The following is a 114,022-nucleotide window of genomic DNA, read 5'->3' as shown; positions in this document are numbered from 1 at the left end:
ACGAGCTGGAGCAGGCGGAGCTGGCGGCGGTCCTCCTCGCGGAGGAGTACCGCGCACAGGCCACCGAGCCCAGCGCGCACGACCTGGTCGAGGTGGTGACCGGCGCGGGCGCCGTCGCCCAGCGCTTCCTGCAACTCCAGCTGGGCGCGAGCCGCGAGGTGTGCGCCCTGGTCACCGGTCGCCCGGCCGTCGTGGCCGGGACTGACAACGATGCCGAGGAGCAGGCGGCGGAGCGCGGCGTGCGGTACCGCGTGGTGGTGGAGCGGGACGTGCTCTCGCTGCCGAACGGACTGCTGGAGATGTCGGCGGCGCTCGGCCGGGACGAGCAGGTCCGGATCGTCGACCGGGTCCCCACGAAGCTGGTGGTGGCCGACGGTCAGCTCGCGATGGTGCCGCTGACGTCCCGTACGGCCGGCCGCCCGTCCGAACCGGCCGCGCTTGTCGTGCACGCGAGCGGGCTCCTCGAATCGCTGACCGGCCTCTTCGAGGCGGTGTGGGAGCAGGCGCTGCCGCTGCGCCTGGGCGAGGGCGGCACGGTCACGGAGACCGGCCCGGGCGAACCCGACGGCACGGACCTGGAGATCCTCTCCCTGCTCCTGGCCGGCCTGACCGACGCCAGCGTCGCCAAGCAGCTCGACCTCGGCCTGCGCACGGTCCAGCGCCGCGTGAAGGGCCTCATGGGATTGGCGGGCGTGACGACGCGGCTGCAGCTGGGGTGGCATGCGTACGAGCGGGGGTCCGGGGGCGGAGCGCCCGGTAGTCCTGCACGCTGGGCAGATGGGCGTGTGGGAGCTGCTGCTGGTCGGGGCGGTGCTGCTGCTCGGCCTCTGCGGCGTGCTGATCCCGGGCGTGCCCGGATCGCTCCTGGTGTGGGGCGGGGTGGCGTGGTGGGCGCTGCTCGACCAGTCGGGGGTGGCTTGGGGCCTGCTCGTCGGGGCGACGGCCCTGCTGCTCCTGCAGCAAGCGATCCGCTGGCGGCTGCCCCAGCGCCGCATCCAGGGCGTGGGCATCACCCGCCGCATGGTGGTGTGCGCGGGCCTCGGCGCGCTGGTGGGGTTCGTCGTCGTCCCGGTGATCGGCTCGGTGCCGGGCTTCATCGGCGGCGTCTACCTCACGGAACGCCTCCGCCTCGGCAGCCACGGCGCGGCCTGGTCGTCGACCCGTGCGGCGATGCGGGCCATCGGCACGAGCGTCCTGGTGGAACTCTTCGCGTGCCTGCTGAGCGTGGGGGCGTGGGTGGGGGTGCTGATCTGGGGCTGAGGTCCAAGTCCCCCGCCCGTCGGAGGACCCGGCTCCCGCTCCGTACGTCCGGCACGGGTTCCCGCTCCGTACGTCCGGCACGGGTCCCCGCTCCGTACGTCCGGCACGGATCAGAGCACGCCCTCAAGGCCGAGCAGCTGCCGCTTCCGCTCCAGGCCGCCCGCGTACCCCGTGAGCGACCCGTCCGCGCCGATGACGCGGTGGCAGGGGCGGACGATCAGGAGGGGGTTGGCCCCGATGGCTCCGCCGACCGCCCGAACCGCGGCGCGGGAGGCTCCGATCGTGGCCGCGAGTGCGCCGTAGCTGGTCGTGGCGCCGTACGGGACCGCCTCCAGGGCCGCCCACACGCGCTCCCTGAACTCCGTGCCCTCGGTGCGGAACGTCAGGTGGAACTCCTTCAACTCCCCGGCGAAGTAGGCCCGCAGCTGCTCTGTCGCCTCGGTGAACGCGGCGGGGTCGCGGCGCCAGTCCGCCTGGACCGTGCGGCCGCCCTTCTGGCCGGGGACGGAGAGCGAGCTGAGCGCGCCCGAGCCGTCCCCGGTGAGAAGCAGCTCGCCGAGCGGGCTGTCGAAGGTGGTGTAGTACGTGGTCGTCACGGCTGCTCCAGGTCGGAGGTGAAGGCGGAAGCGGAGGCTGAAGTGGAAGCGGAAGCAGGAGTCGGGATGGGTGTGCGGTCGGGGACCGGCTGCGACTCTCCGTCGGCCCACAGGTGTTGGAGGGCGTACGAGCGCCACGGGCGCCAGGCGTCGCGGGCCGGGCGGCCCGGCACGGCCACGTCGGGGTCGCCGAGGGCGCGCATCCGGATGTAGGCCGCCGTGGCCGCGTCCACCCCGGGCACCGCGCGCAGCGCCTGCTCGGCGTCGTCGCGGTCGGCGCCGGTGTCGAGGCGTACGGAACCGTCCTCAAGCGCGGCCGCCAGCGGCAGGTGTGCCGCGAGCACCTTCGGCTCGGGGAAGACATGGGTGAGCGCCCCACAAGGCACATCGAGCGGCCGACCGTGCTCGGCGACAAGCCGCGCGGCCTCCGCACTCCCGACGACCGCGCGGACGGCGCACTCCTCCGCGTCGGCGGCGCCCGGCGAGCGAAGGCCGGGGCGGGCGGCGACGAGCGCGGCGAGCTCGGGTTCGGCGCCGAGGCGTTCGTCGACGGCCTGCGGGTCGGCGTCGAGGTCGAACAGGCGGCGCAGGCGCTGCACGGCGGTGGTCAGGTCGCGCAGGTCGGTGAGGTGCAGCCGGGCGTCGAACCAGGGCCCGGCCGCCGCCTCGTCGACGGCGACGATGCCCTGGCCGTGCGGGAGCCGCAGCGTACGCCGGTAGGTGCGGGCGCCCGGCGGGCCGGTCAACTCCTCGATGCCGGCGACCACTTCGGCCGCGAGCCGCTCGAAGATCGCCGGGCGGTGGTACGGCTCGCGGTACGCGAGGCGCAACGGCACACCGGCGAGGTGGCCGGGGCCATCGGCGGGCGGTACGTCCGCCGGGGCCGCCGGGGCGGGCGGCAGCTTCGTGGCCGCCTCGGCGCGCAGGGCGGTGGGGGTGCGGGCGTAGATCTGCCGGATCGTCTCGTTGAACTGCCGCACGCTCGCGAAGCCCGCCGCGAACGCGATGTCGGTGACGGGCAGCCGCGTCGTCTGCAGCAGCAGCCGCGCGGTGTGCGCGCGCTGCGCGCGGGCGAGCGCGACCGGGCCCGCGCCCACCTCGGCGGTGAGCTGGCGCTGCACCTGCCGCGCGCTGTAGCCGAGCCGCAGGGCGAGGCCGGGAACGCCTTCGCGGTCCACGACGCCGTCGCCGATCATGCGCATGGCGCGGCCCACGACGTCGGCCCGTACGTTCCACTCGGCGGAGCCGGGGACCGCGTCGGGGCGGCAGCGGCGGCAGGCGCGGTAGCCCTGGCCCTGGGCGGCTGCGGCCGTCGGGTAGAAGTGGACGTTCTTCCGCTTCGGGGTGACGGCGGGGCAGCTGGGCCGGCAGTAGATGCCGGTGGTCTCGACGGCGAAGAAGAACTCCCCGTCGAAGCGGGCATCGCGGCTGCGCACCGCCTCGTATCCGGTCTCTTCATCGATCACGGGTCCAGTGTGCGCCTCGGCCTCACACGGCGGCTGGCGGTATTCGGACACGACGTTCGGGGTACGGGTGCGTTGGTTCGGGGGTGTCGGTGCGTTGATCCGACTTTGCTTTTGACGTAAAGAGCGGGCAAAGTGACCGGGCAAAGTGGCGCAGACTCACCGGGGCGCCGTCGCCCGTGGTCCCTGCCCACCGACCCCGCGCGCGTGCGGGCGAGGCCGGTGGGCGACACTGAGTGCCGCTGAGTACCGGACCTTGCCGGTGAGTACCAGCCTTGCCAGCCGTTGTCAGTCGTTGCCAGAACAGGACCTGCCATGTCTGCTTCCGTCCGCCCCCAGCGGCGCCGTCTCGCCGCCCTCTGCGCGGGCACCGCGCTCCTCGCCCTCTCCGCCACCGCCTGCGGTTTCGAGGACCAGGCCGCGGTCGGCGTCGTGACGTACACGCCCGTCGCCGCCGCTCCGGCCGAGGGCCACGGCGAAGCCGGTGAGGGTGGCCACGGCGAGGCCGCGAAGGACGAGCAGGCCGGTCACGGCGAGGAGGCCGCGCAGGAGGGCCACGGCGAGGAGGCCGAGGGCGGCGCCGGCGGTCACGGCGAGGAGGCTGCCGCTGCGGGCGGCCACGGCGAGGAGGCCGAGGGCGTCTCCGAGACCAACCCGAGCATCAAGGGCTGCCACGTGATGAAGGGCGGCGCGGGCAAGGTCGAGAACCACACGATGACGGACATGACCGTGTACGTGGGCACGGACTGCACCGGCGAGTCCAAGTACCTCGGCAGCAAGCGCACCGGCGACATCGCGCCGGAGGCCGACGCCTGGCACAGCTACCGCTTCGTCCAGTAGCCGCCCGGTAACGCGTTCCAGGAGAAGTGAAACGGGCCCGCCGGCCAGGCCGCCACAGCCGGCCGACGGGCCCTCTCCCCGGTGCCCGGCCAGGCACCGGCCCCTTCGGGTACGGGTTTCGCGCCCCGTACTCGAAGTCCTTCCGGTACAGGTTTCGCGCCCCGTACTCGAAGTCCTTCCGGTACGGGTTCGTGCCCGTACCCGAAAGTCCTTCCGGTACGGGTTTCGCGCCCGTACCGGAAAGCCTTCCGCGCCGTCAGTGCCTGCGGCCGCGCTTGGCCTCCATCGCGGCACGGCCCTGCGCCTGCTTGACGCGCCACTCGCGGCGGATCTCGCCGCGCATCCGGGCGTCCGTCTTGGCGACGATCCGCCGGTTCTCGCGCAGCAGCTTGCGGTAGCTGTGCAGCCGCCGGTCCGACAGCGTGCCGTCGTCGAGCGCCGCGAGCACCGCGCAGCCCGGCTCCGCCTCGTGCGCGCAGTCCTGGAACCGGCAGTCGGCGGCCAGTTCCTCGATCTCCGCGAAGACCTGCCCGACGCCCGACTCGGCGTCCCACAGGCCCACGCCGCGCAGCCCGGGGGTGTCGATCAGCACGCCCCCGCCGGGCAGGACGAGCAGATTCCGCGTGGTCGTGGTGTGCCGGCCCTTCCCGTCGACGTCACGGGCGGCCTGCACCGTCATCACGTCCGCCCCGAGCAGGGCGTTGGCCAGCGTGGACTTCCCGGCGCCGGACTGGCCGAGCAGCACGCTGGTGCCGCCCGCGACGACGGCCGCGAGCACTTCGGTGCCGTCGCCCTCGGTGGCGCTGACGGGCAGCACCTGCACGCCGGGCGAGGCGGACTCGACGTCGGCGACGAGATGCCCGCGCGTGACGGGGTCCGGCACCAGGTCGGCCTTGGTGAGCACGACGACCGGCTGGGCCCCGGACTCCCAGGCGAGCGCGAGGAACCGTTCGATCCGGCCCAGGTCCAGCTCGACGGCCAGGGAGACCGCGATCACGGCGTGGTCGACGTTGGCGGCGAGGATCTGGCCCTCGGACCGCTTGGACGAGGTGTTGCGCAGGAACGCGGTGCGCCGCTCCAGGAGCGCACGGACGTACCCCGGGTCGCCGCCGTCCGGGTCGACGGCGGCCCAGTCGCCGGTGCACACGACCTTGGCGGGGTCGCGCGGCACGACGAACTCGGTGTCGGCACGCACGGTCCCGGCCGCGGTGACGACATCGCACTGGCCGCGATCGACCCGCACGACCCGACCGGGCACGAGACCCCGCTCGGCGTACGGGACGAACTCGTCCTCCCGGGCGGCGTCCCAGCCGTACGGGGAGAGCGGGTGCGACAGGGCGGAACGAGCTGAAGAGAGAGTCAAGGGGAACCCTTCACAGGGTGGCCCCGGCTGCGCACGAACGGTGCGGTGTCAGTGGGTGGTTCAGCCGGTGACCACGGGGGCGGCATTGATGAACTCCTGAACGCGGGCAGCACCCGCCGCAACGACAGCCATCAGTCACACCTCCTGGTCCACACAGCCGGTGGGGGCCACCTGGAGGCGGCCCCTCGGAACAACCCCAAGGATAGAAACCCCCCTTGCCCCCGCGCCAACGGTTTTTCCGCCGCGAGGGCGAGGGAAATCATCCGGGCGGGGCTCGGGCAGGAGAGGGACCGGCCGATCGCCGGGAGCACCGTCGTCATCGACGAACTCGGCGCGATCCTGGAGGAGTCCGGCGAGATCGTCCACGCCCTGGAGGCGGGTGCCCTGACCCGGGGCGACCTGACCGAGCTGGGCTCCGCCCTGGCCCCGGGCGTTCCGGGGCGCGGCAAGCAGACCAGCTCAGCCTCCCGCCACCGCCTGGTCGAGCAGCTCTTGCAGGCGCAGCCCGCGCCGCGCGTCGATCGGGCCGCTCGCCCCCGCGCGCACGGCCGCCGCGAACTCGGCGCGCAGAACCGGCCAGCACTCCTCGTGGTCGAGTGAGCCCGTGTCGTAGACCAACTCCTCTTCGGGGCCGAGGAGTTCGATGCGGGTACGGGCCTTGGGGAGGCGGACCGTGCCGGACAGGGAGGCCTGGCTGACGGCCCCGTTCTCGTGTTCGCAGGTCAGCTCGATCCAGCGGCGCGGGTCGCCGGTGCCGCGCACCGAAACGATCGGGCCGACGGCGGCGTCGAGGAGGTCGAGCAGGTGCGGGCCGAGGTCGAGGAGCGCGCCATGCTCCAGACGCCAGGCCGTCGCGAAGTCGCCGCCGAGGAACGCGCCGTGGAGGTAGCAGGAGCGGGCCCCGGTGACCTCCAACCGGGCGGCGCGGGCGAGGAATTCACGGGTCGCGGGGTGGTAGCGCTTGGTGAGGACGAGCTGGCTGACCACGCCCGCGTCCTCGATCGCCTCGGTGACGCGGCGGGCGGAGGCCAGGTCCGGGCCGAGCGGCTTCTCCAGGAGCAGCGCCTTGCCCGCCTTCGCCGCGCGCACCGCGAGCTCGGCCTGCACGGCGGGCGGTACGGCGAACGCCACCGCCTCGCAGCGGTCGAGGAGTTCGTCGAAGGTGGCGGCCGCTGCCGCGCCGTGGTCGGCGGCGACCTCCGCCGCCGCCTCCTGGCGCCGCGCCCACACGGCCGTCAGCCGGGTCTCGGGCCCGGCGGCGAGGGTGCGCGCGTGCATGGCGCGCGCCCAGGGCCCGGCGCCGACGAGTCCGACGCGTACGGGGTTGTCGTACGAGGTGTCGCAAGGGCTCACAGGAGTTCTCCGGGAGGGAGCCGGACGGTTCACGAGGCCAGGGCGGCCAGGCGGGCGTCGGCGGGGTCGGGGGCGTACAGGTACTCGACGACCATGGCCGCGGCGCCCACGAGCGCCGCGCTCTCGCCGAGGTGCGCCGTGACGACCTGGAGGTTGGCGGTGGTGCGGGGCATCGCGCGCAGGTAGAGCAGTTCGCGTACGCCGGTCATGAACGGGGTGCCCGCCAGGTCGCCGGCGAGCATGAGCACGCCGGGGTTGAGCAGGGTCACGACGGTGACGAGGACCTCGCCGACGCGTCGGCCCGCCTCGCGCGCCAGGCGTACGGCGTCGGGTTGGCCCGCCGTCAGATGGGCGCGGACGTCCGACCCCGAGGTGGTCTCGACGCCGAGTGCGCTCAGCTCGGCGGCGAGCGCCCGCCCGCTGGCGACGGCGGCCAGGCAGCCGTACGAGCCGCACATGCACAGGGCGTCGGGTGCGTCGTGCAGCCGGATGTGGCCGATGTCGCCGGCGCCGCCGTCGATGCCGCGGTAGACCTCGCCGTCCACGACGACGCCCGCGCCGATGCCGGTGGACGCCTTGATCAGGACGAAGGCGGAGCAGTCGGGGTGGGCGGCGCGCTGTTCGGCGTACGCCATCAAGTTGGCGTCGTTGTCGACGAGTACGGGCACGGGGCCGGGCTCCGCCGAGGGGCCGACATGGGTGGCGTAGGCCTCCTGGAGGCGTTCGCGCAGCGGGTACGCGTCCCAGCCCGGCATGATCGGCGGCTGGACCACCCGGCCGGCCTCCCAGTCGACGGGGCCGGGCACCGAAAGGCCGATGCCGAGGACCTTCTCGGGGGCGACCCCGGCCGCGTCGAGCAGGTCGGGGAACCAGCGGGCGAGCGTGTCGAGTACCGAGTCGGGTCCGTCGGCGACCAGGACGGGGCCGCTGTGCTCGGCGAGCACCGTGCCCGCGAGGTCGAGCACTGCGGCCCGCGCGTGCCGGGTCTCCAGGTCGACGGCGATCACCGCGCGGTGCTCCGGGTCGAACTCGATCCGGGCCGAGGGGCGTCCACCGGTGGAGGCGCCCACGGTGTCGCGCAGCCAGCCCGCGCCGAAGAGCTGGTCGAGCCGGGCGCCCACCGTGGACCTGGACAGGCCGGTGGCGCGCTGGAGTTCGCCTCGCGTGGTGGCCGTGCCGGAGCGGATGAGCTGCAGCAGGTGCCCGGCGCTCGCCTGGTTCGTCGACATGGGAACTCCCCCTGTTTCCGTGCGGGTCCGGTGTCGTGCGGGCCCTGGGTGGTGCGGTTCAGCTCTTGTCCGCGCCGCTGGTCAGCCCCTCGGTGAGCAGGCGTTCGGCGGCGAAGAAGAGAAGTACCACGGGGATGGTGAGGACCACCGAACCGGCCATGAGAACGGTCTTGGACACCTCGATGCCGTTGGCGAGTTGGGCGAGGCCGAGCGACACCGTCCACTTGTCGGGGTCTGCGGCGAGGAAGAGCAGCGCGAACAGGAACTCGTTCCAGGCGATCATGAAGACGTACAGGCCGGTCGCCATCAGGGACGGTGTGGCCAGGGGCAGGATCACCTTGCGTACGGTCTGCAGCCGCGAGCAGCCGTCGAGCGCGGCGGCCTCCTCGATCGAGTACGGGACGGTCACGAGGTAGTTCTTCAGCATGTAGATGGAGACCGGCACGGTCTGCGCGACGTACACGATGGCGAGTCCGGCCAGGCTGGAGGAGAGGCCCAGCTTGGCGAACATCACGAACAGCGGGACCGCGAGCAGTGTCGCCGGGAACATGTAGACGGCGAGGAAGAGCGCGCTGACCTGGCGTCCGCCGAAGAACTTCAGGCGGCTGATGGCGTACGCGCCGGGCACGGCGGCGAGCAGGGTGAGGGCGACCGTGCCGAGGGAGACGAGGGCCGAGTTGACGAGCAGCTTCATGAAGCCCTGGCCGCCGTCGTCGGTGGACTTCATGACGTCGCGGTAGGTGTCGAGCGTGAAGTCCTTGGCCGAGACCCACAGCGAGCCGGGGTCCAGGAGCAGGGCGTCGATGGATTTCAGCGACAGCAGCAGCATGTAGTAGAAGGGCACGATCGTGATCGCCGCGAGGAAGGCGATGACGATCCAGCGGGCGACGCCGAAGAAGCGTTCCTCGATCTGTGTACGGGTCATGGCGGGACGCGACATCAGGCTTCCTCCTGCACCTTCTTGCCGAAGAACTTGAAGTAGAGGCCGAGCAGCACCATCAGGACGACGGCGAGCACGAGGGCCTGGGCGGAGGCGGCGCCCACGTCGTAGCGGGCGGTGAGGAAGTCGTAGACGCGTACGGCCGCGACGTCGGTGCCGGAGCCGCCGCCGGTGAGCAGGTACACGTCGTCGAACTTGTTGAACGTCATGATGAAGCGCAGGACGCTGAGCAGCGCGAGGACCGGCAGCAGTTGCGGCAGCATGATGTGGCGGAAGCGCTGGGTGGGCGAGGCGCCGTCGACCTTCGCGGCCTCTTCGAGGGTGTCGGGGACGGCCTGGAGGCGGGCCAGGATGAAGAGGAAGGCGAAGGGGAAGTAGCGCCACACCTCGAAGGCGATGACGGTGAGCAGGGCGAGCGGAACGTCGAAGTGCACGCCGAACAGGCCGACTTCGTAACTGCGGGTCGAGAGGAACGCGATGGGCTCGTCCCAGCCGAAGAGGGTGCGGCCCCACTCGTTGACGATGCCGAACTGCGGGCTGAGCGCGACCTCCCACACGAACGCGACGGCGACGACCGGCGCGACGTAGGGCAGCAGCATCGAGCCGCGGAGCAGCCCGCGCCCGCGGAACGGCTTGCGCAGCGCGAGCGCGGCGACGAGGCCGAGCAGCACGGATCCGGCGGTGGAGCCGATGGTGTACGTGAGGGTCGTGCCGAGGCTGGACCAGAAGCCGGCGGAGCCGAGGACGTCCTGGAAGTTGCCGAGGGTCCAGTTGCCGAACAGGCCCATGTCCTGGATGTCTACGAGCTTGGCGTCCTGGAAGGCGAGGACGACCGTCCACAGGATCGGCAGGACGACGACGACCAGGACCACCAGGAAGGTCGGGGTGACGAAGGCGAGTCCGGCGCGGTTCTCGCGGCGGCTCGCGGTGAGCGGGGCCTTGCGCCCGGACCTTCCGGACCGCCCGGACCTTCCGGACTGCCCGGACTGCCCGGACTGCCCGGACTCGGGCGCCGGGTCGGGGGCGCCCGGCTCCGGCGGGGTGGGGCGGTGCGTCGTCGTACCGCTCTGGGTTGCTGACATGGGGTTACCTCGGGGAGGGAAGTACGGAGGGGACGGCGGGGCGGCTAGTCCAGGGACGTCTTGAGTGCCTCTACCTCGTCCTGGGCCTCGGCGGCGGCCTCTCGGGAGGTGATCTGGCCCGCGGTCATGGCGCCGATGGCCTTGGGGACGGGCAGTTCGCCGTTGGTGGCTCCGACGAGGGCGCCCTCCCCCTGGTCGACGCCCCAGCGCTTCATGTTGCCGACGCCGTCGGCGAGTTGGTCGAGGAGCGCGTCGGGGAACACCTCGTTCATGGGCTTGCGGGTCGACACGCCCATGTCGCTGGAGCGCCAGGCGTCCAGGTACTTCCGGGGCTGTTCGGCGGTGCCGGAGCGGACGGGGATCTTGCCCTCGGGTGCCATGCCGAACCAGTCCTCGTAGCCCTCGCTCATCATGAACTCGATGAACTTCCGGGAGGCGTCGGTCTCGGCGGTCCGGGTCGTCACCCAGGAGGTGATCTCTCCGAACTGCGCGGGCTTCGCCGCGCCCGGGCCCTTGAGGGCGGTGACGATCCCGCTGTTGCGGGCGAGGAACGCGGGGTCCTTCTCGCACTCGGGGCAGCTGGGGAGCGCGTCCTTGCGCAGGGCGGCCAGCTCGTCGAGGACGAACGAGGACCAGATGACCATCGAGGACTTGCCCGAGAAGTAGGTGGCGCGGGTGGAGTCCACGGTCTGGGTTCCGGGGGCGCCGTGGTCTCCGGCGAGGGTGCGGTACGTCTCGAAGGCGGTCCGGCAGTCGGCCGAGTCGAGGTCGACGTCGCCCTTGCCGTCGACGAGTTGGCAGTCGTTGGCGAGCGCGACGCTCTCGAAGCTCTGCTGGGTGAAGACGTCGCTCGGGTCGGTGGCGGCGGAGATGCCGTCGTGCCCCGGCCGGTCGAGCTTCGCGGCGGCCTTCGTCAGCTTCTCGTACGTGTCGGGGCTGTCCAGGCCGGCCTTCGCGAGGAGGTCCTTGCGGTAGACGAGCAGCTGCAGCCAGGCGTCGGAGGGGACGCCGAGCTGGTTCCGGCCGTCGGAGGTCAGGTCGAGCGCGTTCTTCTCGAACGTGGTCCGGCCGAGCTTGTCGACGATCTCGCGCGGGATCTCGGTGTTGAGCAGGCCGTTGCTGTACATCTGCCAGGTCTGGCCCATCGGCGCGGCGCCGATCACGTCGGGCAGCTTGCCGGAGGCGGCCGCCGACATGATGAGTTGGGGCATCTGGCCCTCGTCGACGCCGACGAGGTTGACCTTGACGCCGGTCTTCTTCTCGAAGCGCGCGATGACCTTCTCGGTCGCGGCGATGCGCGGCGTCAGATTCTCCTGGGACCAGACGGTGATCTCGTTGTCCGGTGCGGCCGGTCCGCTACTGCTTGCGGCGCAGCCGGAGAGGGCCGTGACGCCCGTCGCGGCCGCGAGCCCAGCCGCGATCGCCTTTGACCTGAAGCGCATGCCTCGTCGCCTTGTCTTGGGGAAGCCTTGGGAACTTACGTCTTACGAGAATGCATCTCAGCACTACTTTTGCTTGTCGACAAGACATAAGTAGGGATAGTTTCGACGCAACCAGTGAGTCGCACCTGCAGCCCACACCGTTCGGAGTCTGTTGTGCACCGAGTTGTCCAATTCACCGGCCCCCGTCAGGTCGAGGTGGCGCAGCACGAGAGTGCCGCCCTGCCGACCGGCCACCTGCGCGTTCGCACCCGCTACTCGGGCATCTCGGCCGGCACCGAACTGACCGCCTACCGGGGCACCAACCCGTATCTGACGCGGACCTGGGACCCCGAGGCGCGGCTGTTCCGGGACGGCGCGGCCGGTATGGAGTACCCGGTCGCCGGCTGGGGCTACTCCGAGGTCGGCGAGGTGACCGAGGTCTCGCCCGAGCTGGTCGGCACGCCCGGCATGCCCGTCGTCGGCGACCTGGTGTGGGGCATCTGGGGCCACCGCGGCGAGGGCGTCGTGCCCGCCGAGCGGATGGTCGGGCACACCCTGCCCGCCGGGCTCGAACCGCTGGCGGGCGCCTTCGCGCGGGTCGGCGCGATCGCCTACAACGCGATCCTGTCCGCCGAGCTGAACCTCGGCGAGGACGTCGCCGTCTTCGGCCAGGGCGTCATCGGCCTCATCGCCACGCGTCTCGCCCAGCTCAGCGGCGGCCGGGTCACCGCCGTCGACGCGATCGACGGCCGCCTGGAGACCGCGAAGCGGTACGGCGCCCACAGCACCCTCAACGCCCGCACTGACGCGGTCGCCGAGCGCATCCGCGAGGCCACCGGCGGCGCGGGCGCCGACGTCGCCATCGAGATCAGCGGCGTCCACCCGGCGCTGCACGAGGCGATCCGCTCCGTCGCCGTCGGCGGGCGCGTGGTGGCCTCCGGCTTCTACCAGGGCGACGGCGACGGCCTGCGCCTGGGCGACGAGTTCCACCACAACCGCGTCCAGCTGGTCTGCTCCCAGATCGGCGGCGTCCCCGCCGCGCTGCAGGGCCGCTGGACCGTGGACCGGCTGCAGCAGACCTTCCTGCGCCTGGTCGCCGAGGGCCAGGTCGACGTCGAGTCCCTGGTCAGCCATGTCGTGCCGGTCGACGACGCCGCCGACGCGTACGTACTCCTGGACGAGCGTCCCGCCGACGCGCTCCAGGTCGTCCTGGAATTCTGAGAGGCACCGCCACCATGCTGAAGACCGCCGCACAGGAACAGCTCCTGCCGGGCAACTCCCTCCAGGAGAAGTGGGAGTTCGCGCAGAGCGCCGGCTACGACGCGATCGAGCTGCGCGCCAAGGGCGACTTCCACTTCCGCGACCGGCTGCCCGAACTGAGGCAGGCCCTCGCCGACGGGGTCGTCATGCCGACCGTCTGCGTCGAGATGCTCCACTTCTTCGGCGCGTTCGACGCCGAGCTGCGCCGCGACGCCATCGAGCAGCTGAAGTCGCAGCTCAGCGTGATCGCCGAACTCGGCGGCCGGGGCGCCCAGACGCCCGCCTCGTACGGGATGTTCTCGCGCCGCCTGCCGCCCTTCGAGCCGCCGCGCGGCGAGGCCGAGGAGCGGGAGATCCTGCTGTCGGGCCTCGCCGAGATGGGCGAGCACGCCCTGCGCGAGGGCGTCACGCTCTACCTCGAACCCCTCAACCGGTACGAGGACCACATGGTCAACCGCCTTGCGCAGGCAGCCGAGTTGATCAAGGAGGTGGGCCTCGACTCGGTCCGGATCGGCATCGACAGCTACCACATGAACATCGAGGAGGCCGACCCCGCCGCCGCGATCATCGAGTACGCCCCCTACATCGGGCACGCCCAGGTCTCCGACTCCAACCGCTTCCAGCCCGGCGCGGGCCACCTGGACTGGCCGGCCTGGCTCGGCGCCCTGCACACCATCGGCTACGACGGCTACCTCGCCGCCGAGTGCCGTCTGACCGGCGACCCGGCCACCGCGGTCCGCTCCGTCCCCGGCTTCCTGCGCAGGTCCGGAGCATGACCGAGCTGCTGCAGGCGCCCGCCACCACCCGCGACGGCGCGTGGCGGGGGGCCGCCGAAGTCCTCATCGGCAACTGGACCGGCACGTCCACGGTGCCGTCCCGCTCGCTGTATCCGCACCAGTGGAGCTGGGACTCGGCGTTCCTCGCCATCGGCTGGCGGCACCTGTCGCCGCGCCGCGCCCAGCGCGAGCTGGAGTCGCTGCTCGGAGCCCAGTGGGGCGACGGCCGGGTGCCGCACATCGTCTTCAACCCGTCGGTGCCGCTCGGCGCCTACTTCCCGAGCCCCGACTTCTGGCGCAGCTCCGCCGCCGGGGCGGGCCGCGGGGCGCCCGCCACCGTGGAGACCTCGGGCATCGTGCAGCCTCCGGTGCACGCGCTCGCCGCGCTCCTCGTACACGAGGCGGACCCCGAAATCTCCCGCAGGCGCGGCTTCCTGACACGCCTCTACCCGCGCCTCGCGCGCTGGCACGACTATCTGGCCCGCCGCCGCGACCTGGGCCGCGGCGGGCTCGCGGCGGTCGTCCACCCGTGGGAGCCCGGCATGGACAACAGTCCCTGCTGGGACGGCCCGCTGGCCCGGATCGAGCCGGCCGAGCCCGGCACCTTCCGCCGCGCCGACCTCGACCACGGCGCGGCGACCGACCGCCCGACGGACCTGGACTACGGCCGGTACGTACGGCTCGCCGCCGAGTACCGGGACGCCGGGTACGACGACGCGGCCGCCCCGCACGGGTTCGCCGTCGAGGACCCGAACTTCAACGCCCTGTTCATCGCCTCCGAGTACGCGCTCGCCGAGATCGCGGCCGAGGTGGGCGCCGCTCCCGCCGGGCACCTGGCCCGCGCGGAGCGGCTGACGCGGGCCCTGCTCGACCGCCTCTGGGACGCGGAGGCGGGCGTGTTCCGCTGCCGCGACCTGCACGCGGGCGGCGACGGGCTCATCCCCGAGACCAGCGTCGCGGGCCTCGTCCCGCTGATCGTGCCCGGCCTGCCGGGACCGGTGGTGGACGCCCTCCTCCGCACGCTCACCGGCCCGCACTTCGCCCTCGGCGACCGCACCGGACTCGCCCCCAGCTACGACCTCCGGGGCCACGCCTTCGACCCCTCCCGGTACTGGCGGGGCCCGGCCTGGTTCAACATCAACTGGCTGATCGAGCGCGGCCTGCGGCTCCAGGGCGTACCGGAACGGGCCGACGCCCTGCGGTCCGCGTTCCTGCGCTCCGCCGCCGGGTCCGGCTACGCCGAGTACGTCGACCCGCTGACCGGCGAGCCGCGCGGCGCCCGCCGCTTCGGCTGGACGGCGGCGCTCACCCTCGACCTGCTAGGGAGTGTCTCCCCGACCTTTGCGGGTCCGCGACGCCTGGCACGGCACCTCGCCGCACGCCCGCATCGCCCAAGTACGTCCAGTACGAGGGCGATCCGGGCGCACGCCGATGCACCCTCCCCCAAGCTCTCGGCTCCGCTCGAGCAGGGAGGTACCCCCTCGACGCCGCGGCCTGATCCGCAAAGATCGGAGAGACACCCCCTAGCCGCCGGGGAGGAGCCGCGATGAAGGGCCGACTCCTCGTCCACGACGGCACGTTCGCCGCCCTCGCCGACAGCGGCGACATCACCGGTACCCGCGGCGCCTCCCCCGACGGGCTGTTCCGGCGCGACGCCCGGCACCTGAGCCGCTGGCTCCTGGAGGCCGACGGGGCTGCGCCCGGCGTCCTCTCGGCGGGCACCTCGGTGCCGGGCGAGGCCTGCGTCCTCACCCCGCAGGGCACCCGGGACGAGCCGCCCGCGTACACGGTCTTCCGTGAACAGGCCGTCACCTGCGGCCGGTTGACCGAGCGGGTCCGGGTCGTCAGCAACCGCGCCGAGCCGGTCACCGCCCGGCTCACCCTGCGCGCGGACGCCGACTTCGCCGACCAGTTCGAGCTGCGCTCCGACCGCAGGACGTACGACAAGGACGGCGCGACGCGCGAGGTCGAACTCCGGGGCGACGGCGTGGAGTTCACGTACCGCCGCGCCGCCTGGACCTCGCGTACCACCGTGACCGCCGAGCCCGCGCCGGACACCACCGACACCACCGACGGGGCCCTCCTCACCTGGGACCTGCCGCTGCCCGCGCACGGCACCGGCGAGCTGCTGCTCCAGGTCACGGCACTCCCGCACGGCGCGCCCGCCCTGCCGCCCGCGCCCCGCGACCCCGCGCACGCGGCGGCACAACTCGCGGCTGACAAGGGCGAGTTCACGTCCGGCGGCGTGGTGGCCCAAGGGGTCCCGGGCGAACTCCGGAAGGCCTGCGAGCAGGGGCTGGCGGACCTCGCGTCGCTGCGGGTGCCGGGGACCGGGCCCGACGGGGAGGCGGTGCGCGTGCCGGCCGCCGGGGTCCCCTGGTTCCTCACCCTGTTCGGCCGGGACTCGCTGCTGACCTCGCTGTTCTCGCTCGACCAGCGGCCCGCGCTCGCCGCCGCCACGCTGCGCGCGCTGGCCGCCGCGCAGGCCGGGGCCCACCGGCCCGACCGCGTCGCCGAGCCCGGCAAGATCGTGCACGAGATCCGCCACGGTGAACTCGCCCACTTCGGGCAGGTGCCGTACGGGAGCTACTACGGCTCGGTCGACGGCACGCCCCTGTTCCTGGTCCTGCTGCACGCCCACGCCGAACGCACCGGCGACCTCACCCTCGCCCACCGCCTGGAGTCCCACGCCCGGGCCGCCGTCGACTGGCTGTTCAGCCACGGCGGCCTGGACGCACACGGCTGGCTCGTCTACCACGCCGACGAGCGGGGCCTGGCCAACCAGAACTGGAAGGACTCGGAGGGCGCGATCTGCTTCCCCGACGGGACGCAGGCCGAGGGCGCCGTCGCGGTGGCCGAGGCCCAGGGGTACGCGTACGACGCGCTGCGCCGTACCGCCCTGCTCGCCCGCACCGCCTGGCGGGACGCGGCGTACGCCGACCGTCTCGACCGGGCGGCCGGCGACCTCAAGTCCCGCTTCCACGAGGCGTTCTGGGTCGAGGAGACGGGCTTTCCCGCGCTCGCGCTCGACGGTGCGGGACGCCGCCTCACGACCCTCGCCTCGGACGCGGGCCACCTCCTGTGGTCCGGGATCCTCGGCCGGGCGGAGGGCGAGCGCACCGGACGGCGCCTGATGGAGCACGACTTCTTCTCCGGCTGGGGCGTCCGCACGCTCGCCGCGGACCAGGCCCCCTACCACCCGCTCTCCTACCACCGGGGCAGCATCTGGCCGCACGACAACGCGGTCATCGTGCTCGGGCTCGTCCGGTACGGCCTCCTCGACGAGGCCCGTACGCTCGCCGACGCCCTCACCGAGGCCGCCGCGCACCACGGCTACCGCCTGCCCGAGGTGATGGCCGGCTACGACCGCGCCCTGCACCGGGCGCCGGTGCCGTACCCGCACTCCTGCTCCCCGCAGGCATGGGCGGCGGCGACCCCACTGGCCCTGCTCACGGCGTACGCCACACGCCCGGCGTAGGTCACCCGGCCAGGGCCCGTCTTCCCGATCTTCGCGGATCAGGCCGCGGCGTCATGGGGGTCCCCCTGCTCTGGGGGCACCTCCCGGCCGAAGGCTGGGGGAGTGCGCCCGGATCGCCCTCGTACTGGACGTACTTGGGTGATTCGGGCGTGCGGCGAGTGGGGGTCCCCCCGGCCGAAGGCTGGGGGAGTCGCGGCCCCGCGAAGATCGGGGAGACGGGCCCTAGCAGTCCCCGCGCAGCAGGCCCTCCCGCAGCACGCGCCGCCGCCGTACGACGAAGGCCGCCCACCCGGCGAGGACGGCCAGGGCGACGCCCGTGGTCGCTCCGCCCAGGGAGGCCCAGCCCTCCTCTTCGTCCTCGGCGGCCGCGGTGGCCGGGGCGACCGCGCCCGCCGCGGCCTTGGCGGCGGGCGGCTGGAGGGAACCCACGGGACGTACGCGTCCGTCGGCGGCGAAGCCCCAGTCGAGCAGCGCCCGCGCCTCCTCGTAGACCGCGAGACCGCCGCCCCGCTGCGGGTTCATGACCGAGACGATCAGGGTGCGGTCGCCGCGCTCCGCGGCGGCGATCAGGGTGTGCCCGGCCTCGCTGGTGTAGCCGTTCTTGACGCCGATGATCCCGGGGTACGGGGCCACCCCGTCGGCGCCGGTGAGCAGGCGGTTGGTGTTCTTGATGTCGTACGACCACTCGCCCTCGGGGAACTTCGCCACGGCGGTCGAGCAGTAGCGGCGGAACTCCGGGTGCGCGAGTCCGGCCCGCCCGAACACGGCGAGGTCGAACGCGGAGGAGACCTGGCCGGGTGCGTCGTAGCCGTCCGGCGAGACGACGTGGGTGTCCCGGGCGCCGAGCGAGCGGGCCTTGGCCTGCATCCGGCGGGCGGTGGCCCGCCAGCCGCCGTTCATCTCGGCGAGCACGTGCACGGCGTCGTTGCCCGAGCTGAGGAAGACGCCGCGCCACAGGTCGTCGGCGCTGTAGGTGCGGCCGGCGTCCACGCCGACGAGGCTGCTGCCCTCGCCGATCCCTTCGAGCTCGGAGTCGGTGACCGTGTGCTGGGTGGTGCCGGGCACCTGGGGCAGGGCGGTGAGGGCGAACAGCGTCTTGATGGTGCTGGCGGGCGGCAGCGGCTCGTGGGCGTTCTTCGCGGCGAGGACGTCGCCGCTGTCCGCGTCGGCCACGAGCCAGGAGAGCGCGGAGACGTTGTCGGGCAGGGCCGGGGCGGAGGGCCACGTCCGGACCTGGATGCCGCTGCGGTACAGCCAGGAGGGCGGGGCGGCCGCCGCCGGACGCGGCGGCGTGGGTTCCTGGCGGCGGCCGGCGGCGGATGCGGGGGCCTGGGCGAGGAGTTGGGCGCCGAGCACCGAGGCCAGGGCCCCGGCGAGGACGGCACGCGCAAAGGATGGAATCATCCGTAAAACGTATGAATCACCCTCGCTGCTCCCCGGAACCCCGGGCCGCAGGTCGGACTCCGGCACTCGGATGGCGGCACGCGCCCCCGCACCTGGCCGCCCTACGCGTCCCGCCGGACCGGTCCGCTCGGCCACCTCGCCGAGGGTAGAATCTGTTCGATTCCCCCCCCGAGAAACGGTTGCATGTCCACACCGCTGCCCCCTGCCCCGAAGCCGCGCCTGTCCCGGCCCGACTGGCTGGCCTCGCCGAAGGTGCTCCGTACCGAGGTGCTCGCCGGGCTCGTCGTCGCGCTCGCGCTGATTCCCGAGGCGATCTCGTTCTCGATCATCGCGGGGGTCGACCCGAGCGTCGGTCTGTTCGCGTCGTTCACGATGGCCGTGGTCATCTCGGTCGTCGGCGGCCGCAAGGCGATGATCTCGGCGGCGACCGGTGCCATCGCCCTGGTCATCGCGCCGCTCAACCATCAGTACGGCTTCGGCTACCTGGTCGCAGCGGTGATCCTCGGCGGTCTGTTCCAGGTCGTCCTCGGTGCCCTCGGGGTCGCCAGGCTGATGCGGTTCGTGCCGCGCAGCGTGATGGTCGGCTTCGTGAACTCGCTCGCGATCCTGATCTTCATGGCCCAGGTACCGGAGATGCGGAACGTGCCGTGGCCCGTGTACCCGCTGATCATCGGCGGCCTGGTCCTGATGGTGCTGTTCCCGCGGATCACGAAGGCCGTGCCGGCACCGCTGGTGTCGATCGTGATCCTCACCGTGATCACCGTGGGCGCCGGGATCGCCGTGCCGACCGTCGGCGACAAGGGCGAGCTGCCGTCCTCGCTGCCCGTGCCCGGCATCCCGGACGTCCCGTTCACCCTGGACACGCTGGCCACCCTCGCGCCGTACGCCTTCGCCTTCGCGCTCGTCGGCCTGATGGAGTCCCTGATGACGGCCAAGCTGGTCGACGACATCACGGACACGCGCTCCAACAAGACCCGTGAGTCCATCGGCCAGGGCATCGCCAATATCGTCACCGGCTTCTTCGGCGGCATGGGCGGCTGCGCCATGATCGGCCAGACGATGATCAACGTGAAGACCTCCGGGGCCCGCACCCGGCTGTCCACCTTCCTGGCCGGTTCGCTGCTCATGGTGCTGTGCATCGCGTTCGGGCCCGTCGTCTCCGACATCCCGATGGCCGCGCTGGTCGCCGTGATGGTCCTGGTCTCCGTCGGCACCTTCGACTGGCACTCGGTGCGGCCGAAGACCCTGAAGCGGATGCCGGTCGGCGAGACCACGGTCATGGTGGTCACCGTGGCCTGTGTGGTGGCGACCCATAATCTCGCCGTCGGTGTGGTGGTCGGCTCGATCACCGCGATGGTCATCTTCGCGAAGCGGGTCGCGCACCTCGCACAGGTCTCCGCCGTCGTCGACCCCGACGGACGGCAGGTCGTGTACGCGGTCACGGGCGCGCTGTTCTTCGCCTCGTCCAACGACCTCGTCCATCAGTTCCACTACAAGGACGATCCGGACGACGTGGTCATCGACCTCACCGAGGCGCACATCTGGGACGCCTCGTCCGTGGCCGCCCTCGACGCCATCGAGAACAAGTACGCGGAACGCGGCAAGAAGGTCACCATCATCGGCCTGAACAAGCCGAGCGCCGATATGCACGACCGCCTCGCGGGACAGCTCAGCTCCCACTGAGACGCGAGCCGGGGCTCCGCCCCCTCACCACCCCGTCAGCAGCAGATGGTTGACCGTCAAGGCCAGCACGCCCTGCGCCACCAGCCAAGGCCGGGCCCTCGGCAGAAACGCCCCGGCAGCCAGCAGCCACATCGCGAACGGCAGCCAGATCCGCTCCGTCTCCGCCTTGCTCATCCCGGACAGGTCGGCGATGAGAAGAGCGAGCAGCGCACCGGCGACGAGCAGGGCAAGGCGCGCCTGGGGCGTGCGGAAGGACCGCCCCCACAGCACACCGCCCGCCCGCCGCAGCCCCGCCACCGTCGCGAGGCCGACGACGAGGACCGTGCACGCGAGGTTGGCCCACACCCAGTACGCGTAGGGCCGCACCCCCGCGGCCCCCTGGTAGTAGCGCTCCACCAGCAGGTGGTACGCCTCCCACCAGTTGAACCCGTACGCCGTGAACACCGCGGGCACGACGACAAAGCCGAGCAGCACGTACGGCAGCACCCGTAGCCACTCCCGGCCGCGTCCCAGCAGCAGCACCGCCAGGCCGATCACCGCGCACAGCGTCAGGCCGTACGACAGGTAGCAGGTCAGGCCGAAGAGCAGGCCCGAGCCGCAGGCCGCCGTGCGGCGTGGCCAGGGGCGGCGGGCCGTCACGGCGAGCGCGAGGAGGGCCACGGACCAGGCGGCGACGGCCGCGAAGTAGCCGTCGGCGGACGTGCCGGCCCAGACCGCCGCGGGGGCGAGGACGAGGAACGGGGCCGCGCGGCGCGCCAGTTGCTCCGAGGCGAGGGCCCGTACGGTGACCAGGACCGCCAGACAGGTCGTGGCGCCGACGACCAGGCACCAGACCCCGGCCCAGGCGCCCCCGCCGAGGCCGATCCGGTCGAGCAGCACGAAGGTGACCGTCGCTGCGGGCGGGTGCCCGGCGATGTGCGCGGGCCAGTGGTCCGGGGAGTCGAGCAGGATGAAGCCGCTGAACTCCCTGAGGGTTTCCGGGATGTTCTGGAAGCGGTCGATGACCTGGAGGTATTCGTACTTCGTGGTGAGGCGGCGCGCGATGCCCCAGTGCCAGCCGTCGATCAGGGCGAGCGACCAGGTCCACGCGGACGCGGCCGCGTAGGAGGCGGCGAGCAGCCCGCGCCACGGGAGCCGGGCGGCCAGTGGCGGCCCGTACGCGACAAGGAGCACCGCCACGGCGAGCGCGGCCGGTGTGCCCGGGCCGACGTGCGGCAGCCAGTTGGCGTACAGCGGCGGCCAGCTCACCCGCAGCGTGCCGTCTCGCTGCTCGATGTGGTGGCCGATCACGATGGCGGCCGCCACGAGCAGGATCGCGGCGGCGGCGGCGTAAAGATCCCGGCGGGTGCCGAGCCGATGGTCTTCGGGGCGGGGTTCGCGGTGCACGGGGGGAACGCTAGGCCGGGCGGCGGCCCATCGGGCGGTCACCGGTCGCGACGTCAGCGTTTCGTCATCGTTGTTTCGCCGGTGGGCGCGGACTTCCGGCCTACCGTCGGCACATGCCCAGGTTCCCCTCCTCCCCCGCGTTCTGGCGCAGCCCGGTGCGCGGCGCCCGGTTCACCTCCGTGCTCGGTCTGGTGCTGCTCGCCGGGATGACCGTGCTGTTCGTGACGGGGCTGCTCTCGTACGCCGCGTACAACCCCGACCTCGACCCGGTGAACGACAAGACGCCGGACAAGGGGCTGTTGGGCTTCTTCCTGTTCTCGTGGCCGACCGACCCGCACTGGCTGTACCGGCTCACGCAGGGCGTGCACGTCACCCTCGGGCTCGCGCTCGTGCCGGTGCTGCTCGCCAAGCTGTGGTCGGTGGTGCCGCGGCTCTTCGCGCTGCCGCCCGTCCGCTCCCTCGCGCACGGCCTGGAGCGGCTCTCGCTGCTGCTTCTGGTGGGCGGCGCGCTCTTCGAGTTCGTCACGGGCATCCTCAACGTCCAGCTGGACTACGCCTTCCCGGGCTCCTTCTACCCGCTGCACCTCTACGGGGCCTGGGTCTTCTTCGCCGCGTTCCTCGCCCATGTCGTACTGAAGGCGCCCGCGGCGGTGCGGAACGTACGCAAGATGCGGGCCGGGCGGAGGGACGGGGGCGAGGAGGGCGAGGTTGAGGATGACGAGGCCGAGGAGGACGAGCTGGTCTCCCCCGATCCCGCCCCGCCCACCGTCTCCCGCCGGGGCGCGCTGTGGATGGTCGGGGGCGGCTCGGCCCTGCTGTTCGGTACGTCGGTGGGGCGCAGCTTCGACGGGCCGCTGCGCGAGACCGCCGTACTCTCCCCGCACGGCGGCCCCGAACCCGGCGAGGGCCCGAACGGCTTCCAGATCAACAAGACGGCCGCGTACGTGGGGATCGACCCGCGCGAGACGGACTCCGAGGCGTGGCGGCTCGTCGTCACCGGACGCTCCGGCACCGTCCGGCTCAGCCTCACCGACCTGCGCCGGATGCCGCTGCACAGCGCGGCTCTGCCCATCGCCTGCGTGGAGGGCTGGTCGACCGCCGACCAGTGGTGGCGGGGCGTACGGCTGCGGGATCTGGCCGCGCTCGTCGGGTACGACGACCCGCCGGACGTGTTCGTACGGTCGCTGCAGCGGCGCGGCGCGTTCCGGAGTGCGGCCCTGCGCGCCAACCAGGTGGCGGACGCGCGCTCGCTGCTCGCCCTGGACGTCAACGGCGAACCGCTGAGCGCCGACCACGGCCGCCCGGCCCGGATCATCGTGCCCGCGGCGCCCGGCGTACTGAACACCAAGTGGGTCACCCGGCTCGAGTTCGGAGAACTGTGATGCCCTTCCGGATGCCTGGGCGCCGGTCGTTGCGCGAGCTGACCGGCAGCCCTTTCCAACTCCTGCTGCTCGCGGCCTCGTTCGCGCTCGCCGGGTACGCGGGCGTGCGGCTGCTCGCGGGCGAGACGGTGCAGGTGGCGCTCTGGTTCGTCGGCTCGGCGCTGCTGCACGACCTGGTGCTGGTGCCGCTGTACGGGATGGCGGACCGGGCGCTCGCGCGGCTGCTCGGCGCCTGCGGACGGCGGGAGTGGCTGGCGTACGTGCGGGTGCCCGCGCTGCTGTCCGGGCTGCTGCTGCTCGTCTGGTTCCCGCTGATCAGCGGGCGCGTGTCGGAGCGTTACGCGGGGGCGACCGGGTTGTCGGCCGACGGCTTCCTGGCCCGCTGGCTGCTTGTCACGGCGGTGCTGTTCGCCGGTTCGGCGCTGCTCCTGCTCGTGCGGTCGTGGTCCCGGTCGCGGTCGCGGTCCCGGTCGCGGCCCCGGTTGCGCAGGGCGACGAAGGTGCGGCCGTCGGCCTCCCAGTGATCGTCGGCCCGCCAGCCGAGGGCGTGGGCGCGGTGCAGCAGGCCGGGCGTGCCGAGCCTGGCCCAGGGGAAGGTGGCGCTGGTGATGCGGGGGTCGGCGGCGTGCACGAGGTGGACGTCGACGATCTCGTCCACGTCCGCCGGGTCCGTCTCGACCATCAACAGGCCGCGCGGGGCGAGGAGTTCGGCCATGCGGTCGAGCAGGGCGGGCACGTCGCCGCCGATGCCGAGGTTGCCGTCGACGAGGAGTGCCGTGCCCCAGCGCCCCTCGGCGGGCAGCGGGTCGAAGACGGAGCGGACCAGGGCCTGCCCGCCGAGTTCGACGGTGCGGGTGACGGCGGCCTCGCTGACGTCGATGCCGAGCGCGCGCCGGCCACGGGCGGCGAGTTCCGCGACGAGCCGGCCGGGCCCGCAGCCCACGTCGAGCACCGCCCCCTCGCACCGTTCGAGCAGCCGCAGATCGGCGGAGTCGGCGGCGGCGCACCAGCGCTCCACGTCGAGGGGCAGCAGCCATCCGTCGTGGCGCCGCAGGAACAGCGGACCGGATCCGAGCCGCAGCGCGTCGGCGTACGGGTCGGCGTACGGGTCGGCGCCCCAACTCCGGTGCGGCGTACGGTCGGACCGCGCCCCCGGGGAGGAGTCCTCGCGCCCCTTCTCGTACGGGTCGGCGCCCCGGCTCCGCCCCGCCGTGCGGCCGGACCGCCGCCCCGGCACGGTGCTCATCGGCCGGACACCGCCCCGCGCCGGTCGGCCCGAGCCCGGTCGGTGTGCAGCCGGGACAGTTCGGCGGCGAAGCGGCCGTGCGGGGCGCTCGCGGCGACGGCGGTGGCGTCGGCGGCCGTGTCCACGTCCCGCAGCTCGGGCAGGTCCCGCACCCGCAGCCCCGCCTCGACGAGCCGGTCGCGCTGGACGGCCCCGGTGTCCGGCGCCGACATGGGCACACCCCGTACGAGCGCGGGGTCGGGCTCGGCCATCCCCAGCGCCCAGAAACCCCCGTCCTCGGCGGGCCCGAACACCGCCTCGCCGTCGGCGAGTTCGACGGTGAGCAGCTCGGGGGTGACCTGCGGGGTGTCCATGCCGATGAGCAGGGCGGGCCCGGCGCAGGCGGCGAAGGCGGCGGCCAGGCGTGCGTCGAGCCCGCCCGCGCACTGCGGTACGACGTCGAAGCCGGGCGGCAGCCAAGGGCCCGGCCGCCCGTCGAGGACGAGTACACGGCGGCGGGCCGGGGTCGCCGCGACGGCGCGCAGGGTGTCGACGAGCGCGGCCTCGGCGAGCCGCGCTGCCTGCGCGGGCGTGAACGGCGGGGTGAGCCGCGTCTTGACCCGCCCGGGCAGCGGCTCCTTGGCGATGACGAGCAGGGTGAGGGGAGGGGTCACCGTCGGGCTCCGTTCGGGTGGGCGCCTCGATGGGGCGGTTCGGCCAGGACCTCGCGCATGTCCCGTACCGCCTGCCAGGTCCCCCGCCAGGTGCCCGTGACCTTGGAGCGGCCGGTGCGCGGCAGGTACGGGACGTCGTGCTCCGTGACGCGCCAGTCCGCGTCGGCGGCGCGGACGACCATCTGCAGCGGGTAGCCGCTGCGCCGGTCGGTGAGGCCGAGGCCGAGCAGCGGCGTGCGGCGGGCGGCGCGCAGCGGGCCGAGGTCGTGCAGGCGGAGGCCGGTGCGGCGGTGCAGCATGCGGGCGAGGGCGAGGTTGCCGAGGCGGGCGTGCAGCGGCCAGGCGCTGCGGCCCCGCGGCCGTCTGCGCCCGAGCACCAGGTCGGCCCGGCCCGCGCGCACTTCGCGTACGAACGGCACGAGCAGCGACGGGTCGAGGGAGGCGTCGCAGTCGCAGAAGCACACGATGTCGGCGGTGGCGGCGGTCAGGCCCGCGTGGCAGGCGGCGCCGAAGCCGCGGCGCTCCTCACGGACCACGGTCGCGCCGTGCGCGCGGGCGATCTCCGCGGAACCGTCGGTGGAGCCGTTGTCCACGACGAGGGCGCGCCAGCCGTCCGGGATGCGGGCGAGCACCCAGGGCAGGGCCTCGGCCTCGTTCAGACACGGCAGGACCACGTCTACGTCTACGTCGTCGGCGTCGGCGTCGTCGTCGGCGTCGGGGTGCGGGGATGAGGTCGTCACGGATGTCACCCTACGAAGCAGTATCCGACAAAACGGACAGCCGCTCCTTACGGAACGCGGACGTCCGCCCCCGCCCCACCCCCGCGTGCCCCACCCGCCCGCGCGCGGTGCGAGGCTGTGGGCATGGAGCAGCAGCCGTACGAACCGACCCCGGACCCAGCCACAGGTGACCGCCCCCTGGTCCTTGTGGTGGACGACGACCCGACGGTCGCCGAGGTCGTCGCCGGGTACCTGGACCGCGCCGGGTACGCCGTGGACCGCGCCGCCGACGGGCCCGCCGCCCTCGCGCGGGCCGCCGCGCACCGGCCCGACCTGGTGGTGCTCGACCTGATGCTGCCCGGCATGGACGGCCTGGAGGTGTGCCGCCGGCTGCGCGCGCACGGGCCTGTCCCGGTCGTCATGCTCACGGCGCGCGGCGACGAGGACGACCGGATCCTCGGCCTGGAGGTGGGCGCCGACGACTACGTCACCAAGCCGTTCAGCCCGCGCGAGCTGGTCCTGCGGGTCGCGTCCGTGCTGCGCCGGGCCCGGCCCGCCGAGGGCACCCGCCCGTTGAGCGCGGCCGGTCTCACCGTCGACCCGGCCGCGCGCCGGGCCACCAGGGACGGCGCCGAACTCGCCCTCACGCTGCGGGAGTTCGACCTGCTCGCGTACTTCCTGCGGCACCCTGGGCGCGCCCACAGCCGCGAGGAGCTGATGCACGAGGTGTGGGGCTGGGACTTCGGGGACCTGTCGACCGTGACGGTGCACGTGCGCAGGCTGCGCGGCAAGGTCGAGCAGGACCCGGCCGAGCCCCGGCTCATCCGGACCGTGTGGGGCGTGGGCTACCGCTTCGAGCCGCCAGGGAGCCCCGACACCTCGCTGCCCGGCGGGCCCGCCCTCGCGGAAGGGGCGTGAGCGATGCGCGACATCCTGCTCATCGCCCTGTTCGCCCTGCTCGGCGCGGGCGCCGCCGGGCTGCTCGGGGCGGCGGCGCTACGGCTGCTCCGGCACCGCTCGCTGACCGTGTCCGTCGCCGTGGTGGCCGTCGTCGCCGTGACCGCGATGCTCGCCGGGACGCTGGCCGTGGCGTGGGCGATGTTCCTGTCGCCGCACGACCTGACCGTCGTCACTACGGTCGTCGCGATGGCGGCCGTCGTGTCGCTCGCGACGGCGCTGCTGCTCGGCCGCTGGGTCGTCGCCCGCAGCCGCGCCCTCCAACTCGCCGCCCGCTCCTTCGGCGACGGCGGCGAGTACGCGGCGCCGCCGGGCGCCGCACCCGATGAACTCGCCGTACTCAGCCGCGAGTTGGCGGCCACCAGCGCCCGGCTCGCCGAGTCCCGCGACCGCGAGCGGGCCCTGGAGGCGTCCCGGCGCGAGCTCGTCGCCTGGATCTCGCACGATCTGCGCACCCCGCTGGCCGGGCTTCGCGCGATGGCGGAGGCCCTGGAAGACGGGGTCGCCGCGGACCCGGAGCGCTACTTCAAGCAGATGCGCACCGATGTGGAACGCCTCAACGACATGGTCGGCGACCTCTTCGAGCTCTCCCGCATCCACGCGGGCGCCCTGACCCTCACGCGCTCCCGGCTCTCCCTGTACGACCTGGTCGGCGACGCACTGGCGGGCGCGGCCCCGCTCGCCAGTGAGCTGGGCGTACGGCTCGTCGGCGAACGCGTCGAGGCGGTGCCCGTGGAGGTCGACGGCAAGGAGATGAGCCGCGTCCTGGGCAACCTCCTGGTCAACGCGATCCGTCGCACCCCGGCCGACGGCACGGTCGAGGTGGCCGTCGAACGCCGGGCGGACGGAGCGGTGCTCTCGGTGTCCGACGGCTGCGGCGGCATCCCCGAGCAGGACCTCCCCCGCGTCTTCGACACGGGCTGGCGCGGCTCCGACGCCCGGACACCACCGGCGGGCGCGGGCCTCGGCCTCGCGATCGTCCGCGGCATCGTCGAGGCCCACCGCGGCCGCGCCGCCGTCCACAACATCACCGGCGGCTGCCGCTTCGAGGTGACACTGCCGACTCCGGAGCCCTGAGTTTGGGCGTGTCTTCTCCCCTCCCGGCCCTTCCCGAAAGTCCTGGCGGACAGCTTCCGGGGCCCGAAAGGGGCGCGGGGCTGTGACGTTGTGCGGCTCCGCCGCGTGGGCGCGACCAGCCACGACGGCGGGGCAGCCGGACGACGGCATCGAAGCGGGGGCCCGGGGCCCGGACTACGCCCCCCGACTCGCGAACTCCCGTACCCCCTCCGCGAAGCCGACCTCCGGGTGCCAGCCGAGCGCGGACCGCAGGCGGGACGAGTCCGCGGTGATGTGGCGGACGTCGCCGAGGCGGTACTCGCCCGTGACGCGCGGCGCCGGGCCACCGTGGGCCGTGGCCAGTTCCGTGGCCAGCTCGCCGACCGTGCGCGGCTCGCCGCTGCCGGTGTTGTACGCGGTGAGCGCACCGCCCGCCGCGTCCGCCTCCAGGGCCACCGCGTTCGCCGCCGCCACATCCCGTACGTGCACGAAGTCCCGTCGCTGCGCCCCGTCCTCGTACACCGTCGGCGCCTCGCCGCACGCGAGCGCCGAGCGGAAGAACGAGGCCACTCCCGCGTACGGGGTGTCCCGGGGCATCCGGGGTCCGTAGACGTTGTGGTAGCGCAGCGAGACCACGGAGCCGCCGGTGTCCCGCGCCCACGCCGCCGCCAGGTGCTCCTGGGCGACCTTGGTCGCGGCGTACACATTGCGCGGGTCGACCGGTGCGTCCTCGTCGACCGTGCCGGGCGTCAGCCACGCCCCGCACTCCGGGCACCTCGGCTCGAAGCGGCCGGCGTCCAGGTCCTCGACGGCTCGCGGTCCCGGGCGCACCCGCCCGTGCCGTGCGCAGTCGTAGCGCCCCTCCCCGTACACGACCATCGAGCCCGCGAGGACGAGGCGGCGTACGCCCGCGCCGGCCATCGCGGCGAGCAGGACGGCGGTGCCGACGTCGTTGTGCGAGGCGTAGTCGGGGGCGTCGGCGAAGCCCGTGCCGAGGCCGACCATGGCCGCCTGGTGGCAGACCGCGTCGACCCCGGCGAGGGAGCGGGCCACGGCCGCCCCGTCCCGTACGTCCGCGCCGGGGTCGACGCGGAGGTCGAGGACGACGGTCTCGTGGCCGCGCGCGGTGAGCGCCTCGACGACATGGGATCCGATGAACCCGGCTCCGCCGGTGACCAGTACACGCATGCCCGCACGCTATGCGGCCCGCCCGGTCCGGCGGCAGGGCCGCGCCCTGCCGTCATGGTTCCGTAAGCCCGTCCGGCCGCTGCACAGGTACGCGCCGAGACACACCGACGATTAGGTGCGAGCCCCTCGACCATTGGGCATAACGCCCATAACGTGGTAAATACCAGCGGCTCGGACCCGAGGGGGTCGCCATGGTTCAGGAACTGATCCTCGCTGCCGGGGCGGTCGGATCCGCCGGGGTGCTCTACGTCATGGCGGCGGCACGGGTCGTGAAGCAGTACGAGCGAGGTGTGGTCCTGCGCCTGGGACGGCTGCGCCGCGAGGTGCGCCAGCCCGGGTTCACGCTGATCGTCCCGGTCGTGGACCACCTCCGCAAGGTCAACATGCAGATCGTCACGATGCCCGTACCGGCCCAGGAGGGCATCACCCGCGACAACGTCACGGTCTGCGTGGACGCCGTCGTGTACTTCAAGGTCGTCGAGGCCGACAAGGCCATCATCAACGTCGAGGACTACCGCTTCGCGGTCTCGCAGATGGCGCAGACCTCGCTGCGGTCCATCATCGGCAAGAGCGACCTGGACGACCTGCTGTCCAACCGCGAGAAGCTCAACCAGGGCCTGGAGCTGATGATCGACAGCCCGGCCGTGGGCTGGGGCGTGCAGATCGACCGCGTCGAGATCAAGGACGTGTCCCTGCCGGAGACCATGAAGCGGTCGATGGCCCGCCAGGCCGAGGCGAACCGCGAGCGCCGGGCCCGCGTGATCAACGCCGACGCCGAGCTGCAGGCCTCGAAGAAGCTCGCCGAGGCCGCCCACCAGATGGCGAGCGAACCGGCCGCCCTGCAACTGAGGCTGTTGCAGACCGTGGTGGCCGTCGCGGCCGAGAAGAACTCCACGCTCGTCCTGCCGTTCCCCGTCGAGCTGCTCCGGTTCCTGGAGCGCAGCACCCAGCAGGCGGACCAGTCGGCAGCCCTGTCCGAGCCGCCGCACGCCGTGCCGCAGGACCTGCTGCCCGAGGAGGTCATGGACCAGATCAGGGACCAGGTCGGCGCTTCCCCCGCCACCCCGCCACGCAGCCTGACCCCGGCGCCCGACTCCACCGACGGCGCCCCCACCACCCCCGAGGGGTGAGTCGAGGCTCCTCAATCGCCGGAGGGGCTCAATTTGAGCCCCTCCGGGGGCACCTCCCAGCGGTAGCTGGGGGAGATTGAGGAGGCCCCGTCCGGCGAGGCCACGCGGCGCCAGCCGCATATCGGACGCTGCGGGAAGGGGCGGGGAGGGGGAATACCAACCTCAGACGCCCAGCACCGCCTTCGCCGTCAGGAAGTAGATGATCAACCCCGTCGCGTCGACCAGCGTCGTCACCATGGGGGCCGACACCACCGCCGGGTCGATCCTCAACCGCTTCGCGAGCAGCGGCATCGTGCCGCCGATCGTGGCCGCCCAGCCGCAGATCAGGATCAGCGTGATGCCGACGACCACCGCGACGTCCGCCCCCACGAAGAGCGTGCCGACGACCATGCCGAGGATCGCGAGCAGAGCGCCGAGGACCAGGCCGACCCGGCACTCGCGCCAGATCACCTTCAGCAGGTCGGAGCCGCGGACCTCGCCGACCGCCAGCGCACGTACACACGAGGTGGCGGCCTGGGCGCCCGCGTTGCCGCCCGCGCCGATCAGCATCGGGATGAACACCGCGAGCGAGGCCTTCTGTTCGAGAGTGGCCTCGAAGGCCTGCGTGACGGTGACGGTGAGGGTCGCGGCGATCAGGAGCAGGCTCAGCCACAGCGCGCGGTAGCGGGCCAACTGCCAGACGGACGCGGCCATGTAGTGCCCGGCCCAGGGCGCGGAGCCGGACTGGCGGGCGACGTCCTCGGTGTCGGCGGCCTCGATGACCTCGACCGCGTCGTCGATGGTGAGCAGGCCGACGAGGCGCTGTTCGCTGTCGACGACCGGCAGGTTCAGGTCGTTGGTCTCGCGCATCAGACGGGCGGCCTGCTCGGCCGAGTCGGTGGCGTACGCGTACGCGGGCTCCGTGACGACGAGGTCGGAGACGAGGGTCTCGGGCGGGTTGAGGACGAGTTCGCGCAGCTCGACGATGCCGGTGAGGCGGCGCGTGTGGTCGACGACGGGCAGCGTGTAGACGGTCTCCGCCTCGTTGCCCTCGGCGAGGACGACGCCGAGGGCTTGGCCGACGGTGAGGTCCTGGCCGAGAGCGACCACCTCGGGCGTCATGTAGCGGCCGACGGAGCCCTCCGGGTAGCCGAGGAGCGCGGCCGTCATCCGGCGCTGGTGCGAGCTGAGCCCGGCGAGGACCCGCTTGGCGACCTTGGCGGGGGCCTCGCGGAGCATCCGGGCGCGGTCGTCGGGGTCCATGGCCTCGACGAGTTCCAGGAAGGTCTGGTCGCGCAGGCCCTGGAGGATCTGCTGCTGGTCGACCGGCTCCAGCTCCTCGAAGACCGTCAGGGCGCGGTCCTTGTCGAGCAGCCGGAAGGCCATACCGGCGGCGGTCGCGTCCATCCGGGCCAGCTCGTCGGCGATGACGTGCGGCGGGTTGGTCTCCAGCCACTCCAGGGCGGCGTGCAGTTGCTGGCTCTGCACGAGGTCCTGAAGGGAGCGCTCGTCGGGCTCGGTGCGCTCGGAGCGCGGCTCTTCGGGCAGCGAGGTGTGCGGCATGCCAGATCCTCAGAGAAGTTCAAGTCCCGTGCAGGACAAGGGAGTTCGGGGCTGATCGGGGTGGGCGCCGAAGCGCCGGGCACCGCACTCACCGCCCCGCCCGACAGCCGTAAGGCGCGCTCAGCGCAGGCCGGGGGCCGGGTTCTGGAGGGGGTGGGTGCCTCGCGGTGGGTGACTGGGGGGTTCGCCGCGCATCGCAGCACCACCTCCGTCCGTCGCCACATCCGATGTACTCCGCGCGCCGGCCGCAGCGGACGCGCCGGTGCAGCCTACAGGGGATGGGTGAACACCCGCAGACCGGGTCTTTCGGGCACCTCGCCGGTAGGCGGCCGGTTCGCCGGCAGGCCGGGACAGGCCAGGCTGGCACCCCGGGACAGGCCAGGCTGGCAGGCCGTGACAGGCCAAGCTGGCAGGCCAAGCTGGCACCCCGGGACAGGCCCGGCTCCCGCGTCCCATACTTGAGGCATGGCGTCCCGCAAGGCGGCCGTACGGGAGCAGGGGACCGCGGACGGCGAGTCCCTGGAGTTCGTGCGGGCCGCGCCGAGGGTCGAGGGGATCGTCTCGGCGGTCGGGTACCGCACGTCGGCGCAGCGGCCGGGACTGCACATCGGGCTGCCGTCCCCGTATCTGACCTTGATCTTCTCCTTCGACGGGCCGGTGACGAGCGGACTCACCCCGCAGCAGGCGAGCGGCCCCGACGCCAGCCGGACCGACATCGTCCTGGGCGCGCTCCAGCAGGGCCCGGCGTACGTGGTGCAGCCCGAGCGGCAGGCGGGCATCCAGCTCGCGGTGCATCCGCTCGCGGCCCGCGCGCTGTTCGGTGTGCCCGCCGCAGAGCTGACCGGTGAGCTGGTGGCCTCGGGGGCGGATGTGCTGGGCGCGCGGGCCGAGGCGGTGCGGCAGCGGCTCGTGGAGGAGGGCGACTGGGCGGACCGGTTCGCGACGCTCTCCGGGTATCTGCGGGCGCGCGCGGCGGCGGCCGGGCGCTCGGCGCGGGTACGTCCGGAGGTCGCGGAGGCCTGGGCGTGGCTGGCCCGGCACCGGGGGGCGGGCACGCTCGACGGGCTCGCGGGGCATGTGGCGCTCAGCCCGCGCCGCCTGACCACGCTGTTCCGCGCGGAGACCGGGGTGACGCCGAAGCAGGCGGCGGGCCTGATGCGGTTCGAGCACGCGAAGGCGGCCGTGGTCCGCGCGGTGGTGCGGGGCACGGCGCTCGACCTGGCGCGGGTGGCGGCGGACTGCGGCTATTACGACCACTCGCACCTGGTGCGCGACTTCCGCCGCTACACGGGCGCGAGCCCGACGGCCTGGCTGGTCGAGGAGTGCCGGAATATCCAAGCCGGGGGCCATATGAACGGTGAAGGGTTGGAGCCATGAACACCACACAGAACACCGCGGAACAGAGCACCACCGACACCGCCGCGCGGCCCGCGCCCACCGTGTGGCCCACACTCCTGGCGCACGACGCCCCCGCCCTGATCGACTTCCTCGTCGACACCGTCGGCTTCGAGCGCACCGCCGTCTACGAGGACGCCGGGAAGGTCGCCCACGCCCAGCTCGACTGGCCGGAAGGCGGCGGCATCATGCTCGGCAGCTACGACCCCGAGGAGAAGGACGGCTGGACGCTGGAGCCGGGCACCCTGGGCGCGTACGTCGTCACCGACCACGTCGACGCGCTCTACGAACGTCTCACGGCACCCGGCTCCGGGGTGCGGATCCTGATGGAGATCAAGGATCAGCCGTACGGCAACCGGGAGTTCGCGATCACCGATCCGGAGGGCAACAAGTGGTCCTTCGGGCCGTACCGGGGCGAGCCGCGCCGCTGAACCCCCGCCTCCGTCAGCGCGGGACGAGGGGCCGGACCTCCTGGGCCGTGAACCGCACGAAGCCCTCGGGGTCCGGCTCCTCGGCCGTGGGCTGGAGCACCACCCGGTCCGCGCCCGCCGCCACGACGCGGGCCACGCCCTCCGCCACGGCCTTGGCGTCACCGGCGACGCCGATGCCGCTGCCGGGGGCCTGGCCGCACGCGGCGAGTTCGGCGGCGAGCCGCCGGGTGGCGTCCGGCCCGGTGGCGGTGAGGAGGTAGACCGTCAGCGGATGCGGTCCGGTGCGGCCGACCGCGGCGCGGCCTTCGTCGACGAGGGCGCGGGCCCGGCGGATCCCGTCGAGGGAGGTGCCGGCGTCGAGGACGTGCCGTCGGCCGCCTCCCCGCACAGACGCAGCGTGCGCGGGCCGCGGCCCCCGGCGAGGATCGCGGGCGGTACGGGCGGCGGCCAGTCGAGGGCGACGTCGTCCAGGCGTACGTACCGGCCCTCGGTGCTGAGCCGCTCGCCGCGGAGCAGCGCCCGCAGCGCGTCCAGGTGTTCGCGCAGCAGGGTGAGCGGGGACTCGACGCGGCTGCCGGTCTGGCCCATCCAGTCCTGCTCCGCTGCGCGGGCGACGAAGCGGAGTTGTTCGGGTGGGCACTGGGGCGGAAGACGGCGCCTAGGACGGTCATGGGGCCCGCACCGTCGGCTGGGTGCGCCACGCCGGCCTGCGGGTCCGTCGTCGAATGCCGGACGGCGGATTCTTCCCCACCCCGCCCCTTCCCGCAGCGTCCGATATGCGGCTGGCGCCGCGTGGCCTGCCGGACGGGCCTCCTCAATCGCCGGAGGGGCTCAATTTTGAGCCCCTCCGGGGGCACCTCCCAGCGGTAGCTGGGGGAGATTGAGGAGCGGGTCCGGGGCGGAGCCCCGAAGCTCCGCGGCCACGCGGCGCCAGCCGCATATCGGACACAGTCGGGAAGGGGCGGGGTGGGGAAGAGAACCTGCCGACTACGCCAGGCCCGCCAGCGTGTCCCAGAAGAGCCGTTCGTAGCTCTGCAGCAGACGACCGGAGCGGCACGCGGCGCTCACGTCCAGGCCGTCCACCCCGTCGAGCCCCTCCTGCACCGCCGCCTCCGCCTGCTCCGCGAGGGCGGGCGCCGGTGCGGCGAAGAAGTCGAAGAAGGCGCAGGAGTCGTCGTCGTATCCGTAGTGCCCGCGCAGGCCGTGGCCGATGCGGGCGCAACTGTCGCCCCAGGCGGCGAAGTTGGCGCTCAGCGCGAGGACGACCTCGGCCGGGTGGCCGGTGAGGGCGAGCCGGGCCACGTAGGAGGGATAGGCCTGGCAGCCGGGGAGCGGTTCGTACGCGTCGATCGCGGCGGCGTCGAGCCCGCAGGCCGCGGCGAGCGGGGCCAGGTGGTCGGCGGCGGTCCGCTCGCCCTCGGCGAGGGTGGCGAAGAACGCCGCGCTCGCGGGGGCACCGAGGGCGGCGGCGCGTTCGGCGAGGTGGGCGAAGGCACGCCGGTCGCTGGGGATGACGTGGCGCTGCTCCAGGGTGAGCGTGCTGATCGCGATCTGCCGGGCCGTGCCCTGTTCGACCTCGGCGACGAAGGCGTTGCGGGCGGGGTCCGGGCTGAGTTCGGCGGTGGTGGCGGCGAGCACGGCCGCGGCTGTGTGCGTCATGACGGCACCGTCGCATCCATGGTCGGAGCGTACGCGCACGCCTGCGCGCGGGCGGGGCGGCACGGGCGTGGGCGTGGGCGTGGAGCGTACGGGCGGCACAGGGGCACCGGACAGACAAGGTCAAGAACAGGTAAGGTGAGCCTTACTTTCCCTTGTCCTGTGTCGCCCGGAGGCCGAGCCATGCCCGAGTCCGTCAAGCCCAGTCGGCCGCCGCGCGTCCCGCGGCCGCACCCGGTGGAGCGGGCCGTGAGCGCGCGGATCGCGGCGCTCGCGGCGGGCGAGGTCGACGAGGCGGAGTTCTGGCGGGCCGCCGCGGCCGAGGGCACCCCCCTCGTGGAGCCCGACCCGGACGCGGACGGCCACTCGGTCGTGACGTTCCTGTGGCGCGGCTCCCCCGCGACCCGGACCGTGCTCGCGCTGCCCAACAAGGTCGCGGACCCGTCCGACCCCGCGGTCAACCGGATGGAGCGGGTGCCGGGCACGGACGTGTGGCACTGGTCGCTGCGGATGCGGGACGACTGGCGGGCCACGTACAGCCTGTGCGTGGACGAGGGCGAGGGACCGGCCGAGCCCGGCGCCCCCGAGCACTGGCGGTGGCTGCGCGGCCGGCACCGCGTCGATCCGCTCAACTCCCGTTCTCTGCAACGGCGTTGGGGTGCGGGCCCGATCTCGTACGTGGAGCTGCCGCAGGCGCCGCGCGGGGACGACTGGCGGGTGCGGGCGGACGTGCCGTGCGGCGCGGTGAGCGTGCACACGGTGCGCGGCGAGCGGCTCGGCAACGAGCGCCGGGTGTGGGTCTACGAGCCGCCGGGCCACACCGCACCGGAGGAAGGCCTTCCGGTCCTGGTCCTGTTCGACGGCGAGTCCTGGCAGCCCGCGCTCGGCCTGGCCACGCTGCTCGACAACCTGATCGCGGACGGCCGCATCCCGCCGGTCGCGGCGCTGCTCCCCGAGGCGCTCGACGCGGACACACGCTGGGCCGAACTGGGCTGCGACGACCGCTTCGTGGGGTTCCTCGCGGACGAGCTGCTGCCCTGGGCGGCGGAGCTGCTGCCGCTCACCACGGACCCGGCGCGCACGGTCCTCGCGGGCCAGAGCCTCGGCGGCCTGACGGCGGCGTACGCGGCGCTGCGCGCCCCGCACCGCTTCGGCAACGCGCTTGCGCAGTCGGGGTCGTTCTGGTGGCCCACGGGCGAGGCGGAGTCGGAGCTGGTGACGAACCTGGTCCGGGAGTCGCCGCGCCTTCCGGTCCGCTTCTGGCTGTCGGCGGGCGAGCAGGAGTGGGTCCTCGTCCCGGGCAGCCGCCGCCTGCGGGACGCGCTGCGCGAGCGGGGGTACGAGGACGCGGTGTACCGGGAGTTCAACGGCGGGCACGACTGGCTGTGCTGGCGTACGGAGCTGGCCGACGGAATCGTGGGGCTGCTCGGCCGGGCGGTCGGCCGGGCGGAGTGACCGCGCGGGTCAGGCCGTGAGCCGCACCGCGCACGCCCCCGCGTACCCCTCCGGCAGGTGAACGTCGGCGAGCGCCCAGCCGGGCAGCGGGTGCGGGGTCGGGCCCGTGCCGACGAGGGTGTCCCGGAGGCCCTCCTCCGTGAGGCCCTCGCCTGTGCCCTTCAGGCAGGCCTCCTTCCGCGTCCAGCAGCGGGCGAACGCCGCCGTGCGGGACGGGCCGGGGGGCAGGGCGGACAGTTCCGTGTGCTCGCGTGGGTGCAGGGACGCGGACAGGTCGTCGATGACGGCGTCGTCCGCGAGGGCTTCGAGGTCGACGCCGACCGGCCGGTCCGCGAGGCCGATCAGGGCGTACTCCCCCGAGTGCGACAGCGAGAAGTGGACCGGCGTGCCCGGCAGGGCCGGGCGGCCGTGCGGTGCGCCGCAGCCCGCGCAGGGTGCGCGGACGAAGCTCAGCCCGGCCGGGTCGCGGTCGAGGCGGGCGCCGAGCAGGCGGCGCAACAGGGCGTGCGCCGTGACGTAGAGGCGCCGGTCGGCGGGGCGGCGCAGGCCGGCGGCGCGGGCCTGTTCGTCGGCGTCGAGCAGCGCCAGGTCGTCCGGGGAGGGCTCGCCCGCGTCCTCGCCCGTGAGCCACAACTCCACGTCCGTGGACGCGCGGTGGAGGCCCGGCGGCACGTTCAGCCGCCGGGCCCCCACCGCTGCGGGCCCGCTCAAACCGCGCCCGCCGCGACCGCCGCGACCGCCACGCCCGTCGCGCCCTCGACGTGTCCCGCGCACTCCTCGTACGGGGCGGGGCCGTGCACCACCCGCCAGCCCTCCGGGGCCGGGGTGTGGGCGGGCCACAACGAGTGCTCGGCGCGGGTGTTGCGCAGCACCAGGTGCGTGGGCGCCTGGGCCTGCTCCCCCGCAGGCTGGTCGAAAGGCCCGGGTGCGGGTCCGGAGGCGGATCCGGGGGCGGATCCGGGGGCGGATCCGGGGGCGGGTCCGGGGGCGGATCCGGGGGCGGCGGTCATCGGTCGAGCTCCTTCAGGCGGCGGCTGAGAACGTCCGCGATCTGGTCCAGGTGGGGCGCCTGGGTGAGTTGCGGGTGCAGGCAGTCGACAGTGTGCTCGGACAGGGTGCCACCGACGTACGGCCGCCACGCGTCCGGGGTCAGCCAGTCCTCGGGGCGGGGCGCGGCGGCCGTGAAGAACAGTACGTCGCCGTCGAAGCGCCGGTGCCGGTGGGCGCGCATCAGGTGGGCGTTGTTGATCACGATCTCGACCACGGCACCGAGCGTGGTGTCGCTGAGCCCGGCCAGGGCACTGCCCTCGCGGTGCAGGGTGGCGAGGACGTCGTCCCGGGTGAGCTCGTCCGTACGCTCGTAGCCGGCCATGCGCAGGAGCGCGGTGAGCGCGTCGGCCTCGGCGGGGACGGCCTGGTCCTGCCACTGGTCGGAGGGGTAGGCGTCGAGCAGCGAGAGCAGCTCGACCTCCTCGCCCGCCTCCCGCAGCAGCACGGCGACCGTGTGCGCGAGGACGCCGCCGACGGACCAGCCGAGCAGCCGGTACGGGCCGTGCGGCTGTACGGAGCGCAGCCGGATGACGTAGTCGGCGGCCATCTCCTCCATGGACGCGGGGAGTTCGGCCCCAGCTTCGAGTCCGAGCAGTCCGCGGGCCTGCAGCCCGTACACCGGCTGGTCCGGGTCGAGGCGGGAGAGGAGCCCCGCGTAGCACCAGCTGATGCCGCCCGCCGGGTGGAAGACGAACAGAGGGGTGCGGTGGCCCGTGGTGCGCAGCGGCAGGAGCGTCCTGAGGACCTCGTCGTTGCCGAGCCCGCTGTCCAGCTGCGCGGCGAGGGCGGCCGGGGTCGGGGCCTGGAACAGCGCGCCGATGGCGAGTTCGATGCCGAGGGTGTCGCGGATGCGGCGGACCAGGCGGGCGGCGAGCAGCGAGGTGCCGCCGAGGTCGAAGAAGCCGTCATCCACGCTCAGTCGGTCAAGGCCGAGGACCTCGGCGAAGAGCCGGGTGAGGGTCTCCTCGCGCGGGTCGCGGGGCGCGCGCCCGGTGCCGGTGGCCGCCTGCGCGGGGGCGGGCAGGGCCTTGCGGTCCAGCTTGCCGTTGGGGCTGAGCGGGAAATCGTCGAGGACGACGACGGCGCCGGGGACCATGTAGTCGGGCAGCGTCCTGGCGAGGCGGTCGCGTACGGCCTCGGTGTCGATGCCTGCCGGAGCGGTCACGTAGCCGACGAGGCGCTGGTCGCCGGGCCGGTCCTCGCGGACCAGGACACAGGCTCCGGTGACGCCCTCGCAGGCCGCCAACTCGGTCTCGATCTCGCCGAGTTCGATGCGCAGTCCGCGCAGCTTGACCTGGTGGTCGGTGCGGCCGAGGTACTCGATCTCACCGTGCTCGGTCCAGCGCGCCAGGTCGCCGGTGCGGTACATGCGGCTGCCGGCCGGTCCGTACGGGTCGGCGACGAAGCGGGACGCGGTGAGCGCGGGCCGGCCGAGGTACTCGGTGGCCAACTGCGCGCCCGCGAGGTGGAGTTCGCCGGGCACGCCGGGCGGGCACGGCTGGAGGGCGGCGTCCAGGACGTACAGGCGGGTGTTCCAGACGGGCTTGCCGATCGGCACGGGCCCGGCAACCCCCGGCCGGGTGTCGCACGGGTAGTACGTGACGTCGACGGCCGCCTCGGTGGGGCCGTACAGGTTGTGCAGCTCCACCTCGGGCAGCGTGCGGCCGAACTCCTGGACGGTCTCGCGGGGCAGAGCCTCGCCGCTGCAGAACACGCGGCGCAGGCCCGTGCACTCGGCGGCGCCCGGCTCGGCGAGGAAGACCTGGAGCATGGACGGCACGAAGTGGCAGGTGGTGACGGCCTGTTCGCGGATGGTGCGGGCGAGGTAGGCGGGGTCCTTGTGGCCGCCGGGCTCGGCCATCACGATCGTGGCGCCGACGCGCAGGGCCCAGAAGAACTCCCACACGGACACGTCGAAGCCGGACGGCGTCTTCTGCAGCACGCGGTCGCCGGGCCCGAGCGGGTACTCGGCCTGCATCCAGCGCAGCCGGTTGTCGATCGCCCCGTGGGGCACGACGACACCCTTGGGGCGGCCGGTGGAGCCGGAGGTGTAGATGACGTACGCGGGATGCTGCGGGGTCAGCGGGCGGGGCGGGTTGATGCCCAACTGCCCGCTGGTGTCGAGCTCGTCGAGGACCACGGCCGGTACGCCGACGCCCGCGGGCACGCGCGCGGCGGTGTCCGCGACGACGACGGCGGGCCGCGCGTCCTCGACCATGTACGCGAGCCGGTCCGCCGGGTAGTCCGGGTCGAGCGGCAGATAGGCGCCGCCCGCCTTGACCACCGCGAGCAGCGTCACGACCAGGTCGAGGGAGCGCGGCACGGCGACGGCGGCGAGCGCGCCGGGACGCACACCGAGCGAGGCGAGGTGCCACGCGAGCCGGTTGGCGCGGGCGTTCAGCTCGGCGTACGTGAGGGTGGTGTCGCCGAAGACCAGGGCGGGCGCGTCCGGGGTGCGCGCGGCCTGGGCCTCGATGGGACCGATGAGGGTGGTCGGGGGCACGTCCCGCGCGGTGGCGTTGAACTCGTCCAGGACCAGGGCGCGTTCGGTGCTCGTGCAGATGCCGTGTCCGGCGAGCGCGGCGTGCGGGTCGGTGGCGGCGATACGAGCCAGGAGTTCCAGGAAGCGGCGCTGGTGGACGCCGAGTTCGCTCTCCTCGTACAGGGCGGGGTTGCCGTCGTAGTCGATGCGCAGACCGCCGCCGTCGGCGCGGTCGTAGATGTTGACGGTGAGGTCGTCCACCGGGCCCGCGGACAGGTTGTGGGCCTCGGTCGGGGCGCCGGCGAAGGTCAGGCCGTAGTCGAACGGCATGACGTTGACGAGCGGCCCGACCAGGGCGCGGCCCTCGCCGAGGAGGCCGAGGTCGCGGCGGATCTCCTCGTACCGGTAGCGCTGGTGCTTGCGGGCGGCGCGGATGCCGAGGACGACCTGCCGGGTCAGCTCGGCGAAGGTGGCCTGCGGGGCGACGGTGAGGCGCAGCGGCAGGACGTTCATGACCATGCCGGGGATGCGCAGGGCGGCGGAGCCCATGCGGCCCATCATCGGCAGGCCGAGGACGACCTCCTCGGAGTGCGTGGCGCGGGACAGGTACAGGGCCTGAGCGGCGATCAGCACCTCCGGCCAGGTGGCGCGCACCCCGGCGGCCAACTCCTTGACCTGGGCGGAGAGTTCGGTGCCGATGTGCGCGGTGCGGCGGTGGAAGGTGCGGGAGGGCAGCGCGGTGCGCCCGGCGAGGTTCACGGCCTCGGGGCGGTCGGCGAACGCGGCGTTCCAGTGCGCCCGGTCGGTCTCGTACGCCTCGGAGGTGCGGTACGCGGTGTCCTCGGCGACGAGGTCGGTGAGCCGGCCGAAGGGGCTCGGGCCCGGCTCTTCGCCGGCGGCGAGGGCGGTGTACGCCTCGGCGGTGCGGCGGGCGAGCAGCGAGTAGCCGAAGCCGTCCATCACGGCGTGGTGGACGCGCTGGAACCAGAGCCAGCGCTCGTCGGCGACCCGGTACAGGGCGTGCTGGAACAGCGGCCCCGCCGCGAGGTCGAAGGGCACCGCGAGGTCGGCGCCCATCCGGGCGCGGGCGGTGCCGTCCGGGTCGTCGAGGCCGCGCAGGTCGTGCGCCTTGAACGGGAAGCGCACCGCGTTCTCGTCCACGGTGCCGCCGTGCACGGGGCCGAGGGCGAGCGGCAGCTGACGGGGCCCGTCGGCGGTCTCGACCAGGCGGACCCTGAGCGCGTCCGCCTCGCCGGCGACGCGGTGCAGGGCCTGCGCGAAAAGCCGCGGGTCGACGGGGCCGTGGATCTCGATGCACTCCGCGGTGTTCTGCGCGGGGCTCTCGGGATCGAGGGCCTGCGCGAACCACATGCCCGACTGGGCGGCGGTGAGCGGGAGTCGCACGGCCTGCTCGGCGGGGGGCTCGGTGGCGGGTTCCAGTACGGCGGTCATGCCGTGACTCCGAGCAGCGGCGCCCAGGCCTCGACGGCGGGCTGTTCGGCGAGGTCCACGAAGGTCGCCTCGACGCCGTGGTCGCGGCGCCAGCGCTCCAGGAGGGCCATGATGCGGACCGAGTCGAGGCCGTAGTCGACGAGGTTCTCGTCGACGGGGATGTCCTCGACGTCCTCGCCGAGCGCGTCGGCGACGTCCGCGCGTATCAGCCCGATGGTCAGTGTGCTCGTTGCCATGCTGCTCAGGCCCCCTGGAAGGTGTTTCCGGTCGTGGTGACGACGGCGCACTTGGCGGCCGCCCAGCGCAGCGCCATCTCGTGGTCGGCGCGGGAGAAGTCGGCGACGGCGTCGGCGACGAGGAAGGCCTGGATGTCCCGCATCCAGGCGTCGCACGCGGACATCAGCACGCCGATGTGGGCGTAGACACCGACGATGACCAGCTGGTCGCGGCCCTGCGCGCGCATCGTCTCCGCGAGGTCGGTCCGTACGAACGCGCTGTACTTCCACTTGGTGAGGACGGTGTCGCCGTCCTCGGGTGCGACGGCCGGGGCGATGGCCTTCGCGGAGGCGTCGTCGGGCAGCCCCGGTCCCCAGAAGTCCTGCTGGAGCCCGCGCTCGGCCGGGCTCTGGCCGCCGGGCTGCGCGGAGTAGACGACCGGCACGCCGAGCGCACGGGCCTGACTCGCCAACTGCCCGACGTTGCCGAGCAGTTCGGTGACCGGCGACTGCTCCTGCTTGAACGCGCGCAGGAAGTAGTTCTGCAGGTCGTGCACGAGCAGCACGGCACGGGACGGGTCGACGGTCCACTCCACCCGGTTCGCGGGCAGTTCGTCCGCGGTGGGCATGGGGTACGGGGAGATGGCGGGGAGTGCCATGGTCTGCGGGGCCTTTCGGTGTTACTGGTCGGCGGCGGCGGTGCTGCGAAGGTCCTTCTTCGAGACCTTGCCGATGCCGGTCTGCGGGAACGCGTGGACGAACTCGACCCGGTCGGGGACCTTGAAGGCGGCGAGTCCGCGCTCCCGTACGAACTTCTTGATCGCCACGGGCTTCAGCGGTTCGGCGTCGGCGCGCAGGATGACGTACGCGCAGGTCCGCTCGCCGAGGTACGCGTCGGGTACGGCGACGACGGAGACGTCGTGGACGGCCGGGTGGGCGAGGACGACGTTCTCGACCTCTTCCGGGGCGACCTTCTCGCCGCCGCGGTTGATCTGGTCCTTGGCGCGGCCCTCGACGACGAGGTGCCCGGTGGGCGTCATCCGTACGACGTCGCCGGTGCGGTAGAAGCCGTCCTCGGTGAAGGACCGCTTGTTGTGCTCGGGCGCACGCCAGTAGCCGCGGATCGTGTACGGGCCGCGGGTCAGCAGGTGCCCGGTCTCGCCGACGTCCAGATCCTGGTCCTCGTCGTCCACGACGCGGACCTCGTCGTGCCCGGAGATCGGGCGGCCCTGGGTGGTGACGATGGTCTCCACCGGGTCGTCCAGGCGCGTGTAGTTGACGAGCCCCTCGGCCATGCCGAAGACCTGCTGGAGCGTGCAGTTCAGGGCAGGACGCACCCGGCGGGCGGCCTCCTCGCTGAACTTGGCGCCGCCGACCAGGAGGACGTCGAGGCTGGACAGGTCGTACCGGGCGGTCGGCCCGGCGTCGGTCCACACCAGGGCGAGCGGCGGCACGAGTCCGGTGATCGTGACGCGCTCCCGCTCGATGATCGGGAACGCGGTCTCCGGGTCGGGCTGCGGGCACAGGACGACGCGCCCGCCCGCGTAGAGCACGCCGAGCGAACCGGGCGAGGAGAGCGGGAAGTTGTGCGCGGCGGGCAGCACGACGAGGAAGACCGACTCCTCGTCGACGGCGCAGATCTCGTTGGAACCCCACAGCGAGTACATGTAGTCGTCGTGGGTGCGCGGGATCAGCTTCGGCACGCCGGTGGAGCCGCCGGACAGCTGGAGGAACGCGAGGTCGGAGGGTTCCGGCTCGTCGTACGGCACGAAGTCGTCGCGGGCCACGTCGGTGAGCGGGGTGTGCGCCGGGTCCGCGCCGGGGTCGCCGACCACGAACACCTCGCGCAGCGTGGGCACTTGGGCCTGCACCTTGGTGGCGAGCGCACGGTGGTCGAAGCCCGCGGCGACGTCCGGGACGATGTACGCGACGGCCTCGGTGAACTCGCAGAAGTACCGGATCTCCGTCTCGCGGTGCGCGGGCAGCGCGAAGACCGGCAGGGCGCCGATCCGGAACAGCGCGAAGACGACCTCGAAGAACTCGGCCACGTTGGGGAGTTGGACGACCACCCGGTCGCCCTTGGCGATGCCGCGCGCGGCGAAGCCGTTCGCGAGCCGGTCGGCGCGGCGGTCGAGTTCGCCGTAGGTCCAGCGGCGCTCGCCGTCGACGATCGCGATGCGGTCGGGGTGGGCGGCGGCGCGCTCGTGGAGCATGGAGCCGAAGGTCTCGCCGCGCCAGTAGCCGAGTGCGCGGTACCGCTCGGCGAACTCCTCGGGCCAGGTCGGGGCATCGATACTGACGGGGATGGTCACAGCTCGGCTCCCACGGCGTTCAGGAAGGTACGGAACTTGGCGCCGGTCTCGGCGGTCTCGGCCTCGGGCGAGGAGTCGGCGACGACCCCGGCGCCCGCGTAGAGGCGCAGCCGGTCCTGCTCGGCCTCGGCGCAGCGGATGGTGACGACCCACTCGCCGTCGCCCTCGGCGTCGCCCCAGCCGACCATGCCGGTGAACATCCCCCGGTCGAAGGGTTCGAGCTGGCCGATGACGTCACGGGCGAGCGGCGTGGGCGTACCGCACACGGCCGGTGTGGGGTGCAGGGCGCACGCCAACTCCAGGGCGGACACGGCCGGTTCGCGCAGGGTGCCGGTGACGGTGGTGGACAGGTGCCACATCGCGGCCGTACGGACGAGGGTCGGGCGCTCGGGCACGTCGAGGTCGTCGCAGTACGGGGCGAGGGCGGCGCGCACCGCGTCCACGACCACGGCGTGCTCGTGCAGGTCCTTCGGCGACTGCAGGAGCGCGGCGGCGCGGCGCACGTCCTCGGCGAGGTCGGTGCTGCGCGGCGTGGACCCGGCGAGCGGGTTGGCGACGAGCTGTCCGCCGCGCCGGGACACGAGCAGTTCGGGGCTCGCGCCGAGCAGCGTACGGCCGGGCCCGGACGGCACCGCGAAGGTGTACCCGGACGGGTCGCGGCGGGCCAGGCGCTGCAGCAGCGCGGGTATGTCCAACGGCCGCGGCGAGCTGAGTTCGAGGGTGCGGGCGAGGACGACCTTGCTGAACTCCCCGGCCCGCATGCGCTTCACGGCACGGGCGACGGAGTCGGCGTACTCCTCGGGCGCCGGCACCTGGCGCACGTCCCACTCGGCGTCGGCGGGCGCCTCGGCGGGCACGCCGATCAGCGGGTCCTGGTGCAGCGCGGGCCCCCAGCGGACGGCCTCGGGCACGGCGAGGTCGGCCGGCTCCTCGTGGTCGAAGGCGATGGCCCCGACGACGACGGGCGCGGGGTCCCCGGCGGCCCGCTGCTCCCGCAGCGTCGCGGCGACCCGCTCGGTCAACGGCCGTGCGTCGTGCGGGACTTGGGCGCGGGTGCCGTGGGCGAGGAGGGTACGCGTCGGCGAGGCGAAGAACCGGGTGTCACCGGTCCGATAGGCATCGAGCAACGCGGTCGCGGCGCCGACCGTCGGCTCGGCGGGGGCGACGTCCTGGGTGGATGTCACGAGTAAGTCTCCTGAGGGGGCGTGAGGAAAATCCAGCCCGTCCGGCGTTTGAGGACGAGGCCGCAGGCCGATCGACGGCAACCGGGTCAACCCGAACCGAACGGCTGACGTAAGACCGGTTCAAGCCCGAAGCGTCGCCCCACCGTCCACGTACAGGTCATGCATCGTGATGTGCCGAGCCCGATCCGACACCAGGAACACCACCGCCTCGGCGACATCCGCGGGCGCGGCGATCCGCCCGAGGGGGATGCCGACGCGGTACGCCTCCGGGTCGCCGTCGATGACGCGCCGCTCGGACGCCTCCGCGTCCTCGCTCCACAGCTGCCGCTGCATGGCCGTATCCGTGGACCCGGGCGACACCACGTTGCACCGCACCTGGCTGCGGGCGAGTTCGAGCCCGAGGCATTTGGTGAACATGGTCGCGGCGGCCTTCGACGCGGCGTACGCGGCCATCGAACTGCGCGGCACTCCGGCGGCGTTGGAACCCACGGTGACGATGCAGCCGCCTCGGCGCCCGCTCATGTGGCGGGCGGCGGCGCGCGAGGTGTGGAAGACGCCGGTGGCGTTGACCGCGAAGGTCTCCGCCCAGTCGGCGTCGGTGAGTTCGACGACGGGCGCGGGGCGCATCACCCCGGCCACGTTGACGAGAATGTCGAGCGGGCCGATGACACGTTCCACCTCGTCGACGAGCTCGTCGACCGCGGGGCCGAGGGTGACGTCGAGTTCCCGGGCGACGACCTGGCCGCCGGGGTAGTCGTCGGCGAGTTCCTTGACGCCGGCGGCCTCACGGTCGACGGCCACGACCTGGGCGCCGCACGCGGCGAGCGCGCGGGCCACAGCTTCGCCGATGCCCTGTCCCGCACCGGTCACGAGCGCGGTGCGGCCTGCGAGTTCGGGTGCGGAAGGGGTCACTTGGCCATCGCCTTCTCGATGTCGTCGAGCACGGAGACGGCCGCGTTGGCGCCGCCGAGGCTGGTCCACTTGGAGCCGTCGATCTCGGTGACGTGCCGGTCGCGTACGGCATCGAGCTGCTTGTACGCGGCCTTGTCCTTGAGCTCGCCGAAGAGGTCGGCGTCCTTGCCGGTGGAGGCGAGGGTGCCGATGAACAGCCAGTCGGCGTCGATCTGCTTCAGGTCCTCGTCGCTGAGCGGCGTGGAGTGGCCCTGGCCCTTGTCGTTCTGGATGCCGGGCCGCTTGAAGCCGAGGTCCTTCAGGACGTCGGAGATGAACACGCCCTGCTGCATGACGGCGGTGCCCTTGGCGGAGTAGCGGGCCACGGACACGGTGGCGCCGGCGTTGTCGCCGAGGTTCTTCTTCAGCTCGGCGGTCTTCTTGTCGTAGTCGGCGAGGAAGTCCTTGGCCTCGTTCTCCTTGCCGAGCACCTGGCCGGTGAGGGAGAGGGCCTTCTTCCAGCTCTTCGTCCTGTCGACGGTGACGACGGTCGGGGCTATCTCGGACAGCTGCTTGAGCACCTGCTGGTCGGCGAGCTGTCCGGCGAGGATGACGTCCGGCTTGGCCTGCAGCACCTTCTCGATGTCGGGTCCGGTGACGGCGCCGACGACGGGGATGCCCTTGGCCTCGCCGGCCAGGTACTCGGGGGCACCCTTCTGGCCGCGGCCCGCGGTGAGTCCGACCGGCCGCACGCCGAGGGCGAGCGAGGAGTCGAGGTCCATCTCGCTGAGCGCGACGACGTTCTTCGGTTCGGCCGGGACCTGGACCTTCTTGCCGGTGGCGTCGGTGACCGACACCTTTTTGGCGTCGCCGCCACCGGTGTTGGCGGTGGTGTCGGCCTTGTCCGATCCACAGGCGGTGAGCGTGAGCGCGGAGGCGATGGTGACGGCGGCCACCGCGGTCAGCCGGGCGCGAGGAGTGGTGTGAGTGGACATGGCGTACGTCTCCGAAGGTTCAGGTTCCCGTGCCGGACGGCACTTCGGGTAGGCAAATCTGGGCATGGCGGTGCACAGCTGGGCATGGCGGGGCATTCACCCCGGGCAGCAACCCGTTGCGTCACTTAGGTTAGGCTAACTTTATGTCGATCACGCAAGTGGGCGGGGTGTCCGGGGCCCAGACCGAACCGCCGATAACCAGGCCGAAACGGATACATCGCCCAACCCTCCTGGCGGCGGCCGCACTTGCGGTACTCCTGCTCCTCCTGGCCCTGCTCTCGCTCCTGATCGGCACCGGCTCCAGCACCGTCGGACGCGCCTGGGACTTCCTCCTCGGCGACCCCTCGGCCCGCGCGGACGCCCAAGTACGCCTGGCCGTCATGGACGTACGCCTGCCGCGCACCGTCGCCGCCGTCCTCGTCGGCGTCTGTCTCGGCGCCGCGGGCTGTCTCCTCCAGGCCGTCACGCGCAACCCGCTCGCCGAGACCGGACTTCTCGGCGTCAACTCCGGCGCCGCGCTCGGCGTGGTGATCGGTCTCACGTACTTCGGGGTCGACTCCCCCTACGCGATGCTGGTCTGGGCCCTCGTCGGCGGCATGGCCGCGAGCGCCGTCGTCCTGCTGCTCGCCGCCTCCGGACGCGCCGCGGGATCCCCGCTGCGGCTCGTCCTCGCCGGCTCCGCGCTCGGCGCGACCTTCCACGGACTGACCTCGTACGTGCTGCTCAGCACCCAGTCGACCTTCGACACCTACCGCTACTGGACCATTGGTTCGCTCGCGGGCATCGAGACCTCCGACACGTATCCGCTGCTGCCGCTGATCGCCGTCGGCCTGCTCGTCGCGTTCGGCTGTGCCAGGCCGCTCGGCGCGCTCGCCCTCGGCGACGACAGCGCCCGCTCCCTCGGCCACCACCCGGGCCGTATCCGGGTCGTGGTCGCCGGGGCGGTGACGCTGCTCGCCGGTTCGGCGGTCGCGCTCGCCGGTCCCGTCGCCTTCCTCGGGCTGCTCGCCCCGTACGCGGCCCGCACGGTCAGCGGTCCCCGGATCGGGTCCCAACTGCTGCTCTCCGCACTGGTCGCGGCGGGCGTCCTGATCGTCGCCGACCTGCTCGCCCGCGTCGTGATCCGCCCCTGGGAGACCCCGGTCAGCGTGCTCCTCGCCTTCATCGGCGGCCCGCTGCTCATCTGGATCGCACGCACCGACCGGATGTCCACGGCGGGAGCTTCGGCATGAGTACGGCCGCGTCCCCGACGTCCCCGACGTCCCCGTCGTCCCCGACGTCCCTCGCACCCGGCTCAGGCAGGGGCATCACGCCGCCCGACTCCACCGTCGTCCGCGCGGGCACCCTCTCCTGGCTGTTCCCGTACCGCAGCGCGCTCGCCGCGGTCGGGCTCGGCGTGCTGATCGCCCTGATCACGGCGCTCGGCGCGTTCGCCTCGTCCACGGGCATGAGCTTCGGCGACACCCTCAAGGGCCTGATGGGCACGGGCGATCGGGCCACCGTGATGCTCGTGCAGGACTTCCGGCTGCCGCGGATCGCGGTCGGCCTGATGGTCGGCGCGGCCCTCGGGATCTCCGGCTGCCTCACCCAGACCCTCGCGGGCAACCGGCTCGCCACCCCCGACGTCATCGGCGTCAACGAGGGCGCCACCGCGGCCGTCGTCGCCTCCGTCGTCGGCTCCAGCACCGGCATGATCGGCGACTGGTGGCTCGGCCCGCTCGGCGCGGTCGGCGCCGCCGTGCTCGTCGTCCTGTGCGCGGGCGGCGCGGGCGGCCGCGGCTACCGGCTGCTCGTCGTCGGCATCGGCGTCTCCACCGTCATCGGCGCCGTCACCGACCTGGTCATGTCCCGCGAGAACGACAACACCGCGGGCGGCGTCTTCCTGTGGACGGTCGGCAGCCTCAGCGGCCGCGACTGGACCGTCGGCACCCCCCTGCTCGCCGTCCTCATCGTCCTCGTACCGCTCGCCCTCGTCGCGGGCAGCCGCCTCCAACTCCTCCGCTTCGACGACGACATGGCGAGCACCCTCGGCGTCAACCTCACCGTCGTACGGGCCGCCACGCTCGCCCTCGCGGTGGCGCTCGCGGGCGTCGCCGTGGGCATCGGCGGCCCGATCGCCTTCGTGGCACTCGCCGCACCCGTGATCGCGGGACGGCTCGGCGGGCCCACCCGCGTGCCCGTGATCGGCTCCGCGCTCGTCGGCGCGGCGCTGATCGGAGCGGCCGACGCGCTCGGCCGGGTCGTCGCGCCCGTGGAGATCCCCGTCGGCGTCATCACCAGCGTCCTCGGCGGACCGTTCCTGCTGTGGGTGCTGTTCGGTACCTCTCGCCCCGCTTCCGGAAAGGCCTGACTCCCATGCATCTCGCCGTAGAGGCCCTCACCGCGGGCTACCCGGGCCACACCGCCGTACGCGGCGTCGATCTGTCGGTGCCAGCGGGGCAGGTCGTGGCGATCGTCGGCCCCAACGGCTGCGGCAAGTCGACGCTGCTGCGCGCCATGGCCCGCCTGCACAAGCCGAGTTCGGGCAGCGTGCGCGCCGGGGACGCCGACGTCTGGCAGCTCCGGCAACGCGCCGCCGCCCACCGCATCGCGCTCCTGCCGCAGTCGCCGCAGGCCCCGGAGGCGGTGACGGTCGCGGGCCTGGTCCGGTACGGGCGCCATCCGCACCAGGGCCTGTTCCGCCAGTGGTCCCGCGAGGACGAGCAGGCGGTACGCGAGGCCCTCGACGCCACCGGCGCCACCGAGCTCGCCGAGCGCCGCCTCGACCAGCTGTCCGGCGGTCAACGACAGCGTTGCTGGCTCGCGATGGTCCTCGCACAGCAGACGCCGATCGTGCTGCTCGACGAGCCGACCAGCGCCCTCGACCTCGGCCACGCCGTCGAGGTCCTGGAACTGGTCCGCGAGGTCGCCGCCGCGGGCCGCACGGTGGTGATGGTCCTGCACGACCTGGCGAGCGCGGCGCGCTACGCCGACACGATCGTCGCGATGAACGCGGGCGAGGTGCTCGCCCACGGCCCCTCCCGCGAGGTCGTCGACGCGGCCCTGGTCAAGGAGTTGTACGGCATCGACGCGGACATCCTGCGGGCACCGGGGGACGGGTCACCGGTGGTGGTGCCGGTGGCGCGGGGCTGACACACATCGCCCGAAGGGCGGGTGTCCGGAACCTTCAAGACGTGCGCCGCCGCCCTCCCCTAGCCTCCCCGTATGACCACACCTACGCCCCGCTTCGACCTCATCGGCCTCGTAGTCTCCGACATGGCCGCCTCCCTCGCCTTCTACCGGCGGCTCGGCCTCGCGTTCCCCGACGGCGCCGAGCAACTCCCCCACGTGGAGGCACCCCTCCCCGGAGGGCTCCGCTTCGCGCTCGACAGCGAGGCCACGGTCCGCTCCTTCACCCCCGACTGGCAGCCCCCGGCCTCGTCCGGCCGCGCGAGCCTCGCGTTCCTGTGCGCGGACCCGGCCGCGGTCGACACGACGTACGAGGAGCTGGTCACCGCCGGATACGAAGGTGCGCTGGCGCCCTTCGACGCGTTCTGGGGCCAGCGGTACGCGACCGTCCTCGACCCGGACGGCCAGAGCGTGGACCTGTTCGCACCGCTGCCGGACGGCACCGTCACGGACGCGGACTGAGCAGCTCCGTCATCCGCGGGGTGGGGGACGGAACGGCGGCGCGCGGGATCAGTCGCGCGGCGGGCGGTCCTCCGGGGGGCCCGCCTCGCCGTTCTTGCGGTGGTGGTGGGTGCGCAGGCGGCCCGTGACGTCCTCCGGGGGGAGGAACTGGGCCCAGCGCTCGGGGAACTCCGAGGGCATCTCGGGGTTGTCCGGGTCCTCCTGCGCCGCCCGCGCCGCCTTGGCCCGCGCGACGACCTCGGCGGCACGCTGCTCCCGTACCCGCTCGTTCGCGGCGCGCGCGGCCGCCGTGGCGACGGACGGCCACACCCGGTCGATCGCGGCGTTCACCGCGGCCCCCACGAGCACCGCGAACGCGCCGACGCCGATCCACAGCAGCACGGCGATGGGCGCGGCCAACGAACCGTAGATCGTGGGGCGTCCGCTCGGCCCCTCGATGGTGGTGGTGAGGTAGATCCGCAGCAGGAAGCTGCCGAGCACCCACATCCCGAGCGCCACCAGCGCACCGGGCACGTCCTCCACCCAGGGCGACCGCACGGGCACGGACACGTGGTACAGCGTCGTCAGGAAGACGATGCTCAGCACGATCACCACGGGCCAGTACAGGAACCGCACCAGGGTCTCGGACCACGAGAACAGGCCGATCACGGCGTCCGGCCCCGCGACCATCAGCGGCAGCGCCACCGAGCCGATCAGCAGCGCCACGAGGAACAGCAGGAACGCGAGCAGCCGGGTCTTGACGATGCCGCGCACCCCGTCGAGCCCGTACATCACGGTGATCGTGTCGATGAAGACCGTCACCGCACGGGAGCCCGACCAGAGCGAGATGACGAAGCCGATGGAGATGACGTCGGGTCTGCCGCCCTTCATCACGTCGTCGAGGATCGGCTGCGCGATCTCCTTCACGCCCTCGTCGGAGAGAACGGTCCGGGAGGCCTCCAGGATGTTCTCCCGCAGCGACTGGATGGTGTCGGCGCCGGTCCAGGTGTCGACGTACCCGAGAAGTCCGATGAGGCTGAGCAGCAGCGGCGGTACGGAGAGGAGGGTGAAGAACGCGGCTTCGCCGGCGAGGCCGAGGATGCGGTACTCGACGCAGGAGTCGACGGTGTCCTTCAGCAGCAGCCAGGCGGTCTTGCGCTTCGACATGTTCCGGTAGAGGACCCGAGCGCGGTGGAGCCGTCCTGAGCCCTGCTCAGGTGTTTCGTTTGCCTGGTGCACCTCCTTACCGTATCCGCATGGCACCAAGCACCCACACCGTGACCAACCAGGCCCCGCCCCTGGTGGGATACGACGTCTTCACCTCCGACCGCGCCCTCACCGAGGCGGTCGCGCGCCACCTCGACCCGGAACTGCTCGACGGCGCACGCGCGGAGCTCGGCGCGCTCGGCGCCGCCGCCGGATCGGCCGAGGTCCAGGAGTGGGGTGCCCGCGCCAACGAGCACCCGCCGAAGCTGCGTACGCACGACCGCTACGGCCGTCGGATCGACGAGGTCGACTTCCACCCCGCCTGGCACCTGCTCCTCGAACGGGCCGTGTCCGCGGGCCTCACGTCGGCGTGGACCCGGCCGGGCGGGCACGTGCGCCGGGCCGCGGGGTTCCTGGTGTGGACGCAGGCGGAGGCGGGACACGGCTGCCCGGTGTCGATGACGCACGCGGCGGTACCCGCGCTGCGCGCCGAGCCTGCGCTGGCGGCCGCGTGGGAGCCGAAGCTGACGTCCACGGTGTACGAGCCGGGGCTCAGGCCCGCCGCGCAGAAGACCGGGGTGCTCCTCGGGATGGGCATGACGGAGAAGCAGGGCGGCAGCGACGTACGGGCCAACACGACGTCGGCGGAGCCCTTGTCGGAGCCGGACGCGTATGCGTTGCGCGGCCACAAGTGGTTCTGCTCCGCGCCGATGTCGGACGGCTTCCTGGTCCTCGCGCAGGCCCCGGACGGCCTGACCTGCTTCCTCGTGCCGCGCGTCCTGGACGACGGCAGCCGCAACGCGTTCGCGATCCAGCGGCTCAAGGACAAGCTCGGCAACCGCTCGAACGCGTCAGCGGAGGTCGAGTTCGACGGGACGTGGGCGCGCCGGGTCGGCGAGGAGGGGCGCGGGGTGCGGACCATCATCGAGATGGTCGCGGCGACCCGCCTGGACTGCGTGCTCGGCTCGGCCGCACTCATGCGGCAGGCCGTCGCGCAGGCGGTGCACCACACCACGTACCGCAGTGCGTTCGGCGGCCCGCTGATCGACAAGCCGCTGATGCGGAACGTCCTCGCGGACCTGGCCCTGGAGTCGGAGGCGGCGACGACGCTCGCGCTGCGGCTCGCGGCGGCGTACGACGACGGGGGCGACCAGGAGCGGGCTTTCCTGCGGCTCGCGCTTCCGGCCGCGAAGTACTGGGTGACGAAGCGGTGCACGCCGGTCGCCGTCGAGGCCTCGGAGTGCCTGGGCGGCAACGGGTACGTGGAGGAGTCCGGCATGCCGCGCCTGCTGCGCGAGTCGCCGCTCAACTCGATCTGGGAGGGCGCGGGCAACGTCCAGGCCCTCGACGTGCTGCGCGCCCTGCAGCGCGAACCGCTCGCGCTCGACGCGTTCCTGCGCGAGGTCGGCCGCTCCCGCGGCGCGGACCACCGCCTCGACGGCGCGATCAAGGGCCTGCTCACCGAACTCGCCGACCTGCACGGCATCGAGGCCCGCGCCCGCCGCGTCGTGGAACGCCTGGCCCTGGTCCTCCAGGGCTCCCTCCTGGTCCGCTTCGCCCCACCGGACGTCGCGGACGCGTTCTGCGCTTCGCGGTTGGGCGGGGATTGGGGGTCGGCTTTCGGAACGTTGCCGCACACGCTGGGTCTGAGGTCGATCGTGGACCGGGCGGCGCCAGATTTCAGCCCGTCCGGGACAAGCCCGGCCCGCGGGACGACGTAAGACCCGCGGGACGACGTAAGAGAGGAACAGGAGTGATGCCGCGCCGACACGGCACCACCCCTGCCCTCGGGCCCCGTAAAGAGGAGCACGAACGCCGCGGAAGCGGCGTTGGGAAGAGTTTCGGTCAACTGCTCGCTTGTTGGCGAGGGTTGCAGACCGTTGCATCGACTCGCGCCAACGGCGAGCTTTCCGTCGGCTCCGGCGGGACGATGGGGTGCACCCTGGGGTGCACCTACTTCACTGGGGTTTCGGGGAGGCACCGGTGACGAACACGACGATCGACCTGGTCCGGCTCGCGGCGGTGGACGCGGGCCGCGCCGCCCGGCTGCTCAAGGGCGTGCGCGACGCCGCCCTCGCGGGGCAGGAACCGCCGGTCGAGCCACGGCCCGTGATCGAGGCGTCGTGGGACCGGATGCTGCGCGGCGGTGTGGATCCGGACCACGATTTCCGGGCCGGGCTGCTCGCCCTGGAGGACATAGAGGAGCGCCGGCGTACGTCCCCGCTGCGGGAGGTCCTGCCGGTGCTCCGCGAGGGCCTCGTCTCGTTCGCGGACGCCGCGCAGCACATCATGGTGGTGGCCGACGCCGACGGCCGGGTGCTGTGGCGCGAGGGCCACACCTCGGTGCTGCGCAAGGCGGACGGCCACGGGTTCGAACTGGGCGCGGACTGGCGGGAGTCCACGGTCGGCACGAACGGCGTCGGCACCCCGCTGGTCGTCCGCGGACCGGTGCAGGTCTTCTCCGCCGAGCATTTCGTCCGTACGCATCACTCCTGGACGTGCGCGGGATCCCCGGTGACGGACCCGCGCGACGGCCGGTTGATCGGCGTGGTGGACGTGAGCGGCCCGGTCGACACGATGCATCCGGCGACGCTCGCCCTGGTCCACTCGGTGACACGGCTCGCGGAGGCGGAGCTGCGCAACCGGCATCTGCGGTCCCTGGAGCGGATGCGGTCAGTGGCCGTGCCGCTGCTGTCGCGGATGGCGGGCCGCGCCCTGGTCGTCGACGAGAACGGCTGGACGGCCGCGGTCACGGGCATGCCGCACGTCGACCGGATCCCGCTGCCGAAGTCCCTCACATCCAAGTCCCGTACGACGAACCGCACTTGGCTGGCCTCGATCGGCGCGTGCACGGCCGAGGAATTGCCGGGCGGCGGCTGGCTGCTCCGCCTCGACCCGGCCGCGAGCGACGCCTCCGACCCGCCCCACGCCACGACGGTCACCCTCGACCTCACCCACGCCCACCGCAGCAGCCTCACCGTGACCGGCGGCGCGGGCACCTGGACCCACGACCTCTCCCCCCGGCACGCGGAACTCCTCTACGTCCTCGCCTCCCACCACCCCTCCGGCCGCACCGCCGCCGACCTGGCGACCGACCTCTTCGGCGACCCGGCCCGCACGGTCACGGTCCGGGCCGAACTCTCCCGCGTACGGCGCTACTTGTCCGGGCTCATCGACCACCGCCCGTACCGCTTCCGGGAATCCACGGCCCTCACGCTGCTCCTCCCCGACTCACCGTCCGACCTCCTCCCCCACTCGGTGGCTCCGGCGGTGCTGCGGGGGCGTGGGGGTGCGAGGGCTCTCGGTTAGCGCACCCGCCGCGCAACCCGCAGCAGATACTCCTTCCGGTCGAGCGGGTCGAGGTCGGTGCGCGGGCGGGCCGGGGGTGGGGCCGTGCGGGTCGGGGCGTAGTGCGAGAAGGAGGTCTCCAGGACGCCCTCTCCGCTGGTCAGCCCGGGCAGTCGCTGTTCCAGGGCGTGGACGTGGGCGGCCGGCACCTCACCTTCGACGGTCCATTCCGTACCGTCCTGCCGCTGGTCGCGGGGTACGGCGCCGAGGCGGGCGAGGGCTGTCAGGAGCGGGGCGACACCGGACCGTGGCCCGTCCGGGGCCTCGATGCGGAAGCGGTGCATCGGCTCGTGGACGCGGGTGCCCGCCGCTTGCAGCGCGCTCATCAGGACCAGCGGTGTGAGGTGGCGGAAATCGCGGGCCGTGCTCGACATGCTCTTGTCGAACACGGCATGGGAATGGCTCTGCCGCGGCCAGTATCCGGAATGCGTCATGGTGACGGTGCAGTCGGTGACCTGCCAGCCGTAGAGCCCTTCTTTCAGGGTTTCCTCGACTGTTTCCGCCACCGCTTTGAAGAACGCGTACGGCATGGAACCGAGTTCGACTTCCAGGCGGAAGGTGTTTCCTGAACCGACTGGCGCGGGTTCGACGCGCAGACCGACCGTTCCGAGAAGCGGTTCGAGGTCCTTTTCGTACGCGTGGCCCGTTCCGGTGGGGCGTTCGACGCAGATCGTCGTCGTCTCCCGGAAGGTGACCTCCACCCCGAACTGCTCGGCCAGCGTGGCCTGGACGACTTCCTTCTGGACCTCTCCGTACAGCGACACCGCCACCTCGCCCCGTACGTCGTCCTGGCGCAGGTCGATCAGCGGGTCCTGTTCGGCGAGTCGGGTGAGGGCGAGGTGGAGGGGGCCTCGGTCGGCGGGAGTCGCGGGGACGACGACGGTCTCCAGGGTGGGCGGCGCGAAGTGCTGCTCCGCCGTGCCCTGGGGCGGTGTGCCGACGGCGTCGCCGATGCGGAGGTCGCCAAGGCCCCAGAGCTTGCCGATCCGGCCCGCGGTCACGGCGTCGGCCCGCCCGGCCGTGCCGCGGTCGAACACCGCGATGCCGGTGACCTTGCCCTCGGCGGTGCGGCCCGCGCTGCCGAAGGTGACCACGTCACGGACGCGTACGGTCCCGGAGAAGAGCCGTACGTACCCGATCTGCTCGCCTGCCGGGCCGCGTTCGACCTTGAAGACGGTGCCGGAGACCTGCTCGTCCGCGCTCCCCGTGGCGGCGGGCAGCAGCTCGCGCACGCCGTCGACGAGCGCCCGCACTCCCGCGCCGTTGATCGCCGAGCCGAAGTACACCGGGTGCGCCTGGGCCCGCGCGATCTGCGCGCGGAGCGCGTCGCGCAGCCGGGCGGGCGGCAGCGGCGTCCTGTCGTCCACGTACGCGGCGAGGATCTCGTCGTCGTGCTCGGCGAGCGTCTCGGTGAGGCGCGTGGTGAATTCAGGGGCGGTGGGCTCGTACGGGTGGACGGTCGCGGTGCGCGTGCCGGGCGCCGTGACCCTGCCGGTGGGGACGGCGGCGGGGGTGAGCTTCGCGGCGATCTCGCGCAGCACCCGCTCGGGCCGGGCTCCGGCCCGGTCGACCTTGTTCACGAAGATCAGGACGGGGATACGGAGGCGGCGCAGCGTACGCATCAGAATGTGCGTCTGCGCCTGTACGCCCTCGACGGCGGAGACCACGAGCACGGCCCCGTCGAGCACGCTGAGCACCCGCTCCACCTCGGCGATGAAATCAGGGTGGCCGGGGGTGTCGATGAGGTTGACGGTGGTGGCGTCGTCCAGTGCGAACGAGACGACGGCCGATTTGATCGTGATGCCGCGCCGGCGTTCGAGGGCGAGGGAATCGGTCTGCGTGTTTCCGTCGTCCACGCTGCCGATCTCGTCGATCACCCCGGCGGAATGCAGGAGCCTTTCGGTCAGGCTCGTCTTTCCGGCGTCAACATGCGCGAGGATTCCGAGATTCAGGGTGCGGTGTGATGGGGCCTGCGCTGATGCTTGTGCTTCTGCTTCTGCTTCTGCTTGTGCTTGTGCTTCGTGCACGGAACGTCATGTCCTTCGGGTCGATGGGCATTCCCTTCGGGTGGGACATGAACGTTCCGCGCATTGCTGCTCTCCTCGGATCGGGGCCGGGCACCTGGGCGGCCGGTACTGCGAGTACAGCGAGTACAGCGAGTACAGCGATATAGGGGAGTGGCGGGCAACCGAATTAGCCGGACCGCGATCGTCTCGCTGTACGAGACGGAGGACCAGTCCTCGACACAGGTCGGCCGTTGGCAGGCAGGCGCGCCCATGGTTCCCTGAGCCCATGAGCACCATCACCGTGACCACCTGGTCCCTGGAACAGACCTCCCCCGACGACCTCGTCCCGGCCGCCGCGCCGGAGGGCGACCTGCGCATCGTGCGCGCCGAGGTGCCGTCGCCGGAGTTCAGCCGCTTCCTCTACACCGCGGTCGGCGGCGACATCCGCTGGACCGACCGGCTCTCCCTCAGCTACGCGCAGTGGCGCGAGCAGCTCGACCGCTCCGGCACCGAGACCTGGGTCGCGTACGACAAGGGGACGCCCGCCGGGTACGTGGAGTTGCAGGCCCAGGACGAGGGGTCCGTGGAGATCGTCTACTTCGGTCTCGTCCCGGCCTTCCGCGGCCGCCGCATCGGCGGCCATCTGCTCTCGTACGCGACCGCCCGCGCCTGGGACCTCGCCGAGCGCTGGCCGGAGCTTCCGGCGACGAAGCGGGTCTGGCTGCACACCTGCAGCGAGGACGGCGAGCACGCGATGGCCAACTATCAGCGGCGCGGCTTCCGGCTCTTCGACACGAAGGTCGAAGAGGAACCGGCCGTCGAGGCACCGGGTCCGTGGCCGGGCGCCTGATCCCCGTCCCCGACCACTCGTGCAGGTCGCCGAGTGACCCAGGCCACAGCGTTCGTAATGTGAGACGATCTCGTCCAAACTACGGACAGAGCTGGACTGAGTCTAAAGGCCCATGCAACGCTTCCGTCATGTCTCGAGCTGGAATTGCCTTGGTGAGTCGGCGCCACGTCGACCTCGGCCGCATGTCCAGCGCGATCTGTCTGGCGCGCTGACCTCTCAGCACAACGCCGCATTCCCTTTTCCTGATCTGACACCACCCCTTACGCGCAAGGGCGCGCGCAGCTGTCGAAATGCACCGCCCTCATGCCCGTATGCGCTGGTCAGAGCCGCTTTCCCGTAGTCCCGAAGGACGTAGCAACCATGGCCGCAACCCCTGAGAAGCCCGTCTCAGCAGCGCCCCGACGCAAGGCGAGCCGTCACCGTGGTGAGGGCCAGTGGGCCGTGGGGCACTTCACCCCGCTCAACGGCAACGAGCAGTTCAAGAAGGACGACGACGGTCTCAATGTGCGGACACGCATTGAGACGATCTACTCCAAGCGTGGTTTCGACTCGATCGACCCCCAGGACCTGCGCGGCCGGATGCGCTGGTGGGGCCTCTACACCCAGCGCAAGCCCGGGATCGACGGCGGCAAGACCGCGGTCCTGGAGCCGGAGGAGCTGGACGACAAGTACTTCATGCTGCGCGTGCGCATCGACGGCGGCCGCCTCACCACCCAGCAGCTGCGGGTGATCGGCGAGATCTCCGAGGAGTTCGCCCGCGGCACCGCCGACATCACCGACCGGCAGAACGTCCAGTACCACTGGATCCGCATCGAGGACGTGCCGGAGATCTGGCGGCGCCTAGAAGAGGTCGGCCTGTCCACCACCGAGGCCTGCGGTGACACCCCGCGCGTCATCATCGGCTCGCCCGTCGCCGGGATCGCCGAGGACGAGATCATCGACGGCACGTCCGCCATGGAGGAGATCCACCGCCGCGTCATCGGCAACCCGGCCTTCTCCAACCTGCCGCGCAAGTTCAAGTCCGCGATCTCCGGCTCGCCGCTCCTGGACGTGGCGCACGAGATCAACGACGTCGCCTTCGTCGGCGTCGAACACCCCGAGCACGGGCCCGGGTTCGACCTCTGGGTGGGTGGCGGACTCTCCACCAACCCGAAGATCGGCCAGCGCCTCGACGCCTGGGTGCCGCTCGACGAGGTCCCGGAGGTCTTCGAGGGCGTCATCTCGATCTTCCGTGACTACGGCTACCGCCGCCTGCGCACCCGCGCCCGCCTGAAGTTCCTGCTCGCCGACTGGGGCACGGAGAAGTTCCGCCAGGTCTTGGAGGACGAGTACCTGAAGCGCGAGCTGGTCGACGGCCCCGCGCCCGCCCAGCCCGTGGCCAAGTGGCGCGACCACGTCGGCGTGCACCGCCAGCAGGACGGCAAGTTCTACGTCGGCTTCGCGCCGCGCGTCGGCCGGGTCGACGGCGCGACGCTCACCAAGATCGCGGAGATCGCCGAGGCCCACGGCTCGGGCCGCCTGCGCACCACCGTCGAGCAGAAGATGATCGTGCTCGACGTGGACGAGGTGCAGGTCGAGCCGTTGACCGAGGCGCTCGAAGCGCTCGATCTGACCGTGCGCCCGTCGGCGTTCCGGCGCGGCACCATGGCCTGCACCGGCATCGAGTTCTGCAAGCTCGCCATCGTCGAGACCAAGGCCCGTGGCGCCTCGCTCATCGACGAACTGGAGCGCCGCGTGCCGGACTTCGACGAGCCGATCACCATCAACATCAACGGCTGCCCCAACGCCTGCGCCCGTATCCAGGTCGCCGACATCGGCCTCAAGGGCCAGCTCATGCTCAACGACCAGGGCGAGCAGGTCGAGGGCTACCAGGTGCACCTCGGCGGCGCGCTCGGCCTTGAGGCCGGGTTCGGCCGCAAGGTCCGCGGCCTGAAGGTGACCGCCGACGAGCTGCCCGACTACATCGAGCGCGTCGTCAAGCGCTTCCAGTCGGAGCGCGAGGAGGGCGAGCGGTTCGCCACTTGGACGGCGCGCGCCCCCGAGGAGGCTCTCAAGTGAGCGACGCGCACGCGGCCGCCAGCCCGCACACGGCGACGAAGCCCGCACCTCTGCGCCGCGTGGGCGGAGAAGCGAACAAGGAGGCACCGTGAGCGAGCGCGCCGCGCCGTTCTACTGCCCGTACTGCGGTGACGAGGATCTGCGCCCCCACGAGTCCGGCCACGGCGCGTGGGAGTGCGCGGCCTGCAACCGGGCCTTCCAACTGAAGTTCCTCGGGTTGCTCACCCGGGGTCTCACGCACAACGACGGTGGTCTCACGCACAACGACGGTGGAGGGGACGAGATATGACGACTGCTCAGGCTCAGGGACGTACCGCCGACGAACTCAAGGAGCTCGCCGAGCGGGCCGGTCGTGAACTGGAGGAGGCCTCCCCCCTGGAGATCCTCGGGTGGGCCGCGCACACCTTCGGCAAGCGTTTCTGCGTGACCTCGTCGATGGAGGACGCGGTCGTCGCCCACCTGGCCTCGCGCGCCATGCCCGGCGTGGACGTGGTGTTCCTCGACACCGGCTACCACTTCCCCGAGACCATCGGCACCGCCGACGCCGTGGACGCGGTCCTCGACGTCAACCTGATCACCCTGACGCCCCGCCAGACCGTCGCCGAACAGGACGCGGAGTACGGGCCGAAGCTGCACGACCGCGACCCCGACCTGTGCTGCGCGCTGCGCAAGGTCAAGCCCCTCGAAGAGGGCCTGGCCGCGTACGACGCCTGGGCCACCGGGCTTCGCCGGGACGAATCGCCGACCCGCGCGAACACGCCGGTCGTCGGCTGGGACGAGAAGCGCCGGAAGGTCAAGATCGCGCCGATCGCCCGCTGGACCCAGGACGACGTGGACGCCTACGTGGCCGAACACGGCGTACTCACCAACCCGCTGCTCATGGACGGCTATCCGTCCATCGGCTGCGCGCCCTGCACCCGCCGGGTGGCGGAGGGCGAGGACGCCCGCTCCGGCCGCTGGGCCGGCCGCAACAAGACGGAATGCGGGCTGCACGGATGACCGACAACCAGGAGACACACGTGACCGCCGGCGCAGCCTCCGCTGCCACCGCCGCGCCCGCCACGACCGGGGCCACCATCTGGCTCACCGGTCTGCCGAGCGCCGGAAAGACCACCATCGCCCACGAGTTGGCGGGCCGTCTGCGCAGTGAAGGCCACGCCGTCGAGGTGCTCGACGGCGACGAGATCCGCGAGTTCCTCTCCGCGGGTCTCGGCTTCAGCCGCGAGGACCGGCACACCAATGTGCAGCGCATCGGCTTCGTCGCCGAACTGCTCGCCGCCAACGGTGTGAAGGCCCTCGTGCCGGTCATCGCCCCGTACTCCGACAGCCGCGAGGCGGTGCGCAAGCGCCACCAGGGCGAGGGCACCGCGTATGTCGAGGTGCATGTCGCCACGCCTGTCGAGGTGTGCTCGGAGCGGGACGTGAAGGGGCTGTACGCCAAGCAGGCAGCCGGTGAGATGACCGGCCTGACGGGTGTCGACGACCCGTACGAAGAGCCCGATTCGCCGGATCTGCGGATCGAGTCGCACCAGCAGACCGTGCAGGAGTCAGCGGCGGCGCTGCATGCGCTGCTCACGGAAAGGGGTCTGGCATGACGACCACCGCGCCCTTGCTGTCGGAGGAGACCGACAGCCCTTACGCGCTCAGCCACTTGGACGCCCTGGAGTCCGAGGCCGTGCACATCTTCCGTGAGGTGGCGGGTGAGTTCGAGCGGCCGGTGATCCTTTTCTCCGGCGGCAAGGACTCCATCGTCATGCTGCACCTGGCCCTGAAGGCGTTCGCCCCCGCGGCGATCCCCTTCTCGCTGCTGCACGTGGACACCGGGCACAACTTCCCCGAGGTCCTCGACTACCGCGACCGTGTGGTGGCCGAGCACGGCCTTCGGCTGCACGTCGCCTCCGTGCAGGAGTACATCGACGCGGGCAAGCTGCGCGAGCGCCCCGACGGCACCCGCAACCCGCTGCAGACCGTGCCGCTGACCGAGGCCATCCAGCAGCACCGCTTCGACGCGGTGTTCGGCGGCGGCCGCCGCGACGAGGAGAAGGCCCGCGCGAAGGAGCGGGTGTTCTCCCTGCGCGACGAGTTCTCGCAGTGGGACCCGCGCCGCCAGCGCCCCGAGCTGTGGCAGCTCTACAACGGCCGGCACGCCCCCGGCGAGCACGTCCGCGTCTTCCCGCTGTCCAACTGGACCGAGCTGGACGTGTGGCAGTACATCGCCCGCGAGGACATCGAGCTGCCGCAGATCTACTTCGCGCACGAGCGTGAGGTGTTCTCCCGGTCGGGGATGTGGCTGACCGCCGGCGAGTGGGGCGGGCCGCGCGAGGACGAGCCGGTCGAGAAGCGCCAGGTGCGCTACCGCACGGTCGGCGACATGTCCTGCACCGGCGCCGTCGACTCCGACGCCGACACCCTGCAGGCCGTGATCACCGAGATCGCCGCGTCCCGGCTCACCGAGCGGGGCGCCACCCGCGCCGACGACAAGATGTCCGAGGCCGCGATGGAAGACCGCAAGCGCGAGGGGTACTTCTAAATGAGCACGCACGCCGAAAACGCCGGCCCCGCCGACACGGCCGACGCGGCACAGTTGGCCGGACTGGCCGATCTGTCGGCGACGACCCTGCTGCGCTTCGCGACGGCCGGTTCCGTCGACGACGGCAAGTCCACCCTCGTCGGACGCCTCCTTCACGACTCCAAGTCGGTCCTCACCGACCAGCTGGAGGCCGTCGAGCTGGCCTCCCGCAACCGCGGTGCCGCCGAGCCCGACCTTGCGCTGCTCACCGACGGCCTGCGCGCCGAGCGGGAGCAGGGCATCACGATCGACGTCGCCTACCGCTACTTCGCCACGCCGCGGCGCCGGTTCATCCTCGCCGACACCCCCGGGCACGTGCAGTACACGCGGAACATGGTCACCGGCGCCTCCACCGCCGAGCTGACCGTGATCCTCGTCGACGCCCGCAACGGTGTCGTCGAGCAGACCCGCCGGCACGCCGCCCTGGCCGCGCTCCTTCGGGTGCCGCACGTGGTGCTCGCGGTCAACAAGATGGACCTCGTCGACTACGCCGAGCCCGTCTTCGCCGAGATCGCCGAGGAATTCACCACCTACGCCTCCGAGTTGGGCGTCCCGGAGATCACCGCCGTCCCGATCTCCGCGCTCGCCGGTGACAACGTGGTGGAGCCGTCCGCGAACATGGACTGGTACGGCGGCCCGACGGTCCTCGAACACCTGGAGACCGTTCCGGTCAGCCACGACCTGGCGACCTGCCATGCGCGGTTCCCCGTCCAGTACGTGATCCGGCCGCAGACCGCCGACCACCCCGACTACCGCGGCTACGCCGGCCAGATCGCCGCCGGCACGTTCCGCGTCGGCGAGTCCGTCACCGTCCTGCCCTCGGGCCGCAGCTCGAAGATCACCGGGATCGACCTGCTCGGCACCAGCGTCGACGTGGCCTGGACGCCGCAGTCGGTGACGCTGATCCTCGAGGACGACATCGACATCTCCCGCGGCGACCTGCTCGTGCCGTCCGGGGACGCCCCGGCCACCAGCCAGGACATCGAGGCGACCGTCTGCCACGTGGCCGACACCCCCCTCGCGGTCGGCCAGCGGGTGCTGCTCAAGCACACCACCCGCACGGTCAAGGCCATCGTCAAGGAGATCCCCTCGCGGCTGACCCTCGACGACCTGTCCCAGCACCCGGAGCCGGGCGAGCTCATCGCCAACGACATCGGCCAGGTCCGCGTGCGCACCGCCGAGCCGCTCGCCCTCGACTCCTACGAGGACTCCCGCCGCACCGGCTCGTTCCTGCTGATCGACCCGGCCGACGGCACCACACTCGCCGCCGGTATGGCGGGTGACTCGTTCGCCTCGAAGACGGTGCCCAGCGTCGAAGCGGACGACGAGGGCTGGGACTTCTGATGCGTACCGATGTGTTCGCGACGTTCGCGAAGGAGGGCGGCCGCATCGGCAGCGGCGCCCTCGGCGCGGGCTCGGGCGGAGTCGCGCGATGTGCGCGATGTGCGCGATGACGTACGCGCACCGCATGCGCGCCCCGCAGCATGTCCCGCCACACGTCCCGTCGCACTCCCCGTCACACGCCCCGTCACACGCCCCGTCACATCGACGAAGACCTGCCGAATTCCCGGACTCCGCCCCCACCTCTCCTCGGGGGACGTGAGGGCCGGGCCGACGAGAGGACCACCTCCCGTGCCTGCCACCCGCCCGACCGACGCCGCCACGCCGGCCGAGCACCGAGGTCACCGCCCGCGCGAGGCCCATTCCCCGGGCTCCCGCACGCTGCGGCGTACGCTCACCGCGGCCCTCGTCCTGCCGCTCCTGGCCTTCGCCGCCACCTCCTGCGGCTACGGCTCCCAGGCCAAGGACGACACGCAGAACGTCGCCAAGGGCAAGCCGATCGACGACCTCTCCGAGGTGAAGGTCGGCTACTTCCCGAACCTCACCCACGGCACGGCCCTCGTCGGCCTGGAGAAGGGCATCCTGCAGAAGGAGTTGGGCGGCACGCAGATCACGCCGTCCACCTTCAACGCCGGGCCCGCGCAGATCGAGGCGCTGGTCTCCAAGTCGATCGACATCGGCTTCATCGGCCCGTCGCCGGCGATCAACGGCTACACCAAGTCGGCGGGCAAGGGGCTGCGCATCATCTCCGGGGCCGCTTCCGGCGGCGTGAAGCTGGTCGTGAACCCCGACAAGATCCAGTCCAAGGACGACGTCAAGGGCAAGACGATCGCCACGCCCCAGCTGGGCAACACCCAGGACGTCGCCTTCCTGAACTGGGTCTCCGAGCAGGGCTGGAAGGTCGACGCGCAGAGCGGCAAGGGCGACGTGTCCGTCGTCCGCACCGACAACAAGATCATGCCGGACGCGTACAGGTCGGGCTCCTTCGACGGCGCCTGGGTGCCCGAGCCGACCGCGTCCAAGCTGGTCGACGAGGGCGCGAAGGTACTGTTCGACGAGAAGGACCTGTGGCCTGACGAGCAGTTCGTGATCACCAACATCGTCGTGTCCCAGAGCTTCCTCAAGGAGCACCCGAAGGTCGTCGAGGCCTTCCTGCGCGGCACCGTCAAGACCAACGCGTGGATCGCGAAGAACTCGGACGCCGCCAAGGCCGCGGCCAACGACCGCCTCGCGCGGGACTCCGGCAAGGCGCTGCCCGCGAAGGTCATCGACCCCGCCTGGAAGTCCATCGAGTTCACCGACGACCCACTGGCGGCCACCCTCGACACGCAGGCCCAGCACGCGGTCAAGGCCGGCCTGCTGAAGAAGCCCGACCTGGGCGGCATCTACGACCTGAAGCTCCTCAACCAGGTGCTGCGGCACGAGAGCCAGCCCGGCGTCTACGACTCCGGCCTCGGCACCGACTAGCCACCGCAACCCGACCGTTCCCAGGAGGTGACGATCATGGCCACCAGCACCCTCACCAAGGCCGAGGACCGCACGGCGGTGTCGCACGCCGCACGCATCCAGCACGTGTCCAAGTCCTTCGGCCGGCCCGGCGCGCAGCAGCTCGTGCTCGACGACATCAGCCTCGATGTCGCCCCGGGCGAGTTCGTCACGCTCCTGGGGGCCTCGGGCTGCGGCAAGTCCACCCTGCTCAACCTCGTCGCGGGCCTCGACGCCCCGACCGCCGGGTCCATCGAGACGTCCGGACGCCCCGCCCTGATGTTCCAGGAGCACGCGCTGTTCCCCTGGCTCACCGCGGGCAAGAACATCGAACTCGCCCTGCGGCTGCGGGGCGTGCCCAAGAGCGAGCGGCGCGACGAGGCGGAGCGTCTGCTCGGCCTGGTCCGCCTCGGCGGCGCCTACGGCAAGCGCGTGCACGAGCTGTCCGGCGGCATGCGCCAGCGCGTGGCCCTCGCTCGCGCGCTCGCCCAGGACAGCCAACTGCTCCTGATGGACGAGCCGTTCGCGGCACTCGACGCGATCACCCGTGACGTCCTGCACGACGAACTGACCCAGCTGTGGCATGAGACCGGCCTCTCCGTACTCTTCGTGACCCACAACGTGCGCGAGGCCGTCCGCCTCGCCCAGCGCGTGGTGCTGCTGTCGTCCCGCCCCGGGCGGATCGCCCGCGAGTGGACCGTGGACATTCCCCAGCCGCGCCGCATCGAGGACTCCGCCGTCGCGGAGCTGTCCCTCGAGATCACCGAACAACTCCGTGGGGAGATCCGCCGCCATGGCCAGCACTGAGACCTCCACCGGGACCTCCGCGCCCAAGGACCAGGACGACGCCGCGGGCCTGACGGGTCTCGCGGGCCTCGAGGCCGGGCTCGACGCCCTGGAGACCTCGGTGGACCAGCGAACCCCGCGCGGCGAGACCATCCGCAAGAAGGTTCTTCCCCCCGTCTTCGCGATCGCTCTGGTTCTGGTGATCTGGCAGGCCCTGACCTGGGCGCAGATCATCGACCCCTACAAGCTGCCGTCTCCCTCGGCCGTCTGGTTCGAGGTCCGGCAGGCCTGGCTGCAGGGCACGCTGTTCGACTACATCTGGACCAGCCTCTGGCGCGGTGTCTCCGGCTTCCTGCTCGCCCTCGTCATCGGTACGCCGCTCGGCCTGCTCGTCGCCCGCGTACGGTTCGTGCGCGCCGCGATCGGGCCGATCCTGTCCGGCCTGCAGTCCCTGCCGTCGGTGGCGTGGGTGCCGCCTGCGGTGCTCTGGCTCGGTCTGAACGACTCGATGATGTACGCGGTGATCCTGCTCGGCGCCGTCCCGTCCATCGCCAACGGGCTGGTCGCCGGCGTCGACCAGGTGCCGCCGCTGTTCCTGCGGGCAGGCCGCACCCTGGGCGCCACCGGGGCCCGCGGCACCTGGCACATCGTGATGCCGGCGGCGCTGCCCGGATACCTGGCCGGCCTGAAGCAGGGCTGGGCCTTCTCCTGGCGCTCCCTCATGGCCGCGGAGATCATCGCGTCCTCGCCCGAACTCGGCATCGGCCTCGGCCAGTTGCTCGACAACGGCCGCACCAACAGCAGCATGTCCATGGTGTTCCTCGCCATCTTCCTCATCCTCATCGTGGGCATCGCCATCGATCTGCTCGTCTTCAGTCCCCTGGAGCGCCGCGTGCTGCGCAGCCGCGGTCTCCTCGGCAGGAGCTGAACCGTCATGCGCCACCTGAGCCTTCCGCCGCACACCGTCCGCCCGGGACAGGCCCGGTCCGCGCCCGTCCTGCTCGTCATCGCGCACGGCAGCCGGGACCCGCGCCACGCCGCGACCGTGCACGCCCTCGTGCGCCGCGTCCGGTCGCTGCGCCCGGATCTCCGGGTGGAGACCGGGTTCCTGGACTTCAACGCCCCCTCGGTGACGGGGGTCCTCGAAGGCCTCGCCGCCGACGGAGTACATGACGTCGTGGCCCTGCCGCTGCTGCTCACCCGCGCCTTCCACGCCAAGGCGGACATCCCCGCCGTCCTGCACGAGGCGACCACCCGCCTGCCGCAGCTGCGGATACGCCAGGCCGACGTACTCGGCCCCTCCCCGCTGCTCCTCGACGCGTCGGAGCAGCGGCTGTACGAGGCGGGCCTGGAGCCCGGCGACAAGAGCTCGACCGGGGTCGTCCTGGCCTCGGCGGGCTCCACGGACCCGGAGGCGATCGCAGTGATCGCAGAAATCGCGCGGGAGTGGCGGCGCACCGGTTGGTGTGCCGTGCGGCCTGCGTTCGCCTCCGCATCTCTGCCCCGCACCGAGGACGCCGTCCGCGAGCTCCGTGCCGAGGGCGTCCGCCGGGTGGCGGTCGCGCCGTATGTCATCGCGCCCGGCTTCCTGCCCGACCGGATCGCCCGCGGCGCCCGCGAGGCCGGCGCGGATGTCCTCGCCGATGTCCTCGGCCCCGCACCGGAGCTGGCGCGCCTGCTCCTGACCCGGTACGACACGGCGGCGTCGGCTTCCACGGTGGCGGTGGCGATGTCCGCCTGAGGGGACTCGGGCGGGCGACCTCCACTCGGCCGGGGTCGGATCGGACGGTCGGATCGGACGGTCGGCTCGGACGGTCGGCTCGGACGGCGAGCGGCCTGGACGGCGAGCGGCTCAGACAGGCGCCGCCAGCGCGGGCCGCCCCTTCTCGTAGACCGTGAGTCCCTTCGCCAACTTCAAGGGCACCAGGATCAGTTCGACGACGAGGGCCTTCCACGCGTACACCAGATTCACCGCCTTCGTCGCATACACACACGGCACGTTCCGCAGGACCCCGAGCAGTGACAGCCGTCGTCTGCGCGCCGCGTAGACCAGCGGTGGCAGCGTGAGCAGCGTCTCGGCGCCCAACCACCAGGCGAAGGCCTCGGCGAACGACTGCGTATCCGACGCGGCCACCAGGAACGGCGTGGCCAGCCACAGCGGAGCCGTGATGATCTCGGCCAGAGCCAGCAGCACCCACAGCGCCAGCATCGGCTTCGCCTTCATCAGCCGCGGCAGGTGCAGCCGGACGTTCTGACAGAAACCCGCCATCCACCGCCAGACCTGCTTGCGCAGATACGTGAGCGTCTGAGGGTCCGCGGCCCAGGCGACGGCGTCGCTCACATAGACCGCGCGGCGCCCCTCGATCTGCCGGGACCAGGTGAAGTCCATGTCCTCGACGATGGTGCGTTCCGGGAACCCGCCCGCGACCCTCAGGTCGCTCCAGCGGAACACCGAGCAGCAGCCGGAGCACACCATGGGGCTGCCCGCCGCGTGCTGGATCGGCCGGTGCCAGTGGAAGCCGAAGAGATACTCGACGGACCTGCCGCGCTCCCAGATGGTGCGGGTGAACCGCGTCTGGACGTTGCCGGCCGCGATCGCCACGTCGGGGTCGTCGAAGACGCCGATGGTGCGCTCGATGTAGTCGGGCGCGAGGACCGTGTCCGCGTCGACGGCGAGGATCAACTCCGTTGTGCAGTAAGGCAGGGCGTAGTTCTGTGCCTTGGCCTTGCTGCCCTGGTTCTGGGGTGGTCGCAGGACCCTCGCTCCGTACGCCGCGGCGACCTCTCCTGTGCGGTCGTCCGAGGCGTCGTCCACCACGATGACCTGCTCCGGTGGCACGGTCTGCGCGGCCAGCGATTCGAGGGTTGCGGGCAGGCCGGCTTCCTCGTTGTGCGCGGGCACTACGACGGTGACGCCCAGAGGCAGGCCGGAGAGTGTCACGCCTGGCTGTTCGGTTGGTGTTGTCTGGCTTGTCGGCGGCGTCCTCATCGTGTTTCTCCCCCCGTGGCCGCCAGAGCGTTGGCAGCGTCGTCGCGCCTGGGCCGAGGGTGCGTCGAGTAGGGCCGCGCCCTGGAGGCCGACCTCCTCCGTCGAGACCTGGACCGGGCCCGGGGCTCCGCCCAGCTCGGCGTGCGCGGGCGCGTATGTGCTGCTGCCCCGGAAGGCGGTTCCGTCCGCGTCCGGGCTTCGGGCCCCTCCCCTTCTCCCATCCGCATCCGGACGACGCTGATCGTCAAGGCGACCAACCCGACCAGGCCGTAGACGAGTGTGCTGATGCCGATGAACGGCAATCCCCCGTGCATCTCCTCACCCCCGTAAGGAATTTCGTGCTTCGTGAATGTCGCGCGTCGATGGCCGGGACGGCCGTGCGTCGGCCTCTCCCGTCCGGGCATCGCCCACGCTAGACCGAAACGACGATCTCTATCCGGAAGCATCCATTCCTGTGGATAACTCGTCGGCGGGCTGCTGAAGCGACTTCGGCAGCCCGCCGACGACACCGCCGACGACACCGCGGACCCCACCGCCGACGCCAGCACGGACCCCCGGAGACACAAGCACCCAGCGACTCGGACGCTCAGCTGGTCAGAGGCGGTCGAGATCCATCCATCGCCTCTCCTACGTCCCGAAGGGTTCCGGCACGTGCGCACCCACGGGGCGGTGGAGATGCCCTGCAGGGCAGGGCGCCGCCGAGTGCGACCGCGATGGGAGTCAGGGCGAGTCAGCCCGAATTACTCCGAACTGCCGGCGAACGGCGTGGCCTGGTGGAACCAGAGGAGCCAACCCTTTCGAGTGAGCCGCCACAGGGAACTCCGGTGCGCCGTACGCCCGTTGTCGTCAGTGTCGAAGGTCAGATGGACCAGGTCGTCCGCAAGCTGGACGCCACGCATCCGGGAGGTGGTGATGGGTCGGTGCCCCGGTTCGGCCTGCGCGGAGAGCGCGGCGGTGATCCCTGCCCGGTCCCAGCATCGTCCGGATGCGCCGATCTCCGAGAACTCGGGATGGAGAAGCGCGCCGAGCAGCTCGGGCGAGCGGCGCACTTCGGGAGCGAGCAGGCGCAGTTCACCCTCGATCGCGGCCTCCACGGCGGGCGAGGTCTCAGTCATGGGTGAGCTCCGCGAGTTTGAGGACGGTGTTCCAGTTCCGGCTGGTGGCGATGACGCCCTTCAGCAGCGCGGGCCGTGCGAGCGCGACGGCGAGCCTGGAGCGGCCGAGGCCCTCCGGCGCATAGAGGTACAGCGCCCGGTCGCCGAGCTTGTAGTCCTCCGGCGCGAACTCCAGGGGGTCCACGGAGGCAAGATGTTCGGGTCGTACCTGCTTGGAGAGGTAGGTGACGTGCAGCTGCTTCGGTTCGAGCTTGTCCGCGGGAAAAGGGCAGGCGTCGATGACGGCCTGCAAGTAGTCACTGTCGCGGACCAGGACGTCGACGGCGAATCCGAAGTGTTCCGCGAGCGCCGTGGAGATCTCGGTGGCGAGAGAGTCCTCGTCCCCGTGGCCGCTGTCGAAGACGGCGTTCCCGCTCTGCAGATGGGTGCGGACGCTCCCGAAGCCCATGTCCGAGAGGAGAGAACGGAGTTCGGCCATCGGGACCTTCTTGTGGCCGCCCACATTGATCCCACGAAGCAGCGCCGCGTACATCGTCATGGCCACACCCTAGACAGGCACGCCCACGAGTCGCGCACCACGCGCAGAAAGGCGGCCGTCGTGCCCCGTGGGGGTTGGCACGACGGCCGCCGGTCCTGAGAAGTCTCCCGGAGGCCGGGGAAGCAGGCCCCGGGAGACTTCACCGCACTGTGAGGTTCGGTCGCGACGCCGGTCCGGGAGGTCATCCCCGAGCCGGGCGCCGGAATTCGCCTCGGCTCCCTCGGCCAGACCGGCACCACAAGTACGGCCGGCCGAGGGGCTGTCAGCACATCGAGGAGGTGTTACTCGACGACCTTGAGCAGCTTGTTCGGCGTGCCCTCGCTCGGGTTGGTGATCTTGTCCGGGGTGGCACCCTCGGACAGGGCCGTGGCGACCTGCTCCGGCGTGGCGTCCTGGTGACCGCCGAGGTAGACGGCGGCGGCACCGACGACGTGCGGGGTCGCCATCGACGTACCGGAGATGGTGTTGGTGGCGTCGTCACCGGTGTTCCAGGCGGACGTGATGTCCGAGCCCGGAGCGTAGATGTCCACGACCTCACCGAAGTTGGAGAAGTCCGACTGCTCATCGGTGTTGGTGGAGGAGGCGACGGTGATGGCCTCCTTCACGCGTGCCGGGGAGCCCTGACCCGCGTCCGAGGACTCGTTCCCCGCGGCGACACCGTAGGTGACGCCGGCCGCGATGGACTTGCGGACGGCCTCGTCGAGGGCCTCGTCGGCGCCGCCGCCGAGGCTCATGTTGGCGACGGACGGGCCCTTGTGGTTCTCGGTGACCCAGTCGATACCGGCGACGACGCCCTCGGTGGTGCCGGAGCCGTTGTCGTCCAGAACGCGGACGGCGACGATCTTGGCCTTCTTGGCGACACCGTGGGAGGCGCCCGCGATGGTGCCGGCGACGTGCGTGCCGTGACCGTTGCCGTCGTCGGCGCTGTCGTCGTTGTCGACAGCGTCGAAGCCGTGCTCGGCGCGACCCTCGAAGTCCTTGTGGCTGATGCGGACACCGGTGTCGATGACGTACGCGGTGACGCCCTCACCCGCGGCGTCGGGGTACGTGTACTTCTTGTCGCCCTCGGTGTCGGTCTGGTCGATGCGGTCCAGGCCCCACGACGGCGGATTGTCCTGAGTGGCGTTGATCGTGAACTTCTTGTTCTGCACGACCTTCGACACGGACGGGTCGGCGGCCAGCCGCTTGGCCTCGGTCTCCGAAAGGCCGGAGGCGGAGAAGCCGTTGACGGCCGAGTCGTAGTTGCGCTTGAGGGTGCCGCCGTACTCCTTGGCGAGGTCCTTCTTGCTGCTCTTCTTCGCCTTGTCGTCGAGCATGACGATGTAGCTGCCGGACACGGCGCCCTTGGCGTTCGCACCGTAGATCTTACCCTCGGCCACCGGCGCGGCACCGGCGAAGGAGGTAGCGAAGACGGTGACACCCACTGCGGTTGCAGCGGTGGCTATCGCCGCGGTGAGCTTGAGGGAACGAGCACGCTTGTGAGTTGCCATGAAGAGGGGTCTCCTCGTGGTGTGGGGGGTTGTGGGGGGTAAGCGTTACTGCCTCAACGCCCGTAGATCCGGAAGATCTCCGGGGGTTGGGACGAAACCCTGGCGGATTGACGCGCGCAGATCAATACCTACATACAGCTGTGACTTGTTCAACAAGGTTCCGTAATAACAAATAGGGCGCTCTGCGCATAACGCAGAGCGCCCCTCAGGGAAATCCCTGAGACCCTCCCGACCGGCCGAAACAAGTGGCTGCAAAGGTCAGTTGAAAATCAGGACAGAGCCGGAGCCATCAGGTCAGATCACCGCACAGAATCGGAAACCTCAGGCGGCGGCCGCGAGCTTTCGCTGCTCAAAGCTGTCGATCGTACGCGTGAAGTCACGAGTGGAGAGCAACAGCTTGTAGATGATGGCGAGTTCGAAGACGAGCAGCAGCGCGCCGGAGATGATCGTCGCCGGAATCACCACGTCGAAGAGCGGGCCGATCATGAAGACGCCCATCTGGAACTCGATCCCACTCACCAGGTGTGTACGGATGCGCTTGCTCAGGAGATACGAACGGCAGCGCAGGTACCACGGAAAGCGGTGGCGGAACTCCTGGTGCAGGTCGACCACTTGAGCCTTGGCCGCGGTGGCGGATGCGGCGGAGGGCTCCGCCGATGCCCCCTCGGCCTCGTCGGCCCCGGCGACACCGTCAGCCCTTTCGACTCCGTCAGCCCCTTCGGCTCCGTCAGCCCTCTCCGCTCCGTCAGCCCTCTCCGCTCCGTCAGCGCCCACGCCCACAGCGCGCTGCGCGAGACCGCCGCGCGCCGCCTGCAGGTCCTGCTCGATGTCCGCCGCGGGGTTTTCGCGCAACAGGTCTTCCATGAAGGCCAGTTCCGCCTGGTTCTCGGCCCGCCGGGCCTCGCGCATGCGTGACTTGATCTGCTTGCGCATGGAATGGCGGATCTTGAAGATCTCGAGGGAGTTGATGTACCGAAGCGTGTCGAGACCGATGATCACGAGCGAGAGCCAGATGTAGATGGTCTCGCCGGTCCGCGAATACTGGCCCGCCATCAGGGCGATCGAGCAGACCATGACTCTGATGCGGTCGAAGACGAAGTCGAGCCAGGCGCCGAAGACCGAACCGGTACCGGTCAGGCGCGCGACCTTGCCGTCCATGCAGTCGAGGATGAAGCTCAGATGGTAGACGACGGCGCCCGCGATCATCCAGCGCCAGTCGGCCATGGCGAAGCACGCGGCGGACACGAGGCCGAGAAGGAACGCGCCCCAGGTGATCTGGTTCGGGGTGATCCGGGTGCGCATCGCGGTCTGCCGCACCAGCGGCGTCGCGACCGGGTCGACAAGGAGCACCGTCCACCAGGCGTCGCGCTTCTTCTCGGTGATGCGGCGTACCTCGGAGAGAGGCGGTATGTCTCGGCGCATGTCAACTTCCCGGCGTTCGAGTGGAATTCACTTCACGCTAAGAAGGTCGTCGCCCAAGGCACAAGAAGCGATGCGTACAACCTTTACCCGGGGGTAAGGGTCGTAGATTTCAGACGAGTCAATGCCCTTGGTGGACCAGAGGCCTGTTACCTGAGCGTTACCACTCCAGGCCTCTGGCCCTCCCGAGCGCAACCGGCTACCGCTGAGGCAGCGCGGCCTCGATCAGGTCGGCGGCCCGCCGGGTCCCGCCCTCGGTCGCCATCTGCTCCTGGATGACCTGCAGTCGGCGCGCCACCTCGGGGTCCTCGACGAGTTCGAGCACCGCTCGACGGAGTACGTCCGCCGTCGCCTCCTCGGTCGGGATGTGCCGGGCCACGCCGAGCCCCTGCAGCATCTCGGCGTTGCCTGGCTGGTCGACGGCCTGCGGCACGGCCACCATCGGCGTCGCGGTGGCCAGCCCTTCCTGGCTGCCGCCTGCTCCGGCGTGAGTGACGAACGCGTCGGCCTTCTTCAGGATCGCCAGCTGCGGCACCCAGCGGTGCACTTCGACGTTGGCCGGGATCTCGCCGAGCTCGCTCTCGTCGACGTGCTGACCGATCTGCAGCACCAGATGCCAGCCCGGCAGGTCACCGAACGCCTCGACGCACTCCCGGTAGAACGCCGGCTGCTTGGTGAACGACGAACCGAGCGAGACCAGTACGACCTTCTCGGCCTCGACCGGACGCTGCCACTCACCCTGCGCGGACCGGTCACCTTGGCACGCGCCGACGAAGGTGTACACGCTCTCGTCGACCCGGTCGGCGTTCGGCTGCAGCGCCTTGGGGATCAGTACGAGGGAACGTGGCGGGCGACCCGCGAAGGCGTCGTGGCCCTGGGTGATGCCGTTCTCCTGCAGCCAGGCCTCGAAGTTCGCGAAGTACGCCTGTCCGCGCTCGGTCGTCTTCAGGTCCCGGTAGAGCGGCTCCCCCACCTCCTCGTGGTACCCCTCCCACGCCACCAGGTTCGGCGAGAGGGAGATCTCCGGGACGCCCCAGCGGCGGGCGAGGATCCGCGCCGGGTAGGACGTAATGTCGTAAAGGACGAGGTCGGGCTCGTCACCCTCGTAGGCCTTGGCAAGCTGCGGCAGGGCGTTGACCGCGTCCTTGAAGAACGGCTCGATGTTGTCGATCAGTGTGGTGCCCCAGGCCTCCGGGTCGTCGTCCGGAGAGGGCAGGGTCGTGGCGTAGAGGACGGGTTCCGCGCCGGTCTCGGCCACCTTCTCCTCGAAGGCGTGCGGGATCGCGTACGTGACCCGGTGCCCTCGGGCGACGAGCTCGCGGATCACTTCGAGGCTTGGGTTGACGTGTCCGTGGGCGGCGATGGAGAACATGGCGATATGGGCACGCTGGGGAGTGGTCATGACGAGGACAGTACGCGAGACGATACGTCTCGTGCAAGCTTTTTAAGACGGAGCGTCTCGCGCCGCTCAGTCGCTCTGCCTGCCGCAGCACGCACGGCGGCTGCGACAGGTAACGCGACTGAGCGACTCCCCTATCTCTGATACCGGGCCAGCACCAGATTCCCGTCCTCGACCAGCCGTCTCCTCAGCTCACCCATTCCGATCGCCCCGCTGTAGTACTCCTGCAGCGCAGGCGTCGCCACCTTGTCCTTCCATTCCGGGTAGCCCCGCACCGACTGCGCCGGCGCCGACCGCAGATGCTCGGCGAGCTCTGTGCCCGTCTCCCAGTCGTTCTTCTCCGTATGCAGAGCGGGATCCTTCAGGGCCTCGGTGCCGGTCGGCAGCATCCAGTCGCCCTCAGCGAGCCGCACCATGTTCTCGGGCTGCAGCAGGAAGTCGATGAACGCCATCGCCTCCTTCTTGTGCGGGCTGTCCTCCGCGATCGACAGGGTCTGCGGACTCACCCCCTGAGTCAGCCCGTCAGCCCCCGCCGGCGCGGGCAGCACCTGCCAGTCGAAGCCGTCGGGCGCCTGCTGGACGATCTGCTGCCGGTACGAGAACCCGAGCGGCACCATCGCGTACTTGCCGCCGAAGAAGCCCGGCAGCGTGTCCGAGCCGCCCATGCCCAGGGTCGAACTCGACGCGCTTCTATCGGAGTTGACCTGGTCGTGCACGGTCTTCGGCACCACTTGGTCGGCGGCGTCGAAGCGGACCTCCACCTTCCCGTCGGCGCCCCGGTGGAAGACCTTGCCGCCTGTCGACAAGGAGAGGTTCAGCGTGGCCGAGACCGGCTCCTTGAGCGGCCAGGCCACCCCGTACTTCCCGTCATCGGCGTCCCCGCTCAGTTCGTCGGTGACCTTCCGGAACTCCTGCCAGGTCCAGGGCTTGTCCGGCGTGGGGATGCGCACCCCGGACTTCTTCAGCCACTTCGCGTTGGCGATCAGGACGCGCGGCTCCTGGAGGAACGGAACGCCGTAGATCCCGTCCCCGAAGGTCGCCGTCTCCCAACTGCGCTGCGGAATATCGGACTTCAGGCGCTCCGGCAGCAACTCCCCCAGATCCGCGAGATAGCCCCCGTACGCGAAATCCGCGAGGTCGTCCGAGGCGTCATGGATGATGTCGGGCGCCTCGCCGCCCTCGAAGGACGTGAGCAGCTGGTCGTGCACGCTGTCCCAACTGCCCTGGACATACTTGACCTGGACATCCGGATGGGCGGCGTTCCACTCCTTCACCAGTTCCTTGTTGGCGTCGACCGACTCCTTCTGCCACGCAAGGGACTGGAACTGCAGCGTGATCGTGCCGCTGTCCTCCTCGGGCTCGCCGGAGCAGCCGGTGAGCAGCATCCCGAGTGCCGTCGCCGCGGCGGCGACGAGTCGGGCACGGAGTCGCACGCGCGGGCGGGGCGCCATCAGTGCTTCACCGCCCCGGCCAGCATGCCGCCGGTGATGCGCTTCTGGATGAGCGCGAAGATCACGAGCGACGGGATGGTCGCGAGGAACGCAGCAGCGGCGAGCGGTCCCAGGTCGGCGACGCCCTCGGTGCCGATGAAGCGGTTCAGGATGACCGGCAACGTCTGCTTCTCCGGGGTCTTGAGCAGGACGAGCGCGAAGAAGAACTCGTTCCATGCGGTGATGAAGGCGAACATCGCGGTCGCCACGATGCCGGGCGTGAGCAGCGGCGCGGTCACCGAGACCAGCGTGCGCAGCTTGCCCGCCCCGTCCACGGCCGCGGCCTCCTCCAACTCGGGCGGTACGGCGCGGACATAGCCGACGAGCATCCACAGCGCGAACGGCAGCGCCCAGACCACGTACACCATGATCAGGCCGATCAGCGAGTTGATCAGGTGGAGGTTCTTCAGGATCAGGAACAGCGGAATGATGATCAGGACGAACGGGAACGCCTGGCTGATCACCACCCAGCCCGTGGCCGCCCTGGCGAGCCGGTTGCGGTGCCGCGCCATCACGTACGCCATCGGCGTCGCGATGACGACGGCGACCAGGGCCGCGCTCACGGCCACGAGCAGCGAGTTCGTCATCGCCTGCAGCAGCGGCTGTTCGTCGAAGGCCTGCGTGAAGTTCTGCAGCGTGGGGTTGTGCGGGATCCACGTGGGATCGAGACTGCCGAGCTCCTTCGCGGGCTTGAACGCCGTGGAGATCAGCCAGGCGAACGGGAAGGCCAGGAAGACGAGATACGCGGCGAGCGCCACGTACTGCGCGGCGCGGGCCGGCTTGGAGGTACGCATCACGACTCGTCGCCTCCCTTCAGGCGGCCCACGAGATAGAACGCGAGGATCACCGAGATCACCGCGACCATCACACAGCCCATCGCCGCCGCGTAGCCGAACTGGCCGTAGCGAAAGGCCTCTTCGTAGGCGAACAGCATCGGCAGTCGGGTACGGCCGCCGGGGCCGCCCTGCGTGAGCACGTACACGAGGGCGAAGGAGTTGAAGTTCCAGATGAAGTTGAGGGCCGTGATGGACAGAGCGACCGGTTTGATCGCGGGCCAGGTGACGGTGCGGAAGCGGCGCCAGGCGCCCGCTCCGTCCATGGCGGCGGCCTCGTGCAACTCCCGCGGGGTGTTCTGCAGTCCGGCGAGCAGCGCGACCGTAGTCTGCGGCATGCCGGCCCACACGCCGACGACGATCACGGCGAACAGCGCGGTCGCCGTGCCCGTCAGCCAGTCCCGGCCCTCGCCGAGGCCCAGGTTGGCGAGCGTCTCGTTGAGCACGCCCGCGTCCGGGTGGTAGACAAGCCGCCACATGATGCCGACGACGACCTCGGGCATCGCCCACGGGATGATCGCGAGCGCCCGCGCCAGCCAGCGGAAGCGGAGGTTCTGGTTGAGCAGCAGGGCCAGGCCGAGCGCCAGGAAGAACTGCGGCACGGTGACACCGACCGCCCAGAGCAGGCCGATCCGGAACGAGTCCCAGAACAGCGTGTCCTGCAACAGGTCCTGGAAGTTGAGGCCGCCCACCCACTGGGTGGCCGCCGTCCGGCCGGACTGGGCGTCGGTGAACGACAGCGCGATGCCGTACAGCAGCGGGCCGACGCTCAGGACCAGAATGGGGATCAGCGCGGGCAGCACCAGGAACCAAGCAGCGTGGTCCCCCGTTCTGCGTGCGCGCTGCTGCTTCGCTGACCGCTTCGTCGCGGTCGCCAATGTCACGGAATCGGCTCCTTCAGGCGGTTGATCTGAGGATGGCCTGCCCGTCTCCCGCCACCGCCCTTCCTTGGAAGCGCTTCGCGCCGTGACCTGTCCCAGGCGGCCACCGTCATCGTGCTGATGGTGCGTGAGTACGTCAAGCATGCGCGCATGCCTTGTGGCCTGTGCGAACGCGCCCGCGGCAGCTGCGAGACTGGGCGGCGTACACAGTGATCGGCGATGTGCTCGGCGAGCTCGGTGGCGGTATGCGCGACTCCGTTTCGCGTGTGCCGCCGCACTCCGTGCGCAGCGCGCTGCGGGAGGCAAGTCATGGACGAGGCACGAGCGCGGGACGTGCTGGCCGAAGCCGGGGTGGCGGGGGACGCGGAGCTCCTCGCCCTGGGTGAGAACGCGGTGTTCGGCACCGGCGACCTGGTCGTGAAGGTCGGCCGGGCGGCGCCCGAACTCTTCGATCGCGCCCGGCGCGAACTGGGCGTCGCACGCTGGCTCGAGGAGTGCGAGGTGCCCGCGGTGCGGGCCGCGGAGCCCGAACCTCGGCTCGTGGACGGCCATCCGGTGACCTTGTGGCATCGCCTCGGTCCCGCGCTGCGGCCTGCCGAACCTGCTGATCTGGCCGGGCTGCTCCGCCTGGTGCATGCTCTTCCCTCCCCTCCGGTCGCACTGCCGCGCCGCGAACTGCTCGGCGGCATCGAGCGCTGGCTGCGTCTCGCGGGTGACGCGATCTCTCCAGCCGACGCCGACTATCTGCGTGAGCGCAGGGACGGCTTCGCCGCCGCGGCCGCCGCGCTCACCCCTCATCTGCCGCCGGGCCCGATCCACGGCGACGCCCTCCCCCGCAACGTCCATGTCGGCCCTGGCGGGCCGGTCTTGGTGGACCTGGAGACGTTCTCCGCGGACCTCCGCGAGCACGACCTGGTGGTCATGGCCCTGTCCCGCGACCGGTACGGCCTTGCGCCCGAGGCCTACGACGCGTTCGTCTCGACGTACGGCTGGGACGTACGGGAGTGGGACGGGTGCGCGGTGTTGCGCGGTGCGCGGGAGACGGCGAGCTGCGCGTGGGTGTCACAGCACGCGCCCGCCAACCCCAAGGCCCTCGCCGAATTCCGCAGGCGCGTCGCGTCGTTGCGGGACGGGGACCCTGAGGTGCGCTGGTACCCGTTCTGAGTTCGGGCGGCGTCTGTCTGTCCCGAGTGGAGCGAGGTGCCGACGGACTTCCCCCGCTCGCGGGCCTGTTCAGGCCCGAGACATCAGGCTGAGGCGTTCAGCTCAGAGACGTTCGGCTCTGAGACGTTCAGCCTGGGATTCAGGCGAGGTTCAGGCCGATATGTTCCGCAGTGGCCAGTGCCCGTCGATCACCGCGGTCTCATCTCCCTTGCTGCGCAGGAACTTCTGGAAGTCGGCTGCCCATTCCGCGTACCACTCGACCTGCCGGTTGTGGAGTTCGGCGGGGCCGAGGCCGCCGACCTTGGAATGCCTGACCGCTATCGCCGAGGCGAGGCGGGCGGCGGCGAGGGCGTCCGCGGTGGCGTCGTGCGCGGAGTCGAGTCGGACTCCGTACACCGAGCAGACGGCCTCCAGGTTCCGCTTCCCCTTGCGGTATCGATCGACGGAGCGGTCGATGGTGTACGGGTCGATGACCGGCGCCGGTTCGATGCCGCCGAGCCGGTCACGCATGGACGGCAGTCCGTACCGGTGCAGTTCCGCGGAGAGCAGGGTCAGGTCGAACGCGGCGTTGTACGCCACCACCGGGACGCCCGACTGCCAGTAACCGGTCAGGGCGCGGGCGAGTTCGTCGGCCACCTGGTCCGCCGGGCGGCCCTCCGCTCGGGCGCGCTCGTTGCTGATGCCGTGCACGTCCACGGCCTCCTGCGGTATCGGCACTCCCGGGTCGGCCAGCCACTCGCGACGTCCCATCGACTCCCCGCCCTTGACCTCGATCAGCGCGCCCGTGACGATCCGCGCCTCGCGCGGGTCCGTGCCCGTGGTCTCCAGGTCGAAGCCGATCAGCAGATCCTGGTGCCAGCCCATCCGTGGCCCTCCTTCGTGGTGCTCTCCCCCATGTGCGTTTCACGATCGCATGCGCCACTGACAATCCGACTGGCGCGTTCCGATTCGGCCTCTGACCTGCGTCGCATCCGTCGCGCCCCTCCGACGGTCCGCTCGCGGGGACAAAGAAGTGCTCCCCGCCCCGGCCCTCGACGCGGGATCCGAGTCCGCCCGATGACGAGGTGGGCGAAGACGCCGACCAGGACATGAGCGCGCCGCCGGACAGTCACGACACGGGACGCGAATCCGCCCACACCGACTCGAACTCCTCGCGGTACGTCTCGAACAACCCGTGCTCGCCGCCTCCGCCCGCCTTGACCACGCGACCGCCGCCGCGCAGCACGAGCACGGGGGCTTCCATGCCGCGGGTGCGCCGCAGGTAGGACTGGACGACGGCCACTCCGTCCGATCCGTCCCCATCGACCATGTACGCGGTGAAGCGCGGGGTTTCGTCGAAGACGTGAATCTGGAAGGCGCCCGGGTCGCGGAGGCGGGAGCGCACACGCCGCATGTGCAGGATGTTCATCTCGACCGTGCGGCTCAACTCGCCCCGCTTGATGCCGAGTTCACGTTCCCGGCGCTTGACCGCACTGCTCGCCGGGTTGAGGAAGAGCAGCCTTACGCGGCTGCCGGTCTCCGCGAGCCGTACCAGGCGGCGGCCGGAGAAGTTCTGGGCCAGGAGGTTCAGGCCTATGCCGATCGCGTCGAGGCGCCGCGCCCCGCCGAAGATGTCCTCGGCCGGGAACTGGCGCAGCAGCCGCACCCGGTCCGGATGCACGCCCACCACGTCCGCGTACCGGTCGCCGACTATGTCCTCGACCGCGTCGACGGGCAGCCTCCGCGCGGAGGGCACCTCCGTGTCGGCGCCGAGCATCTCCAGGAGCCGGGCGGAAGCCCGCTCCGCCTGCGCGAGGACCGCCTCCGAGAGGGCGCGGTTCCGGGAGACGACGTTCCGCGCGACTTCCAGCTCGTCCAGGGCGAGTTCGACGTCCCGGCGGTCGTCGAAGTACGGCTCGAAGCAGGGCCAGTGCTGAACCATCAGCTCACGGAGCTGGGGCAGCGTCAGAAAGCTGAGGACGTTGTCGTCCGCCGGGTCGAGCAAGTAGCCCTTGCGGCGGCTGACTTCGCGTACGGCGACGGCGCGCTGCACCCACTCCTGGCCCGCGGGCCCTGCCGCGGCCACCACCCAGTCGTCGCCGTGGACGGGCTCGTACACGGGCCGGACGACCGCCGAGACGACGGCGCGCAGCCGCTGTTCGACGAGGTTCAGCCAGATGTAGGCACGGCCGGCCCGCTGGGCGCGCGTGCGCACCTCGTGCCAGGCGTCGGCGCCCCAGTCCAGTTCCGGCCCTATCTGCGCGGCCGTGTCCATCGGACGCGCCAGGGAGACCGCAGAGGGCGGGGCGTCGCCGGTGCCTCCCTCGCGACCCTCGTCGCCAGGGGGCAGCTCAAGACCGCCCGAGCTCACCCACGCACCGCCTTCCGCTCCCCCCTGGGACCCCGTTCGGGATCATGGTCCGGAGTCTTGGTCGAGACCCGGTTCAACGATCAAGGAAGGGTACTCCGGGAGCGGTCGACGGTGCAGCCGGATGCTCAGGCTCTTTTCTCAACCTCCTTGTCCCACAAGGCCGTTCCGGCTCGCCGACTCCAGTGGAGTGAGCGGATTCATAGCGGTCAGATCACGTGGGGCCGGTGGGAACCCTTGCCGATGCACTGGTATCGGTTCCTGTCCTCGCCCGAGGGGATGCGGTGGAACCTCATGTTGACCCACGTGCTCGGGTGTTCTGACTGACAGCCCGCCCTCGCGCGGGAACAACTTCCCTCAGGGGCGCGGCGTTTCGAGGGATCCGGCCGAACTCACCACAGTGGTGGGCGCCTCGCGCCACCCGGACGTAGCGTCCCGGTCCTGCTCGCCCCCGCCTCCAGGACGGGCCGCGAGGGCTACGACGAAGGCCAGCGCCGCGGCCGCACTACCGACGGCGAAGGCGGCCGCGGGGCCGTACGACTCCGCGAGGCGCCCGGCGACAGCGAGTGTGACCGCCTGGCCGCCGACGAACGCGCTCGAGGCGAACGTCATACCCTCCGCCAGCCGTTCACGCGGAACTGCCCTCTCGGTGAGGCCGAATCCGCTGATCAGGTTGGGCGCGAAGATGGCGCCGAAAACCGTCACTACTAGATACAGACCGGCCAGTGAATCCGTCCACACCAGAGGGAGCGAGAGCAGCGCGGCAGCCGCCGTCGCGACGCGCCAGCGCAGCAGCAGGCAGATGCGCCCGGGGAGCGCCGCCATGGATAGACCGACGATGGCACTCATGACGCCCATCGCCGCGTATACGAGACCCGCCTGGTCCGGTCGGCCCAACTCCTCTGTGAGGGCCGTGATTCCGGCGCCGCAACCGCCGAGCAGCACACCCAGGAGTACGAGTCCGACCCGCACCACGTACACCTGGCGTGGCATGCGCCGTGCTGCACCACGCGCGCGTGCGTGTTCCTCCGCCGCACGCGCGCGTGGCTGTTCTTGTCGCCCCTTGTGCCGGCCTTCCGCCGGCGTCGGCACCAGGGTGAGCGCGGTCGGGTGCAGCGCGAACCCGGTTCCGCAGACGGCCACGAGGAGCGCCGCCAGGAGCATCGCGTACGCCGGGTGTCCGACGACCGCTGCGAGGCCCACCGCGGCGGGCCCGAGCACGAAGGACACCTCGTCCATGGTGCTCTCCAGGGACATCACCGCGTCGGCGAGCCGGTCGTCGGCCCGGCCACGTCGGGCGAGCGCCACTACGCGTGCCCGCGCAAGCGGGCCGATACCGGGCACCGACGCGCCTGCCAGCGCCCCGAGGACAACCAGCAGCGGCGTGGCCGCACCCAGCAGGGCGCTCGCCGTGAAGGTGCTGATGGCCATCGCGTTCACCAACGCGAGGACCAGCACCACGCGACGCTGCCCGTGACGGTCCGCGAGGCGGCCGACGAACGGCCCCATCGCCACCTGCCCGAGAGCCAGAGCGCAAGCCACCATGCCGCCGATGGCGAGGGAGCCGCTGGTCCTGGTGACCATCAGGACGCTGCCCATCTGGATGATCGCCGTGGGCAGTCGCCCCAGGAAGGAGATCAGCGGAAGCAGCGCACCGGAGAGCCCGATCACCTCCCGGTACGTCTGCAACATCCCGGGAGCGGAATCCCTGCTTGCGCTCTGCTCCCGTGTCCCCTGCGGCATCGTTCGAAGCTATCGCCCTCTTCGGCGCGGCACGCATGCGGTGATGACACGAAAGCGGAGCAGGCCGGTACGTAGGTTCGCATGACGACCGTGCACTGCTCACGGCGACGACAGTGCACTGCCCATGGCGACGACAGTGCGCTGCTGAGAACCCGCACTTGTAGGTGAGCTCTTTCTCGGATGCCGGGCTCACGGTGGACGAGCGGGGCTTCTCGTCGCCACAGACCGCGTCCGTGGAGCCGAGGGGGGCCGGGAGCCGAACCCTCAGGCGCTCTCCGGCGGTGCGGGCGGGAAGGCTCCGCTCCGTCACTCAAATGGCATGCCAAAAACGGATGTTGAGGCCATAACAACGTGAAGCATCCTCCGTCCGTATAGCGGAGCGCTTCCATCCGTATACGCACAGTGGCGCCGGCGCCTTGACAGGGGCTTCAGGGCGTGGGGTACTGCGGATGCGCACGCCGGGAGGACCAACGGGGGTGAGTCACCTGACGGAGCAGCACTATCCCAGTGTGACGGAACTCGTCCTGTCCGCACGGGCCTTGGTGGCTGAAAGCCCCGACCTCTGCGAGTTGCGGCGGATCGGCACCTCGCGCGCGGGGCGCCCGCTGCACCTGCTGTCCGTGGGGCGGTCGGAGCAGCGCGTCCTGGTCGTCGCGGGTGCCCACGCCAACGAGCCCGTGGGCGGCCCCACAGCCCTCCATCTGGCTCGACGCGTGGCGCAGGAGGAGCAGCTCCGGTCCAGGACCAGCTGGCATTTCCTGCTCAGCGCCGACCCGGACGGCGCGGCCCTGCACCGCGCGTCCGCGCCCCGCTCGCTGTTCGACTACCACCGGCAGTTCTTCCGCCCCGCCGGCCCCGAACAGCCGGAGTGGGCGCCATCGGTGCTGCCCCCCGACGCGTGGCCACCCGAAAGCCGCGCTCTCCTGAACGTCATAGACGAGCTGCGGCCCTACCTCCAAGTGTCCCTTCACGGCACCGATCTGGGCGGCAGCTGGGTGCAGTTGACGCAGGACATACCGGGCCTCGCAGAGCCTTTCGCCAAGTCCGCCGCCCAGCTGCACATCCCGATAGAGACCAGCACGTCCGACGCCGCGAGCTGGCCGATAGCCGGCCCGGGTGTGCACGTCATGCCGGATCCGGGCACGGACGCACTGTTCCCGAGCCTCCCCGAGGACGTGACACGGTCGACCTGGCACCACGTGCACCGGTACGGCGGCAGTACGGCCATCGTCGAAGTCCCGATGTGGGCGAGCGATCTGGTCGACGATCCGGCACGTCACCCCGCGCCGCGCGAGGCCCTGCAGCGGGTCTCCGGAAGGCTGCGAGCACAGGCCCTGCGAGTGGAGGGCATGCTGCGGGAGACGGGGCTCGGAGAGGCCGAGGAGCGGTCGCTGCCCGAGGGGTGCGGACCGCTGCTGCGGGCCTCTCGCTGGGCGCTGGGGCTCGTGCCCGGCCTCGCGGAGGACTGGCTGCGGCCACCGCCGAAGGGCGCGACGATGACGTACGTGTCCAGCATCGACGCCTTCGGCCGCCGACTGCCGCTGCGGGCCGCGGCGATGCTGCTGCGGGTGCTCGACGAGGCGGGAGATCCGGCGGCGGCCCGCCTGGAGGGGTTGGTCGCCCAGTGGAGCAGCTCCTTCGAGAGCCACTTCAAGGCGCGCTGGGTGCCGCTGGAGCATCAGGTGGAGCACCAGTCCCGCACAGTCGTCGCAGCGGCCCGGCACGCGCGCGTGAAGGTGAATTAGCACTCTGGGCGGGCCGCGGCCTGCCCGCGGCTGACGAAAAGATCCGCACGCGCGCGTGCGGAAGCGAGCTCCGGCACCCGCACACATACAGCCGTGCCAGTGTCACCACTCACTGCACAGCAAGCCGAAAGCTCATCGATCCGAAGCTCACGTGGTCGCCGTCCCGCACGACCGCGGCAGCGACCACGCGGCGGCCGTTGACAGTCGTGCCGTTGGTCGAGCCCAGGTCGCGCAACACCCAGTGGCCGCCCTGCACGCGCAGCTCGGCGTGCACGCGCGAGACGGTGTCGTGACTGAGCCGCAGACCGCTGGACGGGTCGCGGCCGATACGCAGCGGATAGGGACCCGGCTCGGGAAGCAGCAGCTTGGGCAGCCGCTCCGCCTGCCACGCCCGTCGCACCCGCACGGTGAACGCCGAGGCGGCACTGACCGCGCCGGTCACGAGCGCACTCCAACGGCCTTGCGCAGCAGGCAGATCGGCGGTCAGCGCGGTCAGTTGGTCGGCCCGTTGCGCGACGAGTACGAGCTCCATGCGGCGTACGTACGTGTCGTGCGAGAGCCGCCCCTGGACCACGCCCTCCTGTAGCGCGCGCAACGCCTTGTCGCGTTCGGCGTCCGAGAGCCGCGCGGGATACGTGGGGAACTCGAAGGAGGGCGTCACGTCCGCGATTGTCGGACAGGGCCGCCGGAGTGTCCAGAAAACCCGGAACTTCGCCCCTCGCTGACCAGCACTAACCTGATCCGTAAGCCGGTTGACGGACCGGGACCGCGACCGGGTCGGGCACTGCGGCGACCGAAAACCGCTGGACGGAGGCGCGCGATGGTCATAGGGTCGCAGCGACGCCACTGCTTGCGAACAGCGGAAAGGAGGCGAGAGCCATGAAGTGCACCACCTTGCCACCGCGCTCCCGCCCCGTCCGTGCGGCGTCCCTGGTCTGAACGGGAGCGTTCCGTTTCGCTTCCGGAGGACTCTCCATGACCGATCTGGTCATCCGCGCGCTCACCGAAGAAGACGCGCATCTGTTCAACTCCCTGTCCGACCCCGGTCTCGTGGGCCGCGCCGTCACGGGCGTCGAGTACCGCACACGAGCCGCGGGCGGCGACTATCTGCCCGAGTGGACCTGGGTGGCGCTGCGCGACGGCAAAGTCGTGGCGAGGGCCGCCTGGTGGGGCTCACCGCAGGACACGACACCGCTCAACCTCAACTGGTTCGACTTCGCCCACGGCGAGCACGACGCGGCCGTCACACTGCTGCGTGAAGCGCCCTTCGACGTCGACTACGAGCTGATCCTGCCCTCGGACTGGCGAGAGCGCCCAGCGGCCACAGCAGCGGCTCAGGCGCGGATCTCGGCGGCCGAGGCGGCGGGCAAGCGGGCTCTCGTGGAACGACTCCGGTACGCGTGGACCCCGGACTGCGGGCTTCCGGTCCGCCCCGGCCGACTGCGGTTCCGCGAGGAGCACGACGACGCGATCCTTCTCGACGCCCTGCGCAGGATCCACGCCGACACCCTCGACGCCCACGCGTTGCGCGCCAAGGAGGCGGGCGGCGTGGAGCAGGCAGCGCGGGAGGAGCTGGAGTACATCCACTGGTGCCCCGAGGCCTGGCCACAGCTGGCCTTCACGGAGCAGGGCGAGCTGGTGGGGCTGCATCTGCCGTGCCGGATCCCGTCGGGGTTCGCCGCCGGGTTCATCGGTGTAGTGCCGGAGCAGCGCGGTCACGGGTACGCGTACGACCTGTTGGCCGAGTCGACGCACTTCCTCAGCGAGCGCGGCGCCGACCGCGTCGTCGCGGCGACGGACGTGGGCAACTTCCCTATGGCGGCGAATTTCGCGAAGGCGGGCTATCCGGTGACGCAGAAGCGCATCGACCTGGTCTGAAGCGGCTTGCCTGGAGCCGCATCGATGCTGCGGTAAGCCTCAGTGATCCCGCACCTTTTCGGCCACATCGATGTGCTGGATTGTGCTGGATTCACCGGCGAAATGATCTCTGGTGCAGCACCATGGACGGGCGAGGTCACTGACAGCGTCCGGCCGGACACGTGGGCCGGCAACACAGACGGGGGGCCGTCCGTGCAGTTCGAGGTGTGGGCACCACAGGCGCAGGACCGGGTCACGCTCCAACTGGAAGGCAGCACGCACGCGTTGGAGCGTGATCCGGAACGGCGCGACTGGTGGGTGACCGAGGCAGAGGCGGAACACGGCGCGCGGTACGGGTTCCTCCTCGACGGAGACGGAGGCGGAGACGGGGACGGGGACGGGGACGGGGACGGCGATGATGACGGTGACGGCGACGCCTCATCCGGCGCCGGATCCGATGCCGCCCCCGGCTCAGGCTCCGGATCCGCCGGAGCGCTGCTTCTTCCCGATCCGCGTTCGTTGCGCCAGCCGGACGGCCCGAACGGGCTGAGCGCGGTCGTGGACCACGAGGCGTACACCTGGCGCACACCGTGGCCGGGAAAGCCGCTCACGGGCACCTCAGTGCTCTACGAGCTGCATGTCGGCACCTTCACCCGCGAGGGCACTCTGGACGCCGCTGCGCAACGCCTGGGCCATCTGGCCGAGTTGGGGGCCACTCACGTCCAGCTGATGCCGCTGTGCCCGCTTCCGGGGCGGCACGGCTGGGGGTACGAGGGCGGCTCCCCGTGGGCTGTGCACGAGCCCTACGGCGGGCCCGACGCGCTGAAGCGCTTTGTCAACACCGCGCACGAGCTGGGGCTCGGAGTGGTGCTCGACGTGGTGCACCACCGACTGGATCCGTCCCATACCCAACTCGCCTCTTACGGACCGTACTTCGTGGGCGGATCCGGACCGAGTGCCTCCGCCGTCAACCTGGACGCCCAGGGCTCCGACGAGGTGCGCTCGTATCTCATCGGCAGCGCCCTCTCCTGGCTGCGGGACTTCCGGATCGATGGGCTCCGCCTCGATTCCGTGGACGCGCTGTGCGACACGCGCGCGTGCCACTTCCTGGAGGAGCTCTCCGGGGAAGTGGACGTTCTCGCGGCCGAGTTGGGGCGGCCGCTGTTCCTCGTCGCGGACTCCGATCAGCGTGATCCGCGTCTGACCACGCCGCGCCAGGAGGGCGGGCTCGGCGTGCACGCCCAATGGAACGAGGACTTCCACCACGCCCTGCACACGGCGCTGACCGGAGAGGAACAGGGCCCCTACGCCGACTTCGCACCGTCTCCCCTCAAGGCGCTCGGCAAGACCCTGACGTCCGCGTTCTTCCACGACGGTGGCTACTCGACCGCGCGGGGCCGCAGCCACGGCCGCCCTGTGGACCGGGAACGTACCCCCGCGCACCGCTTCGTGGGGTACGCGCAGAGCCACGCCCAGGTGGGAAGGCGTGCACAAGGAGACCGGCTTTCGGCCTCCCTCGCACCGGGTCTGCTGGCCTGCGCGGCGGCACTCACGCTCACATCGCCCTGCACGCCGATGGTGTTCATGGGTGAGGAGTGGGCTGCCGGAACGCCCTGGCAGTTCTTCACGGACCACCCGGACCCTGAGAGCGTCGCCGCCGTACACCGGGCCCACAAGCGGGAGTTCGCGGCACAGGGGTGGGACGCGCGGGAGATCCCGGACCCGCTGGATCCGGAGACCAGAAACCGCTCCTGTCTGAACTGGGACGAGCCTCAGAACGAGCACCACGCGCGCGTGCTGGCCTGGTATCGCTCCCTGATCGCGCTGCGACGCGGCCAGCCCGACCTGCGCGACCCGGACCTGGCCTCCGTGCGGGTCGCGTACGACGAGACCGCGCGGTGGCTGGTGTTCCGGCGCGGAGACCTGCGGATCGCCGTCAACCTCGGCAAGGAGCCCGCCGCGATCCCTCTGTTGGGCGGCAAGGCCTGTGTGCTCGCATCCTGGGACCCGATCGAGGCTCCGGCCGCGGACGGTGTCCTGCACCTGCCCGCGGAGTCGTGCGTGGTCCTCGGCCCGCTGCAGTGAGAACGGCCGCCTCGGGCCACGGGAGGGGCGCCTGGCGTGGCGGCTCCCCGGGCCTGGGGCGGGTTCCTCTCAGACCGTGGGGTCTGCGCCGGGCAGGGTGCTCAGGCGGTCGAGGCCGGGCGCGCTACTCGACGATCATCAGCTCGCGCACCGTGTTGTTGAGACGCTGACCACCCTCGTCGGTGACGGTCACGATGTCCTCGATGCGTACGCCGAACCGGCCCGGCAGGTATACACCGGGCTCCACGGAGAAGCACATGCCGGGTACCAGAGGCTGCTCCTCGCCCTCGATCATGTAGGGCGGTTCGTGGGTGGTGACGCCGATGCCGTGCCCAGTGCGGTGGATGAAGTACTCGCCGTAGCCGGCCTCATCGATGACGGCGCGCGCGACCCGGTCGATCTCCTGGCAGGCGACTCCCGGCTGCACGGCAGCGCACCCCGCGTTCTGCGCCTCGCGTACGAGATCGTGCACTTCCTGTTCTTCCGCGCTCGGTTCGCCGACGTGGACAGTGCGCGAGGTGTCCGAGCCGTAGCCGTGCTTGAGGCCGCCGAAATCCAGCACCACCATGTCGCCGTTCTCGATCGTCCGCTCGCCCGCCTCATGGTGCGGATTGGCACCGTTGGGGCCCGAACCGACCACAGTGAAGTCGACCTGGGAGTGCCCGAACTGCCGCAGCAGGTCGGCGAGATCGGCCGCCACATCGAGCTCCCTGCGACCGGAGAACCGCACCTTGAGGATCTCCTCATAGGTGGCGTCCGCCGCAGCACCCGCAGCAGCGAGCCGTTCCAGTTCATGAGCGTCCTTGACCGCGCGCAGCATGGGCAGGGCCTCGGTGAGGGATGCGTAGGACGTGCCGGGCAGTGCCTGCTGGAGAGCGAGCAGGTGCATGGCCCAAGCGTTGTCGCTGATGCCGAACCGGCCGTCGAAGTCGAGGAGCGGGGCGGTGACGGCGTACGGATCCTTGCCGTCCGTCCAGTCCCGCAGGGTGACGGCGGGCGCTCCGGGGGCGCGCTCGGCGTCCGGCGCCTCCAAGGTGGGGACGACGAGGATCGGATCCTGGCCGGCAGCCAGCACGAGCAGGGTGAGCCGTTCCGTGGTGGCCGTGGGCTGGTAGCCGGTGAGCCACACCAGGTCGGGCCCCGGGGCGACGAGGAGGCCTGCCAGCCCGGCGTCTGCCGCGGACTGGGCGGCTCGCTCCATGCGGACCTTGTAGTCGTCGGCGGTGAACGGCGCGGGCGCGGACGTCATGGCTGCCTCCTGGGCGTTCCGGGACTCTCCCCGCAGGCATCATCGCCCGCGTCGCGGTGGGGGCGCGAGCGGGCCGATGCACCATCGTCGAAATCCGGCACTACTCATGCGTGGGGCGGCCCACTTACGCGCGCGTAGTGCCGGATTTCACCAGCACGCGACAGGACACCGTGCGCTTCGCCCCCCCGATGAGCGTGCCGAGCATGGCCCCATGCTCAGGGCCGGGACACCGCCGGAGCAGGGGTTTTCCCCCAGCGCAACTAATTTTTAGATGAGCATCAACCATTAAGCACAGCGGCCGCGACGCCACGAAGTGACCGTCGGTCCTTGTCAGGGGGGAGGGCATCACACCGTGCTCGTACTGGCACAGATCAGCGACCTGCACCTGGACGGCACCGCACGCGCGACCGAACGCGCCGAGCTGGTCATGAAACGGCTGCGCGGCCTGCACACGCGCGTGGACGCCCTCCTCGTGACCGGAGACATCGCCGACCACGGCACGGAGGACGAGTACGAGGAGGCGGCACGCATCCTGAAGGCGCCGTTCCCCGTGCTCATGTGCCCCGGCAACCACGATGTGCGCGCGCCCTACCGCAAGGCCCTGTTGGGCGACACCCACACAGCGCGCCCCGACGCACCCGTGAACACCGTCCACCGCATCGGTGGCACGGCTGTCCTGATGTGTGACTCCAGCATCCCCGGCCGCGACGACGGCGTTCTCGACGCGGAGACGTACGCCTGGATCGAGGCGACGCTCGACGACCTGGGCGCCGACATGCCCGCCCTGCTCGCCTTCCACCATCCGCCGGTGGCGCTGCACCACCCGCTGCCGGACGCCAACCCCTTGCGCCAACCCCAGGACCTCACCGCCCTGTTGGACCGCCGGCCTCAGGTCAAGGCGCTCATCACCGGCCATGCCCACTCTCCCGCGGCCACGGTCTTCGCGGGTCGCCCTCTCGTCGTCGGACCCGGTGTGACGTGGACGCTGCAACTGCCCTGGGAAAGCGCCGAGGTGGCGGACCGAGCGGCCGACCCGGGGCTCGCGTTCCACGTACTCGACGACGAAGGGCGCCTGATCACGCACTTCCGGAGTGTGCAGGCCACGTGAACAACCCAGGTCGGGCTACGTCGCCACGCCGGGCGTGACGACGAGCGACCGGCGCTCACCGGCGCGGTTTCGCACGCTCAACGTGAGGGCGACTCCGGGACGCGCCTTCGCCACGGCCGCGGCCAGTGCGGCCGCGGACGCTGTCCGCCCGTCGCCGACCGCGAGGATCACATCGCCGCGCACCAGGCCTGCAGCGTGGGCAGGCCCGGGAACATGCACGCCGACGATTCGCGCGCCGGAGCCTGTCGGCAGGTCGACGACCTCCACACCGAGCGTGGCGCGTGCCATGTCGCTTGAGGCGTCCGCGTTCACAGCCGCCTTCCCTCCTACCGCCCCCTCCTGGCCGCCTTGCGGCTTCTGGCTCGACGGCGGGCCGGAGTCGCGCGAAGCCCCCTTCCGACCAGCATTGCCCAACTCTCCTGGCGAAACAGCCAGTTGACCTCCTGAAGCCTGCTGCTTCAGGTCGGCAAGACGGCTCATACCGATGACCGTCGCCCCGACGGTGCCCAGGCCGACGCCGGCAAGCACGAGCATCACGGCGACGAGAACGCCGAGCAGAGCGGTCAACAGCCGTCTGCCGCGCCGCCGGACGGGTCGGGGCCGACACCCGGCCGCGGTCTCGCCGGCATGGCCGGGCATCGGCTTGGGACGCAACACTGTCTCTTCCATGGCTCGCCTCCGCGTGATGCTCTACCCTGTGGCCGACCACGGAACGATTCACGAAAGAGTGACTCATTTCGTGCAGAGACGGGCGTTTACCCGCGATCCCGGACGCCAGCTCCGCACCGCTTGCCGAAATGCCTGGTCAGGCCGCTGCCAAGTCCGTTGTCAGTGGCGGCTGTTACCTTCTTCGACATGGCAGATCGAGGGCCCGACACCCCTCGACTTGTCGGCCGCGCAAAGGCAGAGAGCCCGCTCCGCTGCACTGGCCGAGCCCGTCAATCCACGGGCCGGCGGAGGCGGGACGACGGGAGAGCCGGAGCGGGAGCAGCACAAGGCACGTAAGTGCCACCGAGCTCCCGCCGCTTCTCCCCTCCCCCGCCCCCTCTTCGCTTCTCTCCCCGCGTCCGACCGCTTACGAGCGACCCATCAGTTGCGCGCACCGCGCATCCCGGCTGAATCCCTGCGTGTCGACATCGGCACGGCCAACCGTTCAGACCGTCCGGTTCTCCATCACGCCGCTCTGCGGCCAGACTCAGCGAAGGCGAGCATTCATGCCCATGCCTTACAGCCACAACAGCAAGCAGTCACCCTCTGAAGGTGCGTACGTACCGACGCTGCCAGGGCGTCTCCACGGCATGCCGGTCATAGTGGCGGCGCACGAAGTCCACCGCTTCCGTGGGCGGTACGCCGTCCAGGACGGCGAGACAGGCCAGCGCTGTGCCGGTGCGGCCGCGACCGCCGCCACAAGCGACCTCGACCCGCTCGGACGCGGCGCGCTCCCAGACGTTACGGAGCACGGCGGCGGCCTCGGCCCGATCGCTGGGCAGCCGGAAGTCGGGCCAGCGCAGCCAGCGGGACTCCCATTCCGTCGCGGTCGGCTGCTTGCCGAGCAGCAGCACGGAGTACGTGGGCAGGGGCCCCTCAGGCGACGGCTTCCGCAGGGCGCGCCCGCGCACCAGGCGGCCCGACGGCAGGCTCAGCACTCCGGTTTCTGCCGGATTCCAGGACTCGATCACGCACCTACGCTAAGTGGCGCCTCAGGCGGGCCGCCACGGAATGCCGCATGCCGCTTCGCTCCCCGAGGGTCCGCCTTTCCCCTCCGAGGGTCCGCCTTTCCTCCCCGAGGGTCCGCTCCGTCTCTCTCCGGGCCCCCCTCCCGGTTCCCTGACCGGCTCCTTGACCGCCTGAGGCTCTTACTCCGCTCGCTGCTTCGCCGCCTGGGTTCTGCAGCCTTCCAGAGTTCAGAACCCGTACCGCAGCATGCGGCCGACGTCGCGCATCACCGGGATACGGGCGAGCAGCCGCATGCCGAGACGGCCCGATGGGGGCAGATGGTCAAGCCCTGGCACCTCGACGCTCCGCACCGAGTCGAGCAGGGTGAGCCCTGGGGCCCAGGACTCCAGAGCTTGGGGATCGTCGACTCCCCAGTGGAGCGTCGCGCCGGCGTTGCGCACGGCGGGCACCCATTTCTGCAGCCGGATGCCGGCCGAGCCGTACACGTCGAAGAGCAGGCGGCCGCTGGGGAAGCGGGCGGTGACCCCCTGGATGAGACGGCGGGCTTCGCCCTCGCGCAGGTACATGGAGAGGCCCTCGAAGACCGCCACGGTGGGGCGGTCCGCGGGGACTTGTTCGAGCCAGCCTTCCTCGGTGACGGAGGAACCGATCACGCGGTAGTCCACGCCGTCGGGTTCGCTGAGCAACCGGCCGCGCAGTTCGATCACTTCGGGAAAGTCCACATCGATCCACCGCACGCTCGGCGGGGGCGCGATCCGGTGCACGCGCGTGTCCAGGCCGCAGGCCAGGTGGAGCACAGTGGCCGAGGGCTGGTCGGCGAGGAACTCCCGGGTCCAGTCGTCGAGTTGGCGGGCTCTGAGGGCGACGCCCACAGCGGAGGCGCCTTTGACGCCGGTCTTGCGGAAGTCGTAGTCGATGCGGCGCACGGCGCGGGCCGCCTCGTCGTCGTGCAGGACGGAGCGTGGCGAACGGCTGTCCAGGGCGCGCCCGTAAAGGGTGGCCAGCATGGTCTCCTGAGCGCCGGTCAGCGTGATCTTCTCGCGGTCCATGAGGCCTCAAGCTACTCACGGGGAGGCAGACGAGGGCCTCGACACGGAAAGGTGACGCGAACCTGCCGCCGCCACCGCTCCCGAACCGGCCGCACCTCCTCCGCCGCGATCTCAGGCCATGCGATAGCGGTGAGCGTCCTGCGCCGGTACGTCGAGATCCTGGCGCCAGGCGGCGAGCACGCCGACGGACGGCTCGAAGAGATCGGCGGGGAGGGCGTCGAGGGCCGTCCACGCCCACCGCACGATCTTGTCCGGTTCGGTCACCTCGGCGACGGCTCCCGCGGGCGCCGACACGACCGCCGCGGCGGACAGTCTGGTGACGCCCTGCTTGCCGTCGACAACCACGGCAACGACCTGGACGTCTTCGGGAGACACCGACAAGGCGGTCTCCTCGGCGAGTTCGCGGGCCGCGCTCTGCTCGAAGCTCTCCCCCGCGTCGACCTTCCCTCCGGGAAGCTCCCAACGGTCGTCGTGGCCGAGCCCGAGGAGGATGCGCTCCTGATCGTCGACAACGATGACGCCGACGCCGGTGACGCCGTTCGGCGCGGGGAAGGCCCGCTCGACCCTCTCGGCCTTGGGGGCAGCGGACTCGGACATGTTGTTCCTGGACACGGCGGCCTCCAACCTGCGCGTACGGCAGCCGAGTTCCGTAGTGCGTACGACAGGGGCATCGGGTCTCGGCGATCAAGGTCACCGTATCGCTGCTGCTCCGGCCGATCGAAAGCGGCGACGAGAAAGGCCTGGCCCGCCAGGAATCGTTGCCGTGCAGATGGCTGCCTGGTCGGGCTTTTGGCTGCGGATGCAACTGCAGCTACGGCTACGGCTACGGCTACGGCTACGGCTACGGCTACGGCTACGGAAACAGTGCGAGGTCTGGCCCTGGCAGGACCCCACCCGCGCAAGCAGCCCGGGTGGACACAGCCGCTGGCTCCCACAGCGCCCATCAAGTACCAGGACGCGACCTTCGGCCTCCTGGCCCGGACGGACCCGGCGCCCCCAGTGGGCCGGGTCAGCCGGAGGCCGGGACGGGACGGGCCAGACCTGCCGTCGCCGCCGCGTGGCAGGCGCCTCGGCCGTCGGCGCGGGCGACGATGCGGCCGCCGGCGATCCGTACGGCGGCCTCTGTGCCATCGCTCACCGCGGGAAGACCTGCTGCGGAGGCGAGGGAGCCCGAGGCGTCGTACACCACCTGGAGTCGCGGCCAGGATGCGACGGGGAAGGAGGCACGCAAACAGCTCACGACGTCGGCGATTGTGAGGCGTGCGAGCGGAATAAGTTCGTCCGGGCAGCCGGAGACGAGTGCCACGGTCACCGTGGCACCGGGCGGCGCCGACCGTACCGCCTCCTCCACGGCTTCCAGGCGGTGCAGGCCGAGCACAGCGAGTACGCCGTCGGCGCCGAGGCGGGCAGGGGTTCCGCGCACCGCATCCACGAACGCAGGGTTCGCGGCCGGGTCCGCACCCGCCCGCGAGCCCGCCCGCGAGCCTGTCGGGGAGACGTCGAAGGCCGAGGCGCAGGGCCATGGATCGTCCACGGGTCGTGCTCGGGGCACGTAAGGGAGATGTGGCGGGGCCCAGGTGTCGTGCGGGGTGGCGTCGGCGAACCGTTCGCAGGCGTGGATCACGGTGAAGGGTTCGATGAACCCGGGTGCGGCATCGGCCAGTTGGCGTGCTCCGTGGAGCGAGGTCAGTACGGATTCCGCCACGCGCACCATGCGGGGGCCCTCGGCCGGGCCTTCGTGATCGGAGGGTGCGCGGACGGGCAGCAGCTGTTCGAGGGCGAGACCGAGCAGAAGGGCGTCCAACTTCAGGAGTTGGCCGTACGGTCGGCGGGTTCGCTCGTCGGCGAGCACTTCGGACATGAGGTGGGTGTCCAGCCGCGCGAGCCCCCCGTCGAGGAGGTCATCGCCGGACGAAGCGCCGTCGTACGAAGCGCCGTCGTACGACGCACGGTCACCGGCGAGCGGCAGGCGGGCCGTCCACGTGCGGGCGAAGAGGGCGAGGGCGCTGCGGGGCGTGCAGTCGACCGCGAGGCTGGTGGACGTTTCGGGTGCGGACTCGGCCAGCTCCGCGAGGACCGCAAAGTAAAGGGCCCTCTTTCCGGGGAAGTTGGAGTAGACGGCGCCGCGAGTGAGGCCCGCGCGTTCGGCAATGCTGTCGACCTTCGCGCCGGGATAGCCGCGAGCGGTGAACTCCTCCCGGGCCGCCGCAAGGACCTTGGCGCGATTGAGTTGCTGCAATTGCGCCCTGCTGAGCCGACCCATTGCCCTCACTCGCTGATGCCCTGTATGGATTGCCGTCCGTCACGGCGCAGGATACCTTCGTTTCACATGGTGACGTCATCTGATCCCGGCATTTGAGGTACGAGTGGCACGCATCGGCGACAGCGAAAACCTGCTGAAGTGCACGTTCTGCGGCAAGAGTCAGAAGCAGGTCAGGAAGCTCATCGCGGGCCCGAGCGGCATCTGCATCTGCGACGAGTGCGTGGGGCTGTGCAACGAGCTGATCGCCGAGGAGGCCGAGGAGGCAGCCGAGGGCGTGCCGCGTGAACTGCCCACGCCACGCGAGATCTTCACGTTCCTCGAGCAGTACGTGATCGGGCAGGAGGAAGCCAAGAAGACGCTGTCGGTGGCGGTCTACAACCACTACAAGCGGGTACGTCAGGGCGGCGCGCAGGCCGGTTCGGCGGGCGGGGGGCAGGGCTCGTCGTCATCGTCTGTGCTTCCGGAGCCGGTTGAACTCGGCAAGTCCAACATCCTGTTGATGGGGCCGACTGGCTGCGGCAAGACGTATCTGGTGCAGACTCTGGCGCGCATGCTGGAGGTGCCGTTCGCGATCGGTGACGCGACGGCGCTGACCGAGGCGGGCTATGTCGGCGAGGACGTCGAGAACATCCTGCTGAAGCTGTTGCAGGCGGCGGACCACGATGTGGAGCGGGCGCAGCACGGCATCATCTACATCGACGAGATCGACAAGGTGGCGCGCAAGAGCGAGAACCCTTCGATCATGCGGGACGTGTCGGGCGAGGGAGTGCAGCAGGCGCTCCTGAAGATCCTCGAGGGCACGGTGGCCTCGGTGCCGCCGCAGGGCGGGCGGAAGCATCCGCAGCAGGAGTTCATCCAGTTCGACACGTCGCAGGTGCTGTTCATCGTGGGCGGCGCGTTCGCCGGTCTGGAGCGGATCATCGAGCAGCGGGCGGGCGGCAAGGGCATCGGCTTCACCGGTTCGCTGGGGCCGACGCAAGGGGCTGTCGAGGAGCGGCCGTTCGCGGGTGCGCTGCCGCAGGATCTGCTGAAGTTCGGCCTGATCCCGGAGATCGTGGGGCGGCTGCCGATGATGGCGGCGGTCGATCCGCTGGACGGGCCTGCCCTGGTCCGCATCCTCACCGAGCCGCGCAACGCTCTGCTGAAGCAGTACCAGAAACTCTTCGAAATGGACGGCGTGGAGCTGGAGTTCACGGACGAGGCTGTCGAGGCGATCGCCGAGCAGGCACTGCTGCGCCGCACGGGCGCCCGCGCGGCCCGCACGATCCTCGAAGAGGTGCTGCTGAACGTGATGTACGAGGTGCCGAGCCGGGACGATGTGGTGCGGGTCGTCGTGACGCGCGACACCGTGCTCGACAACGTCAACCCGACGCTCGTGCCACGGGACGAGTCCGGTCCGAGCGAGAAGTCGGCGTAAGACCACCTCACGATCCGTGTGCGGCCACGCCCCCTCGTCTCTCTCGTGCCCCCGCCTCTTTCTCATGCCCCGACCTCACAGCTTCGCTGTTGGCAGAACGGAACCTGCCCCTCAGCCGGTCCTCCGCTCCTACCCTGAAACGGTGAGCAGCGAAGAGCCGACGAAAGCACTCGAGGCGCGAGACGGCCGCGTCACCTGCACGGGCCAGGGCCGGTCCGTAGTCCCGGTCGTCCGGGGTCCGCGTGCGGGCCACAGGGCCCATGACTCCCACAAGTCGGGCGAGACCCGTGACGCCCAGGTGATACCGCTGCGCCCCGCCCTCTCGACGCCCGAGGCCCCGGCCGTGCCCGCAACGCCCGCAACGCCCGCAACGCCCGCAACGCCCGCAACCCAAACGTCCCCCGTAGCTCCCACAGCTCCCACGGCTCCCACGCCCAAGGCCCCCACCAAGGAGCCCCTGTGGCGGGACATCGTGGGTGATGTGCTGCGGCATGAACGGCTCGTTCAGGAGCGGACGTTGAAGGACGTGGCGGACGCCGCCCGGATCTCGGTCCCGTATCTCTCGGAGTTGGAGCGGGGCCGTAAGGAGGCCTCGTCCGAGGTGCTGGCCGCTGCCGCACGCGCCTTGGGCCTGAGCCTGACCGATCTGCTCTCCCGAGGGCACGCGGAGATCATCCGGCTCGCCGGCGCGGGCCCGGTCAGCGGGGCCGGTGGACGTTCCGGTGCGCGCATCACGGGCCCGACGGCGAGCATTCACCGGAACCGGATGCGGCTGGCGGCCTGAGCCGAGGTCGGCGTACGGGGGCCGGGCCCTGGCCCGGCCCCCGTACGCCCTGGCCAGGCTCGCTCCCGTACGCACCAGCCAGGCCCGTCCCCGTACGCCCTAACCCAGTCCCCGCGCCCCCTCCGTCCGACGTGTCAGGACCTCGTCCGCGAGGCCGTACGCCACTGCCTCCTGGGCCGTGAAGACTTTGTCGCGGTCCATGTCCTGGCGCAGGGTCGCCACCGCGTGCCCGGTGTGCTGGGCGAGCACCTCCTCGATCTGGGCGCGGATCCGGATCATCTCCTTGGCCTGGACGCGCAGGTCGGCGACCGTCCCGCGCTGTCCACCGCTCGCGGGCTGGCCGAGCAGTACGCGGGAGTGGTCCAGGACGAAGCGCCTGCCCTTGTCGCCCCCGGCAAGGAGCACGGCGGCCGTGGACGCGGCCTGGCCCACACAGAACGTGGAGATGGGAGCGCCGACGAAGGTCATCGTGTCGTAGATGGCCATGAGTGAAGTGAACGATCCGCCCGGGGAGTTGATGTAGATGGCGATCTCCTGGCCCGGGTTGGACGCCTCCAAGTGCAGGAGTTGCGCGATGACGACGTTGGCGACGCCGTCGTCGATCTCCGTGCCGAGGAAGATGATGCGCTCGGAGAGCAGTCTGCTGAAGACGTCGTAGGACCGCTCGCCCTGCGGGGTGCGCTCGACGACGTTCGGGATCGTGTACGTACCCATGCTCAGAATCCCCTCCGCTGCCTGGCCGCTGCGGGCCGGACGTCGACCATCGAGGTGACCACGTGGTCGACCATGCCGTAGTCCTTGGCCTGTTCGGCGGTGAACCAGCGGTCGCGGTCGCCGTCGCGCGCGATGGTCTCCTCGGACTGTCCGGTGTGCTCGGCCGTGATGCGCTCGATGGAACCCTTCAGGAACTCCAGGTTCTCCGCCTGGATCTCGATGTCGGCGACGGCACCCCCGATGCCGGCGGACGGCTGGTGCATCATGATCCGCGCGTTGGGCAGGGCGTACCGCTTCCCCGGGGTGCCGACCGCGAGCAGGAACTGGCCCATGCTGGCGGCGAAACCCATGGCCAGCGTAGAGACGTCGTTCGGGATCAGCTGCATCGTGTCGTAGATGGCGAGGCCGGCGTGCACGGAGCCGCCGGGGCTGTTGATGTAGAGGCTGATGTCGGTACGCGGGTCCTCGGCCGACAGCAGCAGCATTTGCGCGCACACCCGGTTAGCGGACACCTCGTCGACCTGTGTGCCGAGCACGATGATGCGCTGGCCGAGGAGTTGGGCGGCCAGATGGTCGTCGAACCGCGTGGGCACCGTGTCCCCTTCCTCGGCCCGTGGGCTCGCGTCCCGGCCCCAGGGGGTGGTGAGCGAAGTCGTAGTCATCGGGTCCTCCTCACTTCGTTACGCCGTTACTTCGTCGCTTGTCGCTCGCCGCTTCGTCTTCGTCGCAGCACGTCAGCGGGTCACTCCCAATGTCGGCCCCCGGCGACCACGAGGACAGAGTTCTCTGCCCTGAGCAGATCTGCCCACAGCAGAGCGAAGGCGGATCCGGCCGTACGCAGGCACAACACCGGGCCACCCCCACGTCCGCCCCCGACCACCTCACACGGCCCTTAACTCGACGGCATACATTGCCTGTTGAAGATCCGTGAGCAGCGCCACCAGGAGGACCCATGTCTGAGCGACCCACCCCCGAGACGGCCCCCGAGACGGCCCCCGACGAGCTGCGCGCCCGGATCAACACCGCCCAGCCGCACACGGCCCGAATCTGGAACTACTGGCTCGGCGGCAAGGACAACTACGACGTCGACCGCGCGGCCGGCGACCAGATCCGGCAACTGCACCCGGGCATCGGGGAGTACGCGCGCGCGGACCGCCGCTTCCTCGGCGCGGCGGTGCGGCACCTGGTGGACAAGGTCGGCATCCGCCAGTTCCTGGACGTGGGTACGGGGCTGCCCACCGCCGACAACACGCACGAGGTGGCGCAGGCGCTCGCGCCGGAGAGCCGTGTCGTGTACGTCGACAACGATCCGCTGGTGCTCGCGCACGCGCGTGCGCTGCTGACCAGCACTCCGGAGGGCAGGACCGCGTATCTCGACGCCGACCTGCGCGACGTGGACACGATCCTGGAGCACGCGGCCAGGACCCTGGACCTGAGCCGGCCGGTCGCGCTGGTGCTGCTCGGGGTCGTCATATTCATCGAGGACGAGGAGGAGGCCCGTGGTGTCGTACGACGCATCATGGACGCCCTGCCCAGCGGCAGCCACCTCGTGCTCTCGCACACCATCACCAGCCCCGCCATGCCGGACGTGGACGCGGCCGTCGCGTTCTGGAACGAGCACGGCACCCCGAAGCTGACGCAGCGCACTCCTGCCCAAGTGGCGGAGTTCTTCGACGGTTTGGAGCTGATCGGCCCCGGCGTCGTGTCCTGCAACCGCTGGCACCCGGACGTCGCCGACGAGACGGTGGAGGAGGTGGCGATGTTCGGCGGGGTGGCTGTGAAGCGCTGACGCGCTGCGCGGCGGAGAAGGTCCCGCGCCTACGGGTCAGGCTCCCCCCATCCGTCCCCGGCTCCGCAACGTATCCGGTCCCCGACTCCGGCCCCGCTTCAGGTCCCCGACTCCGCCCGCATCCGGTCCCCCGACTCCGCCCGCATCCGGTCCCCCGACTCCGCCCGCATCCGGTCCCCCGACTCCGCCCGCATCCGGTCCCCCGGCTCCGCCCCGCCATCCGGTCCCTCGGCTCTCACCGCTTCCGGTGGCGGTGGCGCGCCGCCTGGCCGATAACCTGAGGATCCACCCGCCCGAGATATCCCCTTTGCGGTATGTGGTCACTTTCACGCCCCAAGGAAGCGCTGCCGGGCAGATCCCGACTGCGACTGTCCGCCCGGTCCACGGCCGCCACGTGTGGCGCCCTCGCTCTGGCATGCGCGCCGCTGACGGCGACGGCGGCGCACGCCAAGTCCGCCCAGGACGGCAGGTCCGCCCAGGACGGCAGGTCCGCCAAGCCCACCGCGCAGCGCGCGTCCGCCCTCGCGGCCCCGCTGCCCAGCGGGCTCGGGCCATGCGTGCCGGGCGAGTGTCCGGACACGTACCCGCCGGTCAACAACGACGCCATCGAGTACCGCGACAACGCCATCAACATCTACGTCGGCGACGACTTCCTGGTGCGCGGCAGCGCGGCGGAGGCCGAGGGCCGGGTCGTCACGCTCGGCGACTTCGACCAGGACAAGGCGCCGGGGGGCAGCAGCGTCTACAACGTCGGCGAGGCGGGCGTCGGCTCACGCGTGGCCCCGCCCGTGGGTGCCGACTGGCTGACGACGGGCGGCGACGTCAGCGTGGCCGACGGCGAACGCCTGCTCGCCGAGGGTGGCGTGACCCGGTACGCGGGCTCCACGAGCGGCACCATCGACTCGGAACTGGAGCAGGACGACGCCGCGGCGACCCCGTACATCGGGCTGCGTGACGATCTCACCGAGGCCAGCCAGTGCTACGCGCACCCGGAGGGCGGCACGAGCGCCCGTACAGCCACCGGAACGGCCGTCAACAGCAGCTACGAGACCCGCTTCACCGGCGACGGCACGTCCTCGCTTCAGGTGTTCAACGTCGACTTCGACATGACGTCCGCCTCCGGAGGGGACCAGGACATCGTCTTCGAGGGCATCCCCGAGGGCGCGACGGTCCTGGTCAACGTCCTCGGCGACAGCCGCACCCTCAGCACGTACGGCGGCAGCCTCGACGACGACCACCCGCTCAACCAGCTGCGCAACCGACTGCTGTGGAACTTCCCGGACGCGACCACCGTGAACGTCGCGGGCTCCGGCCAGCTGCAGGGCAGCTTCCTGATCGGCAACCAGGCGTCCACGTCGACGGTCAGCGTGATCGGGATGAACGGCCGCTTCTTCACCACGGGTTCGCTCACCCACACCTCCGGCACGGGTGGGGGCAGCGGCCAGGAGTTCCACAACTATCCGTTCGAGGGCGACCTGCCGGACTGCCGCAGCCCGTTGGAGATGGGCGGGGTCGAGGTCGTCAAGACCGACGAGGAGACCGGAAACCCCCTCCCCGGCGCCGAATTCGAACTCTGGCAGGAGACCAACGACACCGAAGGCCTCCAGACCACCGGCAACAACCCCGACACCCAAATCGGCAACACCTGCACCACCAACACCACTGGCACCTGCCGCCGCACCGTCCCCACCGGCACCTACTACTGGCGCGAAACCCAAGCCCCCGAAGGCTACGAACTCCCCGACCCCGCCGTCTTCGGCCCCCTCGAACTCACCGAGACCAACGCCACCCAAGGCGTCACCGTAACCGCCACCAACACCCCGGAGGAGGTGCCCGACCCGGAAGGTGCGCTGTACGTCGTCAAGACCGACGAAAGCGACGGTGAGCCGTTGGGTGGTGCCGTGTTCCAGCTGTGGCGGGAGAGCAACGGGCAGGCGGGGCTGCAGAGTTCGGGCGCCCGCCGGGACACCCGGATCGGCAACGGCTGCACCACGGACTCACGCGGCCGCTGCGACTTCGACGAGCTGCCGCCGGGCGAGTACTACCTGCAGGAGACGGACGTCCCCGAGGGCTACGTCCTGCCCGACGACCGGGTGAGCGGCCCGCACGAGGTCCCCGCGGACAACGCCGACGAGGGCGTCACCGTACGCCTCAGCAACAAGCGCGGGGAGCCGGGCAAGGACGGGAAGTAGGTCCTGATACGGCTGGAACAACGTGCTGGAACAACGGCGGTGGGCACGATCGGAAGGTCGTGCCCACCGCCCTTGTCGTACGACCGGAGCCGACGGGGAGGGACGGGGAGGGACGGGGGGAACTACTCCCCGTCCGCGTCGAGCCGCAACGAGATCGAGTTGATGCAGTACCGCTGATCGGTGGGCGTCGGATAACCCTCGCCCTCGAAGACGTGCCCCAGGTGGGAGCCGCAGCGGGAGCAGCGGACCTCCGTGCGGACCATGCCGTGGGAGCGGTCCTCGATCAGTTCGACGGCGTCCGACTGCTTCGGGTCGTAGAAGGACGGCCAGCCGCAGTGGGACGCGAACTTGGTCTCGGAGGTGAACAGCTCCGCGCCGCAGGCACGGCAGGAGTAGACGCCCTTGGTCTTGGTGTCGGTGTACTCACCGGTGAACGCGGGCTCCGTGCCGGCCTGGCGCAGGACCGCGTACTCCGCGGGGCTCAGCTCCTCGCGCCACTGCTCGTCCGGCTTTTCGACGTCGTACAACATGGTTGCGCGTCCCCTCAGTTCGATCGGTGCGGTCGGTGCGGTCGGTGCGGTCGGTGCGATCAGTGCGGCTCGGTCCGGTTCAGTTCGACACGGCCGACAGGCGGTCCAGGATCTTCGGGCCGAGGTCCGTCACATCGCCCGCTCCCATGGTGAGAACGAGATCGCCGGGCCGTGCCATTCCCGCGATCACCTCGGGGACGGCGTCCTTGGCGTGCTCGGGGGTGACGTCCGCGCCTGCCGTGCGGGCCGCGTCGATGATGAGTGCGCTGGTGATGCCGGGGATCGGGTCCTCGCGGGCCGGGTAGATGTCCAGGACCACGGACGCGTCGGCGAGCGCCAGCGCCTGGCCCATCTCGACGCCCAGCTCCTGGGTGCGGGAGAAGAGGTGCGGCTGGAAGACCACCAGGAGCCGGGAGTCCCCGACCGCGCCGCGGATCGCCTCCAGGTCGGCGTTCATCTCGGTCGGGTGGTGCGCGTACGAGTCGATGACCTGAACGCCGGAAGCCTCGCCCTTGAGCTGGAGGCGGCGCTTGACGCCGGTGTACTTGCCGAGGGCCGAGGCGAGGTTGTGGGCCGGGATGCCGAGGGCGACTCCGGCGGCGAGGGCGGCGACGGCGTTGTGCGCGTAGTGCCGCCCGGGGACCGAGACGGTGAAGGTGAGCAGCTTGCCGCCGAGCAGGACGGTCACTTCGCTGGTCAGCCCGCGCGGAGTGACCTTCTGGACGCGGACGTCGGCGCCCTCGGATTCGCCGTACGTGACGATCTGGACGTCGGAGCGCTCGCTGACGCGGCGGGTGAGTTCGGCGGCGCCGGACTGGTCGGCGGCGATGACCAGGGTGCCGCCGGGGACGATCTTGTCGGCGAAGGTCTCGAAGGACTCGTAGATCTCGTCCATGGACGCGTAGTTGGCGTGGTGGTCCAGCTCGACGTTGAGGACGATGGCGACCTCGGGCGCGTACTTGTGGAAGCTGCGGTCCGATTCATCGGCCTCGGCGACGAAGATCTCGCCCTCGCCGTGGTGGGCGTTGGAGCCGGGCGCGTCCAGGTCGCCGCCGATGGCGTACGAGGGGTCGAGGCCGAGGGCGGACAGCGACACCGCGAGCATCGAGGTCGTGGTGGTCTTGCCGTGCGTGCCCGCGACCGCGATGGGGCGCAGGCCGGTCATCAGGGAGGCGAGGGCGTCCGAGCGGTGCACGACCGGGATGCCGCGCTCGCCCGCCGCCACCAGCTCCGGGTTGTCCTCACGGATCGCGGAGGAGACGACGACGGCGGAGGCGTCCGCGGCGAGGTGGGCGGCGTCGTGGCCGATGTGCACCGTCGCGCCGCGCTCGCGCAGCGCCTCGGCGGTGGCGGACTCGCGCGCGTCGCTGCCCGCGACCTTCGCGCCGCGCTGGGCGAGGATCTTCGCGATGCCCGACATTCCGGCGCCGCCGATGCCGATGAAGTGCGGTCGGTCCATGGCGGGGGGCAGGCCGGGGGTCATGTACGTCTCCTGGGCGGGCTGGCTGTCCGGGGGGGGTCGGCCGCCGGTGTCCCGGTGCCGCGCCCCCGCGCCGGGTCGGGGGCAGGCCCAGCGTAGTCGGGCCGTACGCAACCGCGTACGCGGCACCGCCCGGGGCCCTACTCGCTGTGCGCGTAGAGCTTGAGCACCGGGACGCCGACCTTGTGGCGGGCGCGGGAGGCCCAGTCCCGGTGGAAGAACTCCTCGACGTAGTGCGGCGCGGTGAGGACGATGACCTCGTCTGCGTGGGTCTCCTCGGCGACGCTCTTCAGGACACTCATCGGGTGGTCCTCGACGAGCTGGCCGATCGCCTCGCAGCCCGCGTCGCGCAGCGACTTGAGGGAGTGTTCGAGGCCGAGGCGGGCGGGTCCGGTGGCGTCCTCGCCCTCAGGTTCGTCGCCCTCGTGGACGGCGTCCTCCAGCTCGCCGAGGGCGACGTCGTCGAGGGCGCGAAGGAGGCGGTCCTGGTCGCCGCGGGGCTGCATGAGGACGACGAAGGAGACCGCCTCGTCGCCGTGCAACGAGGTGACGAACTCCACGTCCACGGACGACAGGGACTTCTCGATCATCAAAACGCTCGTGAACGACACGGCGGGCGCCCTTCTCCATACGGGGGCCTGGGGCCCCTGCGGAATCCATCCTGACCGACATCCTGACCGACATCCTGGCCGGGTACCCGCGGGGAACGTGTTCCCCGCCGACACGACAGCCGCATGTCTCAGTGTGCCCAGCGGAAGCGAAACGGAACGACTAATTCCGCCGAATGTCAGGGCCTGCGGTAACGGGTGAACAAGAACCCGTCCTCTTCCAGCACCGAGGCGAGCGAGAACCGTTCAGGCAAGGTCATCCGCGGTCCCCCGGCGATCCGTCGGGCATCACCGGCCGCGAGCATCGGCGACACGGTGAGGCAGAGCTCGTCCAGTACGTCGGCGGCCACAAACTGGCCGAGCAGCGTCGGACCGCCCTCGGTGAGCAGCCGCTTCAGCCCCTGCTCGGCCAGTACGTCGACCACCTGCCCGGGCTCCACGGTCCGGCCCTCCCCGGCGATCAGGACGCGGGCGCCCGCCTTCTCGGCGGCGGCCCTGCGCTCGGCGGAGGCGGCGGCTCCGGTCAGCAGCAGCGTCGGCACGAGGGGCTCGGTGAAGAGCGGAAGCGAGAAGTCCAGGTCGAGGCTCGCGCTGATCACCGCGATCGCCGGGGCGGGCCCCTGCCCGGCGGCCGCCCGCCGCTCGGCGAAGGCGTCCCGCGCGCGGGCGGGCCGGTACCCCTCCTGGCGTACCGTTTCCGCGCCCACCACCACCGCGTCCGCGAGCCCCCTCAGCGTGCCGAAGATCCGCATGTCGGTGGGGCAGGAGATGGGCTGCGAGCGGCCGTCGTGCATGGCGGCGCCGTCGAGCGTGGAGACCATGTTGGCCCGCAGCACGGGGCGGTCGGTCTCGGGGTAGGCGTACCGGTCGGCGAGCTCGTCGAGACTCCACTCGCGGTCGTCGGCGGGGGCGGGCGCTGGTTCGCCGCCACGGCCATGTGCTCGGTCGTCGCCACGGTCAGGCGCTCGGTCGCCGCCACGGCCAGGCGCTCGGTCGTCGCCACGGCCAGGCGCTCGGTCGTCGGCGGGGGCGGCACGCCCGCGGCCCTCGGGGCCCCTTGCCGGTGTCTGGTCGGTCACAGGGAACAGGCTGCGCATGTCCCGCAGTCTCGCACGGCCTTTAGAGTTAAGAGTTGTGTCGTCCTCCCCTGCCTCCTCCCCCGTCCCAGCCGGTGCGAGCCCGATAGCGGACCCGTCCCCGCTGTCCCTGTGCGCCCGCGAGCCGCACGTCCCCGCCGACCGCCTGGTCGCCGAGATGGTGCCGCCGCCGCGCTTCCAGTCGGCCCGCTTCGAGACGTACGTCCCCGACTCCGGGCAGCCCAGCCAGGGCGAGGCCGTCGAGGTGCTGAGCGGCTTCGCCGGGACGCTCGGCGGGGCGCACGCCACCGGTTCCGGCAAGCGCCGCTGGTTCGCCCGCAAGGCCGAGGCCAAGCCGGCCGGTCCGCGCGGTGTCTACCTCGACGGCGGGTACGGCGTCGGCAAGACCCACCTGCTCGCCTCCCTGTGGCACGCCACCCCGGCCGAGCCCGCGCTGAAGGCGTTCGGCACGTTCGTGGAGCTCACCAACCTGGTCGGCGCCCTCGGCTTCCAGCAGACCGTGCAGACCCTCTCCGGGCACCGGCTGCTGTGCATCGACGAGTTCGAGCTGGACGACCCGGGCGACACGGTGCTCGTCTCCAGCCTGCTCGGCAAGCTGGTCGACGCGGGCGTGGCGCTCGCCGCCACCTCCAACACGCTGCCCGGCAAGCTCGGCGAGGGCCGGTTCGCCGCGGCCGACTTCATGCGCGAGATCCAGGGCCTGTCCGCGCACTTCCGCGCACTGCGCATCGACGGCGAGGACTACCGCCACCGCGGCCTGCCCGAGGCCCCGCCGCCGTACGGCGACGAGCAGGTCACGAAGGTCGCGTACGCCACCGACGGGGCCTCGCTGGACGACTTCCCGCACCTGCTTGAGCACCTCGCGAAGGTCCACCCGAGCCGGTACGGAGCGCTGACCGACGGCGTCCGCGCGGTCTGCCTCACCGGGGTCACGCCGGTGCCCGACCAGTCGACGGCGCTGCGGCTCGTGGTCCTCGCCGACCGGCTCTACGACCGCGAGGTGCCGGTGCTCGCCTCCGGGGTCCCCTTCGACCGGCTGTTCAGCGAGGAGATGCTGAACGGCGGGTACCGCAAGAAGTACTTCCGCGCGATCTCCCGCCTCACGGCCCTGGCCCGCGACTCCCGCAAGATCCCGGGCGCGCAGGAGGGCTGACGCTCCCCACACGGGCTCCGCGCGCGCCCCACACGGGCTCCGCACGCGCCCCACAAGGACTCCGCACGCGCCCCACAAGGACTCCGGACGGGCTCCGGGACCGCGTACGACACAAGTGTCGGCTTCTACGCGCGTGGTTCCCGGAGCTCCGGCTGCGTGGTACACACAGCGGGTCGTATTCCTGTCCGCCAGCAGGGAGTTGCCCGTATGTCCGAAACACGACAGTCCGCACGACCCTCCGCGACGAGACGCCAAGTCCTCGCCGGTACCGGCGCGTTGGGCGTCGGTATCGCTTTCACCGGCGCCTTCTCGGAGCTCTTCGCCGGCACGGCGGCCGCCCGCGGCAGGGCCGGGTACGGGCCGCTCGTGCCCGACCCCGACGGCCTGCTCGACCTGCCGAAGGGCTTCCGCTACAAGGTCCTGTCCCGCGAGGGCGACCGGCTGCGCTCGGGCGAGGGCAAGGTCCCCAGCAACCACGACGGCATGGCCGCCTTCCGGGCCCGCCGGGGCGGCGTCCACCTGATCCGCAACCACGAGAACCGGGTCGACGCCAAGATCCCGGTGCCGGTCGTGGACGGCATCACGTACGACCCGATGGGCAAGGGCGGCTGTACGTCGCTCACGCTCGACGGGCACAACGACGTCAGGGGCGAGCACGTCGCCATCGCCGGCACGGCCGTCAACTGCGCGGGCGGCCCCTCTCTCTGGGGCACCTGGCTGACCTGCGAGGAGACCGAGGACAAGGCCGGCACCAACGGCTACACCAAGGACCACGGATTCATCTTCGAGGTGGACCCGACCGACACCCGCAGGCTCGGCGGCGCGGTGCCGCTCACCGCGATGGGGCGCTTCCAGCACGAGGCGATCGCCATCGACCCGCGCAGGGGTGTGGTCTACGAGACCGAGGACGCCTTCGAGAAGCCGTTCGGCCTGTTCTACCGCTTCCTGCCCGAGAAGCCGCTCGGCGGTCCGGGTTCGCTGCAGGCGGGCGGCAGGCTGCAGGCGATGCGCGTGCCCGGCGTTCCGGATCTGTCCCGGATCCAGGAGACCGGCGCCTGCTTCGACGACATCGAGTGGGTCGACGTACCGGACCCGCTGGCCGTCGAAACCCCCATCCGCTTCCAGGACTTCGGGTCGCGGGGCATCACGCACGCGCAGAAGCTGGAGGGCTGCTACTGGGGCGGCAAGTCCGTGTACTTCGTCTCCAGTTACGCCAAGAGCGCGGAGGGCTCAGCCGCCGACCACTACGGGCAGATCTGGCGCTACGAGCCGTCCAGGCGCCGCCTCACCCTCGTGATCGTGTTCGGCCCCGACACCGACCTCCAGCTCCCCGGCGAGGAGCCGGACAACATCTGCCTCGCGCCCAGCGGCGGCCTGATGGTGTGCGAGGACGGCGAGGGCGCCCAGCACGTCTTCGGCCTCACGCGGCGCGGCGAGGTGTACGCGATGGCCCGCGGCCGGCAGAACATCGGCACGCCCGAGGAGCCCGCGTGGGGCGAGTTCGCGGGCGTCACGTTCTCGCCCGACGAGGACACGATGTACGTGAACTGCTACAGGCCGGGCACGACGTTCGCGGTGACCGGCCCCTGGGACCACTGACCCCTGCGCCTCACGGCCCGCGTCCCCTGGGCCTCACGGCCCGCGTCCCCTGGGCCTCGCGGCCCGCGTCCCCCTGCCCGGGCGGACGCGGGCCGCGCGCGTTCCCGGGAGACCGGCCGAGAGGGTCAGCTCCGCAGGTCGGGCGGGAGTGTCGGGGTGGTGCTGTCGGCCTTGGCCGCGTCCGCCAACGCCTCTGCGGCTGCTTCCGCCGCCTCGGCCTTGTCGTCGGCGGCCTTGGAGGCCATGTCGTCGGCGGCGGGCATCTCGCGCGTCGCCGGGGACTGGGGCAGATCGACGTTGAAAGCCTTGGAGACGCCTTGCAGGGCCGAGGTGATCTCGCTGGGGATCACCCAGAAGTTGTTGCCCTGGCCCTGGGCGAGCTGGGGCAGGGTCTGGAGGTACTGGTAGGCGAGCAGCTTCGGGTCGGGATCGTTGCGGTGTACGGCCTGGAAGACCTCGTCGATGGCCCGGGACTGGCCCTCGGCCTGGAGGATCGCGGCCGTGCGGTTGCCCTCCGCGCGCAGGACCGCGGCCTGCTTGTCGCCCTCGGCGGTGAGGATCTGCGACTGGCGCTGGCCCTCGGCGCCGAGGATCGCGGCCCGCTTGTCGCGCTCGGCCCGCATCTGCTTCTGCATCGCGTCCTTGATGCTCTGCGGCGGGTCGATGGCCTTGATCTCGACACGGTTGACGCGCAGCCCCCACTTCCCGGTGGCCTCGTCGAGCACGCCGCGCAGCTGGCTGTTGATGGTGTCGCGGGACGTCAGGGTCTTCTCCAGGTCCATGGAGCCGACGACATTGCGCAGCGTGGTGACGGTCAGCTGCTCGACGGCCTGAAGGAAATTCGCGATCTCGTAGAAGGCCGCGCGCGGGTCGGTCACCTGGCAGTACAGGACCGTGTCGATCTCGACGACGAGATTGTCCTCGGTGATCACCGGCTGCGGCTGGAACGAGACGACCTGTTCGCGCAGATCGATCACCGGATGGACGCGGTCGATATAGGGGATCACCAGATTGAGGCCGGGATTCAGGGTGCGGTGGTATCGGCCCAGTCGTTCCACATTGCGGGCTCGGGCCTGCGGAACGATGCGCACCGCCCGTACGACCGTGAAGATCGCGAACAGCGCGACGATCAGTCCGGCGATGAGGAACGCGGAAATGTCCATGGCTTCAGTCCCGGGGGTAGACGAACGCGGTGGTACCGCTGATCTCCATGACGTCGACGGTCTTGCCCCGAGGAATCACCAGCGTCTCGTCATAGGCGCGGGCCGTCCACTCCTCACCGCCTATCCGGACCCTGCCGTCCACGGCCGAGACCTCCGCGACGACGTACGCGGCCTGGCCGACCAGCGCGTCCACGCCGAAGCGGGCCACCTGGGGCCGACGCAGATGCCGCATCGCGACGGGGCGTACGAACAGCAGCGTGACCGTCGCCACGGCGGCGAACACGAGGAACTGGAGGGGCGTCGGGAGTCCGAGCGCCGCTGTTCCCGAGGTGACGAGTGCGGCCACGCCGAGCATTCCGAGCGCGGCCGTGAGCGTGAGGATCTCGGCCACGGAAAGGACGGCGGCGACGATCAGCCAGATCAGCCAGGGGTCCATTGCGCACGCACCAATTCTGAGCGCGTCGAGGTCACGGATATGTGCCGTATACGCCAATGCTGTGTGCCGCATACGCCAGTGCTATGTGCCGCCAGTGCTATGTGCCGTATATGCCGGTGCCAATTGACGAGAATTACCGTCATTTTACCCAGCGCTCAGTCTCTTACTCCGCCCCTTACTCCGCCCCTTACTCCGCGCCAATCTTCCGCTCGATCCAGTCCACCGCGAACGCGACCACCTGTTCCGCCTCGAAGAGGTGGCTCTCGGCGGCACCCACCAGGCCGCTGCGCCCCTGGCCCGCCGCGAGCAGGGCCCGGGTGATCGTCTCGAACGGGTCCTGCCCCTCGGGCACCACGCCCGCGTAGTCGAACGCGCCGTGCTCCGAATCGATGTCGCGGAAGCGGCGCCAGACGCGGCGCCCCTCGGCGAGGACGGGCTGCTCGTACGTCACGTACCGCTTGCCCGGCGCGTGCGCGAGGGCTTCGGCGTGATGCAGGAGCGTCATCGTGTCGAGCGGGGCGCCGAGCAGCAGGACGCGACCTCGCCGGGCGACCAGGCGGGCGAGCGGGCTGCCAGGGCCGTGCGGGTCGTCCCAGGGGTGGTCGGCGGTCAACTCGGCGGCCGCCGCGCCGAGGGCGGCGAAGCTGACGTCCGGGTGCCGGCTGCGGGCCGCTCCGGGGAGGCGGCGCAGGGCTTCGGGGAGCCGCCCGTTGTCGTGGGCCGCCTCGCTGAACTCCGGGTCGTAGGCGGGGTGTTCGGCGCGCAGCGCGTCCTGCCAGGGAGGTGGCCAGGTGAGGAAGTCGTACGGCAGGGCGTCGTTCCAGCCGCAGGTCACCATCAGCGTGCCGGCGGGGCCGACCGCGTCCCGCAGGGCGTCGATGACGGTGGCGGAACCGCCCGCGACATAGCCGATGGCGGACATCCGGGTGTGGAACATGACGGTGTCGCCGGGCCCGAGGCCGAGCGCGGCCAGGTCGCGGCGCAGCCGACCGCGGGTGATGGGTCCGCCGGACCGTTCGAGCAGCTCCCGTTCGTCCATGGACGCGCCTTTCCGGTCGGGTCTGTCGGGCCGGTCATGTGGACGGGCCTATCACGTCGGACGGGCGTGTCACGTCGGACGGGCCGGTCACGTCGGACGGGGCCGCTCGGGTCAGTCCGCGGCGGGGGCCGGCCCTGCCTGGCGCAGCACCTGACGCAGCTCTTCGGTGTGCTGCTCCGCCAGTTCGGGCCTGCCGTGGTACTGGGCCGGGGTGTTCTGGAACAGCGCCACCCGCCACTCCCCCGAGCGGCGGCGCGCGACCAGCGACTGCACGGCGTTCGCCTCGGGGTTCAGCTCGTCCCGCCCCGGCGGCACCATCCCCACGACGGCGCGCAGCAGCACCACCCCGTCGGCGAGCTCCGTCACGTCCCGGACCTTCCACACGTACGAGGCCGTGGGGTGGTCCGCGAAGATCGGTGCGAGGTGGGCCTCGACCCGGTCACCGGGCACCTGGCTGCCGTCGAAGCCGACGAGCGCGGCAGCGGGCTCGAAGAGGGCCGCGTACCCGGCGGCGTCGCGGGCGTTCCAGGCGCGCAGCACCCGCTCGTGGAGGTCGCGCGCGGCGGCGGTGGCGGCTCCGGAGGGTGCGGCAGAGGCAGAGGCAGGGGCAGAGGCAGAGGCAGGGGTTCCCGACATGCCGCCCATGGTGGCACCAGGTCCCCGGCCCCGGCGACCGATGCGGAAGCTTCCCGGCATCCGGCCCTGCCCCGCCCCCGCCCCCTGCGCCCCGGTGCCGACCGGGGGCGCGTGCTGTCGGCCGATTCCTGGCCCACGTGCCTCGGTGCGCCGTTTGAGACCCGGCCGGCGCGGGCCATACTGCGTGCACCATGGACCCCTCAACTCCCTTGCAGCACAAGGGAGTCGGAAGAGTCGGACCATCAGGGCAACGATCGGGGATTGCATGTCCGTGCCCGAACAACCCTCCTCCCCGCCGTCCGCCACCCGCGCCTCGGCGTCCACCGTGCCGCCCGCCCAGTCCCTGCCACCGCAGGCCCGCAGCGAGGCCACGCGGCTGCTGTGTGCGGGGGTGTACTTCGACGGCGACTTCCGGCGTGCGGTGATCGAGCAGCTGGTGGAGCACGAGGAGCGTCCGATCGCGCCGTCGCTCGGCATCGACGCCCTGCCGGTGCTCGCCCACGCCGTACGGGCCCGCCGGCAGGAGATCGGCACCGGCCTCGCGCTGCTCGCGCTCTGGGTGACGTTCGTCGTCCTCGGGATCACCGGGACCGGCTCCGACCCGGCGACGGCTCCGATCCCCTGGTCCCTGGCGTACGCCGTGGTCTGCGTGCTCGCGTGGGGGGTGCGCGGCAACAAGGGTTCCGTGTTCGCGCTGGGCCGCTCCGTCCTGAAGGAGGCGACGCGCGGGCGGCTGAAGTCCGTGCTCCCGGTGCTGCCGG

At 71.6% G+C, this 114,022-nt stretch carries 99 protein-coding genes and 4 pseudogenes (2 of these 103 only partly in view); 46 read left to right on the top strand and 57 right to left on the bottom strand.

Annotated elements, in window-relative coordinates:
- Positions 1-737: pseudogene (locus QIT00_RS12640) on the top strand (helix-turn-helix domain-containing protein) (its annotated part extends 241 nt beyond the left edge of the window); the annotation flags it as partial.
- A 40-nt stretch (positions 738-777) separates the two neighbouring features.
- A complete protein-coding gene (locus tag QIT00_RS12635; protein ID WP_282535294.1) occupies positions 778-1,260 on the top strand; it encodes a DUF456 domain-containing protein in 483 nt (160 codons plus the stop codon).
- 110 nt (positions 1,261-1,370) lie between these two features.
- On the opposite strand, the gene QIT00_RS12630 is transcribed toward QIT00_RS12635, so the two are convergent.
- Both QIT00_RS12630 and QIT00_RS12625 read right to left on the bottom strand, forming a co-directional pair.
- Positions 1,371-1,856 (bottom strand): methylated-DNA--[protein]-cysteine S-methyltransferase, encoded by a 486-nt coding sequence (locus tag QIT00_RS12630; protein ID WP_282535293.1) that lies wholly within the window; start codon positions 1,854-1,856, stop codon positions 1,371-1,373.
- On the bottom strand, positions 1,853-3,319 hold the full coding sequence (locus QIT00_RS12625) for a DNA-3-methyladenine glycosylase 2 family protein (protein WP_282535334.1): 1,467 nt from the start codon (positions 3,317-3,319) through the stop codon (positions 1,853-1,855). Before QIT00_RS12625 ends, QIT00_RS12630 begins: the two co-directional genes overlap by 4 nt.
- 315 nt (positions 3,320-3,634) lie before the next feature.
- Between QIT00_RS12625 and QIT00_RS12620 the strand changes: the two genes are divergently transcribed.
- A complete protein-coding gene (locus tag QIT00_RS12620) occupies positions 3,635-4,159 on the top strand; it encodes a hypothetical protein (RefSeq protein ID WP_282535292.1) in 525 nt (174 codons plus the stop codon).
- A gap of 256 nt (positions 4,160-4,415) precedes the next feature.
- On the opposite strand, the gene rsgA is transcribed toward QIT00_RS12620, so the two are convergent.
- From rsgA to QIT00_RS12590, 6 genes are all read right to left on the bottom strand, one after another.
- The gene (gene rsgA / locus QIT00_RS12615) at positions 4,416-5,522 is read right to left on the bottom strand and encodes a ribosome small subunit-dependent GTPase A (RefSeq protein ID WP_282535291.1); all 1,107 of its coding nucleotides are present in this window, start codon (positions 5,520-5,522) and stop codon (positions 4,416-4,418) included.
- A 459-nt stretch (positions 5,523-5,981) separates the two neighbouring features.
- Entirely contained in the window at positions 5,982-6,875 is an 894-nt protein-coding gene (locus tag QIT00_RS12610) for a Gfo/Idh/MocA family protein (RefSeq protein ID WP_282535290.1), read from the bottom strand.
- A 29-nt stretch (positions 6,876-6,904) separates the two neighbouring features.
- Positions 6,905-8,104 (bottom strand): ROK family protein, encoded by a 1,200-nt coding sequence (locus QIT00_RS12605; protein ID WP_282535289.1) that lies wholly within the window; start codon positions 8,102-8,104, stop codon positions 6,905-6,907.
- Between the two features lie 58 nt (positions 8,105-8,162).
- A complete protein-coding gene (locus tag QIT00_RS12600) occupies positions 8,163-9,029 on the bottom strand; it encodes a carbohydrate ABC transporter permease (RefSeq protein WP_282535288.1) in 867 nt (288 codons plus the stop codon).
- Positions 9,030-9,043: 14 nt separating this feature from the next.
- Positions 9,044-10,126, bottom strand: coding sequence for a carbohydrate ABC transporter permease (locus QIT00_RS12595; RefSeq protein WP_282535287.1), 1,083 nt, complete (start codon positions 10,124-10,126; stop codon positions 9,044-9,046).
- Between the two features lie 44 nt (positions 10,127-10,170).
- On the bottom strand, positions 10,171-11,568 hold the full coding sequence (locus QIT00_RS12590; protein WP_282535286.1) for an ABC transporter substrate-binding protein: 1,398 nt from the start codon (positions 11,566-11,568) through the stop codon (positions 10,171-10,173).
- Positions 11,569-11,721: 153 nt separating this feature from the next.
- Between QIT00_RS12590 and QIT00_RS12585 the strand changes: the two genes are divergently transcribed.
- From QIT00_RS12585 to QIT00_RS12570, 4 genes are read left to right on the top strand one after another with little or no spacing between them, the layout of a single operon-like run.
- Positions 11,722-12,768: a zinc-dependent alcohol dehydrogenase gene (locus tag QIT00_RS12585; RefSeq protein ID WP_282535285.1), complete on the top strand. Its 1,047-nt coding sequence runs from the start codon at positions 11,722-11,724 to the stop codon at positions 12,766-12,768.
- 14 nt (positions 12,769-12,782) lie between these two features.
- On the top strand, positions 12,783-13,583 hold the full coding sequence (locus QIT00_RS12580) for a sugar phosphate isomerase/epimerase family protein (RefSeq protein ID WP_282535284.1): 801 nt from the start codon (positions 12,783-12,785) through the stop codon (positions 13,581-13,583).
- The gene (locus tag QIT00_RS12575) at positions 13,580-15,133 is read left to right on the top strand and encodes an MGH1-like glycoside hydrolase domain-containing protein (RefSeq protein WP_282535283.1); all 1,554 of its coding nucleotides are present in this window, start codon (positions 13,580-13,582) and stop codon (positions 15,131-15,133) included. Before QIT00_RS12580 ends, QIT00_RS12575 begins: the two co-directional genes overlap by 4 nt.
- Complete coding sequence (locus QIT00_RS12570; RefSeq protein ID WP_282535282.1) at positions 15,130-17,061, top strand: amylo-alpha-1,6-glucosidase; 1,932 nt, start codon at positions 15,130-15,132, stop codon at positions 17,059-17,061. The genes QIT00_RS12575 and QIT00_RS12570 overlap by 4 nt, the downstream gene beginning before the upstream one ends.
- A 222-nt stretch (positions 17,062-17,283) precedes the next feature.
- On the opposite strand, the gene QIT00_RS12565 is transcribed toward QIT00_RS12570, so the two are convergent.
- Entirely contained in the window at positions 17,284-18,465 is a 1,182-nt protein-coding gene (locus tag QIT00_RS12565) for a D-alanyl-D-alanine carboxypeptidase family protein (RefSeq protein WP_282535281.1), read from the bottom strand.
- Between the two features lie 183 nt (positions 18,466-18,648).
- Between QIT00_RS12565 and QIT00_RS12560 the strand changes: the two genes are divergently transcribed.
- Positions 18,649-20,148 (top strand): SulP family inorganic anion transporter, encoded by a 1,500-nt coding sequence (locus tag QIT00_RS12560; RefSeq protein ID WP_282535280.1) that lies wholly within the window; start codon positions 18,649-18,651, stop codon positions 20,146-20,148.
- 24 nt (positions 20,149-20,172) lie between these two features.
- Here QIT00_RS12560 and QIT00_RS12555 read toward each other — a convergent pair whose 3' ends face one another.
- On the bottom strand, positions 20,173-21,534 hold the full coding sequence (locus QIT00_RS12555; protein WP_282535279.1) for a hypothetical protein: 1,362 nt from the start codon (positions 21,532-21,534) through the stop codon (positions 20,173-20,175).
- A gap of 113 nt (positions 21,535-21,647) precedes the next feature.
- Between QIT00_RS12555 and QIT00_RS12550 the strand changes: the two genes are divergently transcribed.
- Both QIT00_RS12550 and QIT00_RS12545 read left to right on the top strand, forming a co-directional pair.
- A complete protein-coding gene (locus tag QIT00_RS12550) occupies positions 21,648-22,916 on the top strand; it encodes a molybdopterin-dependent oxidoreductase (protein WP_282535278.1) in 1,269 nt (422 codons plus the stop codon).
- The gene (locus QIT00_RS12545; protein ID WP_282535277.1) at positions 22,916-23,440 is read left to right on the top strand and encodes a hypothetical protein; all 525 of its coding nucleotides are present in this window, start codon (positions 22,916-22,918) and stop codon (positions 23,438-23,440) included. The genes QIT00_RS12550 and QIT00_RS12545 overlap by 1 nt, the downstream gene beginning before the upstream one ends.
- Before the next feature lie 146 nt (positions 23,441-23,586).
- Here QIT00_RS12545 and QIT00_RS12540 read toward each other — a convergent pair.
- From QIT00_RS12540 to QIT00_RS12530, 3 genes and pseudogenes are all read right to left on the bottom strand, one after another.
- Positions 23,587-24,162, bottom strand: a pseudogene (locus tag QIT00_RS12540) (methyltransferase domain-containing protein); the annotation flags it as partial.
- Positions 24,159-24,815 (bottom strand): TIGR04282 family arsenosugar biosynthesis glycosyltransferase, encoded by a 657-nt coding sequence (locus QIT00_RS12535; protein WP_282535276.1) that lies wholly within the window; start codon positions 24,813-24,815, stop codon positions 24,159-24,161. The gene QIT00_RS12535 and the pseudogene QIT00_RS12540, both read right to left, overlap by 4 nt.
- Positions 24,812-25,555, bottom strand: coding sequence for a glycosyltransferase family 2 protein (locus QIT00_RS12530; protein WP_282535275.1), 744 nt, complete (start codon positions 25,553-25,555; stop codon positions 24,812-24,814). Before QIT00_RS12530 ends, QIT00_RS12535 begins: the two co-directional genes overlap by 4 nt.
- Before the next feature lie 123 nt (positions 25,556-25,678).
- Here QIT00_RS12530 and QIT00_RS12525 point away from each other — a divergent pair, with 123 nt between their 5' ends.
- Both QIT00_RS12525 and QIT00_RS12520 read left to right on the top strand, forming a co-directional pair.
- Positions 25,679-26,452 carry a response regulator transcription factor gene (locus QIT00_RS12525; RefSeq protein WP_282535274.1) on the top strand — a complete coding sequence of 258 codons (774 nt, stop codon included), beginning with the start codon at positions 25,679-25,681 and terminating at the stop codon, positions 26,450-26,452.
- A gap of 3 nt (positions 26,453-26,455) precedes the next feature.
- Entirely contained in the window at positions 26,456-27,568 is a 1,113-nt protein-coding gene (locus QIT00_RS12520; RefSeq protein ID WP_282535273.1) for a sensor histidine kinase, read from the top strand.
- 174 nt (positions 27,569-27,742) lie between these two features.
- On the opposite strand, the gene QIT00_RS12515 is transcribed toward QIT00_RS12520, so the two are convergent.
- Positions 27,743-28,735 (bottom strand): NAD-dependent epimerase/dehydratase family protein, encoded by a 993-nt coding sequence (locus QIT00_RS12515; RefSeq protein ID WP_282535272.1) that lies wholly within the window; start codon positions 28,733-28,735, stop codon positions 27,743-27,745.
- A 191-nt stretch (positions 28,736-28,926) separates the two neighbouring features.
- Here QIT00_RS12515 and QIT00_RS12510 point away from each other — a divergent pair, with 191 nt between their 5' ends.
- Entirely contained in the window at positions 28,927-29,865 is a 939-nt protein-coding gene (locus QIT00_RS12510) for a slipin family protein (protein ID WP_282535271.1), read from the top strand.
- Between the two features lie 162 nt (positions 29,866-30,027).
- On the opposite strand, the gene mgtE is transcribed toward QIT00_RS12510, so the two are convergent.
- The gene (gene mgtE / locus QIT00_RS12505) at positions 30,028-31,407 is read right to left on the bottom strand and encodes a magnesium transporter (protein ID WP_282535270.1); all 1,380 of its coding nucleotides are present in this window, start codon (positions 31,405-31,407) and stop codon (positions 30,028-30,030) included.
- 465 nt (positions 31,408-31,872) lie between these two features.
- Between mgtE and QIT00_RS12500 the strand changes: the two genes are divergently transcribed.
- Complete coding sequence (locus QIT00_RS12500; protein ID WP_282535269.1) at positions 31,873-32,784, top strand: helix-turn-helix domain-containing protein; 912 nt, start codon at positions 31,873-31,875, stop codon at positions 32,782-32,784.
- Positions 32,781-33,233 (top strand): VOC family protein, encoded by a 453-nt coding sequence (locus QIT00_RS12495; RefSeq protein ID WP_282535268.1) that lies wholly within the window; start codon positions 32,781-32,783, stop codon positions 33,231-33,233. Before QIT00_RS12500 ends, QIT00_RS12495 begins: the two co-directional genes overlap by 4 nt.
- 13 nt (positions 33,234-33,246) lie before the next feature.
- Here QIT00_RS12495 and QIT00_RS12490 read toward each other — a convergent pair.
- Positions 33,247-33,830: pseudogene (locus QIT00_RS12490) on the bottom strand (LLM class flavin-dependent oxidoreductase); the annotation flags it as partial.
- Positions 33,831-34,220: 390 nt separating this feature from the next.
- On the bottom strand, positions 34,221-34,892 hold the full coding sequence (locus QIT00_RS12485; protein ID WP_282535267.1) for a thiaminase II/PqqC family protein: 672 nt from the start codon (positions 34,890-34,892) through the stop codon (positions 34,221-34,223).
- Between the two features lie 180 nt (positions 34,893-35,072).
- Here QIT00_RS12485 and fes point away from each other — a divergent pair, with 180 nt between their 5' ends.
- Positions 35,073-36,344: an enterochelin esterase gene (fes, locus tag QIT00_RS12480; protein ID WP_282535266.1), complete on the top strand. Its 1,272-nt coding sequence runs from the start codon at positions 35,073-35,075 to the stop codon at positions 36,342-36,344.
- A gap of 9 nt (positions 36,345-36,353) precedes the next feature.
- Here the strand turns inward: fes and QIT00_RS12475 are convergent, their stop codons facing one another.
- The 9 genes from QIT00_RS12475 to QIT00_RS12435 all read right to left on the bottom strand — a co-directional run bounded on the left by QIT00_RS12475 (position 36,354) and on the right by QIT00_RS12435 (position 46,925).
- A complete protein-coding gene (locus QIT00_RS12475; RefSeq protein WP_282535265.1) occupies positions 36,354-37,055 on the bottom strand; it encodes a 4'-phosphopantetheinyl transferase family protein in 702 nt (233 codons plus the stop codon).
- A complete protein-coding gene (locus tag QIT00_RS12470; protein ID WP_282535264.1) occupies positions 37,052-37,354 on the bottom strand; it encodes an MbtH family NRPS accessory protein in 303 nt (100 codons plus the stop codon). Before QIT00_RS12470 ends, QIT00_RS12475 begins: the two co-directional genes overlap by 4 nt.
- Entirely contained in the window at positions 37,351-41,328 is a 3,978-nt protein-coding gene (locus tag QIT00_RS12465; RefSeq protein WP_282535263.1) for an amino acid adenylation domain-containing protein, read from the bottom strand. Before QIT00_RS12465 ends, QIT00_RS12470 begins: the two co-directional genes overlap by 4 nt.
- Positions 41,325-41,564 carry a phosphopantetheine-binding protein gene (locus tag QIT00_RS12460; RefSeq protein ID WP_282535262.1) on the bottom strand — a complete coding sequence of 80 codons (240 nt, stop codon included), beginning with the start codon at positions 41,562-41,564 and terminating at the stop codon, positions 41,325-41,327. The genes QIT00_RS12465 and QIT00_RS12460 overlap by 4 nt, the downstream gene beginning before the upstream one ends.
- Before the next feature lie 5 nt (positions 41,565-41,569).
- A complete protein-coding gene (locus tag QIT00_RS12455) occupies positions 41,570-42,202 on the bottom strand; it encodes an isochorismatase family protein (RefSeq protein ID WP_282535261.1) in 633 nt (210 codons plus the stop codon).
- 21 nt (positions 42,203-42,223) lie between these two features.
- Entirely contained in the window at positions 42,224-43,855 is a 1,632-nt protein-coding gene (locus QIT00_RS12450; protein WP_282535260.1) for a (2,3-dihydroxybenzoyl)adenylate synthase, read from the bottom strand.
- Positions 43,852-45,039 carry an isochorismate synthase DhbC gene (dhbC, locus tag QIT00_RS12445; RefSeq protein WP_282535259.1) on the bottom strand — a complete coding sequence of 396 codons (1,188 nt, stop codon included), beginning with the start codon at positions 45,037-45,039 and terminating at the stop codon, positions 43,852-43,854. The genes QIT00_RS12450 and dhbC overlap by 4 nt, the downstream gene beginning before the upstream one ends.
- A gap of 120 nt (positions 45,040-45,159) precedes the next feature.
- Positions 45,160-45,951: a 2,3-dihydro-2,3-dihydroxybenzoate dehydrogenase gene (locus QIT00_RS12440; RefSeq protein ID WP_282535258.1), complete on the bottom strand. Its 792-nt coding sequence runs from the start codon at positions 45,949-45,951 to the stop codon at positions 45,160-45,162.
- Positions 45,948-46,925 carry an ABC transporter substrate-binding protein gene (locus QIT00_RS12435; RefSeq protein WP_282535257.1) on the bottom strand — a complete coding sequence of 326 codons (978 nt, stop codon included), beginning with the start codon at positions 46,923-46,925 and terminating at the stop codon, positions 45,948-45,950. Before QIT00_RS12435 ends, QIT00_RS12440 begins: the two co-directional genes overlap by 4 nt.
- Before the next feature lie 143 nt (positions 46,926-47,068).
- Between QIT00_RS12435 and QIT00_RS12430 the strand changes: the two genes are divergently transcribed.
- The 4 genes from QIT00_RS12430 to QIT00_RS12415 all read left to right on the top strand — a co-directional run bounded on the left by QIT00_RS12430 (position 47,069) and on the right by QIT00_RS12415 (position 50,555).
- A complete protein-coding gene (locus tag QIT00_RS12430; RefSeq protein ID WP_282535256.1) occupies positions 47,069-48,157 on the top strand; it encodes a FecCD family ABC transporter permease in 1,089 nt (362 codons plus the stop codon).
- Positions 48,154-49,275 (top strand): FecCD family ABC transporter permease, encoded by a 1,122-nt coding sequence (locus tag QIT00_RS12425; RefSeq protein WP_282535255.1) that lies wholly within the window; start codon positions 48,154-48,156, stop codon positions 49,273-49,275. The genes QIT00_RS12430 and QIT00_RS12425 overlap by 4 nt, the downstream gene beginning before the upstream one ends.
- Positions 49,276-49,280: 5 nt before the next feature.
- The gene (locus QIT00_RS12420; RefSeq protein ID WP_282535254.1) at positions 49,281-50,057 is read left to right on the top strand and encodes an ABC transporter ATP-binding protein; all 777 of its coding nucleotides are present in this window, start codon (positions 49,281-49,283) and stop codon (positions 50,055-50,057) included.
- Between the two features lie 72 nt (positions 50,058-50,129).
- Positions 50,130-50,555, top strand: coding sequence for a VOC family protein (locus QIT00_RS12415; RefSeq protein WP_282535253.1), 426 nt, complete (start codon positions 50,130-50,132; stop codon positions 50,553-50,555).
- Positions 50,556-50,603: 48 nt separating this feature from the next.
- Here the strand turns inward: QIT00_RS12415 and QIT00_RS12410 are convergent, their stop codons facing one another.
- Positions 50,604-51,773, bottom strand: a complete 1,170-nt coding sequence (locus QIT00_RS12410) for a YihY/virulence factor BrkB family protein (RefSeq protein ID WP_282535252.1) — start codon at positions 51,771-51,773, stop codon at positions 50,604-50,606.
- A 17-nt stretch (positions 51,774-51,790) separates the two neighbouring features.
- On the opposite strand from QIT00_RS12410, the gene QIT00_RS12405 reads away from it, so the two are divergent.
- Together QIT00_RS12405 and QIT00_RS12400 are read left to right on the top strand one after the other, a co-directional pair.
- Complete coding sequence (locus QIT00_RS12405; RefSeq protein ID WP_282535251.1) at positions 51,791-53,461, top strand: acyl-CoA dehydrogenase family protein; 1,671 nt, start codon at positions 51,791-51,793, stop codon at positions 53,459-53,461.
- Positions 53,462-53,723: 262 nt separating this feature from the next.
- A complete protein-coding gene (locus tag QIT00_RS12400; RefSeq protein WP_282535250.1) occupies positions 53,724-55,049 on the top strand; it encodes a GAF domain-containing protein in 1,326 nt (441 codons plus the stop codon).
- Here QIT00_RS12400 and QIT00_RS12395 read toward each other — a convergent pair.
- Positions 55,046-57,040, bottom strand: a complete 1,995-nt coding sequence (locus QIT00_RS12395) for an elongation factor G (RefSeq protein ID WP_282535333.1) — start codon at positions 57,038-57,040, stop codon at positions 55,046-55,048. The genes QIT00_RS12400 and QIT00_RS12395 overlap by 4 nt on opposite strands.
- Positions 57,041-57,380: 340 nt before the next feature.
- Between QIT00_RS12395 and QIT00_RS12390 the strand changes: the two genes are divergently transcribed.
- From QIT00_RS12390 to QIT00_RS12340, 12 genes are all read left to right on the top strand, one after another.
- Positions 57,381-57,944 carry a GNAT family N-acetyltransferase gene (locus QIT00_RS12390; protein ID WP_282535249.1) on the top strand — a complete coding sequence of 188 codons (564 nt, stop codon included), beginning with the start codon at positions 57,381-57,383 and terminating at the stop codon, positions 57,942-57,944.
- Between the two features lie 128 nt (positions 57,945-58,072).
- Positions 58,073-58,156 (top strand): putative leader peptide, encoded by an 84-nt coding sequence (locus QIT00_RS38925; protein WP_408909764.1) that lies wholly within the window; start codon positions 58,073-58,075, stop codon positions 58,154-58,156.
- Positions 58,157-58,304: 148 nt separating this feature from the next.
- Positions 58,305-60,002, top strand: coding sequence for a nitrite/sulfite reductase (locus QIT00_RS12385; protein WP_282535248.1), 1,698 nt, complete (start codon positions 58,305-58,307; stop codon positions 60,000-60,002).
- A gap of 88 nt (positions 60,003-60,090) precedes the next feature.
- Positions 60,091-60,291: a hypothetical protein gene (locus QIT00_RS12380; protein WP_282535247.1), complete on the top strand. Its 201-nt coding sequence runs from the start codon at positions 60,091-60,093 to the stop codon at positions 60,289-60,291.
- Positions 60,288-61,001 carry a phosphoadenylyl-sulfate reductase gene (locus QIT00_RS12375; RefSeq protein WP_282535246.1) on the top strand — a complete coding sequence of 238 codons (714 nt, stop codon included), beginning with the start codon at positions 60,288-60,290 and terminating at the stop codon, positions 60,999-61,001. Before QIT00_RS12380 ends, QIT00_RS12375 begins: the two co-directional genes overlap by 4 nt.
- A complete protein-coding gene (gene cysC, locus QIT00_RS12370; protein ID WP_408909762.1) occupies positions 60,998-61,597 on the top strand; it encodes an adenylyl-sulfate kinase in 600 nt (199 codons plus the stop codon). The genes QIT00_RS12375 and cysC overlap by 4 nt, the downstream gene beginning before the upstream one ends.
- The gene (cysD, locus tag QIT00_RS12365) at positions 61,594-62,532 is read left to right on the top strand and encodes a sulfate adenylyltransferase subunit CysD (RefSeq protein WP_282535244.1); all 939 of its coding nucleotides are present in this window, start codon (positions 61,594-61,596) and stop codon (positions 62,530-62,532) included. Before cysC ends, cysD begins: the two co-directional genes overlap by 4 nt.
- On the top strand, positions 62,533-63,915 hold the full coding sequence (locus QIT00_RS12360; protein WP_282535243.1) for a sulfate adenylyltransferase subunit 1: 1,383 nt from the start codon (positions 62,533-62,535) through the stop codon (positions 63,913-63,915). It begins immediately after the preceding gene.
- 378 nt (positions 63,916-64,293) lie between these two features.
- Positions 64,294-65,379, top strand: a complete 1,086-nt coding sequence (locus QIT00_RS12355; RefSeq protein ID WP_282535332.1) for an ABC transporter substrate-binding protein — start codon at positions 64,294-64,296, stop codon at positions 65,377-65,379.
- A gap of 36 nt (positions 65,380-65,415) precedes the next feature.
- Entirely contained in the window at positions 65,416-66,204 is a 789-nt protein-coding gene (locus QIT00_RS12350; protein WP_282535242.1) for an ABC transporter ATP-binding protein, read from the top strand.
- Positions 66,191-67,111 carry an ABC transporter permease gene (locus tag QIT00_RS12345; RefSeq protein WP_282535241.1) on the top strand — a complete coding sequence of 307 codons (921 nt, stop codon included), beginning with the start codon at positions 66,191-66,193 and terminating at the stop codon, positions 67,109-67,111. The genes QIT00_RS12350 and QIT00_RS12345 overlap by 14 nt, the downstream gene beginning before the upstream one ends.
- Positions 67,112-67,117: 6 nt before the next feature.
- Entirely contained in the window at positions 67,118-67,924 is an 807-nt protein-coding gene (locus QIT00_RS12340; protein ID WP_282535240.1) for a sirohydrochlorin chelatase, read from the top strand.
- 111 nt (positions 67,925-68,035) lie between these two features.
- Here the strand turns inward: QIT00_RS12340 and QIT00_RS12335 are convergent, their stop codons facing one another.
- The 9 genes and pseudogenes from QIT00_RS12335 to QIT00_RS12295 all read right to left on the bottom strand — a co-directional run bounded on the left by QIT00_RS12335 (position 68,036) and on the right by QIT00_RS12295 (position 78,340).
- Positions 68,036-69,124, bottom strand: coding sequence for a glycosyltransferase family 2 protein (locus tag QIT00_RS12335; protein WP_282535239.1), 1,089 nt, complete (start codon positions 69,122-69,124; stop codon positions 68,036-68,038).
- 788 nt (positions 69,125-69,912) lie between these two features.
- Complete coding sequence (locus tag QIT00_RS12330) at positions 69,913-70,287, bottom strand: nuclear transport factor 2 family protein (protein WP_282535238.1); 375 nt, start codon at positions 70,285-70,287, stop codon at positions 69,913-69,915.
- The gene (locus tag QIT00_RS12325) at positions 70,280-70,825 is read right to left on the bottom strand and encodes a DUF1697 domain-containing protein (protein WP_282535237.1); all 546 of its coding nucleotides are present in this window, start codon (positions 70,823-70,825) and stop codon (positions 70,280-70,282) included. The genes QIT00_RS12330 and QIT00_RS12325 overlap by 8 nt, the downstream gene beginning before the upstream one ends.
- A gap of 281 nt (positions 70,826-71,106) precedes the next feature.
- Entirely contained in the window at positions 71,107-72,315 is a 1,209-nt protein-coding gene (locus QIT00_RS12320) for a S8 family peptidase (protein ID WP_282535236.1), read from the bottom strand.
- Between the two features lie 321 nt (positions 72,316-72,636).
- Positions 72,637-73,737, bottom strand: coding sequence for a CDP-alcohol phosphatidyltransferase family protein (locus QIT00_RS12315; RefSeq protein WP_282535235.1), 1,101 nt, complete (start codon positions 73,735-73,737; stop codon positions 72,637-72,639).
- A gap of 196 nt (positions 73,738-73,933) precedes the next feature.
- A pseudogene (mgt, locus tag QIT00_RS12310) lies at positions 73,934-75,206 on the bottom strand (macrolide-inactivating glycosyltransferase).
- A gap of 61 nt (positions 75,207-75,267) precedes the next feature.
- Positions 75,268-76,518, bottom strand: coding sequence for an ABC transporter substrate-binding protein (locus tag QIT00_RS12305; protein WP_282535331.1), 1,251 nt, complete (start codon positions 76,516-76,518; stop codon positions 75,268-75,270).
- A 65-nt stretch (positions 76,519-76,583) separates the two neighbouring features.
- Positions 76,584-77,417: a carbohydrate ABC transporter permease gene (locus tag QIT00_RS12300; RefSeq protein WP_282535234.1), complete on the bottom strand. Its 834-nt coding sequence runs from the start codon at positions 77,415-77,417 to the stop codon at positions 76,584-76,586.
- On the bottom strand, positions 77,417-78,340 hold the full coding sequence (locus QIT00_RS12295) for a carbohydrate ABC transporter permease (protein ID WP_282535233.1): 924 nt from the start codon (positions 78,338-78,340) through the stop codon (positions 77,417-77,419). The genes QIT00_RS12300 and QIT00_RS12295 overlap by 1 nt, the downstream gene beginning before the upstream one ends.
- A gap of 306 nt (positions 78,341-78,646) precedes the next feature.
- On the opposite strand from QIT00_RS12295, the gene QIT00_RS12290 reads away from it, so the two are divergent.
- A complete protein-coding gene (locus tag QIT00_RS12290; protein ID WP_282535232.1) occupies positions 78,647-79,501 on the top strand; it encodes a phosphotransferase enzyme family protein in 855 nt (284 codons plus the stop codon).
- Positions 79,502-79,651: 150 nt separating this feature from the next.
- Here QIT00_RS12290 and QIT00_RS12285 read toward each other — a convergent pair whose 3' ends face one another.
- The 3 genes from QIT00_RS12285 to QIT00_RS12270 all read right to left on the bottom strand — a co-directional run bounded on the left by QIT00_RS12285 (position 79,652) and on the right by QIT00_RS12270 (position 83,540).
- On the bottom strand, positions 79,652-80,365 hold the full coding sequence (locus QIT00_RS12285; RefSeq protein WP_282535231.1) for a 3'-5' exonuclease: 714 nt from the start codon (positions 80,363-80,365) through the stop codon (positions 79,652-79,654).
- Between the two features lie 244 nt (positions 80,366-80,609).
- Positions 80,610-81,851 (bottom strand): SAV2148 family HEPN domain-containing protein, encoded by a 1,242-nt coding sequence (locus tag QIT00_RS12280; protein ID WP_282535230.1) that lies wholly within the window; start codon positions 81,849-81,851, stop codon positions 80,610-80,612.
- 354 nt (positions 81,852-82,205) lie between these two features.
- Positions 82,206-83,540 (bottom strand): MFS transporter, encoded by a 1,335-nt coding sequence (locus tag QIT00_RS12270; RefSeq protein WP_282535229.1) that lies wholly within the window; start codon positions 83,538-83,540, stop codon positions 82,206-82,208.
- Positions 83,541-84,067: 527 nt separating this feature from the next.
- Between QIT00_RS12270 and QIT00_RS12265 the strand changes: the two genes are divergently transcribed.
- On the top strand, positions 84,068-85,336 hold the full coding sequence (locus QIT00_RS12265) for a M14 family zinc carboxypeptidase (RefSeq protein ID WP_282535228.1): 1,269 nt from the start codon (positions 84,068-84,070) through the stop codon (positions 85,334-85,336).
- 109 nt (positions 85,337-85,445) lie between these two features.
- Here QIT00_RS12265 and QIT00_RS12260 read toward each other — a convergent pair whose 3' ends face one another.
- Positions 85,446-85,997 (bottom strand): DUF1707 and FHA domain-containing protein, encoded by a 552-nt coding sequence (locus QIT00_RS12260; protein WP_282535227.1) that lies wholly within the window; start codon positions 85,995-85,997, stop codon positions 85,446-85,448.
- Between the two features lie 314 nt (positions 85,998-86,311).
- Between QIT00_RS12260 and QIT00_RS12255 the strand changes: the two genes are divergently transcribed.
- A complete protein-coding gene (locus tag QIT00_RS12255) occupies positions 86,312-87,214 on the top strand; it encodes a GNAT family N-acetyltransferase (RefSeq protein ID WP_282535226.1) in 903 nt (300 codons plus the stop codon).
- 192 nt (positions 87,215-87,406) lie between these two features.
- A complete protein-coding gene (treZ, locus tag QIT00_RS12250; protein WP_282535225.1) occupies positions 87,407-89,278 on the top strand; it encodes a malto-oligosyltrehalose trehalohydrolase in 1,872 nt (623 codons plus the stop codon).
- A 124-nt stretch (positions 89,279-89,402) separates the two neighbouring features.
- Here the strand turns inward: treZ and QIT00_RS12245 are convergent, their stop codons facing one another.
- The gene (locus QIT00_RS12245) at positions 89,403-90,527 is read right to left on the bottom strand and encodes an aminopeptidase P family protein (protein ID WP_282535224.1); all 1,125 of its coding nucleotides are present in this window, start codon (positions 90,525-90,527) and stop codon (positions 89,403-89,405) included.
- A gap of 352 nt (positions 90,528-90,879) precedes the next feature.
- On the opposite strand from QIT00_RS12245, the gene QIT00_RS12240 reads away from it, so the two are divergent.
- Positions 90,880-91,635, top strand: coding sequence for a phosphodiesterase (locus QIT00_RS12240; RefSeq protein ID WP_282535223.1), 756 nt, complete (start codon positions 90,880-90,882; stop codon positions 91,633-91,635).
- Positions 91,636-91,650: 15 nt separating this feature from the next.
- On the opposite strand, the gene QIT00_RS12235 is transcribed toward QIT00_RS12240, so the two are convergent.
- The 5 genes from QIT00_RS12235 to QIT00_RS12215 all read right to left on the bottom strand — a co-directional run bounded on the left by QIT00_RS12235 (position 91,651) and on the right by QIT00_RS12215 (position 96,600).
- On the bottom strand, positions 91,651-92,304 hold the full coding sequence (locus QIT00_RS12235) for a S1C family serine protease (protein ID WP_282535222.1): 654 nt from the start codon (positions 92,302-92,304) through the stop codon (positions 91,651-91,653).
- Between the two features lie 578 nt (positions 92,305-92,882).
- The gene (locus QIT00_RS12230; RefSeq protein ID WP_282535221.1) at positions 92,883-93,314 is read right to left on the bottom strand and encodes a protein-tyrosine phosphatase family protein; all 432 of its coding nucleotides are present in this window, start codon (positions 93,312-93,314) and stop codon (positions 92,883-92,885) included.
- A 225-nt stretch (positions 93,315-93,539) separates the two neighbouring features.
- Positions 93,540-94,361, bottom strand: a complete 822-nt coding sequence (locus QIT00_RS12225; protein ID WP_282535220.1) for a class I SAM-dependent methyltransferase — start codon at positions 94,359-94,361, stop codon at positions 93,540-93,542.
- A 111-nt stretch (positions 94,362-94,472) separates the two neighbouring features.
- A complete protein-coding gene (locus tag QIT00_RS12220) occupies positions 94,473-94,958 on the bottom strand; it encodes an NUDIX domain-containing protein (protein ID WP_282535330.1) in 486 nt (161 codons plus the stop codon).
- A gap of 412 nt (positions 94,959-95,370) precedes the next feature.
- Positions 95,371-96,600, bottom strand: coding sequence for a TetR/AcrR family transcriptional regulator (locus tag QIT00_RS12215; protein WP_282535219.1), 1,230 nt, complete (start codon positions 96,598-96,600; stop codon positions 95,371-95,373).
- A 127-nt stretch (positions 96,601-96,727) separates the two neighbouring features.
- On the opposite strand from QIT00_RS12215, the gene clpX reads away from it, so the two are divergent.
- Positions 96,728-98,041, top strand: a complete 1,314-nt coding sequence (clpX, locus tag QIT00_RS12210) for an ATP-dependent Clp protease ATP-binding subunit ClpX (RefSeq protein ID WP_282535218.1) — start codon at positions 96,728-96,730, stop codon at positions 98,039-98,041.
- 298 nt (positions 98,042-98,339) lie between these two features.
- Positions 98,340-98,825 (top strand): helix-turn-helix domain-containing protein, encoded by a 486-nt coding sequence (locus tag QIT00_RS12205; protein ID WP_282535329.1) that lies wholly within the window; start codon positions 98,340-98,342, stop codon positions 98,823-98,825.
- A 99-nt stretch (positions 98,826-98,924) separates the two neighbouring features.
- Here the strand turns inward: QIT00_RS12205 and QIT00_RS12200 are convergent, their stop codons facing one another.
- Together QIT00_RS12200 and QIT00_RS12195 are read right to left on the bottom strand one after the other, a co-directional pair.
- A complete protein-coding gene (locus QIT00_RS12200; RefSeq protein WP_282535217.1) occupies positions 98,925-99,539 on the bottom strand; it encodes a ClpP family protease in 615 nt (204 codons plus the stop codon).
- A 2-nt stretch (positions 99,540-99,541) separates the two neighbouring features.
- Positions 99,542-100,201 carry an ATP-dependent Clp protease proteolytic subunit gene (locus QIT00_RS12195; protein WP_282535216.1) on the bottom strand — a complete coding sequence of 220 codons (660 nt, stop codon included), beginning with the start codon at positions 100,199-100,201 and terminating at the stop codon, positions 99,542-99,544.
- Positions 100,202-100,491: 290 nt separating this feature from the next.
- Here QIT00_RS12195 and QIT00_RS12190 point away from each other — a divergent pair, with 290 nt between their 5' ends.
- Positions 100,492-101,328 (top strand): SAM-dependent methyltransferase, encoded by an 837-nt coding sequence (locus tag QIT00_RS12190; RefSeq protein ID WP_282535215.1) that lies wholly within the window; start codon positions 100,492-100,494, stop codon positions 101,326-101,328.
- 314 nt (positions 101,329-101,642) lie between these two features.
- Positions 101,643-103,520, top strand: a complete 1,878-nt coding sequence (locus tag QIT00_RS12185) for a choice-of-anchor A family protein (RefSeq protein ID WP_282535214.1) — start codon at positions 101,643-101,645, stop codon at positions 103,518-103,520.
- A 122-nt stretch (positions 103,521-103,642) separates the two neighbouring features.
- Here QIT00_RS12185 and msrB read toward each other — a convergent pair whose 3' ends face one another.
- From msrB to QIT00_RS12165, 4 genes are all read right to left on the bottom strand, one after another.
- Positions 103,643-104,050: a peptide-methionine (R)-S-oxide reductase MsrB gene (gene msrB, locus QIT00_RS12180; protein ID WP_282535213.1), complete on the bottom strand. Its 408-nt coding sequence runs from the start codon at positions 104,048-104,050 to the stop codon at positions 103,643-103,645.
- A 79-nt stretch (positions 104,051-104,129) separates the two neighbouring features.
- A complete protein-coding gene (murC, locus tag QIT00_RS12175; RefSeq protein ID WP_282535212.1) occupies positions 104,130-105,533 on the bottom strand; it encodes a UDP-N-acetylmuramate--L-alanine ligase in 1,404 nt (467 codons plus the stop codon).
- A gap of 137 nt (positions 105,534-105,670) precedes the next feature.
- Positions 105,671-106,120 carry an indole-3-glycerol phosphate synthase gene (locus QIT00_RS12170; RefSeq protein WP_282535211.1) on the bottom strand — a complete coding sequence of 150 codons (450 nt, stop codon included), beginning with the start codon at positions 106,118-106,120 and terminating at the stop codon, positions 105,671-105,673.
- Between the two features lie 197 nt (positions 106,121-106,317).
- Positions 106,318-107,235, bottom strand: a complete 918-nt coding sequence (locus tag QIT00_RS12165) for a pyrimidine reductase family protein (protein ID WP_282535210.1) — start codon at positions 107,233-107,235, stop codon at positions 106,318-106,320.
- Between QIT00_RS12165 and zapE the strand changes: the two genes are divergently transcribed.
- Both zapE and QIT00_RS12155 read left to right on the top strand, forming a co-directional pair.
- On the top strand, positions 107,234-108,388 hold the full coding sequence (gene zapE, locus QIT00_RS12160; protein ID WP_408909761.1) for a cell division protein ZapE: 1,155 nt from the start codon (positions 107,234-107,236) through the stop codon (positions 108,386-108,388). The genes QIT00_RS12165 and zapE overlap by 2 nt on opposite strands.
- 207 nt (positions 108,389-108,595) lie before the next feature.
- Positions 108,596-109,987 (top strand): alkaline phosphatase PhoX, encoded by a 1,392-nt coding sequence (locus QIT00_RS12155; protein ID WP_282535208.1) that lies wholly within the window; start codon positions 108,596-108,598, stop codon positions 109,985-109,987.
- Positions 109,988-110,112: 125 nt separating this feature from the next.
- On the opposite strand, the gene QIT00_RS12150 is transcribed toward QIT00_RS12155, so the two are convergent.
- The 4 genes from QIT00_RS12150 to QIT00_RS12135 all read right to left on the bottom strand — a co-directional run bounded on the left by QIT00_RS12150 (position 110,113) and on the right by QIT00_RS12135 (position 113,261).
- Positions 110,113-111,150, bottom strand: a complete 1,038-nt coding sequence (locus QIT00_RS12150; protein ID WP_282535207.1) for an SPFH domain-containing protein — start codon at positions 111,148-111,150, stop codon at positions 110,113-110,115.
- 4 nt (positions 111,151-111,154) lie between these two features.
- Positions 111,155-111,586 (bottom strand): NfeD family protein, encoded by a 432-nt coding sequence (locus QIT00_RS12145; protein WP_282535206.1) that lies wholly within the window; start codon positions 111,584-111,586, stop codon positions 111,155-111,157.
- Between the two features lie 187 nt (positions 111,587-111,773).
- On the bottom strand, positions 111,774-112,625 hold the full coding sequence (gene aac(3) / locus QIT00_RS12140) for an aminoglycoside 3-N-acetyltransferase (RefSeq protein ID WP_282535205.1): 852 nt from the start codon (positions 112,623-112,625) through the stop codon (positions 111,774-111,776).
- Positions 112,626-112,736: 111 nt separating this feature from the next.
- Entirely contained in the window at positions 112,737-113,261 is a 525-nt protein-coding gene (locus QIT00_RS12135) for an SgcJ/EcaC family oxidoreductase (RefSeq protein WP_282535204.1), read from the bottom strand.
- 265 nt (positions 113,262-113,526) lie between these two features.
- Between QIT00_RS12135 and QIT00_RS12130 the strand changes: the two genes are divergently transcribed.
- On the top strand, positions 113,527-114,022 hold the beginning of the coding sequence (locus QIT00_RS12130; protein WP_282535203.1) for a hypothetical protein. It continues 1,217 nt past the right edge of the window; only the first 496 of its 1,713 coding nucleotides appear in the window; its start codon is at positions 113,527-113,529; its stop codon lies off the right edge, out of view.

The organism is Streptomyces luteolus, assembly GCF_029968015.1.
In the GTDB taxonomy this organism is placed as follows: Bacteria; Actinomycetota; Actinomycetes; order Streptomycetales; family Streptomycetaceae; genus Streptomyces; species Streptomyces luteolus.
Note: the sequence above shows the minus strand (reverse complement) of the source record. Positions and strands in the feature narration are given on the sequence as shown.

Excerpts from the sequence above, each read along its gene's own strand:
- QIT00_RS12635 (WP_282535294.1), top strand. The coding sequence starts at position 778 with ATGGGCGTGTGGGAGCTGCTGCTGGTCGGGGCGGTGCTGCTGCTCGGC.
- QIT00_RS12620 (WP_282535292.1), top strand. The coding sequence starts at position 3,635 with ATGTCTGCTTCCGTCCGCCCCCAGCGGCGCCGTCTCGCCGCCCTCTGC.
- QIT00_RS12605 (WP_282535289.1), bottom strand. The coding sequence starts at position 8,104 with ATGTCGACGAACCAGGCGAGCGCCGGGCACCTGCTGCAGCTCATCCGC.
- QIT00_RS12600 (WP_282535288.1), bottom strand. The coding sequence starts at position 9,029 with ATGACCCGTACACAGATCGAGGAACGCTTCTTCGGCGTCGCCCGCTGG.
- QIT00_RS12595 (WP_282535287.1), bottom strand. The coding sequence starts at position 10,126 with ATGTCAGCAACCCAGAGCGGTACGACGACGCACCGCCCCACCCCGCCG.
- QIT00_RS12590 (WP_282535286.1), bottom strand. The coding sequence starts at position 11,568 with ATGCGCTTCAGGTCAAAGGCGATCGCGGCTGGGCTCGCGGCCGCGACG.
- QIT00_RS12580 (WP_282535284.1), top strand. The coding sequence starts at position 12,783 with ATGCTGAAGACCGCCGCACAGGAACAGCTCCTGCCGGGCAACTCCCTC.
- QIT00_RS12575 (WP_282535283.1), top strand. The coding sequence starts at position 13,580 with ATGACCGAGCTGCTGCAGGCGCCCGCCACCACCCGCGACGGCGCGTGG.
- QIT00_RS12570 (WP_282535282.1), top strand. The coding sequence starts at position 15,130 with ATGAAGGGCCGACTCCTCGTCCACGACGGCACGTTCGCCGCCCTCGCC.
- QIT00_RS12565 (WP_282535281.1), bottom strand. The coding sequence starts at position 18,465 with ATGATTCCATCCTTTGCGCGTGCCGTCCTCGCCGGGGCCCTGGCCTCG.
- QIT00_RS12560 (WP_282535280.1), top strand. The coding sequence starts at position 18,649 with ATGTCCACACCGCTGCCCCCTGCCCCGAAGCCGCGCCTGTCCCGGCCC.
- QIT00_RS12550 (WP_282535278.1), top strand. The coding sequence starts at position 21,648 with ATGCCCAGGTTCCCCTCCTCCCCCGCGTTCTGGCGCAGCCCGGTGCGC.
- QIT00_RS12545 (WP_282535277.1), top strand. The coding sequence starts at position 22,916 with ATGCCCTTCCGGATGCCTGGGCGCCGGTCGTTGCGCGAGCTGACCGGC.
- QIT00_RS12525 (WP_282535274.1), top strand. The coding sequence starts at position 25,679 with ATGGAGCAGCAGCCGTACGAACCGACCCCGGACCCAGCCACAGGTGAC.
- QIT00_RS12520 (WP_282535273.1), top strand. The coding sequence starts at position 26,456 with ATGCGCGACATCCTGCTCATCGCCCTGTTCGCCCTGCTCGGCGCGGGC.
- QIT00_RS12515 (WP_282535272.1), bottom strand. The coding sequence starts at position 28,735 with ATGCGTGTACTGGTCACCGGCGGAGCCGGGTTCATCGGATCCCATGTC.
- QIT00_RS12510 (WP_282535271.1), top strand. The coding sequence starts at position 28,927 with ATGGTTCAGGAACTGATCCTCGCTGCCGGGGCGGTCGGATCCGCCGGG.
- mgtE (WP_282535270.1), bottom strand. The coding sequence starts at position 31,407 with ATGCCGCACACCTCGCTGCCCGAAGAGCCGCGCTCCGAGCGCACCGAG.
- QIT00_RS12500 (WP_282535269.1), top strand. The coding sequence starts at position 31,873 with ATGGCGTCCCGCAAGGCGGCCGTACGGGAGCAGGGGACCGCGGACGGC.
- QIT00_RS12495 (WP_282535268.1), top strand. The coding sequence starts at position 32,781 with ATGAACACCACACAGAACACCGCGGAACAGAGCACCACCGACACCGCC.
- QIT00_RS12485 (WP_282535267.1), bottom strand. The coding sequence starts at position 34,892 with ATGACGCACACAGCCGCGGCCGTGCTCGCCGCCACCACCGCCGAACTC.
- fes (WP_282535266.1), top strand. The coding sequence starts at position 35,073 with ATGCCCGAGTCCGTCAAGCCCAGTCGGCCGCCGCGCGTCCCGCGGCCG.
- QIT00_RS12470 (WP_282535264.1), bottom strand. The coding sequence starts at position 37,354 with ATGACCGCCGCCCCCGGATCCGCCCCCGGACCCGCCCCCGGATCCGCC.
- QIT00_RS12465 (WP_282535263.1), bottom strand. The coding sequence starts at position 41,328 with ATGACCGCCGTACTGGAACCCGCCACCGAGCCCCCCGCCGAGCAGGCC.
- QIT00_RS12460 (WP_282535262.1), bottom strand. The coding sequence starts at position 41,564 with ATGGCAACGAGCACACTGACCATCGGGCTGATACGCGCGGACGTCGCC.
- QIT00_RS12455 (WP_282535261.1), bottom strand. The coding sequence starts at position 42,202 with ATGGCACTCCCCGCCATCTCCCCGTACCCCATGCCCACCGCGGACGAA.
- QIT00_RS12435 (WP_282535257.1), bottom strand. The coding sequence starts at position 46,925 with ATGTCCACTCACACCACTCCTCGCGCCCGGCTGACCGCGGTGGCCGCC.
- QIT00_RS12430 (WP_282535256.1), top strand. The coding sequence starts at position 47,069 with ATGTCGATCACGCAAGTGGGCGGGGTGTCCGGGGCCCAGACCGAACCG.
- QIT00_RS12425 (WP_282535255.1), top strand. The coding sequence starts at position 48,154 with ATGAGTACGGCCGCGTCCCCGACGTCCCCGACGTCCCCGTCGTCCCCG.
- QIT00_RS12420 (WP_282535254.1), top strand. The coding sequence starts at position 49,281 with ATGCATCTCGCCGTAGAGGCCCTCACCGCGGGCTACCCGGGCCACACC.
- QIT00_RS12415 (WP_282535253.1), top strand. The coding sequence starts at position 50,130 with ATGACCACACCTACGCCCCGCTTCGACCTCATCGGCCTCGTAGTCTCC.
- QIT00_RS12405 (WP_282535251.1), top strand. The coding sequence starts at position 51,791 with ATGGCACCAAGCACCCACACCGTGACCAACCAGGCCCCGCCCCTGGTG.
- QIT00_RS12390 (WP_282535249.1), top strand. The coding sequence starts at position 57,381 with ATGAGCACCATCACCGTGACCACCTGGTCCCTGGAACAGACCTCCCCC.
- QIT00_RS38925 (WP_408909764.1), top strand. The coding sequence starts at position 58,073 with ATGTCTCGAGCTGGAATTGCCTTGGTGAGTCGGCGCCACGTCGACCTC.
- QIT00_RS12385 (WP_282535248.1), top strand. The coding sequence starts at position 58,305 with ATGGCCGCAACCCCTGAGAAGCCCGTCTCAGCAGCGCCCCGACGCAAG.
- QIT00_RS12375 (WP_282535246.1), top strand. The coding sequence starts at position 60,288 with ATGACGACTGCTCAGGCTCAGGGACGTACCGCCGACGAACTCAAGGAG.
- cysC (WP_408909762.1), top strand. The coding sequence starts at position 60,998 with ATGACCGACAACCAGGAGACACACGTGACCGCCGGCGCAGCCTCCGCT.
- cysD (WP_282535244.1), top strand. The coding sequence starts at position 61,594 with ATGACGACCACCGCGCCCTTGCTGTCGGAGGAGACCGACAGCCCTTAC.
- QIT00_RS12360 (WP_282535243.1), top strand. The coding sequence starts at position 62,533 with ATGAGCACGCACGCCGAAAACGCCGGCCCCGCCGACACGGCCGACGCG.
- QIT00_RS12350 (WP_282535242.1), top strand. The coding sequence starts at position 65,416 with ATGGCCACCAGCACCCTCACCAAGGCCGAGGACCGCACGGCGGTGTCG.
- QIT00_RS12345 (WP_282535241.1), top strand. The coding sequence starts at position 66,191 with ATGGCCAGCACTGAGACCTCCACCGGGACCTCCGCGCCCAAGGACCAG.
- QIT00_RS12340 (WP_282535240.1), top strand. The coding sequence starts at position 67,118 with ATGCGCCACCTGAGCCTTCCGCCGCACACCGTCCGCCCGGGACAGGCC.
- QIT00_RS12330 (WP_282535238.1), bottom strand. The coding sequence starts at position 70,287 with ATGACTGAGACCTCGCCCGCCGTGGAGGCCGCGATCGAGGGTGAACTG.
- QIT00_RS12325 (WP_282535237.1), bottom strand. The coding sequence starts at position 70,825 with ATGACGATGTACGCGGCGCTGCTTCGTGGGATCAATGTGGGCGGCCAC.
- QIT00_RS12320 (WP_282535236.1), bottom strand. The coding sequence starts at position 72,315 with ATGGCAACTCACAAGCGTGCTCGTTCCCTCAAGCTCACCGCGGCGATA.
- QIT00_RS12315 (WP_282535235.1), bottom strand. The coding sequence starts at position 73,737 with ATGCGCCGAGACATACCGCCTCTCTCCGAGGTACGCCGCATCACCGAG.
- QIT00_RS12305 (WP_282535331.1), bottom strand. The coding sequence starts at position 76,518 with ATGCTGCTCACCGGCTGCTCCGGCGAGCCCGAGGAGGACAGCGGCACG.
- QIT00_RS12300 (WP_282535234.1), bottom strand. The coding sequence starts at position 77,417 with ATGCGTACCTCCAAGCCGGCCCGCGCCGCGCAGTACGTGGCGCTCGCC.
- QIT00_RS12290 (WP_282535232.1), top strand. The coding sequence starts at position 78,647 with ATGGACGAGGCACGAGCGCGGGACGTGCTGGCCGAAGCCGGGGTGGCG.
- QIT00_RS12285 (WP_282535231.1), bottom strand. The coding sequence starts at position 80,365 with ATGGGCTGGCACCAGGATCTGCTGATCGGCTTCGACCTGGAGACCACG.
- QIT00_RS12270 (WP_282535229.1), bottom strand. The coding sequence starts at position 83,540 with ATGTTGCAGACGTACCGGGAGGTGATCGGGCTCTCCGGTGCGCTGCTT.
- QIT00_RS12255 (WP_282535226.1), top strand. The coding sequence starts at position 86,312 with ATGACCGATCTGGTCATCCGCGCGCTCACCGAAGAAGACGCGCATCTG.
- QIT00_RS12245 (WP_282535224.1), bottom strand. The coding sequence starts at position 90,527 with ATGACGTCCGCGCCCGCGCCGTTCACCGCCGACGACTACAAGGTCCGC.
- QIT00_RS12235 (WP_282535222.1), bottom strand. The coding sequence starts at position 92,304 with ATGGAAGAGACAGTGTTGCGTCCCAAGCCGATGCCCGGCCATGCCGGC.
- QIT00_RS12225 (WP_282535220.1), bottom strand. The coding sequence starts at position 94,361 with ATGGACCGCGAGAAGATCACGCTGACCGGCGCTCAGGAGACCATGCTG.
- QIT00_RS12220 (WP_282535330.1), bottom strand. The coding sequence starts at position 94,958 with ATGTCCGAGTCCGCTGCCCCCAAGGCCGAGAGGGTCGAGCGGGCCTTC.
- QIT00_RS12200 (WP_282535217.1), bottom strand. The coding sequence starts at position 99,539 with ATGGGTACGTACACGATCCCGAACGTCGTCGAGCGCACCCCGCAGGGC.
- QIT00_RS12195 (WP_282535216.1), bottom strand. The coding sequence starts at position 100,201 with ATGACTACGACTTCGCTCACCACCCCCTGGGGCCGGGACGCGAGCCCA.
- QIT00_RS12190 (WP_282535215.1), top strand. The coding sequence starts at position 100,492 with ATGTCTGAGCGACCCACCCCCGAGACGGCCCCCGAGACGGCCCCCGAC.
- QIT00_RS12185 (WP_282535214.1), top strand. The coding sequence starts at position 101,643 with ATGTGGTCACTTTCACGCCCCAAGGAAGCGCTGCCGGGCAGATCCCGA.
- msrB (WP_282535213.1), bottom strand. The coding sequence starts at position 104,050 with ATGTTGTACGACGTCGAAAAGCCGGACGAGCAGTGGCGCGAGGAGCTG.
- murC (WP_282535212.1), bottom strand. The coding sequence starts at position 105,533 with ATGACCCCCGGCCTGCCCCCCGCCATGGACCGACCGCACTTCATCGGC.
- QIT00_RS12170 (WP_282535211.1), bottom strand. The coding sequence starts at position 106,120 with ATGATCGAGAAGTCCCTGTCGTCCGTGGACGTGGAGTTCGTCACCTCG.
- zapE (WP_408909761.1), top strand. The coding sequence starts at position 107,234 with ATGTCCCGCAGTCTCGCACGGCCTTTAGAGTTAAGAGTTGTGTCGTCC.
- QIT00_RS12165 (WP_282535210.1), bottom strand. The coding sequence starts at position 107,235 with ATGCGCAGCCTGTTCCCTGTGACCGACCAGACACCGGCAAGGGGCCCC.
- QIT00_RS12155 (WP_282535208.1), top strand. The coding sequence starts at position 108,596 with ATGTCCGAAACACGACAGTCCGCACGACCCTCCGCGACGAGACGCCAA.
- QIT00_RS12150 (WP_282535207.1), bottom strand. The coding sequence starts at position 111,150 with ATGGACATTTCCGCGTTCCTCATCGCCGGACTGATCGTCGCGCTGTTC.
- QIT00_RS12145 (WP_282535206.1), bottom strand. The coding sequence starts at position 111,586 with ATGGACCCCTGGCTGATCTGGCTGATCGTCGCCGCCGTCCTTTCCGTG.
- QIT00_RS12135 (WP_282535204.1), bottom strand. The coding sequence starts at position 113,261 with ATGTCGGGAACCCCTGCCTCTGCCTCTGCCCCTGCCTCTGCCTCTGCC.